Origin of the sequence: Pseudanabaena mucicola FACHB-723, assembly GCF_014696385.1 — a bacterium.
Classification (GTDB): domain Bacteria; phylum Cyanobacteriota; class Cyanobacteriia; order Pseudanabaenales; family Pseudanabaenaceae; genus Pseudanabaena.
Map to the genome: position 1 here is coordinate 1 of NZ_JACJQB010000007.1, position 115343 is coordinate 115343.

Here is a 115343-nt window from a genome sequence, read left to right on the forward strand (position 1 = left end):
CATTGGTTTAGAAAGATGGTAATTTTAAGCTAAAATCACCATCTTTACAGGAATAGTGTGCCCGATTTTAGGCTGATTTCATTTCTGATTCAACACTTCTGGGTCTGGATAAAATAGATAAACACATAAAATAAAAACTTAAGATACAGAAATTCTATTTCTTAAGTTTTTAAGTTTACTTATCATTACATGAGAAGTAACGTATTAAATTTATTAAAAATCTACAAAACATGGCTTTTTTACAGCAAATGATTTATGAACAAGGGGCTTAAGGCCCTTGTTCATAAATCATTTGCTGTAACTTCATAGGGAACCACTGTCAAACGGCGATCGAGATTGGCAGCAAACGCAAAACAAGCCCGCATATCTGCAAGTGTTAAATCAGGAAAATCATCCAATACCTCTTCAACACTCATTCCACCGCCAAGGTAGTCAAACACATCTGATACAGCAATGCGTGCGTTAACTATTTGATTTTGATGAAGTGGCGATCGCAATTTCACAAAAAAAGAGAGATAGCAAAGCCACCTCTCTTTTTTTAGTTATCAGCTAATCTCGAAAATCTAAACTGTTGTTGGCATTTTCGATTTTACGGAAGCAAAGCTAGGCACAACAATCGATTTATCCTGCTTAGTGAGGCGATCGTATAGCTCCTTGGTGTTGGGGTAGTTAGCCGCAGGGAAAGTTTCAAAGCGGTTGTAAGGTACAACATCTTCACCGAAGGCATCGAGGAATTCACGGCTGTTGACCATTTCAGTAACCATTGCCTTGATTCCACGAGTTGCCAAAATCACATTGTATTTGCGGATTTCAGCTTGATCGAGGGGCGCACGTCCGAGGAAGTGCTTTGTACCCAATTCAATCACCTTGGTGTTAGGGAATGGTGCATAGAATTCCTTGATGTAAAGGTCAGATGTACCGATCGCCAAGATGAATTCTTTGACTGTGGTTTCCTTGTTAAGCAACTTGGAAGTAAATTGGCTGAACTGTGCGTCGGCAACATAAGCATCCATGTCACGCTCGAACACTTGGCGGTAAGCAGCACGCACCAAAGCACCTGCTTCCACAGGGTCGGTAGTGGTGAGCTTGAAGATCTTGCGCTGTTCGCGTTTCTTATCTACACCTTGGTTAATGCGATCGCGAATTGATACGGAAGAACGATCTTCGGGGACTTGACCAAGTTCAACAAACTTAGGTGTTGTCTCAGGCACAACCTTAGTACCCTTGTCCTCTGCCAAAGTACCAGTGCGGTTGCTGCGGAGAGATACGCCAGCAGCAGTGAGATAGCGCTCGTAGGGAACAGTATCTTCACCAAAGGCTTGCTCATATTCCTTGGTATCAAGGATGGCATCAACGACTGCATAGAATCCTTTCTTCGATGCGAGATCAAAGTAAGCATTCATTTCAGGACGACCGTAGGTAGGACGACCCAAGAGGCGGCGATGGGTAAATTCGATCGCCTTACAGACATAAAGCTTAGTCCAGTAGCGATCACGGAAGACAGGTGACTTCGCCAACATGCGGACAAACTCACGCACTGAGATATCACCATTTTCGAGCTTGATTTCGGCAACAGTGAGACGCTGACCAGAGTAAGGAATAAAGCCAATTACTTGCAAGTAAATTGCTCGAATTACGGCTTGAGTCGAGGTTTCCGAGTTGGTGATACTCACACCCTTAACCGATGTCTTCTTGCCCTTAGTGATCTTGACGCTATCACGGAGGGTTTGGTCAAGCTTGAATACCTTGGGACTCATCGGATCAATCGATCCAGTTGCCGCAGGGTTACCCAATTGGTTGGTAATACCAGCACCATTGCGGATCAAAATCCGACGAGTATCCTTGCCGAAAGGTGCAGGAGAGGCATTGGGGTTGCGAGTTTCTTTAGGGAAGATCGCGCCGTACTGAATTTCCAGAGGATCATGACCAGCACCGTAAACATGTTGCTCAGGCAATGGCTGATTGTACGAAGCAAACAAGGTGATGAACTGAGGAACCTTGCGGAAAGGTGCAGAGTAATTGAACAAATCAAACTGTGCGCCCCAGTTACGAGCAGTTTGGGCTTCTTGTCCCAGACCACGTTGGTAAGGTACAGTCTCTTCGCCAAAGTAGTCGCTGTATTCTTTGGAGTTAACTAGCGCATTGACCAAGGCGGCTAGACCACCCTTAGAAACGATCGCAAAATAAGCAGCAACTTCTTCACGGCTTTCGGGAGAGCGCCCAAGGAAATGCTTGAAGGCTAACTCGACCGCACGGGAGTTGATGAAAGGTAGGAAGAATTGATCGCGATATAGAGGCGACAGACCTAAGCGGCGCACAAATTCACGTACCGAGATTTCACCATTCTTAACTTTCGAGTCAAGGTCAGAAACACTTTGGCTATAGGCACGAGTGATATCACGCTCGAAAACTTGACGGTAAGCTGCCTTGACCACCTCATTTTTCTCTGCACCAGTCATCGCCGCCTTCATCACAAACTTCTGACGACGCTCTGCGGTGTTGAAGTAAATTTGAGGCAAGGCAAGACCTTGGAGGTCAGTCGAGCTACGTTGACGCACCTTGGGCGATGGAGTTGGCGCTTTAAATTCTGCGATCGCAACATCCATATATTGCTTGATGATTTCAATTGCCGCAGGATCGTTCAAGAAATAACCCGCTGCGGCTTGTTTCATGGTTTGTAAAGCAACAATCGTGGCTTCGGTCGAGCAAGCTGCCTCGATGATCTCACGCAAACCGCGCACGTTCTGCGCCAAAATATTGGGGTCACCAGCGACAATTGCATAGGTGGCATAGCGCAAGAACCATGACAAGTCACGTAAGGACTTCTTCATGCGGTCTGCGCCATAACGGGAAATGTTAATGGGGCGGAAATTGGCAGGTACTGGGTCAACAACACCAGTAATACCTGTATTACTGAAGAAATTCTTGATTGCTCCTAAAAAGCCACCTTCTCCAGTCGATTCAGCATAAATGGTTGTACCTAATTCCATGCCAAGCTTGACATCAACCACACGTCCAGCGCGATCGATTTCTAGCTCTTCGTCATTCTTAGGCTTTTCCAAGAATGCCATGGCCGAACCACCCGTAAAAATACGGCTAGCAGCCTTAGAAACGATGTTTTCTGAGTTTTGGGTCAGAATTGCGGCGATTTCAATCCGCTTTTGTCCAGATTGAAAATATGTTGATAAGTCTTCTAATTCGCTACGAGTCGCGAAGCGATCCTGTTGTTCTATCTGGGAAATTGTGGAAGTTATAGCGGTCTGGTATAGACGAGGGCGGGCATTTACTGCACCACTTGACGCTGTTACGCTCATGTGTCTGCCTTGTGATCTTTAAAGGGTATGTAAAAAGTCGAAATAATAACTACCCAGTATAGGGTTTTCCAACTTAAATATCTAACTCTATCTCATCAGAAAATGCTGCATTTACAGGTAATTCAACTAAAAACTAACGATAAGTTTTGTAAAGCATGGGCAAGATCAGGCTGAGCGAAAACTAATCGATAACTTACAAAGCAGCACATCCTGATGGGCTAGGGGGCTAAATCGGCATTAATAATCAGATCTCTGGCAGATTTGGCATTAACAGGTCTAGAAAATAAATATCCCTGCCCAAACTCGCAATGCAACTCTTTGATCTGATCGAGTTGATCCTGTGTTTCTATGCCCTCGGCAACGGTAAATATATTGAGGCTCTTGGCTAGGGCAATGATTGCTTTAATAATTTCTGTGTTTTTGCCATTTTTGCCCATTCGCATCACAAAAGAGCGATCAATTTTGAGGTGATCGATGGGCAGACGATGCAAATAGCTTAGGGAAGAATAACCAGTGCCAAAGTCATCAATACCTAATTGGATATGACGATCGCGTAATTGAGAAATAATTTTGCCCGCAAACTCGGCATTGCCCATAATGTCGCTTTCGGTGATCTCTAGGCGTAGCGACTTTCCACTTATGCCTGTCTCTTGCAAGATATCGTCAATCTGTTGCAGTAAGTCAAAACTCATAAAGTGCTTGACTGAAAGATTGACATTAATAGTTAAAGAATCGGCAATACCTTCATCGTGCCAATTTTGTAACTGTTGGCAGGCTTGGCGTAATACAAATAGGTCGATCGGAATTACTAGCCCCGTTTCTTCGGAGATGGGAATAAATTTGCTAGGAACAATGAAACCTTTTTCGGGATGATTCCAACGCACTAGGGCTTCAAATGCCGAAATTTGATGATTGGCTAAGTTGATGATCGGTTGATAGTAAACCTCTAGCTCATGGCGGTCGATCGCGTGTCTGAGATCGGATTCAAGGCGGAAATTATGCAAGGCATGACTATGCATCGTGGGGTCAAACATCTGATAGCAAGCTTTACCATTTGCCTTAGCCCGATACATCGCTGTATCTGCATCTCGCAAAATATGCTCAGGCTGTTTGTAGGTTTGATCGCCCATGACAATGCCAATACTGACATTAGAAAACACTTGATATTCACTAATCTGGAACGGGGGAGACAGTTCGCGCAAAATATAATTGGCAACTTTGATGGCATCACTGCTCTGTCTGGTGTCTTGCAGCAATATGGCAAATTCATCGCCTCCCAAGCGGCAAAGAGTTGTTCCTGAGGTTAGACACATCTCAATTCTTCTGGCAATCGAAACTAGTAGTTGATCGCCCACAAGATGCCCAAGAGAATCATTCACAGCCTGAAAGCGATCGCAATCTAAAAACAAAACCGCAAAGGGAGAATCAATTTGCTGATTAGATTTCTGGATTAACTGCTCCAGTTGCTTCATAAACCAAGTGCGGTTGGGCAAACCTGTCAAAACATCATGTAACGCGAGATGCAACAAACGTTCTTGAGCCTGTAGGCGCTCAGCAATCTCCTGTTCTAGTTGGGCAGTTTTTTGGCGGACACGCTCTTCGAGGCAGGCATTTAGTTGTTTGATTTCTTTTTGAGAGTCGACCAAACTAAGATGGGTTTGAATCCGCGCTAGTACCTCCTCGCGTTGGAATGGCTTTGTAATATAGTCAACCCCACCAATACTAAAAGCTTGGACTTTATCCAAGACATCATCCAAGGCGCTCAAAAAAATTACGGGGATATGGCTAGTTTTGCTATTGGATTTGAGTCGCTTACAGACTTCATAGCCATTAATATGGGGCATCATGATGTCTAGCAAGATCAGATCTGGCTGCGCGGCTTCGGCAACGGTCAGAGCCATTAGTCCATCGGTGACGCTGCGTACCTTATAGCCTTGCTCCATTAAGGTTGTCGAGAGAAACCGCAAATTATTGGGCATGTCATCGACTATTAAAATATCGCCACTATAGTTTCTAGTCATTACTTAGCTTCACCCATGCGGCGATTATCTTAAAAATCCTGAAAGTTTTTGAAAAATTTTACAAAGCTTTTTAAAGTACATTTTGTTAATTGCTAGGTAAATTTTCCTAAAAAAACATAACATCAATTAGAGTTGGTCATTTTACGAGAAATTTTTGAGTCAGCTCTATGATTTGATTGTAACAAAAATTATCAATCAGGCTGAGTAAAGACTGAATTAAAACTGTGTTGTTTGAAGGAATTTCTTTAATTAATTCATGGATCAGGTCATTGTCAGCAAGGGTGGCGGCTTGCTGAAGCTTCTGAAGCCAAATATCGGGCATTTCGGGTAAATGTATTTGTAGATTGGTGGTTAAGGTGTCTGGATCACTGTAGTCCTGATCCATAGCATTGCGATCGCAATCGTCTTGATATACATAGGTGACTCCGAGATATTCGGCTAACTTATCGAAAATGACAGTTTCTTGGAAAGGTTTACGCACAAAGTCATCACAACCTGCCGAGAGGATGATCACTTTCTCTTCCTCTAAGGCACTTGCCGTGAGGGCAATAATTACCGTTGCTTGTCCTTGTAGGTGTGATTTGATGCGCCGAGTGGCTTCGTAACCATCCATGATGGGCATTCGCATATCCATCCAAATTAAATGTGGTTGCCATTCTTCCCAAATTGCGATCGCAGCTAAGCCATTTTCCGCGTCTTTGACTTGAAACCCAACGGACTCCAAAAGCTTCACTAGTAAATGCCGACTTTCCCAACGATCTTCAGCCACAAGGATGCGATATTCTGGCTGATTAGGGGCAAGTCCAATGACATAGCGCTCATCAACTGTCCGCGCTGGCACTGGCACTGCCGAGATGCCCACGGGTAGATACACATCAAAACTGCTCCCTTCCTGCAATTTGCTCTGTACCGTAATCTTGCCACCCATCAACTCTGCAAATCTGCGACTAATTGCTAAGCCTAGACCAGTTCCCTCTGCCGATAGTTTGCCGATATCTGTTTGCTCAAACGCATCAAAGATTTTTTCTAGATAATCACTGGGAATCCCTTGACCTGTATCTTTTACACTAAATTTGAGCGCCATAAGATCTACCGATATGGTTGAGGCGGTGGCAAGCAGATCTGGATTTAAACCATGTTCCGAGATGTTCGTTAGCTCAACGGTAAGATGCACAGAGCCATGTTCAGTAAATTTGATGGCATTACTTAATAGATTGATCAGAATTTGGCGCAACTTGCCTTCATCGGTGTTAATCCATCGCGGCGTGTCTGCCGATCGCTGAAAGAGAAGTTGCAGGGATTTGTCGTCAACCTTAATGCGGAACATTTTTTCTAAGGTGTCGAGGAGGTAGTACAGGTCAAAACTACCGATATTGAGAGTAATTTGCCCTGCTTCAATTTTGGACATATCGAGAACGTCATTGATTAGTTCTAAGAGATGATCGCCGCTGTTATGGATGATTTTTAAATAAGAGCGATGCTTGTCTTGGATGGAACTATCACGAATCATTAGTTGGGTAAAACCAAGAATCGCATTGAGGGGAGTTCGCAATTCATGGCTCATGCTGGCGAGGAATTGACCTTTGGCTTGACTTGCCGACTCCGCAATGTGTTTTGCCTGTTTGAGTTGTTGTTCAATTTGTTTACCCTTGGTGATGTCACGGGCTACCCAAATTACAGTTTCGGCATCAATGGGAGAGATGCTCGCATTCCACCAAATCAACTGATTATTTTGTGTCAAACTATATTCAAGGTTGAGGGTTTGTTGTTTCTCAATTACTTTCTGGACATTGAGAGTAATAAGCTTAGCTTGTTCTGTGGAAAATATTTCCTCTGGAAGTTTCCCAATTACTTGATCAGGCGTGAGCCATCCTAAATCCCTTCTAGTTTGCGGAATTTTGCGAACAATACCTTGGCGATCGCGCACTAAAATCACTTCATCCATGGCGGCAAATAGCGCTTTCATTTCCGCATTGGCAATTCGTAGTCTGTCTTCCGATTGTTTATGATCGATGCCAATGGCGATCGCATTGGCGATTAAGTCAAGCATCTGGATATCGGTATCGAGATGGGACTGAGCAACCAGAAATAGAACGCCAACTCCTCTACCTTTGACGAGCAGAGGATATCCGACTAGGGAATTAATCTCATTTTCCTGTAGCCAAAGTTGATCAGCTTCACTTAAATCAGCCACAATCTGGTCGGTCAAAAGAGGCTGAAACTCGCCCTGCATAATTGCCCAAATTTTATCTGGGGATACCAAGTGGCGCAGTCTTTCACTATCTGTTGCACTATATTTGCCTGTGCTAATTTGCAACTCAATATCGGTTGCCCCTGCATTAATTGTCCAGATTTGGGCAAAGTCTACATCCAGATGTCGCCATAAAGACTCCACGAAGGATTGCAGCACGTCTTCAAGTCGGTTGAGCTGCGTCGATGCCGAGCCAATTTCTGACACCAAAATTGAAAGATGGACGCGATCGAGTAGTTCTGCTTCTACTTGTTTGCGATCGCTAATGTCAAAAATTACGCCATCGAGCCACAGTAAATCGCCTTTTTTATCAAAGAGCCCTTGACCTTTTTCGCAGAGATGACGAATATTGCTTTCCGCATCAATAATCCGATATTCCAAACTGTAGGGTTGGCAACACTCTAGACTGTCATTGATTGTGTGTTCTACATGTTGTTGATCATCTGGATGGATAATGTTGAACCAAGTCCGTTGGCAATTGTTGATAAAGTCGGACTCAGGATAGCCCGTAATTTCCTTCACAGCTCCGCCCATAAAAACGATATCCCAAGAATTGCGATCGCAGGCAGCCCGATAAACAATTCCCGACAGATTGCGTACCAAACTTTTAAACTTTGCATCTGAAGTCTGTAGCTCTGTGATGCGCTCTTGAATTCGCAATTCGAGGTTTTCATTGGCACTTGCCAAACTGGCAAAGGAATATTTCAATTGCCTCGCCATTTGATTAAACGCATGGGAAAGCTGATTTAGTTCGTCAAATTTCGCTGGGGGAATTTCACGATCGAGGTCGCCACTCGCAAGATTCTGGCTAGCGAGCGTTAAATTTTGCAGAGAGCGATTGATGTAGTCAGTAGTTATGATTACTAAAACGATCGCAGCAGCTAGGACTAGACATAGCAATGCCACAAAGGTTTGCTGCGTAATATTTAGTTGTTCAGTAAAGTCAGACTCAGGAACTACTACCGCAATTAGCCATTCGATGCCCCGTTCATCACGATAGGGCAGTACCTTGAGAAATATATTGCCGCTTTCGCTTGCAAATTTGATATTTTGGGCTGTGGTAATTTGCGATAGTCCCCCCAGTTCTTTTTCTAAATGTTGCACCGAGGCTCTAATCATCGGCTGTTGAATGCTGTTAATCGCCAGTCGTTCAACCTGTTTGCGATCGCTATTATTTGCATAGGGATTGTCTAAAACAGAGCTGGCAACTAGTAGCCCCGAAGGTTCAAAAATCAGAGCCTGACCCGATTTACCGATCTGCAATTCCTTTAAAAAAACACTAATATTTGCGAGGGAAAGATCCGCTCCTAAGACTCCAATTCTTTCGCCTTGAGCATTGAACACGGCAAGACTGGCACTAATTACTTGTTCGGGCAATGCGGAATCTTGATAAATTTCACTCCAAATTGGTTTGCGGGAATTAATGGCAGCACGATACCAAGGTCTTTGCCTCGCATCATATAGTTCTGGGCTACCTTGAGGTTTTAGCCGATTTCCCTGCTGATCGAGGCTAAAGTAATAGCGCTGTAAACCATTGATATTAACTGCCAGTGTTAAGCCCTGCAAAGGATCATTCGGGCTACTATTTAGCCGATTAATCCCAATAAATTCCCCTGTTTTTTCGCCCCCATAATAAATCCAAGAAACTTTGGGAAATCTCTGAATTTGTCGCCATAGATATTTTTCGCTCAACTGACCTTGGGGCTGTAGCGCACCCTGTTTAATCGCATCGGCATTAATCTGATTGATTAAATGTGGAGTTTCGAGGTAAGTAGTGAGTTTTTGTTGAATGCGATCGCTAATTTCGGTTTGTAGTTGCTTCACCAAATTGGTGACCGTTTCCTGTTCACTGCGCCAAGCTAACCATATTGCTAAACCTGATATCCCGACGATCAAGGTTACAAATTGACTGATCAGAATAAATTTGAGTGATAACTTCCGATTTTTGCCAAGAATCATTCCACCCAGCCATAGACAAATTATGTTTTTAAGTATAGCGATCGCCATCTTTAAGCTGCTATATCAGATCAAGATACCCAATAAAAAAGAGAGATGCAGTGCCAAGCGCTGCATCTCTCTAAGAAAATTTATGTTTTGGAGGCTTTGATCGGCACTAACTGACTAACTTTTTTCCAGCTAAACTCATGCAAAAGTACATAGGAGCAGGGAATCAAGAATAGAGTTAGCAACGTTGCGAGGGCTAACCCAGAAAATATAACAATGCCCAAAGGTTGCAGAAACTCGCCGCCATCACCGCCACCAAGGGCAAGGGGAAAAGCACCCACAACCGTGGTAATTGTGGTCATCAAAATCGGGCGCAAGCGCGTGGGGGCAGCTTGGAGCATCGCCTGAATACGGCTACATCTCTGCTCTTCGCGGATTTGATTCGCCAATTCCACCAACACGATCGCATTATTAACCACAATTCCAATCAGGAGAATTACACCAATTACTACCATTACATTAATGGAGCTACCCGTCACATACAGACCCACAATGCCGCCCGCCAAGGCAAGGGGAATTGTCAGCATGATCACTAAGGGATCGAGTAAGGAGTTGTACTGCACTGCCATCACCACGAAAACGAGGAAGGCAGCTAACACACCCAATAATCCGAAGGACTTGGAAAGATTTTCATTAGCTTCCTTGGCACTGCTTGGCAACACCGTGACCCCCTCAGGTAAATCGATAGCGGCGATCGTCTCTTCCGTCTGGCGGATGGCATCACTGAGGCTGGCACCGCGCTCAATGCTGCCAAGGAGTAAATAAACTTGACGTTGATTAATACGTTGGATTTCTCCGGGGGCAAGCCCTTCGCGGATCGTCGATACATCGGCAAGACGTACAGGACGATTATTGCTGACAAACAGAGGCACTTGCTGCAATTGGGATGAGTTTTGACGCAGAGCTGGATCGACCTGCACACGCACATCAATCAGGCGATCGCCCCGTTGCAATTGCGTCGGCACGGAACCTGTGATTGCGGTTTGTAAGGTTGAGCCGATCGATTGAGTGGATAGTCCGAGCGCCTGTAATCTTTCCCAATCGGGGACAATTTGCACTTCAGGCTGACGAGCATCGGTGTCGGGGCGGAAGTTTGCGCCTTTAACATTTTTTTCGAGGGCGCTCAGAATTTCTGTACCCGCTTGCGCTAGCACTTCTGGATTAGTTCCCTGCAAAACTACGTCAATATCGGTTCTGGGTACGGGGGAATTGTTGACGATGATACCGCGTACTTGTCCAGGATTGACGCGCACGCGCACCCCTGCCAGATTGAGTTTGCCAATTTCCTGATTAACTCGACTCACAAAAGCGGCAATATCAGTATTGGGCTTGAGCGTAATCGTGCTACCACTACGGAGTGGATTAGACGTGACGTTATTTCCAAAGGAGCCACCACCAATCGTCGCAAATGAGTAGGCAGTTTCAGGCTGCTTCCTCAAAATTTCGTCCACCATTTCCATGACACGGATATTTTGGGCGAGGGTTGTACCTGCGGGAAACTGGACATTGACGCTAGCATCACCTGTTCTGACTTGGGGAATGATTTCTTGCGGTAGTTGTTGCGCCATGACAAGACCGCCACCACCTAGTACCGCGAATATGGTGATCACGACTAATAGTCGATAATGCACAATTCTGGCTAAAAATCTTGAATATCCAAGGGTTGCAGCGGCAAAACGATTTTCAAAACCGCGCATGAACCAAGTTTCATTTAGACGGCTCGACCAAGGAATGGCAAGCAGTCGCGAGGCGAGCATCGGGACTACGGTAATTGCGATCGCAATCGAAGCAAGTACAGAAAAGCTGATGGTCAGAATTAGTTGATTGAAGAGCAGTGACAGAAATCCGCCCAGTAATAGGAATGGGAAAATAACGACGAGGTTGGTACTGGTGGAGGCAATTAACGCCGATTCGATTTCGGTACTGCTGACTTGTGATTGATTGATAATTTCGGCAAACTCAGGATCACCACCTTTGCGTCTGCGGATTTTTTCCAGCCCGATGGTGATGTTTTCGAGCATGACGATTGAGTTGTCAACAACAATACCCACGCCAAGAGCCAAACCACCAAGGCTAAATAGGTTTAAGGAGAATCCAAAAATACCCATGCAGATAACGGCGGCAAGGGTAGCAAGCGGAATGGCAAGACTGATGATCAGAGTTTGGCGGAGCGAGCCGAGAAACAGAAATACAGCGATGGCAGCTAGCCCTGCACCGATAATCCCCGAAGAGGTGACGTTAGCCACTGAAGCTCTGATCAGTCGGGACTCATCAATGGTGGCAGTCAGTTCGGCATCACTGGGAATCAGACCACTGGTTTGCAAGGCTTGAATTTTTTCTTTGACGCGATCGACCACCTCGATCGTGTTGGCATCGGGCTGTTTGGTGACCAATAGACGTACAGCAGGCTGTCCATTTAGGGTCGTAAATACCCGTTGCTCTTCAGTACCATCAATAATGTTGGCGAAATCACGCAAATAGACCTGTTGAGGCTGAGCCGTAGGACTAGCATTGCCACTACGCACAATAAAAGATAGATTTTCTAATTCACTGACATCGCGAAACTTACCGATCGCACGGGTAAGCGGTTCAATCGAGCCATCACGGAGTCGTCCCCCAGAAATGTCAATATTGCGATCGCGAAGGGCATTGAGGACATCATTAACATTTACACCCACAGACTGGAGGCGTTGGAGGTCAAGATTAACCTGCACTTCTTCTCTCACGCCACCCACCACATCGATTCCTGCCACCCCCGGCACAATCGATAGTTCGCGAGCTAATTCCTCATCGGCAAACAGTCGCAACTCTGGCAGAGAGAGGGAAGGTGAAGTCAGGGCAAACTCATAGACAGGAAATTGAGAAGGATCGAACTTAAAGATCCGTGCATCTTCAATATCTTCTGGCAAGCGACTACGACCACGATTAAAACTGGCTACGGTGTCGTTGAGTGCTTGGTTAACATCACTGCCTGCCTCGAAAAACAAATCCACCCGCACTTGACCTTCACGGGTACGCGAAAAAAGTTGATTGACTCCTTCGGTAACTGCGAGAGATTCCTCTAGGGGTTTGGTGACTTCCGTAATCGCAACTTCGGGCGTAATTCCCGGAATATTAACTTGAACACCAATACGCGGATACACAATCGATGGAAGTAAATCTACCTGCAATCGGGTGACATAGAATGCTCCCATCACAAAAATTGCGATCGTCAGCATCAATGTACCGATATGACGACGAATCGCCGTGGCACTGATGCTAAATCCTGTCGGTTTCGGGCTAGGGGAGTCGGACGCGCTCATAGATTACCTCTAGATTTTCTATCGATGAATCGGATTAATTAGACTGTTCTGACAACACGCTCAGCTTTACAGAATCACCATCCTGTAACCTGCCTCCACTCCTGACTACAATGCGATCGCCTTCTTGCAAACCAGACAGAATCGTCACTTTCCCATCACGACGATTGCCAATGGTAACTTGGCGGGCAGATACTTTGGGAGTTTTTGGGTCACCTGTAACGACAAAAACTGTGCCAGTTTTCGGTTTGCCGCGATCACTATTATTGGCACTGCTAGAACTATTAGCATTAGGTTTTGATACTGCCTTTTCTTGAGATTGCCGATTGGCATTGGCATTTTGATTGGCATTAGCCGCAGAATTTGGTCTGCCCGCAGCTTGAAGCGCTGTTTCTGCAATCACGATTTGGCGTTGCTGACTACTCGCAAACTGTACCCGTGCTAATTGACCACTACCTAGCTTATTGTCACGATTGGGAAGGACGACCTCGACGGGAATCAATCTTGCAACAGGATCGGCTACGGGTGAAATCCTGCGTACAGTACCTTTAAAGGTTTGATTTGGGAAACTGTCAAAGCGTACATTTACAGACTGATTTAAGCGAATTTTACTAATTTCTAATTCGGAAATTAAAACATTGACCTTAACTTGACTAAAATCACCTAATTTAACAACATCGTTCCCTGCAAATAGAAGATCCCCTGTTTCACTGATTCGTTCCAAAACAACACCACTGATCGGCGCAAATATAGTTGTATAGGACTGCCGCTCTTGTTCTCTTAATTTAATCGCTTCTTGAGCTAAAACCCTTTGTGAGCTTGCGCCGACGGTTTGCTGTTGCAGAGCCACCTGTTGTTCTGCCGATCGCAAAGATTGTTCGGCTGACCTTGCACGAGTAACGGCTGTTTCTGAGGTTTGAGAAGATACTGCACCTTCTTTAGCCAATTGGGTGAAGCGGTTCGCGTCAGCCTGTGCTTGTTGATATTCCAATCGCGCTCTTTCCACTTGGGCACGAGCATTGCCTACAGCGGCACTCGCCTGTGATACTTCCGCTTCTCTTGCCGCAACTTCTGCTTCTGCCTGTAACACAGTTGCCGAAAGAACAGCATCATCCAATTGGGCGATTGCTTGTCCACTTGCCACCAAATCACCAACATCTACACTCAAATCAAGTAAACGCCCTTCCAAACGAGACTTTACTGATACTTCGCGAATTGGTGCGGTTGTACCTGTATATTCTGTTTCAGATTGGAGAGAATCAAATTTGACGATCGCTACATCTACTGCTGTAGATGGCTTTTGACTCTGAGTCTGGGCTTGGGTCGCATCCTTGGCAGCACAACCGACAGTTCCAACTGACAGTCCTGCGATCGCCACTAACATCCAAATAGCTTTCATAGGTGTGAGGGCAAATGTTGAATTTCCTAAAGTTATTCTAAGTGATGTTAATTCATTTTGTGTAGATTTATTGAGATAATTCTCTTGATTGGCAAATCTGGATGATTAGAGTTAGCTGATCAATTTGAACAATGAAACATATGCCAATATAGATTCTGAACAGTTAATCTATACTTCTGTGATTCCCGCAAATGTCTCGGCAATTATTTTCTCAATTGTGATTAGTGCGATCGCAATTGGTATTTTGTGCTACCCGATATTTGTGAAGTGGCGGCGAGATCTGCTTAAACAAGAGAAGTTCCCAAATCATTGGCTGCATATTATCGAAAGTAATGTTCCTATTTATCAAAATTTAACTACTGAGCAGCAACGGGAATTGCGCGGACATGTACAGGTATTTCTGAAAGAGAAACAACTGATTGGTTGTTTGGGATTGCAAATTACGGAAGAGATTAGAGTAACCATTGCGGCAATGGCTTGTCTGTTGTTGTTTTGCGATCGCAAAACCTATTTCCCAAATTTAAAATCAATTCTCGTTTATCCCCATGCCTATATCGTCAATGAAACAGTGATGAATGATCGCTATATAGTCGAAGAGCGTCGCGTGGCAAGGTTAGGAGAGTCATGGTCAAAGGATCAATTAATTCTTTCTTGGGAACAGGTAAAACAGGATAGCCTCAATTGGGAAGATGGACATAATGTAGTGCTGCATGAGTTTGCCCATCAACTCGATCAGGAGGATGGAGAGGCGGAAGGAGTGCCAATTTTGCCGAGATCGCTAGACTATGCGGTATGGTCAAAGGTAATGACGGCGGAGTTTTTGCAATTTTGCGATCGCATCGCGAAAGGGAACAGAACCGTAATGGATAGTTATGGAGCGACGAATCCTGCGGAGTTTTTTGCGGTGGCAACAGAGACATTTTTTGAGAAACCTCATCAGTTAAATCAAAAACATCAAGATCTCTATGAACTCCTGCAAAGGTACTATCGGCTTGATCCTCGACAATGGAAGAGATCGTGATGTCCTCATCCCCCGTCCCTTCTCCATAGGGGAGAAAGGGCGAAAAAAACTTGTTGAGAGTTTTATTCCCCTCTCCCTAAGGGAGAGGGACTAGGGATGAGGGTCTTAGAGTTTTTGTGTAATGCAAGCTATTTATGCTGAGCTACTTATTGTAAAATCAAGCAGAAAAATATAGACCTCATCGCAATATTGGCTCTACCAAATTCTCGAATTAAAGTATTTTGCCTAACCATCGCCACACTCGCGTCCATCGTGGCAATTACTGCCACATATCTTGAACGCGATGCAATTGCCTATGCTGGCGTAGTTCTGACTGGGGTAATTATTCTCCCAATTATCTTGCCGCCATTGCTAACTGCGATCGCAAAATCTCCACTTGGTAAACGGTGGGACATTACGATTGCCAGTATTCTCGGCAGTGCTGCCATATTGATACTTGCCCATATCACGGGATTTGACGCGGATTTTGCCCGATGGTTTGATAGCCTCAAGTGGGAAGCTTTGGGGGCAGTTGGACAAATTTTAATTGCGATTTTGGCGGTGTGGGTGGCATGGCGACAAAATGAAATTTCCGAAAGTTTGACAGGTCAGCAGAATGTCATCACCCAACAGCAAACCATTGATTCCTATTTCCAAGGTATTTCTGATCTAGTTCTTGATCCTCAAGGTCAATTGGAAGACTGGCCGCTAGAAAGAGCAATTGCCCAAGCGAGAACTGCGGCTCTGCTTGGTGGTTGCGATGCTGATGGTAGAGCGAAAATTATTCGCTTTCTATCGAGTGCGAATCTGTTAACACCTCTCAAACGTGATGGTCTATTGGGTCGTCCGATTCTGGATGGAACGGGTGGTTATGTGGTTGATCTGGCGAATGGAGTGCGCGTTGTCAATTTAGGAATGATGTTGGCAGGGCGAGAGATTGTTAATACGGATCTTCGTAATGCCGATTTGAGTGGTGCAAATTTGATTAAGACTAATTTTGCCAACTGTGACCTCACAGGGGCAAATCTGGTGGGGGCAGTCCTAGTCAAAGCAAATTTGCGCGGTACAGATCTCAGCCGCATTAAACTCTTCTATGGTGATATCGCTACGGCAACTCCTCGCGATCGCAATCATTTACCAAACTTTGAGACTGGAGAGTATACGGGTGCAGTGGTAGAAGATGCGGACTTTAGTAAGGCAACCGACCTGTCCGAAGAAGCGCGCCAGTATCTATGTGCATGGTGTGGCAAAAAATCTCGTAAAACTATTACTGGAGGCTGCGACGATGTACCGAATCGATTGGGAAGATAAAATTACGGTTTCACAAGGCGAAACCGTCATGAATATTAAACATCGGGGCAACAATCGCAAAATTGCGATCGCAGTTTTAGTTAGCCTCCAGCTCTCATTCATGGGGCTGTTGCCGATGCTCAGCAATGCCGAAACTGAGAATCTACAGGTTGAGGAGGATGTGCCTGAAGAAGTGTTGCGGACAGAAATCTATACCGATGCACGCTCTCCCATTGATGGCAAACGCCTCACTGCCGCCGAATATGTGGAGCTAATGGAAAATTTGCGATCGCTAGACAATATCCCCCCTGAAGATTTGGTATCACCACAAGTTCGCGAAGTTATTAATTTACTTAAATTGCGTAAATTCCTACGGCAAATTATTCCTTTTATTCCTTAACTGATGTTATGTAGAAGTTTCCAAGTCCCTCACCCCTCGCCCCTTTCCCAAAGGGCGAGGGGTGAGGGACTTTTCTGAATTTTGCTCCCCCTCTCCTCTCTGGGAGAGGGGGCTGGAGGGTGAGAATTCTACCTAGCTTTTATGATGGCGGAAATAATCCAATTGCTTCTGTTGAGGGCATGAGCAGAGCTGCTTCTTTTTGAACATTTAAATCCAACTCAAAACTAAATGTACTGCCAACTCCAATCTGACTAACAACCTTAATTTCATTGCCCATTTGTTGAACGAGACTCTGACTAATTGCCAAACCTAAACCCGCACCATGGGGCTTCATATTGGCTTTGCATACCTGCTCAAAGGGCAGAAATATTTTGCTCATCTCCGCAGGAGCAATCCCTGCACCTGTATCTGCGATCGCAAATTTAATTAGCCGCCTAGATCTTTCCGATAGACTAACCGAAAAGGTAATTTCGCCAGCTTCAGTAAACTTAATCGCATTGCCGAGCAGATTAAGCAGAACTTGTCTCAATCGTTTCTCATCTACATAGATAATTTCAGGTAAATCTGCTGCAAATTGAGTTGTCAAGGTCAGATTTTTCTGGCTAGCCTTGAGCGACACCATTCCCACCGTAATCTCCAAAAACTCAGATAAGGCGACAATGCTTGACTCTAGTTCGATCTTGTTGGCTTCGATTTTGGAGATGTCAAGCAAATCTTCAATTAGTGCCAACAGATGCTGACTGGACTGAGTAATACAGTCTAGATATTCCTGAGCATTCCCATCAAAAGTGGGATTATCTTGCAGAATTTGCGTGAAGCCCATAATGACATTGAGGGGATTGCGTAATTCATGACTCATATTCCTCAAAAAAGCACTCTTCGCTTGATTGGCAGCCTCGTAGGCAAGCATGGTTTCTGATAGCCTGCGGTTTTTGGTAACCAACTGCTGTTTTTGGAGATTGCGTTCCGTAATATCTTCGATCGCAATCAAAATCATTTTACCAACATTCCCCTGATCAATTGGACAGGCATTGAGCAGCATAGTCCGCCTGCCCAAATTGGTAAAGTCCTGTGTCACCTCATAGTCCTGTACCGAAAGGTCTAACAACAAAATCTCATCTAATAGCGATCGCAATTTCGGTATATTCCAATCGCCATTTCCTAGCGAAAAAATAGAACGCTGTTCGGTTTGGTGCGGATGAACTTGGAAGACTTGATAAAAAGAGCGATTGGCCGTAATCACCTGTAGCTCTGCATTTAGTACCACCAAGGGCTGGCGTAAAGTCTCGATAATTGCCGTCGCATAATTCCGTGACGCTTCTAATTCAAGGGTGTTCCGTTTTATCAGATTAATATCAATCAGACTAATTACGACTCCATCAATGTGATTATCCGTAGTACGATAGGGACGAATTCTCAAACTGAACCAATTGCCAGAATGGTTCTGCACATCTTGCTCATAGGGAATGAGTGTATCAATTACAGAAATTACTAAGTCTCGAATATGGATGACATTGAGGTTCGTTTGAATATCACTGAAGGGTCGCCCGACATCACTAGAGATTAAATTAAACTCTTGTTCTGCCATCGGTGTAAATCGTCTAATTCGTAAATCTCCTGACAGCATCAAAATTGGAATATTCACACTGCTGAGCAGATTTTGCATATCATTATTGATATGGTGCAACTGAATATTACGATTGCGTAATTCATCATTAATCGTACTTAATTCTTCATTCGTAGCTTGAATTTCTTCCTTCGCAGTTTCTAATTCTTCATTAGCACTTTGTAATTCTTCATTACTCGATAAAATCTCTTCCCCAGCTATTTTTAGATCTTGATTATTCGCCTCTTGCGTTTCAATAATCGCTCGCAAATATTCCTTGGTTTTCTCCAATTCATGGGTTAGGCTTGCTATTTCTATATCCGCAACATTGTTTTTATCTTTGCGAGACTTGACTGCTGGGCTAGCAGGGGCTGGCGCTAGCAAAATCGGCATAGGACGACTCTCAAATAGCACTAGAAAATACTGCTCAGCATTGGCTTTCAAGGGAATTACATCCAACTTCACAAGCATATTTTGTGATAACTCAATACCATCTTTAGTGATTGGCAAATCTTGCTCCTTGGCACTGTAGATTGCCGATCGCAATTCGAGGCGTAGCTCTAAACGTGCCATCTTGAGTAGATTCAGACTAGCTTTGCCGGGAGATGGCTCTAAGTAAGGGCTGGTCTTGCCCCGAAACTGTAAAATCTCTAGGTCAGCATTAATCATCACCCCCGCAGGTGCATAGCGACTTAGCACGACCTGATCAGCTAGCTGTTCTAAATTGATTTCCACAGGTGCTTCGCTACGCTTTACTAAATTAGCTGGTTCATTAGTATAGGAGCTTTTTAGAAAGTTAAAACTCATCCGTGATGGTGTAATTTTGCTCTTATAAATACGACTTTTCTTGTCTGCGATCGCAAATAAATCCCCTGAATTGCCAATCCCCTCAGCACTTCCCAACATCAAAAATCCACTAGTATTCAGTGCATAATGGAAGATAGGCATTACCTTTTTTTGAAGAATTGGTTCCAGATAAATCAACATATTGCGGCAACTGATCAGATCCAGTCGGGAAAATGGCGGATCACTCGTCAAGTTTTGTCGCGCAAACACACACAAATCTCTCACTAATTTTCCGATTTGGTAACCACCTTCGACGGGTATAAAAAAGCGGCGCAACCTTTCTGGAGATATATCAATTAGCGCATTTTGAGCATAAATTCCTGCCCTAGCCTTTGCGATCGCAATTTCACTAATATCCGTTGCAAAAATTTGAATTGGATTTTTAATCGGTCGGTCGTCAAAAAACTCTAATAAACTAATTGCCATTGAATATACTTCTTCACCCGTAGCGCAACCAACAACCCAAACTCGAATGGCTACATCGGCAGACTTATTTTGACAAATCGCAGGAAATACTAGTTGTTGAAGAGATTTAAAAGAATCTGGTTCACGAAAGAAACTAGTTACATTAATGAGGATGTCATTGTAGAGTTTTTCAATTTCATGGGGATGCTCTTGTAAATACATAGCATAGGCTTCTACCTGCGTTAGATTTAGTAACCCCATTCTTCGCAAAATTCTACGTCTAATTGTCCCCTTTTTGTAATAGCTAAAATCTGTCCCCATGACTTTTTGCAATAGCCCAAATATGACTTGTAAACTATCGGCACTATCAGCAAATGCTAATTCAATTTGATCAGTCGATTCATAAAGAGTTATCGCAGTATTAGTTTCCTCAACATCCTCAATATTTGTACTTTTGTTCATACTAATATTGACCAACTCTGCGGCAATCTCTACAGGCGGCAGCACAAAATCAACATAGCCCGATGCGATCGCAATCATCGGCATTGTCGGATATTCGGCAGATTTAAGCTCCTGTGCGAAGGTAATCCCCCCCAAGGCCTTAATCGTTCCTAGACCAACTGTGCCATCTTCATTATTGCCCGATAAGATAACTGCAATCGCTCGGTGTCCACAATCAGCGGCAAGGGAGCTAAAAAACCCATCAATAACCATATATTTGCCCCTAACTCGCCGTCGGGGTTCCAGTCTCAATACCCCCTGCTCCAAAGTCATCAGTGTATTTGGGGGAATTATATATACTGAATTTGGTTCAATTTTCACACCCTCAACTGCTTGATTGACAGGCATCGCAGTTGTGTTACTCAGAATTTCACTCAGTTGGCTATCATGCTGGGGCGCTAAATGCTGAATCAGCACAAAACCCATTCCTGTATCGATAGGCAAAGCGCGTAATATCTGTGTAAACACCTCTAATCCCCCCGCTGATGCACCAATTGCGACGATGGGAAATTTGCTTGCTAAATTTTGCTTGGAAGTTACTATTGAGTCAGAGAAACTTGATTTCTTGAAATTCGATTCTGGCTCAGAAACCATTAACTTCTCTTTGTTAACTGATCCTCCCAATACTAACAGACAAAACAAAAAAGAAAAGGGGTGTTATCCACTTTTTAGTCTCATTAAAACAGGAGGAAACAATTTATTTATTTATTGTGTCTTTATAGTTGTTTGCAAATCAAACAAATCATTCAAATCAATCAAATTCCAAGATTAAACTATGAAAATTCAATCTGCTTTAATAGGGATAATTTCGACCATCGCCACATTAGGTAGTATTGCTGCCCCCGTTCATGCTGATGTTCAGACCCGCAACGCCTTTTGCATGTACTTTGCCAATGGTTCTACCCAACCAGACTACGCCATGCCCTGCAAGGTCTCCTCTGATGTTGAAGTTTTTGATGCCGAAATTCTGTGGCAAGATGGTGTGCGTCAATCGTTTCGCAATTATGATGGTGTGGCTTTTACCTATAGAGATGAGCGTGGCGGTCGTGTCTTTAAAAAGCTAGGACTCTACGAGCCAAGTGGCAGATTTGAGACAGTGAGCGATCGCGCTTATCAAATGGAAAATGGCATGGTTTATATATGGTGGAGAAGATAAAATATAGCCATTTCACATTCCTAGATCCAGAGCCATCGAAAAAGTCGTAGATCAATTTGTAGATACAAAAACATGCTAGTAAAAATCTCTCACAAGAAATGACAAAGCCTACGAGTTAGGTTTTGTCATTTTTCTATAATTATCTATTTTTAAGATTTTGAACCCTTTCTAAATCACGCTTCACCTCAAAAATCAGTTCGCGATTTTTCGGATCAGTATTTAAAGCTTTATTGAGATAGATTTCTGCCTCACGGAGTTTACCCACCAAAATTAATTCGCTACTCCAGCGATGGTAAGTAACTGCTTGCCAGTGAATTACCTCTGGAGAGTTGGGAAATCTCTCACTCATTCCTTCAACAACTGCGATCGCAACCACATATTTTTTTTGCTTCAGTAATTCCTGCACGCGCCGCAGCATATCTAATTTCAGCCTTAACTCTGGGTCGCTATTAATCGGATCAACACGATTACTGACCTGCTTCACCTCGATTTTAATTTTAGGATGGGGCTGAGGATTAGCAACAGGAGGTCTAGGGGCTGGCGGTGCAGATTGCGATCGCACTGGTTCCGCAACCTTATTTTTAGTAAATAGCTCCTTACTCAAATCCTGCGTATCCGCATCCTTAAGCATCTTGTAAGCTTCCTGCACTAATCGAAATTTGTCCGTTGTGGCAGGATCATTCTGGTTAACATCAGGGTGATATTTTCGCGCCAAACGACGATAAGCCACCTTAATATCATCTAAGGTCGCATTGCGCGGAACGCCTAAAAGTCGATAGCATTCAGATAAGTGCATGAAATAAGATTTGACTCTCAACAGTCAATAAAAACTTAGCTACTATGGCTTTTTCCGAATTGAGTATTTTCCTGTACCCGTGATCGGCGAGCCTTTATTACCATCAACTAACTTCGTATACTTATTCAACGCATCCTCCTTGGTCGCATGTTCAGAAATAACATGTACCTTGCGACTTCCTGTTAACTCAAGGACAACTTGATACATAAGTAAATGATGGCGAAGACTTAAAACTGTAGGAAATATTTTAGCAAATATACTCCGTTCCCACTCGAGAAATAGCTGTACGCGGCACAGCCACGCACAGCTATTTCTTGGTTTTATAGGTTTATTTCTGGGGTGGAGAGTATACCTAATAAAGCAAAAGAGGCGCGTTGCGCCCCTTTTACTTTGTAGAATTTGCTAGAACTTAACGCTTAGCAGCGAATTTCTTCGTCAATTTGCGTAACCGAATCGATTCAGGAGTGACCTCTAGAATTTCGTCAGGGCCAATGTATTCCAACGCCCGCTCAAGACTCATCTCGATCGGGGCTTGCAACTGCACAATGTCATCAGCACCAGCAGCACGCATGTTGGTGAGCTGCTTACTCTTACATACGTTTAGCTCCATGTCTTGAGGACGATTGTTCTCCCCAATGATCATGCCCTTATAAACCTTGGTGCCGGGTTTAATAAAGAACACACCACGATCTTCTGCGTTCTTCAGTGAGAATTCAGTAGCCACACCTTCCTCAAAAGAGATCAGTACACCGTTACGACGGGCGCTAATTTCGCCAGCCGCAGGACGGTAATCGAGGAAGCTGTGATTCATGATCCCAGCACCACGGGTTGCCCGCATGAAGTCGCCACGGAAGCCAATCAAGCCGCGTGCAGGGACAACAAATTCTAACTGAGAACGTCCAGTCGCCGACATTTGCATATCGATCATTTCGGCTCGACGCTGACCAAGACGCTCAATACAACCACCAACGGCTTCTTCAGGAACATCAAGGACTAGAGCCTCGTATGGTTCGCATTTTTGACCGTTGATTTCGCGGTAAATAACTTGAGGCTGAGTTACTTGGAACTCATAGCCTTCACGACGCATGGTTTCAATCAAAATCCCTAAGTGCAGTTCACCACGTCCAGCTACGGCAAAGCGATCAGGGGACTCAGGATCTTCCGTAACGCGCAAAGCAACGTTAGTTTCTAGTTCACGCAATAGGCGATCGCGGACTTGACGAGTTGTAACTAGCTTGCCTTCTTGACCAACAAAGGGTGAGTCATTGACGCAAAAAGTCATCTGCAAAGTGGGTTCATCCACTTTAATCATTGGCAAAGCTTGAGGCTCATTGGGGCAGGTAATCGTTTCACCGATGTTTGCGGTGGCAAAACCTGAGATTGCAACAATGTTACCTGCGGATGAAGTTTGCATCTCAACCCGCTTCAAACCATCAAATCCCAAAAGCTTGGTGATTTTGCCTTTGGTGAGTGAGCCATCTTCAGAGATCAGAGCAGCCTGTTGTCCAGAGGTAATTGTACCGTTGTGGATTTTACCAATCACAATCCGACCAAGATACTCAGAATAGTCAAGGGTAGTAACTTGCAACTGCAATGGCTTTTCAGGATCGCCAACGGGTGGCGAAACGTGATGCAAGATTGCTTCAAACAAAGGCTTCATATCTTTGCCTTCGTCTTCAAGCTTTTCCTTGGCAAAGCCGCCCATGCCTGAAGCAAATAGATAAGGGAAGTCGCACTGGTCATCATCAGCACCCAGTTCAAGGAACAGATCGAGAACTTTGCTTACAGCAACGTGGGGATCAGCAAATTCGCGATCGATTTTGTTAATAACTACTAGAGGACGCAAACCCTTTTCTAGCGCTTTTTTCAACACAAAGCGAGTCTGGGGCATTGGGCCTTCGTTAGCATCAACGATCAGCAAACAACCCTCAACCATGCCAAGTACACGCTCAACCTCGCCACCAAAGTCTGCGTGTCCAGGAGTATCAACAATATTGATTAGCGTGTCTTTGTAGCGGACGGCAGTATTTTTTGAAAGGATGGTAATGCCGCGCTCACGCTCTAGGTCGTTGGAGTCCATTACGCATTCGACAAGGGCTTCACCTTCGCGAAAAGCGCCTGACTGTCTGAGGAGTGCGTCAACTAGAGTGGTTTTGCCGTGATCGACGTGGGCGATGATGGCAACGTTACGAATGGGAAGAGACATGGGTGATGTATCGAGTTGATCGAAAAACTTATTATTTCTTTATCTATTATGCGTGAGTTTGTCAAAAAACTTTGTATTTCTCAATGCCTATACCAATCATCACCCTAAAAAGCCAGACAATACTAAGTATTGTCTGGCTTTTTTATACAGAGCTTTGCAAAGACCAGAAGGGAATGGCAGGGCTTTATACCGCCACTCCCAAAACTAGAGAGGACTAAGCCCACTTTGTTGCAGCAGGTTAAAGGAGTCTTTAAAAATCATGACGACTCCTAGCCCCAACAAAATTACTAGGCCACCTTGCATAACATTATTTTGTAATTCTTCGGGCAATGGTTTGCCGCCGCGCAATGCTTCGATCATTAAAAATATCAGTTGTCCGCCATCAAGAGCGGGCAAAGGCAAGATATTGATAATCGCTAGATTGATACTGATAATCGCCGTGAAGTCAAACAAAGCCGCCGCATCTGACTTGACTAGCTCAGAGCCCATTGCCACGATTGCAACTGGCCCCGATAGCTGCGAAGCCGTAGTTTGAAAATTTGTAGCCAATTGTTTTAAACCTTGGGCAGTCATTACCACTAGACGCTCAAAACTTTGGGTCGCATTATCAAAGGCTTCGGCTAAATTGTGAACAGCCCGACGGTGGGGCTTACCTGTGAAATCAAGTCTCACTCCAATTTTGCCCTTACCAGCTTCACCAACAGGCAAAATTGGTACTTGTAGTAGTTGATCATCACGCATCACTTGTAAGTCGATACTTTGTTGGGCATTTTTGGCGATTAAAGATTGAAATCGATCAAGGGTGGTCAGACTTGTATCAAATTTTGTGCCATTAGCTGACAAGACAATATCGCCAGATCTTAATCCTGCTAATGCCGCAGGAGCATTTGGCTCAAGAATTTTGGTAATTCTAACTCCCGGCTGATCGACCGTGCCGATGCCAACGCTGAGGGTCATGACTAATAAGACTAAGTACGCGAATACAAAGTTAGCAATTACACCCGCACTGATGACGATGGCTCGATCCATGATCGGGCGATTTTTCATCAAATTAGGATCATCAGAAGGAATATCACTTTCTTCATCGTCATCGGGGAAGCCGACGTAACCACCAAGGGGAATTGCCCGCAGTGCATATTCTGTCTGCTCACCTTGATACTTCCATAGGACTGGACCAAACCCAATCGAAAATCGATTGACATAAATACCCTGCAAACGGGCTGCCATAAAGTGACCGAGTTCATGCACCAAAATCAGAATTGCAAGAACGGCAATAGCAGGCAATGCGGACATAGGCTTCGCTCTAAAAAACTTAGATATTTCAAATTTGAGAGGCAATACATCAAGAATTGCTTAGTTTGCGATCCTAGCATAAGCAAAATGCTTATTGGCGGAGTTAATTGTCTGACAGCTATTGACAAGTAAACACTTTGCACTGCTAGACCAAAACAACATCAGACGCTATGGATATCAAGGTTGTTTGTTTGTTGATGATTGGCATCACAAAAAAGTTATGTTAAGATTAATGTATATAAGTTATAAATTATTGCAATCTTTTAAGTTTTGTTAACCAACTAATAATCACTGTGCGCTGACATGAACAACACAACTCGCATCGCTGCCTCGGTCGGTCGTCTACTACTCGGTTCAGATTCTGCGCCAGTCTCCCTTACCCAAGCTTCACTACTTTTACTCAGAGTTGTCCTTGGCACAGCCATGATCCACAACGGGCTGGACAAATTGGCAGATATTCCTGGCTTTGCCGAAGCCTATGTTGAGGCGATTGGGCTACCATTTCCCATATTTTTTGCATACCTTGCTGCCCTCACTGAAACCCTCGCATCACCTTTACTGATTTTGGGCTTGCTAACTCGACCAGCCGCTTTGGGATTATTCTCGACAATGGTAGTTGCTAACTATCATCACATCTTAATTGGCGGATTTTCGATACCTTCCATCGAGTTATCGTCGATTTACGCTGTGTGTTTTGCGTTCTTCACTGTTTACGGTGGTGGCAAGTATGCGATTGACACATTAATTGCTAATGCTCTATCAAAGTTTTTGACCCCAGCAGCGCAATCTGAAGTTCCAACGCCAGTTACCACAACATCCAACAATTAAGCTTAGCTACTTATAGAAGAAAGCATATAGCTATAAGAAAAACGAGGATAAATTTAACATACCTCGTTTTTCTTATGTGACAAGTCTTTGAAGGTCATTAATGTTAATTTGAGCAGATACTTATAGTTGCAAAGAAAAAGATTTTTAGTATTCTCTGAAAATGGTAGCCTAAGATACTTTTAAGTTACAAATATCCTATTGGAAATAACGATACAGTAAAGCTTTGCACTGATTACAATTTCAAAAGTAAGTGGCTAAGCCTAATTAAAACCCATAGCTAAAACCTGAGACGCACGCTGCGCGTGCACCACAGGTTTTAGAGTTTTATATTTAATTGCACCTAGCTACTTATAGTAATTAATGCTCAATTGCGATCGCAAATCGATAGGCTAACGTAAATATTTTCAAGAATAGTAACTAATTGAAGATGACTACGCTAGAATATGAGCGGATGATTATTTCTTGATCGCATGTTTGTTTTCAGTATTGACAGTTGTTTTCTGTTTCATCTTGACAGGCTTCTTTCCGAAATATCTATCTCTACACATATCTGATTGTTGAACCAAGTATTATGTCTATTTATGTTGGTAACCTCTCTTATGAGGTTACAGAAGATGATTTGAAAGCCGTATTTGCAGAATATGGCAAAATCACTCGTGTTCATTTGCCCATCGACCGTGAATCTGGTCGTCCACGCGGCTTTGCTTTTGTCGAAATGACTGCTGAAACAGAAGAAGATGCAGCCATCGAAGCATTAGACGAAGCAGAATGGATGGGTCGTTCACTAAAGGTGAATAAGGCTAAGCCTCGTGAAAGCTCTGACTCCTTTGGTGGTGGCAGAGGCGGCTTTAAGGGTGGCGGCGGCGGTCGTCGTTACTAATCCATAAAAAAGGAGGGGTGCTTAGCACCCCTCCTTTTTTATGATATGAATTGCTATTGAGCGTTGATGGCTCTTCGCAGAGATGCACCATCACCAATGATGCCTAGATTTTGAATAATTTGATGTTTTCGAGCATCTTCAAGTTTGTTGAGGTCGTTGTAATTAACCCAAGCAATACAATCCACGGGGCAGGTGTCAATTGCTTCTTGGACTAGCTCTTCCTCGTCACCATCTTGGGCAATTACACGCGCCCGACCATATTCCTCTTCTAGAAAGAATGTGCCACGGGCAACATGGGCGCAGTGTCCACAACCAATACAGACAGTTTCATCAACAAATACAGCATTTTGACGCAGGTCGCCACCTAGTTCGGGTTCAAAACCATTGCGATCGCAAAAGTCTGACTCAAAGCTAGTGGGTGTTGCTGTATGTGCTTGCAAATTATCCATTCCAACGCTGAAGCACGAGACGGACTGAGCCATCTTCATAGACTTGTTTTTCGGAGAGGGTAAAACCTTGCTGACTTGATTCACCCATCACTGTTGCGATCGCATACTGCTGCGTCACCTTTCTCAAAAAGCTTTCTACAGTCCAAGGTTGTTGCCAAAACTGCATATCAGCAACTAGGGCATATTCAGAACCATTCCACTGAAAACCGACATCGTAACCATTGTCTTGGGTAATTACCACTTCCGCCGAGGTGGTTGTGCCTTCATGTCCACGCATGGGGGCATCACCAGACTTCCATTTAACACCTAAATCAGTGAGCGCTTTTTGCAAAGGTTCTAGGCTACGGATTTGAGTTTTGATTTGGCTAAAATGTGACATAGGGTTTATCCTGACTACGATCTAAACGGCTAATGGGCAAAAAACTTATATTGCTTTTTAATTGGTTTTTATATTAAATCTGGGAAAACTTGGGAGTTTCTATGTTTATTTACCATTGGCTAAAGCTAGAAGCGTCTATGTCTGAAACTTGGTCAAATTGCGTAGCCGACTGGGATGTAAACTGCTGCTGAGCAAAGTTTTCGGATGTCAACTCGCGATGGGCGACTATTCCTAATTTTGCTTCGATCGCAGCCGTAACCTCAGCACAACTAGAACCGACTATGCCCGTCACGCGCTCTTCGACTCGACCATCTGGGTAAATAATAAATTCCAGAGTTTCCATGCTGGTTCTAGCTATTGAATTAATAGACAGTTTGACGCAAAGTTCCTCTAAACGTCAAGAAGCTAACCTTGGAAAACCAAAAGGCTTTTTAGATGTATGTAATAGAGCGATCGCAATACTTAGCAAGGATTTTCAGCTTTTTGATAACTTATTAAATTTAGTTTAAGTTCTTTGACCTTACCTAAATTACGCGAAGACACTCCTTAAGGCATAGGGCTAATAAAAAAGGCTCTTGCTAAGCAAGAGCCTTTTTTATTAGGTTAATGGAATCGGGCAGAGTCGAACTGCCGTCCGCACTAGCGCCTAACCTCCCAGTCATTCACAGGTTTATCCGATTTGATCCTCACGGAGGGAATTGCTATTTATCTCTAGCAACGAAAGATGCACTGATAAAGTCTTGAGCGCTTAGCCTATCAGAGAAAGCTAAACACAGCATCCGTTGGGGGTTGGAGTGACGTATTTAACGGAGTCATACATCACACCTCGAAACCGAAATTTGGTTCTTAGGCAGCTACAGGAGCGGCTTTACGAGAAAAAGATACAATGTTGTTCGCATGTACTTGTTTGCGCCATTGATTTACGAGAGATAGCACGCTCTCGACCTGCATCAAGGGATAGCTTCTACTAACACGTCGAAACCCTTACGATCCCAATTGCTTTAACTTCGGAATAAGCCTATAAGCAACCTATTTATTGAGGTTGATATTTACTTTATCTTTAGTCAACTTCATCATAGCTCACAAAGCTAGCAGTTGGGGAGAATTGCTTTAAATAAAAATTGTATTAAATGATACAATTATGTATATACCTGTATGGGCATGGAGGTAAATATGAAACCTCGCATATCCTCTGCTTTTATCGTGCTAACTGCGATCGCAACTAGCTTTATGTTTAGTGAATCCGCAGGCGCACAATGTGATCACTATATTGGTCAATCTGTGGGTGGACAATCAGTTGTTGTTGATAGTTGTTCAATTTCTAGAGCTAGCTATCGTAGTGTCGATTTTGTCTATTATCTCGGCGGTGAACGGGTTGATAGTCAAGCTAATTGTGAAGATATGACATGGACGACTTTTCCTGAGCGACAAGTACATCGTCCTCGTTCACAAGCAACAGTAAAGATGCTCGATTACGTTTGTAATTACAACTCTCTACCTGATAATTCCACGAGTTCAGCCTATGTCTTTGCACCTCCATCAAATGTGAGGGTTGCCCCTAATGGCGATGTCCTGTGTGTGGTGAGGTCGCCAATGGCAATTAATACCTATGGTGCGATCGGTAATTGGTACTACACCGATGCCTGTGGATCGATGGGAGTGATTCACGATAGTCAATTGCGCTTTTAGAGGTAGACTGCAAAACTTCTTGCAAACTATAAGTTTCGGTTACAAGGCACAATAATTTTTTAAACCAATTTTCAACCAAGAAAAGCGATCGCAAAAATTGCGATCGCTCTCTTGTTTCTTAGCATATACTTTTATCTATGAAAACCAAAGAATAGATTGACTTAATGCAATCTTAGACATAATCTATATGATCGATAGAAAAAACTATTCACAATGGCGATAACTAATAAAATTCGTTTTGATAACCTGCGTGGCGACATGTTTGGCGGTCTAACCGCAGCGATCGTCTCATTGCCCCTCGCGCTTGCCTTCGGAGTTGCCTCTGGAGCAGGACCAATCGCGGGGTTGTATGGTGCAGTCTGTGTTGGCTTCTTTGCGGCTTTATTCGGTGGTACCCCCACCCTCATTTCTGAACCCACTGGCCCAATGACCGTAGTCATGACCACAATTGTGGCTAGCTTGGTTGCCAAAAATCCTGAAAATGGCTTGGCAATGGCTTTTACCGTAGTCATGATTGCGGGACTATGCCAAATTGTATTTGGTTATTTCAAACTGGGCAAATACATTACCCTGATGCCCTACAGCGTCATTTCTGGCTTTATGTCAGGGATTGGCGTAATTTTGGTGATTTTACAAATTGCCCCATTTTTAGGGCAGGCTCCACCTAAAAATGGCGTTTTAGGGACTTTCTTATCTATTCCTGATTTAATTTCTAAAGCAGCCTCTCCCGATAATCTGCCTGAAGTAATTCTGAGTGTAGTCACCCTCGCAATTATTTTCTTAACTCCTAAAAAAATCAAGAAAGTAGTTCCACCACAATTAATTGCTTTAATTGTCGGTACGGTCATCTCAGTAACTGTCTTTAAGGATGTAACTGGTATTCGTAGAATTAGTGATGTTGGACCAATTCCTGTTGGATTGCCTCAGTTCCGTTTCCCATTCTTTGGTCCGAACGAAATCACTATCATGCTAGTTGATGGCTTCATGCTAGGCATTCTCGGATGTATTGATACTCTGCTAACCGCAGTAGTTGCCGATAGTATCACCCGTACTGAGCATAAATCTGACAAAGAATTAATCGGTCAAGGTATTGCCAATATTGTTTCAGGAATCTGCGGCGGTCTCCCTGGTGCGGGTGCAACTATGGGAACGGTGGTGAATATTCAGACTGGGGCAACTTCCGCTCTTTCTGGTTTGACCCGTGCGTTGGTGTTACTAGTTGTTGTTCTTGGAGCAGCTAAATATACCGAGCCAATCCCCATGGCTGTTCTTGCAGGTATTGCCCTCAAGGTTGGGCTGGATATTCTTGATTGGAGTTTCTTGAAGCGTTCGCACAAAATTTCGGTCAAAGGCTCTTTGATCATGTACGGTGTATTGCTGCTGACTGTATTTGTGGACTTGATTGTTGCGGTTGGTATTGGCGTATTTATTGCCAATATTCTCACGATTGAACGCTTGAGTGAATTGCAATCCACAGAAGTCAAATTAATTTCCGATGCCGATGATGATGCTCGTTTGACCCAAGAGCAGAAGGATTTGCTCGACAAAGCTGGTGGTCGAGTCTTGCTGTTTTATCTCAGTGGCTCCATGATTTTTGGTCTATCCAAGGCGATTGCCCGTGAACACAATGCCATGGGAGAAGCCGATGTCTTGGTTATGGATCTCACCGATGTACCTTCGATGGGCGTAACTGCTTCCCTTGCGATCGAAAATGCGATTCGTGATGCCCATGACAAGGGATTGGAGGTCTATGTAGTTGGAGCCAGTCCGAAGGTGTCGAAGCGTTTAGAAAAGCTTGGTATTTTTGAGTTGATTTCGGTCGCGCATGTCGGTAGCGATCGCACGGAAGCTCTTCGCAATGCTGTGGAACTGGTTCATAGTAAATCTGCATAGTAAGTAGTTAGACAAAATAAAAATCTAAAAACCATGAAGCTGCGCCCCGAAAGAGCGCAGCTTCATGGTTTTTAGATCGAAATTTACTATTCCAACCAAATAATCATAGAGAAAAATCTATGCAAATTAGGATTTATTCCTTGGGTAGTCAATGGATTAATTTACTTAGATTAGCGTAAAGTTAAAAATGTCCAAATAATTTAACAATTACAATTTACAGTTTGGTCTTTCAAAGATTAAGAAATTTCAATCTTCACTAATTTAGGACAGTGCAACAATACTTTCCTAAGTTGAAGACCAAACCTAGCGATATTTTCTGAACTGACAAATAGTGCAATACCTTTTTAGTTCAGGGCTTCTATCTTGATCGCGATCGCCATTTATGTGAAGACAAATTGAAACATAGGAATTGAAGGGTAGCGCAAACCATCGTTTTCTAGTTTTGAATTCTAATAATCATGATTAAGTAGCTAGGCAAAAGAAAAATTAAATCTCAAAAAGCTATAGTGCAGGTTGCTCTTACGCTATGGCATTCTGGGCTTTTGATTTAATTATGCTCATCTACTTACAGCGATAAATCCTTTAAAAAAGAATTCAGTTTATCTATTGCAATAATTCTCGTCAGAGTACACAAAAGGAGGTATTCATGGATTTCTTGTCCATTTTTTTAACAGACTTTGTTAAACAGTTACAATCCCCAACCCTCGGTTTTTTGATTGGTGGAATGATCATTGCTGCGCTTGGTAGTGAGTTAGTAATTCCAGAGTCAATTTGTTCGATTATTGTCTTCATGCTACTCACCAAAATCGGTCTGACTGGTGGCATTGCGATCCGTAATTCCAACCTAACAGAGATGGTCTTGCCCATAATATTTGCGGTGATCGTGGGGATTGTGATTGTATTCATCGCCCGCTATACATTGGCTAAGTTGCCCAAGGTCAAGACCGTGGACGCGATCGCCACGGGTGGTTTGTTTGGCGCGGTGAGTGGTTCCACCATGGCGGCGGCTCTGACCCTCCTCGAAGAAGATAAAATTCCCTACGAAGCATGGGCGGGTGCGCTCTACCCTTTCATGGATATTCCTGCCCTCGTAACAGCGATCGTGGTGGCAAATATCTATCTCAACAAAAAGAAGAAAAATGTTACTGCTTCTGTTTCTACACAGGAAGCTCTAATTAAGCAACCCGTGGCGGCAGGCGATTATCCCGATCAGCAGGACTACCCCACCAGCCGACAGGAGTATCTTAGCCAGAAAGGTGATGCCGATAATCGGGTCAAGATATGGCCAATTATTAAGGAAAGTCTCCAAGGTCCAGCCCTGTCAGCGATGCTGTTAGGTCTTGCTTTAGGAATATTCACCAGACCCGAAAGTGTCTATAAAGGCTTCTATGATCCTGCTTTTCGTGGATTGCTTTCAATCTTAATGTTGGTCATGGGGATGGAAGCTTGGTCAAGGATTGGCGAATTGCGGAAGGTCGCGCAATGGTATGTTGTCTATAGTATTATCGGTCCGTTTTTGCATGGTTTGATTGCTTTCGGTCTTGGCATGATTGCTCACTACACCATGAACTTCAGCTTGGGCGGTGTCGTGATCTTGGCTGTCATTGCCTCCTCTAGCTCAGACATTTCTGGCCCTCCCACCTTGCGAGCAGGGATTCCATCTGCTAATCCTTCCGCTTATATCGGTGCATCTACAGCCATCGGTACGCCAGTGGCAATCGGTATATGTATACCTTTCTTTATCGGTCTAGCCCAAGCGATCGGTGGCAGATAAGTCCAGACGTAGCTCGGTCTGTCGGTGACACCTTAATCGGGCAGACCAGTTAGTTTAAATTTATATATTTTTTAGTTTGATTTACATATTCTAAGGAGATAACCACCATGGCAAAGCAAGCCAACAAGCTAGTCATCGTCACGGAAAAGATTCTATTGAAAAAAATCGCCCATATCATTGAGGAATGTGGGGCGAAAGGATATACGGTGATGGAGACTGGTGGTAAAGGTAGTCGCAATGTACGCTCATCGGGACAACCTCACGTTTCTGATGTTCAATCGAATATAAAGTTCGAGATACTTACCGAAAATCGGGAGATGGCTGAAAATATTGCAGATCAGGTCGCTGTGACATATTTCAATGATTTTGCGGGTATTGCCTATATCTGTAGCGCCGAGGTCTTGTATGGACATAGTTTCTGTGGTCCCGAAGGCTGTTAAATCGAACGGATTTATTTGCAGCCTGTCAAAATAATTTGAACAGGCAAGGGGCTGAAGCCCCTTTTTAAAGCGACTAAAATTTTTCAAGATGAGCAACTTATTACTACAAGATGCCTGACGCATCTTCCGATTGTTATCCCATATTCTTCAAAATGTAACTAGTCGTACTAGAGACATATCACCTAAACCGTAATAATGTGCAGTCTAGGTTTCTTGGATCATCCCTACATAAAAGGACAATAGCCTATGTTTTCGATCACTGCGATCGCCCATCACCTATCTGGATTGAATATCCCACAACCGCTATTGGCAACTGCTGAGTCGGAAAATGCGCCGATTATTCTTTCAGGGGTATTACTTACCCTAGTGATTATTTATCTCGCGAGCAAAGTCGGCAGTGAAATCGCCAAACGCTTGGACTTGCCCCCTGTATTGGGCGAACTAGTTGCAGGTGTGCTTGTTGGTGTATCTGCCCTGCGCTTAGTGATTTTCCCTGAAGGTGGATTTACCGCATCGGATTCTTTGATCATGTCAGGGTTGCAGTTATTAAATAACTTGTCCCCTGAGTCAGTAAATAGCATATTTGCTCAACAAAGCGAAGTTATCTCGGTACTCGCTGAGATAGGCGTAATTATTCTCCTGTTTGAAATTGGCTTAGAGTCAGATATTCGTCAACTCAAGGAAGTGGGTATTCAAGCTTTTGTAGTTGCTTTTATCGGGGTGACGGCTCCCTTTGCCGCAGGCACAATTGGACTGATGTACTTCTTCCATGTTGCAGCAATTCCTGCCATTTTTGCGGGTGCTGCACTCACTGCGACTAGTATTGGCATTACTTCCAAGGTTCTTGCGGAAATTGGGCAACTAAAGTCAAAGGAAGGACAGATTATTGTTGGTGCAGCCGTAATCGATGACGTACTAGGAATTATTGTTTTGGCAGTGGTTGCTAGCTTGGCGAAAACAGGTGAAGTTGATATTACCAACGTGGCAATTTTGCTAGTTAGTGCGATCGCATTTCTGTTTGGTTCTATTCTATTGGGTGGCATTTTCAACAAAACCTTTGTAGCAATAGTTTCTAAACTCAAAACTCGCGGCAACATTGTGATTCCTGCCTTTATCTTTGCCTTCGCAATGGCATTTATCGGCAATGCAATCCATTTAGAAGCGATCTTAGGAGCCTTTGCCGCAGGGTTAGTGCTGGATGAAACTGATGCTCGCAATGAGTTAGATGAATTAATTAAGCCGATTGCGGATTTATTAGTACCGATTTTCTTTGTAACTGTGGGTGCTAGAGCTGATCTCAGTGTGCTGAACCCAATGATTCCTGAAAATCGCAGTGGACTACTGATTGCCGTATTTCTGCTGGTAGTTGCAATTTTAGGCAAGGTGATCACGGGCTGGGTGGTCTTTGGTATACCGAATATCAACCGCTTAGCAATTGGTGTGGGCATGGTTCCCCGTGGCGAAGTCGGTCTAGTATTTGCGGGAATTGGCACTGCTAGCGGTGCGATCGATAAACCTTTAGAAGTGGCGATTATTATCATGGTGATCATGACCACGTTCCTTGCACCTCCATTTTTACGCATTGCCTTTGGCAAAACTGATGAACCGCCAGCAAGTGGGGAATTAGCCAACACGCAAGCATAAAAAAACATAAAAAGAAAAGCGACTCATTGAGTCGCTTTTCTTTTTATGTTTTTTATGCTCACAAAGCTAGTGCCGTCCATACATCGGACGGCACTAGCTTTTATGTGACCCTAGTCATACTCCTCAATAATTGTCGATCGCACATTTCTTGATCGGTGGCAGGCTCTAGACAGGCAAGCCCCTGACAAATCATGGCGATCGCATTAGGATTAGGCAAATTTGCATCAATCTTGAGGGATGCCGTGGGCAAATATCGACAACTGAACTGGTGATAACGCTCAGCACTTGTCCTTACCAATGTATGGTTACGAAACCAGTCAAAGGCAACTAACAGACTCGGACATGCCACAGGACTATTGGCAATCACATGTCCAAAACGTTTAAGAGCGAGTTCAGCACGATCGAGATATTCTAATTTTTCGGTCAGACTGGCAATCCTGACTAAATTTGCGATCGCAATACCATTGGCGGAAGGTGTAGCATTATCTTGATAGTTGCGTTCCCGCAATAACAGATATTGGCTAGTCTCACTCGTAGTATTGAAATAGCCACCTGACAGGGCATCCCAAAAATCACGATCAAATTCTGCTTGGATCGCAATTGCCTGTTGTAGATAAAAATCTGCTTTTTCGGGAATTGCTTGATGGAGATCCAGCAGAGCCTTAATTAAAAGAGCATAGTCTTCTGATTGGGCAGAAATTGCGGCTTGACCTTCATAATTAATTCTTTGTAAATGCCCTTCAATCCACTGATGGTCGAGAATAAACTGGGCAGCATTAACTGCCAATTCCTTGTAAATTGGCTTTTGGAAAGCACGATAGGCTGTAGCTAAACCCGAAATCATCAGCGCATTCCAAGCCGTAATTGCCTTTGTATCAGTCACAGGTGGAACTCGCCCTTCCCAATCAATTTCCCGAATATCGGCTTGACTCCGCGCCACAGGAAAAGCATCGGTTGGTCGCGAATATTCCCCATAGCGGCGACGAAATAATTTAGTTAAACAAGATTCTACGGCAGAAGACAGTTCACCGCGATTTTTACGTTGCAAGACATTAGATTCTTCAAAATTTCCATTCGCTGAAATTGTGAATTCCTGAGTTAATAAATCCAACTCCGACGGACTAAAAATCTTCTTTAATTCGGCATAACTCCAGACCCAAAACTTACCTTCTCGTCCTTCGCTGTCAGCATCCTGAGAAGCATAAAAGCATCCTTCCTGTGCCAGCATTTCGCGCTGTAGCCAATTTGCCGTCTGTTCACAGGATCTAGCGATCGCAGGTTCTTGCAGCCCTGACATCCAGATATTCGCCAGATATTCCATGATCAAGCCATTGTCATAGAGCATCTTCTCAAAGTGAGGCACTGTCCAAGTATGATCGACCGTATAGCGATGCCAGCCCCCTGCGACATGGTCAAAAATGCCACCCAAAGCTAAATCCAAACCTCTCTGTTCTGCTTTCGGTTTCACAAAAGCATTTGCATCAAATCTACTGGCTCTCAATACAAAATTAGCGTAAGGAATCATCGGAAAACAAGTTCCATAATCACGATTAGTGACCACTTCTGCACATTTATTAATTCCATTGGCTAAGGCTTCATCACTAATAATTGGCACAGGAGTTAGTTTATTAACCTGATGTAAATTGCGAACTATTTGCTCCTTATAATCTTGAATATCCTGATTGCGATCGTAATAAATTTCGCGAATTGATTGCAACACCCGCAGAAAACCCGGCCGCCCATAGCGTGGCTCAATCGGAAAATATGTTCCTCCATAAAAGGGAACTAAATCATCGGGTGCTAAAAATAAATTTAATGGCCAGCCGCCATTCTCTCCCATGATCTGCACCGCCTGCATATAGATACTATCGAGGTCAGGACGCTCCTCGCGATCAACTTTAATTGCCACAAAACGCTCGTTCATATAGTCGGCAATTACCGTATCCGAGAAAGCCTCATGCTCCATTACCGTACACCAATGGCAGCTAGAGTAACCTATTGATAAAAATATTGGTTTATTCTCAACTCTAGCTTTCTCTAAAGCTTCATCACCCCAAGGATACCAATCGATTGGGTTGTCAGCATGTTTGCGGAGGTAGAGACTGGGCGATTGAGCGAGACGATTGGGCATGAGATCTAGTTGGGCTAAAGCTAATCAAAAAATTGATATAAACAGTCTAACTCTTTGTCTTGCAACTCAAATCATGCCTTGATTTAAATTTCATCACAAAGCGCTGTAAAATGTAGTCTGGGTGGATAAAATCATTGCGATCGCAGTTGAAATTCGATATTTTTCTCGTTAATTTCTCCTTTGGTTTTCCTGTTGATTTCCCTGTTGATTTCCAAGTGGGTGATATGTTCAAAGTAGGTGTTGGTCATAGCAACGATCCCAACAGTTTAGAAGCTATTAATGAAACCTTAGAACAATGTATTCGCGATCTGGATGGATTAGTTCCACAGGCAGGAATTTTATTTACAGCCATCGACTTCGACCATGCCCTCATTCTGCAAAGAATTCATGAAACATTTCCTCATATTGAACTCATCGGAGGAACTACTGATGGCGAAGTATCTTCGGTTTTAGAGTTTCAACAGGATTCATTGACTTTAATGCTCTTTTGTTCCGACGAAGTCGAAATCCGTGCATCCGTAGGAAAGAACATCTCCCAAAATCCCGTTGAAATATCACGGCAGTCCATTGTCACGACTAAACAACAACTGACTCTGCCGATTAAGTTCTGCATTGCCCTCACGGAAAGCCTCACCACCAGCACTGTTTCTGTTTTACAGGGCATAGAATTAGGCTTGGGTAATATTCCTATCTTTGGTGGAGCCACCGCCGACCAATGGCAATATCAACGCACGTATCAATTTTACAAAACTGAAGTTCTCAGCGATGCAGTTGTAACTTTGCTATTCGCAGGAAATATTACCTTCTCCTATGGGACAGCTAGTGGCTGGCGACCAATCGGTAAACGCAGTAACATCACAAAGGTTGACAAAAATATCATCTACGAAATTGATAACAAGCCTGCTTTAGATTTTTATCATTACTATCTCAATATTAACGAGCCAGATGCAGTCTATCCATTGGCCGTCTTCCCTCCCAATGAAACTACCTTCTTTCTGCGGGGAGCCATTGCCTATGACAAGAATATTGGCAGCATCACCATGTCAGGCGATTTACCGCCAAACTCAATTGTCCAGATTACAGATACTTCCATTGAAGATGTAATTGAAGCATCCAAAACCTCATTTTTAAAAGCAAAAATCAGCTATGAAGGTGCATCCCCTCAAGCTGCCATATTTTTCTCCTGTGCTTGGCGAAGAATGATTTTAGGAACAAAAGCGAATGAGGAATATAAGGCAATTGCTAGTCTATTCCCGATATTCACTAGCTGTGGATTTTATACCTATGGCGAGATTGCGCCCCTCAGCGCCAATGGAAAACCCTTCTTTCACAACACAACCTTTGTAACTTTACTAATAGGCAATTAATAAAGCAATATGGAATGTGAAAACTACATCTCCAAAATCAAACAATTGGAGAAAGAGAATCGAATTCTCCAAAAGAAGTTAGAGCGCTCAGAAATCGATCGAGCCAAGCTCGAAAATACAAATCGCAACAAAGAAAGCCTCCTCAAACAAGTAATTTGTGGGTTGCAAGAGTATCAAGTCATTCTGGAGAAAAAAAGTGATGACCTAGAGACTACGTTAAAGGATCTATCCCTCACGCAACATCAATTAGTGGAAGTCAAAAAGATGGCAGCACTAGGTGCGTTAGTTGCTGGCGTTGCCCATGAAATTAATACGCCTGTAGGTACAAGCATTACACTTGCTTCCACCTTAGCTGATGCGACTCATTCACTGCTCAAATTAGTCGCATCAGGCAATCTTAAAAAATCATCATTAAGTCGCTATTTAGAAATTGCGTCAGAAGTCAGCAGTTTGATTTTGAGCAATTTAAGACGTGCAGGAGAGTTAGTACATAGTTTCAAGCAGGTTGCCGTTGATCAATCTAGTTCTGAAAAAAGAGATTTTAAAGTTAAAGAATATATAGAAGAAGTAATTTTAAGTATTTCACCACAGTTAAAATATAGCCTATGCAAAGTATTTATCACAGGTAATGATTTAACTCATATATATAGCTATCCAGGAGCTTTAGCTCAGGTAATCACAAACCTTGTGAATAATTCTATAACCCATGCTTATTTGCCAAACAAGACGGGGGATATTAATATTGATATACAACAAAATGGAGAGCAAGTAATTATTCAATATAGTGATGATGGTATTGGCATTGACCAACAAATATTTGACAGAATATTTGAGCCATTTTTTACTACTGCCCGTGAAAAAGGAGGAACAGGGCTAGGTCTACATATTACTTATAATTTAGTAACTCAAAAGCTTCAGGGCAGCATTAAATGTGAAAGTGAAGTAAATAAAGGCACAATATTTATACTAACTTTACCCAGTTCTATTACCTCATAAATTCAGATTCTAATATGCACAAATATACATAAGCTATGTTGCCTTTATACAACAGAGAGGACTCACCACAGGATAGACAGAGCAACATTTTGACATCGGATGTAGACGATGATGACATCCTGTTCAGTGATGAAGACTCTCAGGATTTACAAAGTTCTCTAAATTTAGAGAATTATCAAGTAGGGCAAAATCACACCATATGGAAAGTCATAATTGCGGATGATGAACCAGATGTACATAGGGCAACGCATCTCGCATTAAATAATCTGGTATTTGATGGCAAACCTGTTGTTTTTATTTCCGCCTATTCGGGAGAAGAATGCAAAAAATTACTTGCCTATGCCCATACCGATGCGGCAGTAATTTTGTTAGATGTAGTCATGGAAAAGCATGATACAGGACTGAAATTAGTCAAATATATTCGTGAAGAATTAAATAATCATCAGATTCGGATTATTCTCCGCACGGGGCATCCTGGGGAAGCTCCTGAAGAGTCGGTTATTCTCAATTATGATATTAATGATTACAAGCTAAAAGTAGAACTAACTCGTCAGCATTTATTTATAACTTTACTTTCATCTCTAAGAGCCTATCGAGATATTTCTACTATAGAAAGACAAAAGCTGAAGTTAGCACAAACCTTAGAAAATCTACAGGCTACCCAGCTTCAATTGGAAGAATATGCTTACACCTTAGAAAAAAAGATTGCAGAGCGTACTTCTGCCTTAGAGACTGCAAATCGTCAACTTCAGCGTTTAGCGAACATAGACGGATTAACACAGGTCGCGAACCGTCTTTGCTTTGATAAGTATTGGTTACAGCAATGGAAATTGTTAGAAAAATCACAACAATTTTTGTCATTGATCATTATGGATGTTGATTATTTTAAAAATTACAATGACTATTACGGACACCAAGCAGGAGATCAATGCCTCCGACAAGTTGCTCAGGGTATTAGCAAAGTTGTGATGCGACCTCAAGACTTGGTGGCACGTTATGGGGGGGAAGAATTTGTAGTGGTACTGCCCCATACACCCCTTGACGGAGCAAATAGTGTTGCTGAGGCAATCATGGCTGTGATTGCCTCACTTAATCTTATCCATACGAAATCGACAGTAAGCGATCGCATTACCCTAAGTATTGGTATATCTTGCGTCATTCCCCAACCCGACATAAATTCTGATATTCCTATTTTTCTGGCAGATCAAGCGCTATACCGAGCCAAGCAAGAGGGCCGCAATCGTATAGTTTTAGCTAGATAGAGGGGCTTAATTGGTGGACGGTTTCATTTGAGCATCGATCCATGCTTGGAGGTGGCTCGGTACGGTAGTGAAATGGATATGAATTTTTTGATGATATTGCGATCGCAATATCATCTGCTCATCAACATCTAAAAGCTCATCCTGTTCAGACATAGCTTGATTAAGTTGCTGATACTGCTGATATTTTAAAACCTTGGCATAGATTTCCCCTTCGATTTCTGAGCCTTGACCTTGGTCATAAACTTGAAGATGGAGTTTGAGATTAGTTAAGATCGGCATAGGCTGATCAGCTAATATTTCCGCACCATAAGGTGATAATTGCCGCAATTCTCCAACAAATATTTCTGTACCGAGATGTTTCTCTTCTAAAATACGATAGGTGACGGGAATGGGAACTGATAACATTTGCAAAGACTCATGAAGGGATGGAAGTTGCAGATTATAGCTTCCCGCAATTCCACAAATGTCATAGATAGCAATTGGCTGGGATACACCTTTAGGTTCTACTTCCATTGAGCCATTAACCTTGGCAATTTCCTTTACTTCTACATAGGTGTTTTCCGAAATTAAGATCTGACCACCAACGGTATAGGATTCGATGCGTGCTGTGAGATTGACGTGATTCCCCACAACCGCATATTTAGCGCGAGATTGCGAGCCGATATTACCTGCAACCACTTCGCCTGTATTAATGCCGATGCCCATGGCGATGCTGGGCAGTTGCATCTGCCTCAGTTTTTCATTAACTTCTCGCATTGCCAGTTGCATGGCAATCGCACTTGCCACTGCCCTTGCCGCATCATCTTCACGATAAATAGGCGCACCAAACAGCACTAAAATCGCATCTCCAATAAATTCATCAATCGTGCCTTGATAAGTTGAGATCGCATCCGTCATTGTTCCTAAAAACACGTTGAGGATTTCGACAACCTGTTCAGGGGGAATCTTTTCGGAAATAGTCGAAAAGCCACGCAGATCGCACATCAGAATCGTGACTTTGCGGCGATCACCACCTAGCTTCAATCCTTCAGGGGTTTCTAAAAGGCTTTTGACCACTGCATCAGTCAAGTAACGACTAAAGTAAGTCCGAATTTTGGCGGCGGTAATGGCTAAATAGCTAGTGACAATCAGTCCTCCCCCAAAAAATGCAACTACCGCAGGCACAAAGGGCAACCACCAACCGTAGCTAAAGGCGACAAAGCAAGCTCCAAATAAGGCGGCGGTGAAAATTAAGACACTTAGCGATCGCAAAAACAGGAGGGCAAAGTCGCGCTCTTTACCAGTAACGTTGCGCCATTGCCAGACTAAGATCGAACCCGTCAAAGACCAGCCAAAAATCCATAGCCATTCCCAATACTCTTGCCATGCGCGAATTTCCGCACGACCATCGAGCGTGCCACTGAGAATATGGCTCACAATCTGGGCATGAACTTCCACCCCCGATGTAAAGATGCGCGTACTGCCAATCCCACTATCAAGGGGAGTGAAGAACCAATCGCGCAAACTTACCGCCGTCACCCCAATCATCACCACCCGATCACGCATTAAATCGGAGGGTATTTTGCCCTCTAGTACATCTGCCATGCGTACAGACTGAAAACCTCGCTGCGATCGACGGTAGTTGATGATAAACTGATGTCCCCCTGTATCAAGATGACCATAGCCACCATAACTTTCGGTTAACTTTTCTGGATTCAGAGCCGCCTCAAAGGGAACTACTGATTCTCCGTCTAAATAGAGCAAAGCTAATTGCAGTCCGAAGCTCAGGGAAACATTGCCATTAGGTAATTGCAAAGACAACAAACCTCGGCGGATTCTGCCATCGGCATCAAGGGGAAGGTTGATTGCGCCGATCTGTTGTAATGCGGCTAGGGCAGGAGGGGGACTAATATCGGAGCTAGATATCGCAAAATTGGAATCTACTAAATCCGCTTTTTTAGTGATTCCAATTAAGTTTGGTGTGGTTTTAAACAGTTGCTCTAGCTGCTTGTATCCATTACCCACAGGCTTGTCCCTTGCAAGGTCTAGACCAATTGCCCTTGGTTGTTGTTGACGTACTTTATCCAGCAATTTGGTTAACAGGGCATCGTCAATTGGCCAAGCATATTGGCGTACATCAGCTTCATCAATACCAATAATCACAATGCGATTATCTTCAGGTTCAGTCCCGCGCCACCGAAAAAACTGATCGAGCATGGCTAACTCAAATGGTTCTAGCGCACCAACTAGGCGTAATCCGATCGCAAGTAGGGAAATTGTTGGGGCTGCGATCGCAATTCCACGCCATTTCCAGAGGACGTTTTTTAACCAAGGTTTGATCGCCATGTTCACCGTATTGATTAGTAATACCTTGGGACGGTCAGGGGAGATGAACTAGGCTTAGACTCAGGCTTAGGAGCTGGTTTCGTAATACTTGTAAAAGGTAAAGAAATCACTCGATCTAGCTTGGTAGACTGCAATAAAGAAGTCCATTCATTGCTGATATCAGGTTCTACTTGCTTTAGCTGCAAAGCATCAGCTAAAGTTTGCACAGTTTCAAACCAAACTCCTTCTTGAGCCAATAAAGCAGCCCGATCTACAGGACTAGATAATTTAGGAAGTTGCAGGATTAACTTAGGTGTAGGCGCAATCCGACGGATTGAACCACTCACAACATTCGAGTCCACAAAATCAGCAACCTTAAACTCCCAAATATAATTCTTATTGAGTTCTAATGCAGGTGCATCATCGGGCAGCTTAAAGGCAATTACGCCAGCCCGATCGACTTTAACGGGAAATGATGAAACACGATATATCCGCTTACCCTTGCCCAAGTTCGGATCAGTCTCAAACAGGCTGAAGTAACCTAGGCCATCAATTTGCGGAACTAGGAAATACATGGTGGGACGCTTAGCAATAGTCTGAGGAACGGGTGCGACTTTTGCATCTAGATCAGGTACTAATCCAATCAGGCAACGACCATCTTCACATCCTGCGCTACGGGTAGCTCCGGGGACAGATACTCTGGGTGCGCCGACGTTGCTAGGAGGGACATAGCGCACTTTCCGTGACTGAGCCTGAGATGAGGGGGCAAAGAGTGTAAGGGGCAAGACCACTGTACTGGCGACTAGACAAGAACAAGCGGCTGCGAGTAAAGATTTTTTGGTAATTGTTTGAGTAATCAGTTTTGGAGCAAACATAATGCGATCGCCTCAAATCGGGAAAGTAAAGTAATGTCTTTATGATCGCTGAAACTTGATGGCTAGACTATGACTAACATCACAGTTTCTAGTGATTGAGATATCTAATTAAGTAGAATCTAATCACTGAGAAAAAGTTGCTTGCTGCATAAATTGTTATGATTTCTCATAGCCTGTAGGCTCTGTGCCGCAGTAAAGCGTATTATAATACTTACAAAAATTTAGAAAAATCGTTACAAAACTATGGATATTCTGTCTTTGGGCTGGTTCGGCCTTCTCGGTATGTTTACACTTTCAATCGCATTTGTTGTTTGGGGTCGTAACGGTTTATAAAGATTGACCTGATATCTATAAAAATTCATCAATAAATTAAAAATCATCTAAAAACCATAAGGGGACTCACAGGGCAGTTCCTTTATGGTTTTTAGATTCAACAGCCAAAAATCGAAGAGGAGCATTGTTTAGAGCCGTTTACGCCCTACCCAACACTCCCAAAATCATTGCTTTGCATCACTACAAAATTTAATCATAAATTTAGAAACAATCTAAGACCGAGGGCTTTATGTCAGACGTGATTTTATTGAATACCTTTTTCTGGGCAGCAGTTGTCCTGCTAGTGATCACCACTGGCGGTATTGGCTACCTCACTTATTTAGAATGGCAAGATCGTCGTCGTCGTGGAAAAAGTTAAACCACTCATAAATGCGATCGCAAAGCCAAGGGGTATGCCAAGCCAGTCCTAAATTCACAGTCTCCGCAAATCCTTCGGGCATATTCACATCATCCGTTGCCACGCAGAACTTAAAGTTACTGACCTGTTGCCACTGCTTTAAGTGCTTAAACAGGCGGACAATTGATTGACGATAGGGATGGTTAGGCTGGGTATACCATTCCGCATCAGTTTCGTTAGCATGGTCATAGCCAACATGGATGATTGTGATCTGCTTTGCCTCCACACTAGCATCAGACAGCGATATCTCCTCATCGGTATCCGCATTAGCAAACAAATTTGCCCAACCCGATGATGACTCTTCCTGCATCAGCAGATCATTAGTTGATAAAAACTCGCGCAATTGATCGAGCCACTCAGTCGATTTCTGCTCTTGCCAACAAATACCAAGGGTAATCAGCTTTGTTTTTAACAATAGATGTCCGAGTTTGTTTGCCTTGGTGTCGAGATAGCGGAGATTATGCTCATTAGTTTCAATCAGCAGTGGTAACCGCCCCACAATTTCAATGTCAAATCCCTTTAAACCTGCAAGTTTACGGGGATTATTGGTAATCAGACGCATTTTTTTGATGCCGAGATCATGCAAAATTTGCGCTCCCACACCATAGGTACGCAGATCTGCTCCAAAACCTAGTTTTTCGTTCGCCTCAACCGTATCAAGACCGCCATCCTGTAGACAATAGGCTTTGATTTTATTAATCAGACCAATGCCACGTCCCTCTTGACGCAGATACACTACAACGCCACAGGTTGCAAATTCGATCATTTTTAAGGCACTTTGCAACTGCCCGCGACAATCGCAACGCAGCGAACCAAGGGCATCCCCCGTTAGACATTCTGAATGCACCCGCACCAAGACTTCATGGTTAGCAAAATCTTGGAGATCGCCTTTGACGATCGCCAGATGCTCGGTGTTGTCAAGGGTATTGCGATAGGCATAGACGCGAAAATCACCAAATAGTGATGGCAAATTTGCGATCGCTTCTCGTTTCACAAAGCGATCATGTTCAAGGCGATAGCTAATTAGATCGGCGATGCTGATTAATTTCAATCCATGTAGCTTGGCATATTCAATCAATTCTGGCAGCCTTGCCATCGAGCCATCATCATTCTGGATTTCGCAAATCACCCCTGCGGGATATAGTCCCGACATTTGCGCTAGATCTACCGCCGCCTCTGTATGTCCTGCACGCTTGAGTACGCCCCCATCCTTTGCCCGCAGTGGGAAAATATGCCCCGGACGACGTAAATCATCGGGCAGTGTTTGTGGATTAATAGCTGCTTGAATAGTTCTGGAGCGATCTTCAGCAGAAATACCTGTTGATGTACCTTCTACGGCATCAATGCTGACGGTAAAAGCAGTTTGCTGGCTATCGGTATTGCGATCAACCATCAAAGGTAGATTTAAGCGATCAAGTCGTTCACCTGTCATGGCTAGACAGATCAGACCTCTTGCTTTTACAGCCATAAAATTCACCATCTCTGGTGTGGCAAATTGGGCTGCACCGATGAGATCACCTTCGTTTTCACGGTTTTCATCATCGACAACGACAATGAGACGACCAGATTTGAGGTCGTTAAGGGCATCGGGAATGGAGTCAAATTGAAACTTAGTCAAGGCTTACAGTGATTGCTTTTGGCTATTTATTTACATCATATCGCAATCGCCACAGCCCTTGATCAAAAAGAGAGAGTTGGAGCGCTTTGTTCTCCAACTCTCTCTTTTTGATGGCTATAGCAAGGCAAGAGTTAGGAAGTACCGCCACTCGTTTTTTTGGCTTACGTCTTAAGCAAAGCAAGTTTTGCTACATATATGATCATATGAGCATTCGGAAATATTTGGGAACATTCTCATTATTAGCCCGTCTGGATGGCAATAGGCATAAATGTGGGAGAAACATAATTTATATGACGAATCAAACTAAACGGTCTGGCACTGCCCTCTTGGTTGCTGCAAGTTTTATTGGTAGCTCTGTATTACCTCTAATCGGTGCAACCTCAGCATTCGCTCAGACTACGTTTAATGATGTACCTACAGGCTATTGGGCGCAAACTTTCATTCAAGAGTTGGCAACCAGAGACATTATTAAAGGCTTTCCTGATGGGGGATTTCGTCCAAATGATCCAGTAACGAGAGCACAATTTGCTGCGATGCTTAGCAAAGCTGTTAACAAAGCCCCAATCCGTGGTGGAGTTAGTTTTGTTGATGTGGCTTCCAACTATTGGGCTGCGCCTGCAATTCAGAATGCATACATTACAGGATTTCTGTCTGGCTATCCCGGCAACGTGTTTGAGCCTAACCAAAATATTCCTCGCGTACAGGTTTTAGTTTCTCTGGCGAATGGTCTAAATTACGCCCCTAGCCAATCACCTGAAGCAGTTTTACAAACCTATGCCGATGCTTCGGGCATCCCCAATTATGCGCGCAACAGTGTTGCCGCCGCAACGGAAAACCGTTTGGTGGTTAATTATCCCAACGTCCAGTTTCTAAATCCTAACCAAACTGCGACTAGGGCGGAAGTAGCAGCATTTATCTACCAGTCTTTAGTCAGATCTGGACAGGCAAATGCGATCGCATCGCCTTACATCGTTGGTCAAACCACCACTACGCCTCCAGTTCAAAATCAAGTCAGAATTCCTGCTGGTAACACCATTGCCGTACAGTATTCCAAAGACAAGATTTTGCTAGGACCAGATGAGAAAGTTCCCCTCACCTTGAGCGTTGCCCAAAATATTGCCAATTCCCAAGGCACGATTTTGATTCCTGCTGGTACTCAGGTTGTTGGTGAGTTGCGAACCGTAAATGGTGGTGCTCAATTCTTTGCAAGCGAACTTGTATTTGCGAATGGACAGAGAAGAGCAATCAGTGCGACTTCTAAGGTGGTCACCACTACTGAGCGCGTTGATAGAGGCGTAAGCACTGGCAAGATTGTCCAAAATGCTGCCCTTGGTGCTGCCGCCGCCGCCGCTATTGCCGCCGTCACAGGGGATCGCGCCTTGGCTACCGAAGAAATTTTAGGTGGTGCTGGTATTGGTGCATTACTAGGTTTATTCCTCGGTCGTGATAGTGTCACACTCGCTTCTGTGAATCCTAATACCGATCTGGCGATTACTTTAAATTCTGATTTACTCCTGTAATCTCAGAGTTTAGCTATTAAAAAAAGCAGCACTACTTCTAATCGAGAATAGAGCTGCTTTTTTGCAATTTTTCGCTGTAGGGTCTTTACGACATTTTATCGAATTTCAACATCAATCTATGGAAGACCGCACTGACATATTGCGCCAGTTTATGCAGTTAGCTAATATATCGAGCTTTCAAAATCTGAGTGATTACTCAGGGGTATCACGTCGCGCTATTGATACACTTCGCAAGGGCAATGCGACTAATCTCAAGTATGCTGATTTAGCAAAATTAGCCGAAGTCTTAAAAATTGAAGTTAAGGAATTGATTGCGAAATTCATTGATAATCGCAATGACGCAGAAGCTTGTGATGCCATGATTCTGACTTTGCGAGAAGAATATCAGATATTGCAGCAAAAAATGGAGCAACAGAAACTCGAATTGCGATCGCAATTTGAGCGAGAAACCCTCCAGCAATTGGAGTCTTTAATTTTGCAGTTACCATCGGCGACCTATGCGGCAAAGCAGAACCCTAATATGTCAGCCCAAAATATTCTGCCTTTACTACATCCTATCGATGCACTTTTACAAAGGTGGGGAATCACAGTAATCGGAGCGGTGGGAATGGAAGTTAGGTACGATCCGCAACGGCATCAGTTGATTGAAGGAAGTGATCTAGAAGTGGGTGATTTAGCAATTGTGCGTTATGTTGGGTATATGCAAGGTGACAAGTTGTTATATCGAGCTAGGGTTGCGATCGCAAATTAACCAATCATCAATCAATCATGCCCACCTCGATTGCCTTCATTGCCCATGACACCCAAAAAGCGGACATAGTTGCCCTTGCCCAAAAGCACCAAGTCACGTTGTCTCGCTATGCAGTCATGGCAACAGAAAATACGGGGAAACAAATTCAAGCCGCAACTGGTGTGCATATCGATTTATTGCGATCGCAACGTGATGGGGGCGACATTGAAATTGCCGCAAAGGTAATCGCAGGGGAAGTGGCAGCAGTGATTTGGCTCTTTGATGCCGATCATGCTCAATTGATCTCGTCCAATTTGCTGAATTTGTTGCGAATTTGCAAAATCGATAACACGCCTCTGGCAACCAACCTTGCTACAGCAAACGTAGTCCTGCAATCACTGGGTAAAAGTCGCATCGCCCATCTGATCTTTAATCCAGTAGCAGGACAGGGCAATCCTGACTGGGATCTAGCCATGATTCGCCAAATTTTAGAGCCGCAGATTCAGCTCAAGGTCATTTTCACCAAGCCTGATTTGAGTCCAACCGAGCAAGCCAAAATTGCGATCGCCACAATTCAAGAGGGAAACACCACATCTCCTGACACTGATTTTATAATCGCCTCTGGTGGTGATGGTACGATTTCCGCAGTTGCTAACGCCTTGATTGGCACAGGCATTCCCCTTGGTATTATCCCCAGAGGTACTGCCAATGCTTTCTCTGTTGCTTTAGGGATTCCCACAGGACTCAAGCCCGCCTGCGAAAACATCCTGACAGGCAATACTTGCATTGTCGATGCAGCTCGTTGTAATGACTTCCCGATGATCTTATTGACGGGCATTGGCTTTGAGGCAGAAACCGTCGAACGCGCCAATCGAGATATGAAAAATCTCTTTGGAGTGTTAGCTTATCTCTTAGCAGGAGCGCAACAGCTTTTAGAACAAAAGCTGTTTGCGGTTGAAGTGGAAATTGATGGCTCGGTCACTCAATTTCAATGTGGAGCTATGACGATCGCAAATGCTGCGCCGCCAACCTCGGTACTTGCCCAAGGCTTAGGAGAAGTCATTCCCAACGATGGTTTACTTGATGTCACGATTGCTATTTCTAAAAATGAGAGTCTTAATCTTTCTGACCGTCTATTAGCGATTGATGTCATCGGCAAATTATTTACTTCAGCATTGGTGAAAACCCCAATTGAGAATGAAGTCCTAGTTTGTTTTAGAACCAATAAAATCAAGGTGACGGCAACCCCACCGCAAAAAGTAGTAGTAGATGGCGAAATAATTGGCACAACTCCAGTGGAAGTAGTATGTATTCCTGATGGATTGACACTATTTGCGCCATTGGGTAGCAATATCACACCTGTGAGGAAAACTACCGAATTGCATTAAGTAAGTAGCTCGGCATAGTTATAAATCAAACCCAGATTGCTGTGCGGCACAGCAATCTGGGTTTTTAAGTTCAAAGGGCTTTTGAGAGCGCTGCAAAGCTCCGTAGTATAAGTTTTAGAAATTGATAGAATAATCGCAATGTACTCATAGTTAGGGACATCAGTTTTATGGCAGCTCAACTACTGACACGCAAATTTACAACAGAGCAATATCACCTGATGTATGAGGCGGGAGTCTTTGCCGAGGGCGATCGCCTTGAATTAATTAATGGAGAAATTACAGAAATGTCGCCAATTGGTAAAAAGCACGCAGTTTGTGTAACCCGTCTGAATGAGCTATTTTTTCGTCATTTATTGGGCAAAGTCCAAATTTGGTCACAAAATCCGATTCTTTTAAACAATGGTTCCGAGCCACAGCCTGATCTCGCCATCCTGAAACGTCGTGAGGACTTCTATGAAAGTTCTTTACCAACACCTGCGGATATTTTGCTAATCATTGAGGTTGCTGATAGCACGATCTCTTACGATCGCGAAGTTAAAATGCCCCTTTACGCAGCCGCAGGGATTCCTGAGATGTGGTTATTCGATTTGAATAGCAAGATGATCGAGGGCTATTCGCAACCATCGACAATAGGATATAAACGGATGCAGCGTTACGAGCAGAATGATACATTTTCGATGATTGCCTTTCCTGACGTGACTTTTGCATGGCAGGAAGTGTTTTGATTTGTTTAAAGTTTCCCTGTATTTGCCTTGGCAATAAACCTTTCAAGGGTAACAATTTCAACGCGATCGCCGTAAAGTAAATACTTCTGTAAACCACCTGAAGTGTAAAGATTCCGTAAAGTCCATCCATCACCACCCAGAACTAAGTAAGCTTTTTGACATTGCGGATTCTGTTGCAGCGCATCAAGCAAGCAAATCACCTCAAAAGGGACTTTCTGCTCTGCTGTTCCATTTACTTGCTGCCACTTTAAGGAAATTAAGTAGGAGCTATCCTCTTTAATAGCAACGGCATCTACTTTATGTTTTCGTCCCCCTGGTCTTGTGCCAATAACTTTTTGAAGCTCGTATTCATATTTCCCCATTCTTAAAGAAGGCAAAATCATATTTTCTAGTACAGCCCCAGTGGAAGTGTTACGTGCGCTCATAATTAACTAAATCCTTTAAAAGCAATTATTTCTTGTGCAGGTTGACGATCGCCATTACAGCTAATTCTGCGTGGAGCGTCATAAAATTTTATCTCAAATCCTAAATTTCTATATAACTCAACAATACGAACTGTTGCCTGATTAGAGGCAATCACTGGACATTTTTGTTTAGCTAGCCACTTAGCCAGACGAACTTGATCTTGCCATTCAAATCCATTTTGAGAATACTGTCGAAACTCCACATCATATGGGGGGTCGGCATAAATTAGATCTTTCTTTTTGATTTTTAATGATTCAAAATCTCCACAGGTAAACTGCCACGGAGACATAACAGATTGGTAAACAGAAAAATTTGGATTATAGTTAACAGTCTTATATCTTCCAAAAGGAACGTTAAATCCTCCTTTTTGGTTAAATCTACATAGACCGTTATAACCAGTACGGTTCAGATAGTAAAAGAGTTGTGCAGCTTTATTACTATCAGCTTCACCATTTTGAATCAATCGATTAAACTCATTACGCTGTGCATAGTAAAATTCCCGATTGTACTTGGCTTCAATATCAAAATTTAAGCCTCGTTGTAACCACTTATAGAAATTCACCACATGGGGATTGATATCATTTAGTAAAGCTTCTTCTGGCTGTAAACCTAGAGCAATTGCTAATCCGCCACAAAATGGCTCTACCAAACGGCGATCGCTATATTTTTGCCAAGTATGCTGCAAATGGGGTACAAGCCAACGCTTACCACCAGCCCATTTTAAGGGAGGCGTAAGGCGTTCTGGCTTTGCGGTTGAGCTAGTAGTATTTGCCACTTGTTTTGCCAAGGGAGTCATGAGCAGAGACGAACATTGAGACGATGGCATGGCGACAAGGGAAATTAATGCTTACTCAATCTAGTACCACTAGGCAGCAACTAGCAAGCCTGCACTAGATTGTTTCGGTAAAACATCGACAACATCAATTTTGGCACAGTAGGCAATATCTTCAGCACAATCTAGCTTTAGCAGCCGTTTACCGTGACTAGCTTGATAAAACAGCTCCTCAACCTCACCCTTCCAAGCTTTGTATAAAGTTGCGGCGGCGACAGCTTCATCATTACCAAAATCAGCTTCATCCTCAAGACTTGCGGCGATCGCTCCTGCACAGGTGGTATCTTCAAGGGAATAGCTACCCTCCCAGCCAGAACCCACAATCCAAACCGTTTCAGGCTTAGTTTCACGTAAATACTTCAAAACTGAGCCAAGATTAATCATCGCGCAAGCTAAAACACTCTTCGCATTTTGGATTTTCTGTAGCGATCGCGTGCCATTGGTGGTACTCATAAAAATCCGCTTGCCCTTCACCACTTCAGGCGTAAAGTCAAAGGGAGAATTTCCTAAGTCACATCCTTCTACGGTTTTACCGCCACGCTCACCCACTCTAATTCTTAACTCGGCTGGATGCAACTCACTCACACGCATTAATTCATCGAGATCGGAAAACACCTGAACTCCCTCGGCTCCTGCCGCTAAAGCTGTGGCGATTGTCGTGGTTGCTCGCAAAATATCGACAGCGATCGCGCAGTCTGGATTTCCTTCAGCAGGAACCAACTCAGGCGTGTGATAGACAAATATTTTCATTTACAAATCTAATGATTGAGTCTTCTTATATAAATTAAACTCTATGATTGCTTGTTTTGCAAGATTTACGAAGCAAGGGACTTAATCCCCTTGTTTATGCTCACTGTACAATAGAACTGTTGTCTTGAAAGCTAGAGTACAACTCCATGATTGCTACCACTGCACGTCGCTACAGTCTTGATGAATATCGTGCGATCGCTGAAACCTCTGAGGAAAAATGTGAATATCATGATGGAGAAATTATTACAATGACTGGTGGAACTGCCACACATAGCCGTATTAGTCGGAATGTTGTTAATTTTTTGGATAACAATCTAGAAGATACTAACTTTGAAGCCTTCAACAGCGACTTGCGAATATGGATTCCTAAATACCGTTGTGGAGTTTATCCAGATGCAATGGTTGTTGATAGTCAATTGCAGTTTCATGATGGGCGCGAAGATGAAATTTTAAATCCATTATTAATTATCGAAGTGCTTTCTCCATCAACTCAGAAATATGATCGAACTGATAAGTTTGAGATGTATCGATCTATTCCTAGCCTTTGTGAATATCTTTTGATTAGACAGGATAGACCATTTGTTGAGCGATACACCAAGCAATTAAATGGATGGTTATTCAGTGATTTTAATGGTTTAGAAGATTCTATTTCGCTAGAATCTATCAAAATCGAATTAGCAATGACTAAAATTTATCGCGGAATTATATTTTAAAAGAGAACTTATTTATGGATTTTAGTGCTGCATTGCCAATTTTTGCGATTACTTTGCGGGAGGGCGTAGAAGCTGCCCTTGTGGTGGGAATTGTGATGGCGTATCTCAAAAAAGCCGATCGCAGTTTTTTGTATCCTTGGGTGTTTGGGGGCATTGTTACAGGGATTTTGGCAAGCGTGGCAGTGGGGATCTTGCTCAATTGGTTCTTCCAGCAAGTGGAAAACACAGAGCCAATGCAAGCCGCTTTTTATGGGCAGTTGTGGCAAGGAGTTTTGGGCATTACCGCCATTGCCATGTTGAGTTGGATGTTGGTCTGGATGACAGAAAATGCCAAAGCGCTGAAGGGAGAAATCGAAGGGCAAATTGGTAATGCGATCGCAAATTCTCAGAATGCAGGTTGGGCAGTATTTACACTGATCTTGATTGCAGTATTACGAGAGGGTTTTGAAGTTGTAATTTTTATCTCCGCGAAACTGCAAACAGGGATGATCCCGATTATAGGAGCGATTTCAGGTTTAGTCAGTGCCGTTGCGATCGGAATTGCCCTCTTTCAATTTGGGATTCGCATTAATCTCAAAGTATTCTTTCAAGCCATGGGCATCTTTTTATTACTAATCGTTGCAGGGCTAGTCATTAGTGCAATCGGGCATCTGGATCGCGCTATAACTGCCTATGCCGAACTCTCTCAAGCTTCTATTTGCCTTCCATCTGGTGACCAATTACATTCTTGCCTATTGGGTAATCTCGTTTGGGATGTACATGATCGCTTCCCAGACGATCAATTTCCTGCAATCTTGCTCAAGGCGATGTTTGGTTTTCGGGATCGGCTCTTTCTTGGACAAGCAATCGCCTATTTCGCATTTCTAACTTCTGCGGGTTTTCTGTATTTTCAGAGCCTTATCAAAAAGACAACTCCTACAGCATAAGCGAAGCAAAGCTTCGCTTATGCTGTAGGAGTTGTTAAGAGCGATCGCAGTGATTTACGAAAATCTAGGGATAGGTAATGCTCTTGGAAAGGTTGCCATTTCTGCCAAAAAATTTGCGTATCCTGTTGGATGATTTGATCGATGGTGGGTAATACCTGCGCTAAATCTACCGTGAATAATGCTCTGAGAAAATCGCTCAGGAAAGTATTGTCTTGCAATTGTCCAAGGACTTCTTGCATATTCCTAAATTCATCAATCCTTTGCTTATACTCATCTTCGTAAAAGGTGTCAAAAAACTCAGCCTGATAGCGAACTCCTTTAATTTGCTTACGGAGATCATGTAATTCATCACCAAATCTTCTTAATTGGTAATTTAGTTCTTCAGTGTTCTCGAGCGGGATTAATGAAAGTCTGCCTGATTGCATCGTTGTACCAACTAGCCAGCCTGAATGCAGAAAAAGCTGACAAATCAATGGAAGTAGTAAATCTGGCAGTATTTCTGAAACTGAGACACTACCCATAGTTGTGTAGTCAGGATGGACGAGCCAATCTTGGATTAGAAGTTTGCAATTTTGATAGCGATCGCCTTTGAGAATCTGTTTTAACTTCACAAAGCTATGGCTGCGTTGTTTGCCTAAGTGCTGCATCACCTTCTCAAACTTGGGTTGTTCTGCCTTTGTTAGTATTGACTGATAGCGCTCAGACATTACCTTTTGTAGCACATCAAGATCCCGCGTTTTTCCTAAGCCCTTGGCAATTTTTCCAATCGCTTCACTAATTCCATCAGGAAGAATCACAACATTACTAAATACACGCATAGCTGTGCGTAGTCGTCGCATTCCGACTCGCATTTGGTGCAGCGCTTCAGGATCTTTATCTTTAAAAACAGCCTTTTCTTGATCAATTACCTTTTGGAAGTTTTGGCGAATCACCTGATGGGCATAGTCGCTAAGTGCGATCGCAATTTCCAACTGATCTTCTTGCATAATTCACCTTAACTGATGGTTTGCCTTGCCAACGCGATAATTTTTAAGAATCTCAACGTTTTACAGCGATCGTAGCCTACTTGAGCTTTACTCAAGATATAGCAAATTTTTAAAGATCTCGATATGTTTCAACAAGTTTTATTGGCTGTGGATGGTTCGGGAAGATCACGAGAAATGATGAATATGCTACTAGCCCTGCCTAGTATGCAAAACCTTCAAATTAACGTGCTGCATGTCATCCCCAACTCAACTAACTCAGAGGCGATTACAGAATATCGTCTGGCTGGAGAAAAAATCGTCGAAAGAGAAGTAAAAAGTTTGCGCTTGGCTGCGGGCAATACCACTGTCTCGATGCTCAAAGAGGGTGAACCAAAAGATATTGTATGCAGAGTGGCGGAAGAGCTAAAGCCTGACTTGATGATCATGGGTTCCCGTGGCATGGGACGTTTGCAAGCAATTTTGGCAAACTCAGTCAGTCAATATGTTTTTCAATTGGCTGACGCGCCAATGTTGCTAATCAAGGATGACGTATACATCAAGACAATCCGTAGTGTGATGGTTTCCGTCGATGGCTCGGCATCCGCAAATAATTGCCTTGATTTGGCGATTAAGTTAGTGAGCGGTGCTAAGGATGTGGAAATCTTCTTGGCAAGAGTAGTCAAACGTCAGGACGAAAATACTACCAGCACCGATCCTGTCCTTGCGGAAGCAACGGCAAAACTCAAACGGATGAATATTCCATCACGTACTTTTATCGGTTCAGGTGACATCGGTAAAGCCATCTGTAAACTTGCCGATGAATCAAATACGAGTCTGTTGATGATCGGTTCACCCGATCGCCGCCCTTCGATCGCCCGCAGTTTGCCCGATCTTGATCGTCTATTAGGTTCGTCAGTATCCGACTATGTGCGCGTCAATGCCACAGTCCCCGTACTGCTAACTCGTACCATTGAATAAACAAAAGGGGCACAATGCGCCCCTTTTTTTCCTAAGAACCCAAATATGCTTCTAAAACCTTGGGATCACGTTGAATTTCATCGGGTGAGCCATCGGCAAGATTATGACCTTCGGCTAACACCCAAACGCGATCGCATAACGACATTATTACGTCCATATTGTGTTCAATAATCAAAAAGCTCAAACCTTCTTGATTCCATTGATGGATGTAACCGCAAATCTCCTCAATCAAAGCAGGATTTACTCCCGCCGCAGGTTCATCTAACAAAATTAATTTAGGATCGGTCATCAGCGCCCGAGCAATTTCTAGCAATTTGCGCTGACCGCCCGACAATGAGCCAGCAAAGTCATCCGCCATCCTAATCAAACCCACGGAGTCAAGAATATGTCTTGCCTTCTCACGGTTTTCACGTTCTTGCGCTGCTATTTGATGACCAAGAAACCAAGTATTCCAAAATTTTTCACCCATCTGTCCCTGTGCGGCAAGCAGCATATTGTCTAATACTGACAGGCGAGACAGCACACGCGGCACTTGAAAGGTGCGAACCATACCTAAGCGCGAAATTTTGTGGGGTGGTTTGCCTTGGATTGGCAGTCCATCAAATTGCACTGTGCCGCGATCGGGCTTGAGGAAGTTAGAGAGCAATCCAAAAAATGTGGTTTTTCCTGCTCCATTGGGGCCAATCAAACCCGTAATGCTCCCAGCAGGGACTTCGATCTGGGCATTTTGCACGGCATGTATACCGCCAAAGGATTTACAGATATTTTCGGCTTTAAGGATTGGGGCGCTCGGCATAGGTTTGGTTAGTTAGCAGTTGACAATAATCTGATGAATTAGGTCGTTTATCAACGACACCTCTGGTTTAATCTTGATAATGAAATGTGAGTTTCATTCTTCAATTAAATCTCTCTCGGTGACTTTACCAGATTTAACTGATTGAATTGAGCCAAGAAGATGTTTTGCGTTAACAGGATTGGATAGCAAATATAAGGTTTCTTTCCAAGCAGAAAATTCGTCTAGCGAAATTAAAATAGCCTTGTTGTCTTTGTCGTTACAAAGAATTGTTGGTTGCACATTGTCAATCACGCGATCGATCAAGCCATCTAAATCATGACTTGCTTGTTGAGTCGTCATTGCATCCATTTTTTTCTCATTACTTAATGATTAGCTAGATAGATTATTCCCTTATTAAACTGTCACTGCTTCGGCGAGAGTTGCGATCGCAATATCATCATTGATAGGCAAATCACAACGATCTTGGTAAACACTCAGATCAAACCAGAAAGTTGTTCCCACACCAACCTCGCTCTTGATATGAACATTGCTATGATGCTTCTCCACAATATTTCGCACAATTGACAGACCCAAGCCCGTACCTTCAAGCGTATGGACTTTATCCTCAACTCGATAGAAACGGTCAAAAATGCGATCGCAATCTTCCGCAGGAATACCATGCCCAGTATCCTCGACCTCAACCCTGACATAGTTAATCACCCGATGGGGCTGCGTAGTGCTTTGGTCTTGCCAAGGATAGACCCGAATCGTCACCTTACCACCTGATTCGGTAAACTTGAGGGCATTCCCCACCAAATTCGATAAAACCTGCAAGATCAAATCATAATTACCCCAAATTCTTTCTAAATCTGGCGTAATTTCATAATTCAGTTCAATACCCTTTGATGAAGCATTGAGCCTGTAAGTGCGTACCGTCTGTTCCACCGTTTCCGATAGATCAATTGCCGAGAAATGATATTGACGACCCGACTCCAATCTGGATAAATCTAAAACATCATTCACCAAACGAGTTAAGCGATCGGTTTCACTATTAGCAGTACCGAGAAATTCCTTCTTCTGCTCATCACTTAGCTCATCACCATATTCATGCAAAGTCTCAATAAAGGACTTGATATTAAATAAAGGCGTGCGTAACTCATGACTAACATTACTAATAAACCGACTTTGCGCCGCATTTAGCTCCACCTCACGGGTGATGTCCTGAATCGTAATCGCAATTCCTTTAATCGCATTACTAGAACTCAACACACTGGTAATCCAAATCCGAAACGCATGGGCAAGCACCGCATCACCCTTTTCCCCCGATGCCATAATCCGAAACTCACCACCCTCGCGCTCACCTGTGGCAATTTGCATCAGCGAGCGCCCCAAATCCGCACTAAGTCTTTCTGGCAAAATATTCAGAATACTTTTACCCTGCCAAATATTTTTACTGAGATCCTGATCCCAACCCATAATCTTGATTGCTGCAGGATTTGCCAACACAATCTTCATATCTGAGTCCAACAGCAAAGCTCCATCGGCGATCGTGGAGATCAGCGTTTCCAGTTTTGCTTTCTCTGCGGTTAACTCCTCAATATTTTGCTCCTCATAACTTTTGAGGCGCTGCGCCATCTCATTAAAGCTACGAATTAATTCGCCTAACTCCCCGCCAAAGGGTAAATCAATCCGTTGCTTGAAATTACCACTCGCAATATTTTGTACCCCTGCCACCAATTCTCGCAATGGACGAGTAATGGTCACTGAATTTGAGGCAGCACCCAAAATCACCATCGCCCAGATCGAGACAAATACCGCCGTCGTTACATCTAGGGTCAAGCTCGATGAAGCTACCGCCGTGGGGTTAGGATTGATCCCGATCGCAATAATCCCCAAAGCCTTACCATCATGCTGTAAATTCACAAATATATCAGTTACCTCACCTTGCGGCGTAATATGCTGACGTACCAAGGGACGATCAGGACGCATTAAAGGATCTTCTGGTAACTGAATCCGCCGCCTAATACTCAGAGAGTTTTGGACTTCATTGGAGGTAAACGGAATCCCATAAAATATTTCACCATCGGGATCAGCATAAAGAATGTAGCGAATACTAGAGCTACTGTCGTAAAACTCCCGCGATAAACGAGTTACTTCCTCTAGGTCATTCTTCGCGACTAGAGGAGCCACATTTGCCGCTAGCAACAAGCCCAAATCTTTACCAAAGCGCGTATCATTGAGCCGCGCATCCATCTGAATATCGTTGACCGCCCAAAAAGTGACAGCACTCATTAGCAAAGATACTAACAACGTAATTAGCGCCATCAGCTTCGTTTGCAGCGAAAATTCTGTCCACCAGCGTCGCGGCGTATTGTAAATTTGTAGCAAAAAGTTCATCTTTTTGTAGGCATTTGGTTGGAATTTGTATGGTTTTTCGTTTAATATGTGCGAGCGAACCGCAAGGATGAGGATCTCAAGATGGATGAGGCTAGCATTATCAAGGCACTAAGGGCAGACCTTCAAGACTATAAGATAAAAACCCAAGTCCGCCGTAAAGAATCTCAATTACATGTGCTGGTCACCAGAAATGATGGTGATGATCTTGATTATGCTGCTATCTATAATATTGTGAAAAACCGTATCGCTAATCTATCAATTGAGGGTGTAGATAGTTTAACGGTATATGGCAAGCTAACTGGAGCAAATCATCCTGAGTGGCAAAAGAAATCTGCGATCGCAAAACCCCTGCCACTGATTGAACTAGATCTCGATGAATTGGACGAGACTAGTCCTATTGCCATTGATAGCGCTCCTCCACACCAAGAGCATACCCAAACCGATTCTACGATGCAGGAGTCGCAAATATCTAATGAGCTAAAAGATTTTAAGACTAGCCTTGAGGACGATCTTAAATCTTTAGTTGATAATGATGATTCCAATAATACATTTGAGGATTTGCATGATCTAGACAATCTCAATTTACCCATGTTGGGCAAAGTGCCATTTAGTGAACTTGAACCCGATACCTTTAACTTAGACAGCTCACGGCCAAAAGCTCCAAACAATTTGTCGGACGATTACTTATCCGATAGCCCAACCTTAGCAGCACCACTGCCAATGCCCCTTCCTCCCGTGCCAACCCGCAAAATTTTGCCAGAGGTTCATAACAGCAACACCAAACTAATCAAGACAAAAATCAAGCCTAATTACAAAAAACCGCTGGTGCTAGGAGCTTTTATTGCCACACTCGTCGGTGTTTTAGGAGCCTGTGGATGGGTAGTCTGGGATCGTTTCAATCAACAAAATTATTTAGCAGATGCTCGCAATCTTGACCACGAAAAAATTGATATTCCAGCAATTACCAATCTAGAAACGTTAACTACCAAACGCAATCAAATTCAAGGCATAGTTTCACAATTAGAAAGTATTTCCAATAATCCCATTTCTCTATATTCAGAAGCCCAATCTGAGTTAAACAGTCTGCGTCCAAAACTAGCGGAACTGGATCGCAAAGTTGCGGCTGAACAACTAGCCAATAAAAATCTAGAGCTGGCTAAAAGCAATACCTTAGAAGCAGCTAAATCTACACAGCAACCACCCCATAGCTCCAAAATTTGGCTCGCCGCCCAAGAAAAACGCCAACAAGCTTTGACATTGTTAGGAGAAATTCCTGCTGACTCGCTTCTATATGCTGACGCGCAAAGTCGGCTCAAGCTTTACCGCAATGAATTGATCCAAATTAACCGATGGTTAGATATTCAAAAAAGAGCAGAGTCCGCCGCCAATAGCATTAGCCCTAATACCGTTAAGCAACTTCAACAACTCAAATCGACTACTGAAAAGCCAGCTTTTATAAATCAATGTCGCCCTCTGATCCAGTCACAGATCTTGAGCGGTGACTCACAGCGGACTGGTTTAACAACTCCTAACCTCACCAGCTACCTATGTGCTTATTTCTGGGATCTACAGCAATAAAAGTGGTGCACGCTGTACATGCACCACTTTTATTGTTATACAATTTTTACAAATTTTACACCTTGATATAGCTATCTAGATGACTTATTCCCTGCGGATCGTGGATATGAATGAGAACGATCGCCCTCGCGAGCGATTGCTAAGTCAAGGCGTGCGAAGTCTATCGAATGCAGAACTAATTGCAATTTTGCTCGGCACAGGACAAGGTGCAGGAAAGCTCTCAGCAGTGGGGTTAGGGCAGCTAATTTTACAAACAATTGGCAAAGATCGAACTGGTGATCCCGTGGCATCTTTGCAAAATATCTCTGCACAGGAGCTGATGCAAATTGAGGGAGTTGGACCTGCTAAAGCCACAGCAATCTTGGCGGCGATCGAGTTAGGTAAACGGGCGCTATACGCCAAGCCACCAGATTTGACAGAAGTAACCGATCCATCAATTGCTGCTACTGCTCTTAGTCAAGACTTGATGTGGCAACCACAGGAGCGGTTAGCAGTGGTAATGCTTGATAATAAGAATCGGATTATCGGTCAACGGATTATCACAATTGGAACGGCGACAGAGACCCTTGCCCATCCTCGCGATATCTTTCGGGAAGTTTTAAAAAGTGGTGCTGTGCGTCTCATCGTCGCGCACAACCATCCATCGGGAAATACGAACCCTAGCCCTGAAGACATTACATTGACTCGCCAGTTACTAGAAGCCGCCAGAATGTTAAATCTTCCCCTCCTTGATCATTTAATTTTAGGGAATGGAACGTTTTCTAGTCTTCGCGAAACTTCAACATTATGGCAAGAAATTCCTCAAGCAGAATAAAAGTTGAAGCCGTCCGCGTAGCGGACGGCTTCAACTTTTAGGATTTACCTTGACGCATCATGCCACGACGGTCTTGACGCTGTTGTTTCATTTGTTCTAGTTGTTGCTTCTGCTCAGGTGTGAGGATGTTTTGCATCTGTTGTTTATTGTCTTCAGCAATTGCTTTCATCTGTTGTTTTTGCGCGTCCGTCAGATTCAAATTTTTCCAGACCCCTTTACGATCTCCAGACTGACGAGCCTGCTCGATCATTGAGCGTTGAGCATCAGTCAAAACGCTTTGTTTACGAGTTTGGGCATTCTCACGAAGAGTTTTGATTTGAGCTTTTTGAGCTTCTGTCAAATTCAGTTGCTTCCAGCCATAGCCGTTGCCCTTACGGGATTTACGATTTTCAGTGTTGTTTTGGTTTTGAGCTTGGGCAGCAACTAAGTTGGGGATTGCCACTGCACCGATGGTGACGGTTACACAGGCGATCGCCAGCAATTTTTTGATATTACGAAGCATTGAAGTTTCTCCTTTGGTCGATATCTGATCTTAGAGATCTGAATTATCTGTACGAGGGTTTTGACAGATCGCCTCAGCAAAAGGTTCAAAATTATTTTTTCTGGCTAGCAAGTTGCGGCGCGAAGCATCGCAACTCATCTTCTGTTTTTATAACAAGCTAGTTCAGCCTGTGCAGCTTTTTAAAATCACCCCAATCACGATGCCTAGACCTCCAAAACGGACGATTTGCCAAAAGGGTTCTCGAAAACTGCTCCAAGAGAGTAACCGACTTTCCAGATCGGCTTCAATTTGCTCTAGTTGCTCCGTCAGTGCTTGCAATTGCTTGAGTAACTCCTCTTTTTGAGGATGAGAGGGTGATGGTTGATGATGGGCGGGAACCTTACTGGTTCTGGAGCTACGGCGAGCTTTGATGTTAGGTTGACGATGCAGCCGATCGCTAGAAATTTCTTGAATTTGCGATCGCACTTGTTCCTCTTGCGATCGCAATTCATCACGTTTGTGGGAATCACGGCGCACCTGCACAAATCGTTCTTCAATTTCTACTAAGAGATCTTTAGTTTCTTGAAGTTGTACTTCTATGTCACTCCAATCGGCAATATCTGTCACAGCGTCAATACTTGAATAGTGTTAATGATGTAAATGTTGTATGTAAATGGGCTAAGCGTTAAGAATTGGGAGGCACAAATTCCTTGAGCCTCGTCGGTAAATTTTGACGCATCCAATCTTTGACTTGAGGAAACTGAATCGCCGCTAAGCCACTACCCAAAATCAAGGCAACGAGAATTAAGACGATAATAAAAGTGCTATTGGTCTGCTTCGTGATCACAAATTCTGTCTTTGCCGAATTGATATCGTTAAGAGCATCATCATTGGAAGTTTCTTCGGAAACTGGTGAGTCAACGGAACTAGCATCATCGCCTACAGATGCGGTGACAAGTAATTTTCCAGCCTCATCTTGCTCTGACTTTTCACGGGCAATATCTTCGGTATCCGCCTCATTTTGAGTAGCACTAGATGCCGTAGCAGCCGCATTCTCACTAACGAGATGATCATCGGGATCGCTAGGAGCAAGGAGGCTGCGCATCAAGGCAACCGTAATATTATCGTGACCGTTTAGCTGATTTGCCTGATCAATCAAATCTTGGCAACTCTTCGCAAGGGATTTTCCTGTATTAACTACAGGGAGCAAATAATTTTCATACAACATATCCACACGATCAAAGTCACTCAGACCATCGGAGCAGAGCAGTAAGAGGCAATCATCATCCACAAAAAATCTCTGCACACGGGGAATCAGCATATCGGAACCACGGGTTCCTAATGCTTGAATCAGTGCGCCACCATCAATCCGTTGCGAGGAATAGGCATAGAAGTTATAACCCAAAGTGGTTTCGCGAGTTGCCACGTCATCATCAAGGGTGACTTGGCGAAGATTGTCTTTAGTCACGCAATAGAGGCGGCTATCACCCACATGGACGACATAAACCTCATTGCTGATCTTTCCATAGGGACGGGGCATCACTGCCATGACGAGGGTTGTCCCCATGCGTTGCTGAGAATGACGTTGCTGTTGGTCATTGATGGCAACAATCTGATTATTCACAACCCGCACCACCATCTCTAGCTGTGCCATGAAACCCTGTGACGAAAAATCAGGATCTTTTTCCGCCTGTTGTAATAACGTTTTGAGCTGTTGTTCAAGGGTCTTAATTGCCAAGGAGCTAGCTACTTCGCCGCCCTCATGACCACCTAAACCATCACAGACGATCGCAACGCGATCGCGTAAAATATCGGGCTGTTCAGCACGACTTTGGTGTTTAGCATCGGGATAACAAGCATCTTCGTTATGGTCACGCTGTTGTCCTACGTCCGTGGCAGTGGCAATTCTGACGGAGAGCGGTTGCGCTTCCATAACTTTCAGGGATAGACGATCTAGATATGCGATCGCAGTATTAATGTCATATTCGCCACGCCCCAAACTGTAGAAAAATTCAGCGATCGGTTCGGCAATTTCAGGTTTTGCAACATCTAGCCAATTAACCCAAATATCGCCAAGTTGGGAAATATGCACAGCCGCCACATCCGCTTGCAGTTCCAATAACCTCACCCACATGCCATCAACCCGCACTAGTCGCGGATCGATTAAGGTGCGCGCCATATTCTGCTCAGCAAGGGGTTGCCACAGGTCAAGGACTTGCCAGAGCAGATTGATTTGCCGCAAAGCTGAGGCTTCTGCCCATGCCTCCGCCAACGTAGGGCAAAGATTGCCTTGACGATCGATGGGGACATTTTCAAGAAAAAATACTTCCGAGAGGTTCAGCTCTTCACCGAGCAACAACAGACTGTAGGGACGTGGTAAGTGTAAGCTGAGTCGAGATAACTTGAGGTAAGACACCACATAGGTTTGAAATTCTAGAGGCAACTCTGGCAGCGAGTAAGCATCCGTATCAACAACAATTTGTGAGGAGAGAACACGGTAGCGATTGCCCACTAGTGAATCTGGAGGAAAAGTGTCGGTATCGAGACCAACTGCCCAAAGATATTGCTGCTCAACGGTCGTAGCTTGCTCTTGTTTGTCCATGAAGGTTAATCGCTTGCCAAACTTAGGGGTGAATTTAAGTAGTCAGTCTTAAATGGTCAGTATATTAGAAAGCACTAGTGTCTTTGAGTTAATTACAGTATCAAATTTAAGGTAAGTATAGGCAACGCAGCGCAAGATTATTCCTATCTAAATTTGAACATTACTAGCGCTAACAATCTCCCAAAATCAGATAGCTGTACAACTTGTTACCAGATTTCTAGTGAATCTGGGTATTGTAGTAGTTAGTCTTTTAATTTGTAGAAGTCAAATTTAACAGTAAAAATTTAATACTTATTTTTTTCTTTTGTTTATTTTCTGATTTACCGCCCAATTTTTATCAAAAAACTTTTTTACAACTTTTTTAGCAACTTTTCTAAATTCTTGTTATCGCAATACCCATGAAGCATCAACTTACCCATCGCGAACAAAAAGTCCTTTGGGCAACCATCGATCACTATATTCATACCGCAGAACCCGTTGGCTCTAAAGCGTTGGTGTCAGAGTACGACTTTGATATCAGCCCTGCCACAATCCGCAATGTCATGAATATGCTCGATCGCAGTGGGCTGTTATATCAGCCCCATACCTCAGCGGGGCGAGTCCCCTCTGACTCTGGCTATCGGGTCTATGTCGATGAACTAATCGATCCCGCCAGCGAGCTAACCTACAGCAAGCATCAGTTTCTCGCGAGCAAAAGTGAGCGCCTAGGCAAATCTAGCCTTGATGGAGTGTTGCGCGATGTTGCTCAAATTTTATCGACCCTGAGCGGCTGCATTGCCGTCATTACTGCGCCCAATATGCAAACAATGCGGATTAGGCATTTGCAACTAGTGATGGTCGATCATTGTAAGGTGATGGCGATTGCCGTTAGTGACACATACCACACCGCCTCAATCACGATGGATTTGCCTAGCGAAACCAAACCTGAAGTGCTGGAAGGGGAATTAAATATCCTCAATAACTTTTTGAACGAGCATTTGCGCGATAAAAACTGGTCAGAGCTAAGCAGCACCTTACAATGGGATGACCTCGATCGCCAGTTTCAGCAATATTCAGTGCTGTTACAGCAGTCTCTGCAACAACTGATGAAACTTTGCGATCGCACTGCCCTCGGTCAAATGTTTATCAGCGGCTTAACCGAGCTATTACGCCAGCCCGAATTTTCTAATTTGCAGCAGGTGCAAAATATTGTGCAGTTACTTGAGGCAGATCGCGCTTCATTAATGGCGCTAATTGTCGATCAGCCTAGCCCCACTAATTCCGTCAGCATCCGCATTGGCTCGGAAATTTCGATTGAGCCAATTCAAAACTGTACGTTTATCTCTAGCACCTATCTTTGTGACGATAAACCAGTAGGCACAGTGGGCGTATTAGGTCCAACAAGATTGGGCTATACCAGAGCGATCGCCTCTGTTCAAGCTGCCGCATTACATCTAACCGATGCAATTAGTAAATGGTAAGTAAAGCGCCAAGCGCTCAATAAATCACCCCGCCCAATGGCGACGGGGCGATTTATTTGAGGTAGTCAAGAATCGAATCTGCAACCCGATTAATCGCACCTTTTTCACCCAAACTTGCTCGCATTCTGGCATAGCCATCAAGCATAGTTTGTTTGGTTTGGGGGTTGGTTAATAGCTCTAGAGCCGATGCAGCGATCGCTGTGGGAATTGCGTCATTCTGCACGAATTCAGGCACGACCGATTCCATATTTACCAAGTTGACAGGCGAGATAAATGGCAGTTGCAACTTCACGATATGGCGGGCAATCCAAGCAGTGATGGCGCTGACACGGTACAGAATTACCTGTGGTACATTTAGCAAAGCCGTCTCTAAATTCACAGTTCCCGATTTACTAAGCACCAAGTCCGCCGCACTAATCGCAATTTGGGATTGGGCAGAAATAATTGTGGCTTTGATGTCATAAAGCGCCAGCAATCTTTCAACTTCAGGACGATAGCGCTCTAGGGATAGGGGCAGCCAAAATTTGACATGGGGTAATTGAGTTTGAATAATCTTCGCTGCCTCAAGGATGATCGGCATCACCGACTTTAATTCTTGGGTACGAGATGCAGGGAGCAAAGTTACCACCAACTCATCTTCGCTAATTCCTAGCTGCTGACGCGCCTCTTTGCGATCGGGAATCTTTGCCATTAAGTCTACAAAAGGATGTCCGACCCACTGTACGTTTGTCCCTTGCTTTTCGTAATAGACTGCCTCTTGTGGAAAAATCGCCAATAATTTATCGGTAAAGGCGGCGATTGCCCTCGTATTTTTATCATTGAATGACCAGACCCATTCTTGAGGAGCAATGTAATAAATAACAGGAATCTTTAAGGTGCGTTTGGCATAATAGCCAATGCCCTGATTTGGCATCATGTAATCAATTAACACCGCCACATCAGGGGGGGAAGTTTTTAGCCATTTTTTAGCGTCACGCTGCACTTTAATGGTGGGCAAAATATAGGGCAGGGCTTCCACTGCGCCAATTGACCCAATGCCAACCGTATTACCCAGCAAATTTGCGCCCACGGCTGCCATGCGATCGCCACCTAGCCCGACGATTTCTAATTCAATGCCTCTGAGGGCAGCACGCTCATGCAATGCCTCAATCAAAATCGCCCCATGCCAGTCGCCCGACACCTCTCCTGTACTGATAAACACACGGCGTTTTGTCTTAATTACTGAATTAGATTCCATACTTAAATCGTTAAGAGCAGGTTGTGTCAAATTATTTCACGTCAAATGCAACATATCGCATTACCTTATGGTACACTCGTAAAGGTCAAAAATTTGGACTAGAAAGAAGTGCCTAAGCTCAAAACTCGTAAATCTGCCGCCAAGCGATTCAAGGTGACGGGTAGCGGCAAGTTTGCTCGCCGCCACGCTGGTCGCAACCACCTACTAGAGCATAAACCAACTGTTCGCAAGACCAGATTAGGTCAGATGGCTATAGTTGATGAGACTGATAATGACAGAGTAAGTGCAATGATGCCTTACGCCAGATAATCAAAAAATTTGATTATTTGCATCGATAAAATAAACGATTTCACGATAATTAACGAACTGCCATGACGAGAGTAAAACGCGGTAACGTAGCTAGGAAGCGCCGCAACAAAGTACTGAAATTAGCCAAGGGCTTTCGCGGATCGCACTCTAAGCTGTTCCGCACTGCTAATCAGCAGGTAATGAAAGCTCTGCGTAATGCCTACCGTGATCGCCGCAAGAAGAAGCGCGATTTCCGTAGTCTATGGATTACCCGCATTAATGCTGCTGCTCGCCAACAAGGTCTGAGCTACAGCAAGTTTGCGGGTCTACTTAAGAAAGCCAATATCGACATCAATCGTAAGATGCTTTCTCAGATTGCTATTCTCGACCCACAAGCGTTCACTGCGATCGTGGAAAAAGCAAAAGCTGCTGTTTAAGTTAAATCAAATAAAAAAGCCCACTCATAGAGTGGGCTTTTTTATTTGAAATTAAAAAAGATTGCATTATCTTCAAAATGATAGCTTTTGAAATAGGTCAGACAATGGCATTGTAAAGCCAGCAATAACATCTTCCCCATCTAAAGCATCGGACTGCTTGAGTAGGCGATCTGGTTCTTGGGCTGAACGATAGACTAGGACATAATGCAATTTAAGATTGATCACCCAAACTAGTCGTGAGCCATTCTCAAAGTATTCCACAATTTTCTGATCAATTTCTGCGATCGTGTTGTTAGGTGAGAGAACCTCGATCGCTAAGTCGGGTGCGCCATCTAAAAAGCCATCAGGTAATTCGGTCAAGCCTTTTAACTTGTCTCTAGATACAAAGGAAATATCAGGCGATCGCTTGTTACCATTTTTCATCGTGAAGGCTGTACTAGAGTCGAGAATAATTCCCAGTTCTCTAGGTAAGATGTAATTCATCAGAGCCATAACGAGAAGGCTACAGGTATATCCATGTAAGGCTCCCGAATTTCCCATGTCAATTAGTTCTCCATTAACAAGCTCATAACACTTCCCATCTGTTAGTGCCATCAGTTCGGCATCTGTCCAGATTTTCTTAGTTGTCGTTGGGGGAGAAAGTGCGATCAAGGACATAAAAGACTCCTGCGTGCCTAAGTCAAAGGAAGATTTGAGGAAATGAGTCTATCTCGTAATTTTTGTGGATCAAATCTTGACTCATTCATTATTACTGGATATAAAAATTCTAAACATCAATACCAAACTTGCGAACGCGCAACCTGTTAATTGGAGATTCAGCAGCAATTTTCTTCAATGCGTCTATTGCTTTTTCTCCAATCTCTTTATACTGATCAGAAGGATTAACAAGTTTATTGAATTGCAAACAAGTATTTATATAAGGATAAATATGTTCTCCTTGCAAAGATTTGAACAAACTATAGTATTCATCAGCAGTTGTACTAGCTAATACAACTATATCACTCTCATTCCATCCATTCTTACCAGCAATACGTTCAAGCACTTGTTTGGCACTTTCTTTGGTGGATAATTCTTTATATGTATCTTTAAATCTATGTACTATTTCAGGGTCGATAATATCTCCAAAAAAGTTACTGCTTGTAAGATCAAATGATTTTACATCATCCATTCTTTCTCGCACGTAAATATCGATAATCTCTGAAGCTTTCTTGTCTTCACCAAGCTGTCTAAATAATGTAACAGTGCCATTCAAATCATTTGTTGAAATATGTTTAGTGTTCTTTTTAAAGCTTTCGTAAATGCTGCTAATTACCTCATCTGTATTATTGTCAAATGTTTCATGATATAAATTCCAAGATTCTTTAAACGAACCTAATGATCTTGACGCGATTATTTCTCCATTCTTTTTCTCTGCTTCCCTTTTAAAATCTTCCTCAATGAAATAGCCTGCACGGATAGATTCTGCTAATACCAAATCGAAACTATCGGTATGATTATAGTTATAACTATGTAATAATGAGCGCCATCTCTTCTTTTCTTCGTTATCGTCTTGAGCTGCACCAATCCCTAAAAAGTTGTAACCTAAATGTGTAGTAAATTCTAGAGGTGGGATATCTTGAACACTCTTAGAACAGTAATGACAGTAGGTAAACAACACTAATGAATGAATTAATTGGTCTCTGAGTTCTTGCTCATATGAACTAGCTAAAGGTGTACATAGCTCAACCAATTTCTCAATTTTTTTAAGTACACGTATATTCTTAATTCCTAATTTTGGAGTTAGTTCTTTTAATTTGTTAGACTCATAACTGTTTTTCTGAAATGCGATTTCAGCACATTCAGTTGCTGTCGGTGCAAAGATCATCTCAAGATCAACTACCTTTTCTGTATATTTTGAATATTCCTCTAGTCCATCTTCTCCAGCATTGAGCAATATAATAACCTTACATTTTTTTTGCTCTTTTAAGAGAGAGATAAGCCCAAGGACATCCCTAATATCAAGCATTTTTCCTTTTCTTTCAAGATCATCTATACATATCAATGTTTGGCTAAGTGAGAGAAACGAAAGAGACTCAATAGCAGGAGTAATTCCTTTTAAAATTGAAACATCTTTAAACATCTTGAAAGATTTTCTAGTCAGCTTTTCAAGTAAACTAGAAGTATTTTGTTTAAATGTTTCTACATTAGCTCCAGAGCCTATCAAGTCGCGATTTACAACATTTTCAAATATTGCATATTTGAAAGCATCCAAAGAATTAATTCCAAACATTGAGACATAAGAATATCTTTCTAATGCAATCTGATTTCTTTTTTTTGCATTCAATAAAAATTCATTCCAAGCATAGGTTTTACCAACTCCCCATGCCCCCTTAATTGCTATCACTTCTGGAGTGTCGTGACTAATAAACTTATTTATTTGCTTTTTAATTGTTGTAATCGACATTTCTTAATCCAATCTTTAGTTTAAAAGATTACTAATTATATTTATTTACACTTGAAGGGACAGCTTATTCAGCAATAATTTTTTATTTGGTTTAAAAAATTAAGTTACACATTAATTGCAAACAAAAAATATTAAGACTAAAAGCGAGTACCAGAACGAGTGTTTTGAACAAAAGCAAGACATTCAGCTAGATCATCACCTTGCCAAGTCCCTACATGACTTAACAAATCACTGGCTTTTTTATTGCGCTTCAGAGGTGGAATACGGCGCAATTGTTTATTACTCGCATCGCCTTTTTCGCGTAGCTCAGAGTAAGTCATACGCACCTCTTTGAGTTAGATAAAACAATAGCAAACCTACTCTAATCATTATGTCATAGCTTATTTGATTGCTTTAGCGTGGTGTAGCGATCGCCGAAAAGCTATAATCAACCGCAAGTCTATAAATTTTTGTAAATATGTCGTCCCCAACCCCTGACGTACCAGCGAGCGAGTCTCGCGATGCCCGTACCCGCCAAATGCTCGGAATGAAAGGTGCAGACATTAAAGAAGCTTCAATCTGGAAGATCCGCTTGCAATTGATGAAACCGATTACATGGATACCCCTGATGTGGGGCGTACTTTGTGGTGCGGCTTCCTCTGGCGATTTTACATGGTCAATTGAAAATGTATTGCGATCGCTACTTTGTATGCTCATGTCAGGACCTTTACTGACGGGCTATACCCAGACGATTAACGATTACTACGATCGCGAAATTGACGCAATTAACGAACCCTATCGTCCGATTCCATCAGGAGCAATTCCTCTCAATCAAGTCATTGCTCAGATTTGGATTTTGTTGCTGGGCGGTATTGGTGTAGCGGCGATCCTCGATATCACCGCAGGTCATACCGACTTTATCATGACCAAATTAGCGCTGGGCGGCTCCTTCGTTGCCTATATCTACTCTGCGCCACCTTTGAAACTTAAGCAGAATGGTTGGCTGGGTAACTATGCTCTCGGAGCTAGCTATATCGCCCTACCTTGGTGGGCAGGTCATGCACTTTATGGCACTCTCAACTGGACAATCGTAGTTGTAACGCTGTTCTATAGCCTTGCGGGTTTAGGGATTGCGGTGGTGAATGACTTTAAGAGCGTGGAAGGCGATCGCGAATTAGGATTGAACTCTCTACCCGTAATCTTTGGTGTGCAGAAGGCAGCATTGATATCGGCAACGGCGATCGATGTCTTCCAAATTGGGATTGCGGTTTATCTAGTTACCGTTGGTGAGCAATTACTAGCTAGCTTAATTGTGCTATTAGTGATTCCCCAAATTACTTTTCAAGATATGTACTTCCTGCGCGATCCGCTCAAGAATGATGTCAAATATCAGGCTAGCGCTCAACCATTCCTTGTAATTGGGATGTTAGTTGCGGGAATTGCCATGGGACATGCAGGTATATAAGTAATTAAGGGAGCGCTAAGCGTTCCCTTAATTACTTATTAAGATGAAATAGCTCCTAAAGGGTGATTTAGTGATAATCAATGTTGCTTATCATCTATAAACACAGCCACTTAATATGTCATCTCCACGTCGCAAATACTCATGCTCAAATATCAAAACCAAGAAATGCGATCGCAAATCGTGATGTTAAAACCATTGAGAAACAAATCATTGAGTAGAGTTTTAGGTGCAGTAATGGGAACCTTGCTAGTTTCCTGTAGTGCTAATGCACCTCAAGGTGGTGGCTTTGGCGCTATTCCTGTACCAATTGCGGCGGTAGAGTCAGGGATTGTCACCGATAGTTCGGATTATGTCGCCAATTTACAATCGCGCCAGTCGGTCACATTGCAACCGCGAGTCGATGGCTATATACAGGAAATCTATGTCAAGGCGGGCGATCGGGTAGAGGCAGGAACACCAATTTTAGGAATTGATCCCGCTAGACAACAAGCCGTAGTTCAACGTTCTGTGGCGGCTGTGGCAACTTCACAGGCAGATTTTGAGAGTGCGCGAGCCACCCTTGCCCAACTCCGCGCCCGTAAGGAATCAATTTTATCCAGTGTTGAGTTTAATCAAAAGGAATACAATCGCTTTTCGCAATTGTCCTCAGAGGGGGCAATCTCCAAGCAAAGACTTGATGAAGTTTCTAACAATCTGCGAAATGCCAAGGCTGAGCTAGGCCAGATTGACGCACAGATGGCGGCGCAGATGGCAAGTATTAATAGTGCTGCTACCAGAATTGAAGAAAATCGGGCTGGGGCAATACAAGAAGAAGTGCAGTTGGAGTTCTATACTGTGACGGCTCCCTTTGCGGGAATTGTGGGCGATATCCCTGTGAAAGTCGGTGATAATGTGAATGTAAGCACCCAATTGACAACGGTAACTCAAAATCAAGTATTAGAAGTGCAGATTGCCGTCCCTATCGAAAATGCGCCTCGTTTGCGAATGGGATTGCCTGTAGAATTACTGGATTCCCAAGATAAATCCCTTGCCAAAGGAAGCGTTGCTTTTATTTCGCCAAATATTAATCCCCAAAATCAATCGGTTTTGGTTAAAGCGAATTTTAATAACGCCAACAATCAACTTAAGTCTAATCAGTTTGTGAGAGCAAGATTGATTTGGGCTTCGCGCTCTGGGGTATTAGTCCCAACTTCGGCAATCTCGCGCCTTGGCGGTCAAGACTTTGTATTTGTTGCCGAAGAAAGTTCGGCGAATGGGCAAACACAATTAATTGCGAATCAGAAACCAGTTAAGTTAGGCAAAATTACTGGCAATAAACAGGAAGTTCTTTCAGGGCTAACGCCTAACAGTAAAGTCGTGGTTGCTGGCATTTTACAGTTACAAAACGGCGCTGCGATCGCACCATTACCTGATGCTCCGAAAAAGTAGCAAAAAACCCTCATTCCTGTGCGAGTCTTTTTTGTTATTGAGAAATACTTATTTGTCAGTACTGACAAGTTTGGCAGCACTGACAAGAAATTAATTACTAGGACTAGCTAAAAATTTCTCTGAATTTATACATATTTTAAAATGAGTTTTTCTATGCAGACAACCCAAGTAACTGTAAATTTATCTCTACCTTTTGAATCACTCATCGACATGATGAGATCGTTAGAACTACAAGAAAAAATAAAACTAAGAGACTTGTTAAATCAAGAAATAACTGCAAGTCAAGAGCAAAAGCTAGCTCCTGCGGTGGAATGTTTTCAACGTGGCTGGGACGATGCTATGAATGGCAGAACCCACCCAATTTCTGAACTTTGGGATGAAATCGATGTCGATTGATCCATTAGTTGAGATTAGATTCTCTGATGAGTTTAAAAATGATCTGCGTAATTTAGCGAAAAAGTACCGCAGTATCAGAAAGGATTTACAACCAATTCTTGTTGACTTGTAAGCAGGAAACTTTAAAGGCGATCAAATTGCCCATGTTGGTTATACAGTATTCAAGTTAAGGATTAAAAATAGTGATAACCAAAAGGGTAAAAGTGCTGGCTATCGAGTTATCTACTATCTCAAAACATCTACATCCGTTATTTTGATTACTATTTACTCCAAATCTGAACAATCAGACATTTTAGCCACAGAAGTTCGACGCATTATTGAAAAAACTTAACAAATAAGATTTTAGAACTTCGTGGCAGCATTGGAATTACTTGACTTTTGCAAAGATTCAATTTGCTGTTGAATTGCGGGGGAATATAAGCGTAAATAGTTCCAGTAGTTACCTAAAACCTTAGATACATAATCCCTTGTTTCTTCATAGGGAATATTATTCACAAACTCATCGGGATCAGAAATTTTACGACCTTGCACCCATCTGCCCACAGCTCCCGGCCCCGCATTATAGCTAGCAACCGCAAGCATCGAATCATTGCCATAGGTACTGTGGGTATAGTCTAGATACCAAGTGCCGAAGCTAATGTTATCTTCAGGTTTATTGAGGCTATAGCTCTTGACACCTTTTTTGCTAGCAATCCATGAACCTGTATCGGGCATAATTTGCATCAGCCCCACTGCACCTGCACTAGATTGAATTTGGGCTTCAAAGCGAGATTCTTGGCGCATTAATCCAATTACCAATGCAGGCGAAAGTTGGCGCTGGCGTGACCAATTAGAAATTAATTCCCAATAATGGAATGGATATAGCGATCGCAAATAGGCAGGATGCTTTTTGAGTTGAGCAATTTCAGATTTTTTCTGATCACTTACATCAATCCAGTCTAAACTTTCAAGGGTGCGGATGCCCATAAGGTTGTCTTGATTTGCCACCCGCAGTACACCATCCGTAAAAATCTCATTGGGTTCAAGAGTCCGCTTGCCACCGATCTCAGTTAGCCATTGGGTACGGGCATCGCGATCGAGTCCCAGAATATATAACTCCTGAAGCTTTTCTGAACCTGCGGGTAAGCTTTGTCTCTCGCTCGGCAAGGCAATCACAGGATTGGTATATCTTGCGGTTGTGAAGGTTCCCACCTGCCAACCGAGAGAACTCGCCGAGCGCCATGCGTAATAGGAATCAGGATGCTGGCGAATCGTCCATTCAAAAAAACGTTTAGCCTTAGTTTGATCGCCAATTTGGTTAGCCCATTTTCCTGCCCAAAAGCTAGCTTCGGCGGCGGCAGAACTATTGGGGCTATCGGCAATTAAACGATCAATAGTTGCGATCGCATTGGCGATCTGTCCAGAGCGGGCTTGTCCCTTGGCTATTTGCCAACGCAAGGCTCCCGCCTCATTACTACTGCCATAACTTTCTAGCAATAAATTTCGGGCATTACTCGCGGCTTGGGGACTTTGCAGTTTATCTTGCAAAATTGCCACCTTAATCGCAATCGCCTCACTGGCAGTGTTGCCATAGTTGGCAATAATCTGATCGGCGGCGGCGATCGCCACTTGAGGGGAACCAATCTGAGTAATCCGAATCAGGGCGCGAGGTGCTTGGGGGCTTTGGGGAAATTTTTGGACAGCGCGATTGTAGGCAGCCAGTGCTGCATCATTTTGCTTGCCCCGATGGAGACTGCGAGCATAGTTATAGGCAGTCTGAGGATTGACAGTGGCGCGACTATAGGCAATTGCCGCTTTCCCAAATTCAAAATTGTAATAGTAAGCATCTGCAATCGCCCACCATTGATCAGCCGTGAGGTTTGGTGAGAGATTATTCAAGCGATTGAGGATCGGCACAATTCCTTTATAGTCAGCAAAATAAGTTGCTAGATGCGCGATCAAATCAACTCGGTTAGGACTCTGTGAGAGCTGCCGTAATAATAATTCTTGCGATCGCGGATGGGCAGGAAATTTTTCTAAAAGCTGTTGACTTTGCCCTAGCACAAACATCGCTTCTGCTGCCGCAGGGCTATTGGGGAATTTGGCTACAAGATTCTCCCAAGTTGCCTTTGCCCCTTGCAGATCCCGCAGTTGGGTTTGCGCTTGAGCGCGTTTGAGGAGGACATAATCGGCGAGAAGTGGATAGGAATTTTCTAGTCCATCAAGGGTTGCGATCGCATTTTTTGGCTGACCATTGTTAAGCTGAATGTCCGCAATTACCAATTGCGATCGCACATCGCGTCTCAAACCTGCTGACTGAGCTTGCGCCTCTAGCTGAGCAATTCTTTGATCAATAGATGTGTAGGTAAGTGGATCAAAGGATTTAGATTTAGATTCACGATTTCCGCTATCGCCTAGACTCTTGTTCTGGTTCAAATCGGGCTTTGAGGACGCAATAATTAGAGGAACGCTCGCTCCCGCTAGTGTCATTCCCACAGCAAGCACAATTGACCAACGCATTATTTTTCTCATTTCGATTCGCTCTTGACGCCCTGCATCCTAGCATTTTCTAAGCTATTCGTTACTCAACTCAAACTCACGCTATTGTAATATCTGCGGCTGTTTTTTAGTTCGTCCAATAAGCTCTCCCAGACTATATTTGTCATGTCCATTCGCATCAAGGGCGATCGCTCCATCAAAACTCCCACAGGATTATCGACAAGACCCACACCCAGCAAGGTCAGGGCGGCAGTTTTTAATATTTTGCAAGGTCAGATCAAAAATGCAAATTGGCTAGATATCTGTGCTGGGTCAGGAGCAATGGGGGCTGAAGCACTAGCGAGAGGTGCAAATCAGGTGATTGGCATCGAGTTATCCGCAATCGCCTGTCGGATCATCAATGAAAATTGGCAGAAATTTGCCAAGCCAGATCAAAAGTTTCAAGTCATTAAAGGCAATGCGATTAAAATTTTGCCCAAGCTAGCACCAAAATTTTTTGATTTAGTTTATTTTGATCCTCCTTACCAAAGCAATCTCTACGAACCCGTGTTAAAAGCTCTACCACCTTTACTTACAGATGAAGCAATAGTAATTGCCGAATGCGATCGCCTGCGTCCTTTACCTGATGTGATGGGCGCTCTAGTCTGTTGCGATCGCCGCCAATATGGGCAAACTGCTTTAATTTTTTACCAACTTCCACACTAAGCAAGATGCCGATCGCAGGAAGAACATCTAAAATCATAGAAATTCATCAATTACTCAAAAGTCATCTACTTTTCCAAGAGTCACCGCAGTGCTAACTACAGAAAATACCGAAATTCGCGATCGCCTTTTATCTCCTTTGCAAACATGGACATGGCGTGGATATAAAATTCAATATTCTGTGACAGGCACAGGCACGCCCCTAGTTTTAATTCACGGCTTCGGTGCATCGATTGGACATTGGAAAAAGAATATTCCTGCCTTTGCCGAAGCTGGCTATCAAGTATTTGCGATCGACCTTTTAGGATTTGGTGGATCAGCAAAACCTGCTCTAGATTATTCATTAGAACTTTGGGAAGAATTACTCAAGGACTTTCATCAGGAATTTGTCCAAATCCCTGCGGTTTTCATCGGTAACTCGATCGGGGCATTACTCGCCCTCATGATGACAGTCAACTATCCCGAAATTGCGATCGGCTCTGTCTTACTAAATGCGGCTGGAGGCTTAAACCATCGTCCTGAAGAATTAAATTTACCATTACGTTTAGTTATGGGCGCTTTTGCCAAACTAGTTAGCTCCGAAGTCACAGGTAAGTTTGTATTTAACCAAGTTCGGCAAAAGCGCAACATTCGTAGCTCTCTTCGTCAGGTTTATCGAAACCATCAAGCGATCGATGATGCTCTAGTCGATATGCTCTATCAGCCATCTTGTGATGAAGGTGCTCAAAAAGTCTTTGCTTCTATTTTGACCGCCCCCGCAGGCCCAAGAACCGAAGATTTATTGACAAAACTAGAAAAGCCTTTACTAGTGCTTTGGGGCGATGCCGATCCTTGGACTCCGATTAATGGGGCAAAGATTTATCAAGACGCAAGTCAAAATAAAAATATTCAAGTAATTCCGATCCCCAATACTGGACATTGCCCCCACGATGATCGTCCTGAAATTGTCAATGCCCTTGTAATCCACTGGCTCCAAAAGTTGGCATAGCTATCCCTGTCGCAGGAAGCCATACCACTCGTCTTTCTCATGTTTTTTGTTATATAGCTGTAGTCCTTGCATCAGAACAAATCAAAACCCAAAGAGCGAGTTGCGGCGCTTTGCGTCGCAACTCGCTCTTTGGGTTTGTCCTAACAAGACTGGCGACAGCTATATAGCAAAGCAAGAGTTAGTTAGTACAAATCAAAACCCAAGAATCGGGTGGCGGCGCAGAGCGCCGCCACCCGATTCTTGGGTTTATGTCCTAAGCAAAGCTTTTTTTGCTATACAACAGATATTGAATTGAGTCGTAGTGTTTTGATTGATCAGGTCGGCGGGAGAATTTCCCAGTGAGGAAGTGCTGGCTATTCACATTAAGAGATTACGTCGAAAACTGAAAATTGCCTTAAGCCTGTTATTGTGTGCTGTATCTGTGCAAACAGTTGCTGAACCTGTGGAGATCAATCCTTTGCCTGAAGAAACTATAGTTGAGAGCTTATCATCCCCAGAAGAGGCTCGAGTAGAGGAAGTAATTGCGATTATGGCTCAGAAATTAATCGCTAGTTTGCCAGAGAAGATCGCGACGTTTCGACAAGCCGCGCTCGCATTAGAGCAGGATAAATTGGATAAGGATCTGCGTGATGAAGTATATCTGCAAGCGCATCGGCTGATTGGCTCTTTGACTGCCAAGGAGTTTCCCGAAGGATCGGCGATCGCCCGTCAGATTGAAGAGATGCTAAATAGTGATTTCCCTTTAGTTAGTTCTAACGCGGAGTTGTTAGGACAATTAATTACAAAACTTGAACAAATCACTCTCAAACCATCGCCGACATCTGAGGTTCCGTTACTCGCACTTCCTCATTCTCCATTGCCTCTGTTATTAATTGTTGATGATAATGTTTTGTTAACGCAGGCAGTTCAACTAGAAGCGGAAACTAGGGGAATGCGGGTACAAACAGCCTTAGATCTACCAACTGCTAGAAAAAAAATTGCACAAGAAGCACCTGATGTGATCTTACTAGATATGATGTTTCCTAATTCTAAAGAGAATGGACTGATATTGTTGGATGAACTGGCTGAGAGAGAGAAGAAAATTCCGACGGTGATGATGACGGCGACGAGTGGGTTGAGCACGCGTGTGATGGCGGCTCGTAAAGGTGTTTACTCATTTATTGAGAAGCCTGATTCTATGCAAGAAATTCTGAAGACGGTCTTGCAGGTGTTATATCAACGCTGTAGTAATCCCTCTAAGGTGATGATTGTTGATGATGATCCGCATATGCTCAAAATACTGCGACGATTGCTCGAAAATTGGGATATTGAAGTGGTTACTTTACAGAATCCCCACCAGTTTTGGGAGGTATTGGAATCAACTGATCCCGATCTATTGATTTTAGATTTGATCATGCCAGACTATAGCGGTATTGATTTGTGTAGGGCGGTGCGGACGGATTCTCTTTGGCATAGCTTACCGATTGTTTTTTTATCAGCACATACCGATCGCGAAACAATTCGGCAATTATTTATCGCGGGTGCTGATGATTATCTGAGTAAGCCCATTGAGGAGAGTAATTTATATACTCGTATTCTCAGCCGTTTAGATCTCAGCCGCCTATCGAGAAGAAATTATTCGGTAGTGTAGAGCTAGATTGCCCTCATCCGCTTCTCCAGAACGAGAGAAGTGGAGTAAGAGATTTTTCTTGTTCTCCTCTCTCTTTCTGGGAGAGGAGCTAGGGGTGGGGTCTTAGCAACTTCTGCGTAAATCAATAAAGTGAGTCAATAAAGTGAATCAATTTTTGCGGCAGGTCAATCCTGATTTTGATGAATTTGAAGCGGTTAATTTGACTAACTGCGATCGCGAACCGATTCATATTCCTAGTTTGATTCAGCCCCACGGGCTATTGATTGTAATCACCGAGCCAGATTTGCGGATTGCTCAGGTAAGTGCTAACTCCTTTGAGTTCTTAGGAATTGCGATCGCAGATTTACTTGATCGCCCCTTAGCCGACTTTACAGGGAAAGAACTGATTAAAGCGATTCAAGGTTGTCTTGATCGCGATTTTGAATATCCCAATCCTTTGCGCGTGGGGTTTTATGGATTAGCCGAGCATTTGCCTAGGGCTTTTAATACCATTGTCCATCGCGCCCCCACGGGTGAAATTGTACTGGAACTGGAACCTTGGGAAGCCTTAGGGGGAATTGATTTCTTTCAGTTCTATCAGCAAATCAAACATAATCTTGCCAAAATCCAGACAGCCCAAAACTTACTAGCCTTATGTGACTTAGTGGTGCAGGAAGTACAAGCATTAACAGGATTCGATCGCGTGATGGTCTACCGCTTCAATGAGCATGGGGACGGAACTGTGATTGCGGAAACCAAACAGCCCCACCTAGAATCATTTCTAGGACTACATTACCCTGACTCAGACATTCCCAAACAGGCAAAACATCTCTATACTCTCAACTGGTTGCGTCTAATTCCTGATGTCAATTATCAACCAACGGCGCTAGTCAGTCATAAACAATCCCCAGAAACGAAATCATCCTCTGAAAAAGCACCTCTGGATATGAGCTACTGTGCTTTACGATCGGTTTCACCGATCCATATCGAATATCTGCAAAATATGGGTGTGACCGCTTCGATGTCTGTTTCCCTGATTCAAAATAAAAAGCTATGGGGATTGATCGCCTGTCACCATTACACCCCCAAATTTATTCCCTATGAAACTCGGACAATCTGCGAATTTTTGGGACAGTTAATGTCTACGGAGTTAGCCAATAAAGAAGCTAACAAAGATCTGGATTACAAACTTTATCTAAAAACAATTCAACGTGGGTTTTTAGAACGTCTGACCAAAGCAACGGGATTTGTAGAAGAACTCGACCATGATCATGAAGCTTTATTAGCACTTACGGGCGCTCAGGGCGCGGCTATTTGCGATGGCAATCGCCTGATTTTGGTCGGCACAACTCCCGAAATAGCTATTGTGAAATCTTTGCTGACTTGGCTAGAAAATCGCTTTGATCAGGATTTCTTTGTTACCGATGCGTTATCTAGTCTCTATCCCGAAATGACTGCATATCAGGCGATCGCCAGTGGCTTGATGGCAATGGCAATTTCTAAAGTTCAAAACCGCTACGTGCTATGGTTTCGCCCTGAGCAAGAGCAAACAGTAACTTGGGCAGGCGATCGCGATAAAGCCACCCAGATTGATGAGGATGGTAGTGTGACAATGCTTCCTCGCCAATCCTTTGCGGCTTGGAAAGAAATCGTGCGCGGTAAGTCTAACCCTTGGCTGCCCTGCGAATTGGACAGCGCGATCGAACTGCGACAGGCGATCGTGGATATCGTCCTGCGTCTAGCCCATGAACTTGCCATAATCAACTCCGATCTAGAACGTACTAATAGCGAACTTGATTCCTTCGCTTACATCGCCTCCCACGATTTAAAAGAACCTCTGCGCGGTATTCATAACTATGCCACTTTTTTATTAGAAGACTATGGCGAAATCCTCAAGGGCGATGGTACAGAAAAGCTAAATACATTGGTGAAACTGACTAAACGGATGGAATCATTGATTGAATCTTTACTAAAATTCTCGCGCTTAGGTCGTCAGGAGTTGCAAATGGAACCCCTTGATCTCAATCAATCATTGAGAACTGTGATGGAAATATTTGCAATGAATCCGCAATGGCAAAATTGCAAGATTCAAATTACCCGATCGCTACCTATGGTCAGAGGCGATCGCCTTTTGATTGAAGAAATTTTTATTAATTTAATTACCAATGCCTTTAAATACAATGAAAACCCTGAAAAATTGGCAGAAATTGGCTGGCTTGAGAATGGGACGACACCAGACTTAGTGATGCTCTATGTGCGCGATAATGGCATTGGTATTCGCGAGAAGCATTTGAAATCAATCTTTCAGATCTTCAAACGGTTAAATGCACCGAATAAGTATGGTGGTGGTACAGGGGCGGGGCTAACGATTGTCCGCAAGATTGTCGAACAGCACAAAGGCAGCATTCAAGTGCAATCTACTTACGGACAAGGAACCACGATGTCTTTCACCTTGCCCGCGAATGCTCTAAATTTGCCATGAAAGATCTCTTAACTTATCCTTGGGACGATCTCACTCATCCAATTATTCTCATCGTTGAAGATAGCGATGAAGACTTTTATATGTTCATGAGAGCTACGCAAAATTTGGATTTACTAGAGCGATCACTTTATCGTTTTTTACGATTTGAAGATGGCGATGAGGCGCTCGATTATCTATTCCGACGAGAGGAATATCAAAATCTGGATGCACCTCTGCCCGTAGCGATACTGCTCGATCTCAACTTACCAGGAACCGATGGCAGAGAAATCATCAAGCAAGTCAAGCAAACCTCCCATTTGAAAACTTTACCAACTATCGTCTTAACCACATCAAACAATCAACGCGATATTCAAACCTGTTATGGGAATGGTGCAAATTGCTACATCCTCAAACCTATGGGCGTTATCGCTATGCAAGGAACCATTCAAACCCTGTTTCAGCATTGGTTCCAACTTGCAGTTCTGCCTAGCTATGGACAATTCACCGTCTAAAATCCCGCCTAAAATTCATGACGACATCATCACCCCTAACCCCTAATATCACTATTTTGATTGTCGATGATTCGGCAGAAGATCGTGCGACTTACCTTCGCCATCTGCGATCTGATATCTCCCATTCCTATGTTTTTTTGGAAGCGGAAACCCTAGCAGAAGGTATATACCTATGGCGATCGCAACATCCCGATATTGTCCTCGTTGACTATTTTCTCCCCGATGGTGAAGGATGGGAGTTATTAGCTGCTATGGGGAAAGGCGATCTTGTGCCGAAGCTAGATGCAATCGTTTTAACTGGACATGATGGCAATGAACAGATTATCTTGCAAACAATGCGGTTGGGAGCAGCCGACTATCTGGTTAAAGGTCAGGTAACATCCGTATCCCTCTGTACCCGTGTGGGACAGGTGTGCGATCACCTGATTCTTACCCGCAAATTGCAGCGATCGCAGGAACAGGAACTTTTAATTGCCCAGATCTCGCTACATATTCGGCAATACATCAGTTTAGAAGAGATTCTTAATGCGATCGTCCAAGAAATTCGCGCTTTTTTAAAAGCCGATCGCACCATTGTCTATCAGTTCAATCCTGATTTTAGTGGTCTGGTTGTTGCGGAGTCAGTCTTACCCCCTTGGAAAACCAGTTTAAATCAGCGTATTGACGAGTTTTGCTTTCAAGGTAATCTCGGACAGAGCTATGCAGAAGGTTGTATTTTTGCAACTTCTGATATTTATAAAGCAAGCTTAACTGAATGCCATTTGCAACTACTAGAAAAATTTCAGGTTAGGGCAAATTTAGTATTGCCGATCTTGATCATCAACGATAAAACTCCAAAGTTATGGGGATTGTTGATTGTCCACCAATGTTCTGATCAACGCATTTGGCAACAGAGCGAAATTAGCTTACTTCAGCAATTATCGGTGCAGTTAGCAATCGCCATCCAACAAGCGGAACTCTATCGCGATCTCCAAACTAGCAATGCTGAATTAGAAAATCGGGTTGCCGAACGTACTACCGAACTTTTTAAACGGCAAATCGCGCTCCAAGAATCCAATCGACGTTGGCAATCATTATTAGATAATGTGCGCCTCATCGTTGTCGGTTTGAATTGTCAAGGACAAGTAGAATATGTCAATCCATATTTTTTAGAGGCGACTGGTTACGTCCTAGAGGAAGTCATGGGCAAAGACTGGTTTACCAACTTTTTACCCCAACTTCCAAGCGCCCAGATTAGCCTTGACTTTGCTGATTCCCTAGTTAATGACTTTCGGACATATTATCAAAATTCTATTGTGACCAAAGTTAAGGAAGAGAAAGAAATTTCTTGGAACAATACGCTTCTTCGCAATGAATCGGGAGAAATCATGGGAACTCTTGGCATCGGTGAAGATATTACTGAAAAGCTGAAGGTTGAACGGGTCAAAAATGAATTTATTTCCATTGTCAGCCATGAACTCCGCACACCCCTATCCTCCATTCGGGGCGCGTTGGGACTACTTGCCTCTGGTGTATTAGCCCAAAAGCCCGAAGTTGCCAAGAATATGCTCAATATTGCAACGATCGACATTGAGAGGTTAGTCCGATTAGTCAATGATATTTTGGACTTAGAACGCTTAGCATCCCACAATGTCCGTCTCTATCGCCAATGGCACGATACAACGCAACTATGCCGCCAAGCCGTCGAAACCATGCAAGAGATCGCCACCGCAAGCCAAATCCAGATCATAGATAAATGCTCATCTTTTCAGATTTTTGCCGATGGTGATCGCCTTGTACAAACCCTAGTCAATTTACTTAGTAATGCGATTAAGTTCTCACCACCCCAGAGCCAAATTGAAATCAGAATAGAATCTGGGACTGAGGAAGTTGTTTTTCATGTTAGCGATCGAGGACGGGGCATTCCCTCAAACCATCTGGAAAGCATTTTCGAGCGTTTTAATCAAGTCGATGCTTCCGATTCCCGACAACTGGGAGGCACAGGACTGGGGTTAGCGATCTGCCAAAGTATAGTTCAGCAGCACGGCGGCAAAATATGGACTGAAAGTAAATTATCAGAAGGAAGTACATTTTCATTCACAATTCCCCACTATAGGAGATAAGCAGACTCCCCCTCAATCGTAGACAAAGAGAATTCGTAACATTATTCAGGAATTTACAATTATGTCTAAATCGATTTTGCTGATTGATGACGAACCAAATCTAGCGCAAGTCATAGCCGTTTGTTTAGAGAGCTTTAAGGGATGGAAAGTCCAAATCGCTAATTCTGGCAAAGAAGGATTGAAAATAGTTGAAGCACTCGCACCCGACGCGATTCTTCTTGATGTGATGATGCCTGAAATGGACGGGTTCACTGTCTTTCAGGATCTACAACAAAATGCCGCCACGCAAAATATTCCTGTAATTTTAATAACCGCCAAGGTGCAATCAACCGATCTCGCCAGATTTGCTCAACTAGGTATTGCAGGGGCAATCGCCAAACCCTTTGAACCACTGCAAATCGCCGATCAAATTGCGCGTATGTTGGCATGGTAGTCCCATTCATAAAAAAGAGGCGCTTCGCGCCTCTTTTTTATGTAATTTATTTCTTGCCGCCACCTTGATTTTTAAGGCGATAAGTAATCCGTCCCTTAGTGAGGTCATAGGGGGTCAACTCGACTTTCACGCGATCGCCTGGCAAGATTTTGATATAGTTGCGGCGAATCTTGCCCGAAATGTGAGCAAGTACATTAAAACCGTTATCGAGAGCAACTCGAAACATGGCGTTAGGCAGTGATTCAGTCACCGTCCCTTCCATTTCAATAGCATCTTCTTTTGACAAACAAACTCTCCGAAATTCATGATTAAGTTTTCTTTATTTAAATAATTTCATAAAATAAGTAATTATGAAATTATGGCTAAAACTATGCCAGAAATTGCTTGATCGCTTCAGTCACTTCTGGCATAGATGGCGTACCATCAATCTGCTTAACTTTATTTCCATAAAATTCTAACAGAGGTCTGGTTTTGGCATTGTATTCCTCTAGGCGATTCTTGATCACTTCCTCCGTGTCATCAGCTCGACCTTGTTCGATTGCTCTTGCCTTCAAACGATCAATTAAAAACTGATCAGGTACATCAAGGTTGATCACTGAGTCATAGGGTTGATTGATGTCTACCAATAGGTTGTCCAGTGCTTCTGCCTGTGCAACAGTGCGAGGAAATCCGTCTAAAATCCAACCTGATTGAGTGTCAGGCTGTCTTAGACGCGACTCAATTACTTCAATCACGACTTCATCGGGAACAAGTCTCCCAGAGTCACTAAAGGATTTAACCTTGAGCCCTAACTCAGTTTCTTGCTTAATTTCCGCTCGAAAAATATCTCCGGGTGCAATTCTTGGCACTTGCCAAGATTCTGCTAATATTTCGCCCTGAGTACCTTTGCCAGCTCCGGGAGGTCCCATTAAAATCACTCTAGGCATTATTGTTTCACCATACCTTCATAGCGCTGAGAAATCACATAGGTTTGAATTTGCTTTGAAGTTTCGATCGCCACACCAACCAAAATCAGTAAAGAGGTTGCGCCGATACCACTAAAGGTTGATACGCCAGTAGCTTTTTCCAAGGCACTAGGGATAATTGCAATGCCACAGAGGAAGATTGAGCCAAGCAAAGTCAATCTGTTTAAAATGCGGCTGATGTAGTCGGATGTGGCTGTGCCTGGGCGCACTGTGGGAATACTGCTACCCATTTTCTTGAGGTTCTGTGATAACTCAACAGGATTAAGAACTAGAGTTGAGTAAAAGAAGCTAAACCCAAGAATTAATAACATGTAAACAGGAATATGCCCTGCACCACTAGGAGACACCCAAGTTGCGATCGCAACAAACACCTCGTTATTGATACTTTGGCTGAGATAGGCAGGCAAAATCATGACCGAAGAGGCAAAAATAATCGGCATAACTCCACCTTGATTCAAGCGCAGAGGTAGATAGGAAGCTTGCTCACGGTAAAGCTTACGACCGACCTGTCTCTTTGCCGAAACAATCGGAATTCGTCTTGTACCTTCTTGCACAAAAACAATCCCAACGATCATAATCAAGAAAATCAACAGCAGTAAAATAACTCCACCAACCCGTGAGCTATCCTTTTGCGCCAATGCAATCGTGTCGCCTAAGGAAGTAGGTAAGTTTGCCACAATACTAATAAAAATCAGTAAAGATGCGCCGTTGCCGACCCCTTTTTCAGTAATCAATTCGCCAGCCCACATTACAAACATGGAGCCAGCAGCCAGAGCTACTGTGGTTTGAAAAATAAAGCTGGATAAGATGACACGACCATCACCCACGGTAATCCAATTGGAGCTTGCCTCCGACAGCACGCCAGAGTTCTGCACCCAAACACCTAAACCCCAGCTCTGGATTACACCCCAGACAAAGGCAACATAACGAGTATATTGAGAGATTTTTCTCCGCCCTGCTTCACCTTCATTTTTCTGAAGATTTTCAAGGGTTGGTAATGCTGAAGTCATCAATTGCATGATGATCGAAGCATTAATAAATGGCAAAATACCAAGCGCAAAAATCCCTAGTAGAGACAAACCACCACCAGAGAAAATATCTAAGAAATTAACTACGGCATTATTTCTAACAATTTCGGTGAATCTTAAACGATCAACACCTGGTAGTGGTAAATAAATACCCAGCCTAACTAATATCAAAACCCCGACAGTAACTAGCAAACGCCCTCTTAGCCCTGCGGCTTGAGCCATTTGCATAAAAGTTTCTTGTGCTGTGGGGGTCTTTCCTTTACTAACAACCATAACTAAACTTACCTCAAAGCATCTAGTAGGTTAAGGGCAGACTACATTTCGGTATTTGCCCTCAAGAATATTTAAATATTGTAGTTGTATCAAGAACGGCAAGACTTACAGTTCCCTAAAAACAACAAAAGAGAATATGTGGCGAAACGCTGAGCGCTCCGCCACATATTCTCTTTTGCTTAGGCAACTTCTACAGTGCCGCCAGCAGCTTCAATTTTCGCCTTAGCAGATGCAGTAATCGAATGAGCACGAACGGTTAGTGCCACATTGACTTCACCTCTTCCTAGGACACGTAATACGCCATCATTTTGAGTAATAATTCCTGCATCCATCAAGGAATCCAGAGTTACTACCGTACCTTTAGGTAATCCGCTTAATTGGTCGAGGTTAACAATTGTAAAATGCTTCGGATTTACAATTGTAAAATGCTTAAGTTTGGGTACTCGTCTGTAAAGGGGAATTTGACCACCTTCAAAACCAGGTCTGGTGGGACGACCTGAACGAGATTTTTGACCACGCATACCGAAACCACCGCTAGCACCTTGCCCTGCGGCAATTCCACGTCCAAGGCGACGTTTGCGATGCTGAGAGCCTTCTTGGGGCTGAAGATCGTCAATTCTCATAGTTTTTTCTTTCCAATTTTGGCAATAACGGCGCAATGCGCCGTTATTGCATTAATTAAATAGCTGTTCAAGGGTAATACCACGCGCTCTGGCAACTTCACCAAAGGTACGCAGAGTTGCAAGGGCATTAACTGCGGCGCGAGCGTTATTGAGAGGGCTACTAGAACCAAGCTGTTTTGCCAAAATATTTTTGACACCAGCGAGTTCTAGTACGGTTCTGACAGCGCCACCAGCAATTACACCAGTACCGGGAGATGCAGGACGAATCATTACCTTAGCGCCACCACCTATACCGTTGGTAGGATGGGGAATGGAGTTAGATTTGGTCAAAGGTACTTCAATTGCGTGCTTTCTAGCATCGGCAACACCCTTTTTGACAGCGTTAATAACATCAGCCGCTTTGCCAACGCCAACGCCAACCTGACCCTTCTCATTACCGACGACAACAATCGCACGGAAGCTGAGTTTTTTACCACCTTTAACTACCTTGGTTACGCGGCGGATTTGGACGACCCGTTCTTGCCATTCGGATTCTTTTTCAGTGCGAGCGCGATCGCTTTTTTTACTATCGCGCTTGCCCTTACGTTTTTCATCGCGGTTGTCGCCACTGTCGCCGCCGCCACTGTCGCGACCACCACCTGGTCTTGATTCTCTATTCTTAGCCATATTTGTTTCTATCTACTGATTCACTGCTGGATGATTCGATGCGTTAGAAATCGAGACCTGCTTCGCGGGCAGCTTCAGCGAGAGCTTGGACTCTTCCATGATAGAGGTTTCCGCCACGATCAAATACGACCTTGGTGATCCCCTTTGCGATCGCTCTTTCAGCGATCAAAGCACCAACTTTAGCTGAAGCATCAGAATTAGCGGTGCTGCTGAGACTTTCACGGACATCGGATTCAAGGGTTGATGCAGCAACGATGGTATGTTGTGCTACATCATCAATTACCTGCGCCACAATGTGATTGTTAGAGCGATAAATTGCTAAACGGGGACGATCAGGTGTACCTGACATACCTTTGCGAATTCGCTTATGGCGGCTTATGGTTGCTTGTCTACGACTGACACTCATTTTTTTCGTAACCTATCGATTCTGTGTGTTATTTCTTACCAGTCTTACCAGCCTTACGTCTGACAAATTCGCCAAAGTAACGAATACCCTTACCCTTGTAAACCTCAGGTGGACGCACAGCACGAATTTTTGCTGCTAAGTTGCCGACGATTTCTTTATCGATGCCATTTACAGAAATAAATGTACCTTGAGGAACTGATTTACCAGTGGCATCCTCAACTTCGAGAGAGACACCCGCAGGTGGAACAATATCGACAGTGTGGCTATAACCAACGGTGAGAACAATGTTGTTCCCCGATTTGTTAGCACGATAACCAACGCCTTGAATTTCCAAGCGGCGCTTAAAGCCAGTGGACACACCCTCAACCATATTGGCAACAAGAGTACGGAAAAGACCGTGCTGTTGTCTGGCGGAGCGAGATTCATTAGCACGATTGACAACCAAGTTGTTTTCTTCTTGCTGAATTTCGACGGTTCCTGGCAATAGACGCTTTAGTTCACCTTTAGGTCCTTTGACTGTTACCTCTTGCCCTGCGATCGTTACCGCAACCTTTGGAGGCAGAGGAATAGGACGTTTTCCAATACGAGACATATCTGTTTTCCGTTGCTTATAATGTTTTTCGCTGAATTACCAGATATAGCAAAGGACTTCACCGCCGACTCCCTGTTTACGGGCTTCGCGATCGGTCATGATCCCTTTAGAGGTGGAAATGATCGCAATACCGATCCCACCCAATACACGGGGTAATTCCTTGGAATTCGAGTAAACCCGTAAACCGGGTTTGCTGACGCGCTTGAGACGCTTGATAATTGATTGACGATTTTTGCCTTCGTACTTGAGGGCAACAACCAAGGCGCGGTCGATATTTTCGCCTGTTTCTTCAAAATCTGCGATAAAACCTTCTTGTTTCATCACTCGGGCAATGCTCAAAGTCATCTTAGTTGCAGGGATTGCAGTGGTCTGATGCTTTGCTAGTGTGGCATTGCGAATGCGGGTAAGCATATCCGAGATGGTGTCGTTGGTAGCCATCCTTATCTCCTAATTCGATCTACTTATGATTCTCTAAAGGGCATACCAACTGCTTTCAGGAGCGCACGTCCTTCTTCGTCCGTGTTAGCAGTGGTGATGATGGAAATATCAAGCCCCCGAATTTGCTCAATACTGTCGTAGCTGATTTCGGGGAAGATAAGTTGCTCGCGGACACCGAGGGTATAGTTACCACGTCCATCAAAGCTCTTGGGGCTAACACCGCGAAAGTCACGGATGCGAGGCAAGGAGAAGTTGATCAGACGATCCAAAAAGTTATTCATCTTATCGCGGCGCAGAGTGACCATCATACCGACGGGCATTCCTTGACGCAGTTTGAAACCTGCGATCGCTTTTTTAGCTCTAGTTACCACGGGCTTTTGACCAGCGATCGTAGCAATTTCAGTCAAAGAAGCTTCCAGAGATTTTGCATTCTGAGCAGCTTCACCCAGACCGCGATTGATTACCACCTTCTCAAATTTAGGAACTTGATGAATATTGGTGTACTTGAACTGTTCCATAAGTTTAGGAACAGCTTGTTTGGCATAGACTTCGGCGAACGGTGTTAGCATTTTATCTTCCTCGATGATTTTCCCTGGGCTTGGTCAGGTTGTATAGAATTATTTCTTTTCAGTCTTGACGGAATCAACGATTTCGCCAGTCTTTTTCAACATTCTTACTTTCTTGCCACCATCCGTAAAGGTGTAGCAAGAACGACTAGCGGTCTTTTCCTTTTCGGAATACAACAACACTTTAGAACTGTGGATCGGAAACTCACGGGTAATAGTTTGTCCAGACTCGCCATCAGCTTGAGGCTTAACATGTTTAGTCTTGACGTTTACACCTTCAACAATGATGGTGCTGTCCTTAGGGAAAACCTGTAGCACTTTGGCAACAGTTCCCTTCGAGCTTCCTGAAATTACTTGAACCACATCGTCTTTCTTGACATGCATCTTAAAAGACTTGCGATTACCGCGATAAGCAGGCTTTGACTTGAATGACATTACAGTACCTCTGGCGCTAGGGAGATAATTTTAGTGAAGTTTTTATCCCGCAACTCACGCGCAACTGGACCAAAAACGCGGGTTCCTTTGGGGTTGCCGTCTTGGTTAATGATTACAGCAGCATTGTCGTCAAAGCGAATTCTCATACCGCTTTCACGGTTAATCGATGCTTTGGTACGAACAATCACGGCGCGGACAACATCAGATTTTTTGACTGGCATATTGGGGGCTGCATCCTTGACAGTAGCGATAATTACATCACCAACTCCACCAAAGGCACGGTTACCACCCGCTAATACACGGATACATAGCAGTTTCTTAGCTCCACTATTATCCGCAACGTTTAGATAAGACTCTTGTTGAATCATGACTTATGCTTCCGAGCTAGATGAGAGAATCTCTACAACTTCCCATCGCTTTGTACGGCTGAGGGGACGAGTTTCCCGAATTTTGACGCGATCGCCTTCACGGGTTTTATCTTCTTCATCGTGGGCTTTAAACTTGGTCGTTTTAACCACGATTTTTCCATATTTGGGGTGAGAAGTACGGTTTTCAACCGCAACAACCACCGTTTTTTGCATTTTATCGCTGACGACAACGCCAACTTTCTCTTTTACTGCCATTGCTAAAACTCCTTTGTCTTTTACTTTTGGATATATAACTCTTAAGCTCTAGACTGGCGTTCGCGTTCGACAGTCATCAGTTGAGACAAACGGTGCTTAGCATGTTTGAACTGATGTGGTTGGACGGGTTGTCTAGTGGCCTGCTTGAAACGCAGATCAAATAGCTCTTTCTTGACGGTCAAGATCTGAGCTTGCAACTCATCATCAGATAATTCTCTAGTTTCTTGGACTTTTGGGAGTGCCATATTCTTACTCCTTCTCGCGGATAACAAATCTGGTTTTGATTGGCATCTTAGCGGCAGCCAAACGGATTGCCTCTCTTGCGGTTTCTTCAGCTACGCCAGCAACTTCAAACATGATGCGACCTGGCTTAACTACCGACACCCAAAATTCTGGAGCGCCTTTACCAGAACCCATACGGGTTTCAGCAGGGCGCATAGTTACAGGCTTGTCTGGAAAAATACGGATCCAAATTTTGCCACCGCGACGGATGTAGCGGTTCATGGCACGTCGAGCAGCTTCGATTTGACGGGCGGTAATCCAAGAAGGCTCTAGAGCCTGCATGGCGTAATCACCAAAATTGATTTCAGTTCCTCTGGTAGCGGGACCTGCCATCCGACCGCGTTGCTGCTTACGAAATTTTGTACGTTTAGGACTTAACATGGTTCAAAACTCTAGATGACGGAAGTTTATCCTTCAGCGCTAGAACGATCCTCAAATTGGGGACGACGTTGCTGGCGACGACGGGGTTGAGCGGCTGGAGCAGGAGCTTCTTCGCCTTCGATAATTTCGCCTTTAAAGATCCAGACTTTAATGCCAATGACACCATAAATAGTTCTGGATGTTTTATAGCTGTAGTCGATATCGGCACGGAGTGTGTGCAGAGGAACGCGACCTTCACGAACCCACTCAGTTCTGGCGATTTCAGCGCCGTTAAGACGACCACTGATTTGCACCTTGATCCCTTCGATGCCTGCACGTTGAGCCCTTTGAATGGCTTGACGCACAACACGACGGAAAGAAACACGACGTTCAATTTGTTGAGCGATGTATTCAGCGATCAGAGGCGCTTCCGCATCGACTCTAGTTACTTCGGTAACGTTAATTCGAACTTGGCTAGTACCTGTCTTTTTGAGAGAACCGTCTTGTTCAAGATACTTAACTAGACCGACACGTAATTGTTCGATACCAGCGCCACCACGACCAACAACAACGCCGGGACGAGCAGTACGAATTTCGAGATCAACTTGGTCAGCCTTACGGTCAATCAAGATTTCGGCGATACCAGCATTACTCAAAGTTTTTTCAATAAACTTACGGATTTTGCTGTCTTCTTCTGCTAAGACACCGTAGCGATTGACATCAGCGTACCAACGGGAAAGATGGGACTTGGTGATGCCGAGGCGTAACCCTGTTGGGTGAATCTTCTGACCCATACCTATTCTTCCTCCGATGGTTTGACGGTGATCGTAATGTGGCACGTTGGCTTACGAATTTGGTAAGCACGACCTTGGGCGCGGGGACGAAAGCGCTTAAGGCTAGGTCCCATATCGGCAAATGCTTGACCAATTACTAGCGATGCAGGGTCAAGTCCTGCGTTATGTTCAGCGTTAGCAACTGCGGAACGCAATACTTTGGTAATGGGTTCGCAGGAGCGATAAGGCATGAATTCAAGAATCATCAATGCTTCGCGGTAGCTACGACCACGGATTTGGTCGAGTACACGGCGCACCTTATGAGGTGACATCCGAATATATTTGGCTACGGCAGGGATTTCGTTTTGGGCGAGGATCATTTTTAACTACCTGTCTACCTATCTCTTGGCCTTTTTGTCGCTCTTGGCATGACCGCGGAAGGTGCGAGTAGGGGCAAACTCACCGAGTTTGTGTCCTACCATTTGCTCCGTGACATATACAGGAACGTGCTGTTTTCCGTTGTGACAAGCAATGGTATGCCCGATCATTTGAGGAAGAATGGTGGAAGCGCGTGACCATGTTTTGATAACCTGCTTTTCGCCTTTGGCGTTGAGCTTTTCAATTTTGGTCATTAAGTGATCGGCAACAAAAGGACCTTTTTTTAGCGATCGCGTCATAATTTTTATTCTCTAAATAAGTCTTTGCGCTAAACGGCTGCGAAGCAGTCGCTCAGTAAAAAATTAGGCGTTACGTCCGCCCTTACCGCGCTTCGAGGACTTGCGGCGACGACGAACAATGAGGGCATCACTGAGTTTGCCCTTCTTGCGAGTCTTGTAGCCCAAGGTTGGCTTACCCCAAGGAGTAACAGGCCCACTGCGTCCGATGGGGGCGCAACCTTCACCACCACCATGGGGGTGATCGACTGGGTTCATGACCATACCACGAACTTTAGGACGACGGTTCAGCCAACGGCTACGACCTGCTTTACCAAGACTGGTGTTGCTGTGGTCAAGGTTGCCAACCTGTCCAATGGTAGCGAAACAATCCTTACGAATCAAGCGGACTTCGCTAGAAGGAAGCTTGAGGGTGACAAAGTCGCCTTCTTTTGCGGCGATTTGAGCACCAGCACCAGCAGAGCGCACAATTTGTCCACCTTTGCCAGGGACGAGTTCAACGTTATGAACAACTGTACCGAGGGGAATCGCAGAAAGAGGCATAGCGTTGCCAATTTCAAAGGGAACGGCACTTGTACCTGCTTGAATTTTGTTACCAACCGCAATTCCTTTAGGTGCAAGAATATATCTCTTTTCTCCATCTTCGTATTGCAACAAAGCAATGCGCGAGGTGCGGTTGGGATCGTACTCGATCGCAATTACTTCAGCGATAATGTCACGTTTGTTGCGTTTAAAATCGATGATCCGATAAAGACGCTTGTGACCACCACCACGTCTGCGGCTAGTAATAACACCACGGTTGTTACGTCCACGCTTGCGGTGAACATGGGTGGTTAAAGACTTTTCGGGTTCTGACTTAGTGATTTCCGAGAAGTCCGAGACAACGGTTTGTCTGGTACTTGCGGTATACGGTTTATATGCACGAACGCCCATAATTGTCTGATGTTGTTAAAGAACGATTCTCTGTTTTTGTTTTCCCTAGTTAAAATTAGCGCAGGGCTAGTTTTATGGGGCTATTACACATCTGGGAACAAATCAATTTTGCTGCCTTCAGCGAGTGTTACTACCGCTCTTTTGATTTGAGCGCGTTTGCCAGCAAACTTACCAATACGACGCGCTTGTGCGGGTGGATTATGGGTATTTACCTTTTTAACTTTGACGGAGAAAAGGCTCTCGATCGCAGCTTTGATTTCAGGCTTGGTGGCATCGTGAACAACATCAAAGGTATATTTGTTGTCTTCCAGTTGTCGGGTTGCCTTTTCATTGAGCAGAGGGCGGCGAATGATGTCAGGCAAGCGACGGGGATCGAATTCGGTGGGGATCTTAGCCATGTTGTTTCTTTCTTCTACTTAGATTCCGTTATTCTGCATCTTCGATCGCAGTTACGATCTCGGTTGCTAACTTTGCATCGCCACCGTATACTTCATGGATTTTGGCGATCGCAGAGCGAGTAGCCACAATCTTGTCAGAATTTAAAATGTCGAACATGTTGAGTTGATCAGCTGCAAGTAATTGCAATTTCTGAATGTTGCGAGCAGACAGAACAATGTTTTCTTCCTTGCGATCAGTGATGATCAAGGTCTTTTGACCGACGGTGACACCCCAGCGCTCAAGAGCTTGACACAATTCTTTGGTCTTGGGCTGAGCGAGGTTGACGGCAAAATCTTCAACAATAATTAAATCGGCGGAACGACCGATAAATGCTGTACGAAGGGCAAGACGACGTTCTTTACGATTCATCTTGGTTTCGTAGTCCCTAGGCTTAGGTCCAAAAATTGCACCACCACCACGGGTTAATGGCGATCTTGTCGAACCCTGACGGGCGCGACCAGTACCTTTTTGTCTAAAGGGCTTGCGACCACCACCACGGACTTCAGCGCGAGTCTTACTGCTGGCTGTGCCTTGACGGGCATTGGCTAACTGTCTGACGAGGGCGCGATGAACTAAACCCTTAGCACTTGCTTCTTTGGCAACGCGCAAATCAAGGTCTATTTCCCCGACTTCTTTCCCTGTCCAATCTATTACTGTAGGCATAACTTATATTCTCTCGATCTCACGAACAAACTACTTAGTCTTTATTTCGCGCCTTTACTTGCGCCTTTATTTCGCCTTGCCGATAATTACGGTAGGAATGACGTTAAGCAATGCGCCAGGTTTGCCGGGGACTGCTCCTTTAATTAGCAACACATTGTTCGCTGCATCGACTTTAACTACAGTTAGCTTCTTCACGGTGATTTGCTTGCCGCCAAGACGACCAGCCATGCGCTTCCCAGGATAAACACGACCGGGGGTAGTACCTGCTCCAGTCGAACCAGGTTGTCTGTGGTTTTTAGAACCGTGAGCCATCGGGCCGCGACCAAAGTTGTGGCGCTTTTGATAACCAGCGAAACCTTTACCAATGCTAGTTCCAATCACATCAACGATGTCGCCATCCTTGAACTGACTTACGTCTAGAGTTTGACCAATTGTGAATTCGCTAACGTTATCCAGACGATATTCACAAAGGTGTTTTACAGGCTCTGCACCTGATGCTTTCAAATGTCCTAGCTCTGGTTTTGTAAGCAATTTCTCACGGGTCTTACAATAACCAACCTGAATAGCTTGGTAGCCTTCTTTGGTTTCGGTCTTGACTTGTGTGATTGTGCAAGGACCAGCTAGGACAACAGTTACAGGGATAGCATTGCCATCCGAATCAAAAACTTGGGTCATTCCAAGTTTTGTGCCGAGAATTCCGACAGTCATTAAAATTAGCTCCGCTTGCTTGTGGCTGCAAATGAAATGGTTTCTTGCAGATTTTTGACAGGCTCAAAAGAGATCGGTTTCGATCTTAGTAAGAGGTATTGACTTTGAAGGCTGTTTGAAGGACTTCGAGACGACTTACAAAAGATGTCTAGCCATGACTGCTAGACGTGAGAAACACAATCTCTTGGGTTGGTTGCTATAGGTTAAAGAGTTTTAAAGTTCTTTGAGACGCTATACCAATGCGTTGACTTAGACTTAAGGGATTAAGTATCAACATATACATGTTTAACTTGCCACTTAGTTTCTATTTTTAGTCACGATTAGCAATCATAACTCCATATGTGAGCTTTTGTCTACATTTTTTTAAAAAAGCTCGAAATATAACCGCAGCACCTTTGGGGATAAACATAAATAATCAGGCAAGCACCTTAAATAGATGCTCCCCATGGATCTAATGAATTTATAAATTGTTTTAATTACGCCCAGTTACATTAGAAGTTAAGAATTGCTGACAAGAGTTGTAACGACCAAATGGAGAGGTATATTGAGAGGGGCAAACAGATTTCTTTGCTTGCATATATCAGATTTGTCATTTTGACTGACAGCAATATGGCTTCTAGCCTTTGTAAGCCAGTCTAGGGGGAGCAAAGCAAACTTTGACTTCAGGACTCAAAATATTTTGATTGATTTACTGCGTTTTTTGCGTTGAGTTGATTTGGGCAGTGAAATAACTATATGGACTATATGGAATTATCACAACCTACATTTTTAGGACTTTCTCTTGTTTCCGACCAAGTTTTATACAAAACTTGCGATCGCGAACAGATTCATTTGCTCGGTCATATTCAGCCTCACGGTATTCTGATCGGTATTGATGAAACGAAATTGACTATTCTCCAGATCAGTGAAAATACCGAGCAGTTCTTGAGTTTGCCTACTAGCTCATTAATCAATCAGCCTTTAAGCACTATATTGCCCCAGTCTCAGATTGATATTCTCTTATCCTTTTTATCCCATGAAGACCTAGAAGTATTCAATCCCATTAAGCTGACCATTCAGGTTAAGCGCAAAAAACTTCTATTTCAGGGCATAATGCATCGCTCAGATGGACTGTTAATTTTAGAATTAGAACCGATATCACAAGAACAACCTCCCACCCTTGGCTTCTATTATCTAGCCAAAGCTTCAGCAATCAATGTGAGGCAAGCAGAAGGTTTTGACGAGACCTCGGAGTTATTGGTTAAAGAGATTCGGAAAATCACTGGTTACGATCGCGTATTAATCTATAAATTTGATCTAGACAATAGTGGAGTGGTGATCGCTGAGAATAAAGCGGAACATTTGGAATCTTTGTTGGGATTGCATTATCCTGCATTTGATATCCCCACGATGGCTCGTCAGCTTTATTATAAAAATTGGTTGAGGCTGATTGTCGATTTAAACTATGAGCCTGTACCGATTGTTCCTCCTAACAATCCACTAACAAACAAACCTCTTGATTTAAGTCTCAGCACGCTCAGGAGTGTCTCTAACTTTCATGTTAAGTATTTACAGAAGATGGGAGTCACTGCTTCGTTAGGAATTTCTTTGATTAATTCAGGGAAGCTCTGGGGATTGATTGTTTGTCATCATTATTCACCTAAATATATTGACTATGAAACTCGGAAAACCTGTGAATTTCTAGGACAAATCATGTCTGTAGAAATTGTGAATAAACATGATCAACATCTTAAAAGGTCTCAAGAAAAAATCAAGAATATTCAATTAAACCTAAAGCAAAGCATCCTGAGTGGTTATCATTGTATTGATCGGACTTTTAGCAATGATACTGATAGCTTGCTGAGCCTAGTTAATGCTCAAGGTGCGGTTATTTGCTTGGGCGACCATGTTTCTATGGTCGGTATATGCCCATCTTCCACTTTTGTCAATTCACTAGTTACATTTGTACTCAAAAAATCTCAAGATGTTCTTCACACTAATTGCTTGAGTGAAATTTATCCTGAAGCATTGGAAATTAAAGAACAAGTTAGCGGCTTGTTAGCAATTTCAATTTCTCTAAATCATACTTCATATCACATTATTTGGTTTCGACCTGAGATTGTTCAAACTGTTGATTGGGCAGGTGATCCAAGTAAATTAGTAGATATTGATGTAGAAGAGTCTACCAATCCATCACCTCGCCGATCCTTTGAGTTATGGAAAGAAACCGTAAAAGCAAAGTCTTTGCCTTGGGATGAAGTGGAAGTGGAAGCAGCGTTGGAACTGCGGAGTACATTGATGCTTGCGGCGTTGGAGTTCTCACAGCAAGCATTAAAGCAGGAAGCTGAGCGCTCGGAGGTTGCAAATCAGGCAAAAAGCAAGTTTTTAGCAAGGATGAGCCATGAATTGAGAACTCCACTCAATGCTATTTTAGGCTGTACGCAATTGATGCAGAATCAGGATGCACCAAATCAAGAGTTTGGGGACTATGTCAATATCATCAGCCATAGTAGTGAACATTTATTGAACTTAATTGATGATGTTTTGGAGATATCTAAAATTGAAGCAGGGAAACTAGTCATTGAGAAAAGCATCTTTGACTTTCATCTATTTCTCAATAACTTGCAGGAAATGCTCCACCTCAAAGCACAGGATAAAAATCTACAGTTAGTTTTTGCATTACATCCCAATTTACCGCAACATATTCAAGCTGATGAGGGAAAAATTCGCCAAATCCTGTTAAATTTGCTGGGTAATGCGATTAAATTTACGGATAAGGGCTATGTAATTCTTCGAGTTTCACTCATTGATGCTGAGATTGAATCTGCGGAAGTTACACTCCATTTTGAAATCGAAGATACAGGCAAAGGAATTGCCCCTGAAGAAATAGACAATTTGTTTGAAGCATTTGTTCAGACAGCATCGGGTAGAGAATCACAGACAGGCACAGGGTTAGGATTAGTAATTAGTCAGCAGTTTGCTCAATTTATGGGTGGTCAAATCTCTGTTAAGAGTACATTAGGAAGAGGAACAAATTTTCAATTTAATATTATCGTCGAGAAAGCATCTGGAGAATCCTCTGAGTTGATTTTTCCAGATAAAAGAGAAACTCCTAGCTTTAAAAAGTCACGTTTAGTAATCAGTCAATTAGCGGGTCAACAGGATATTGCGAAAAATATTACTAAAGGAGACCTTATTAATTCGTGGCGAATTCTTTTGGTAGAAGACAATGAATTTAACCAAATGATCGCTTTGCGACTTTTAGCAAAACTAGGCTATCAGGCAGATTGTGCAGTGAATGGAGCAGAAGTATTAGATGCAATCAAACAAAAAAACTATGACTTGATTTTAATGGATCTACAAATGCCTGTGATGGATGGATTGGAAGCAACAAGGCGGATTCGTTTGTTGGAAAGAGGTAATAGCTTCAATCATCGGATTAAAATTATTGCCATGACAGCAAATGCAATGGCAGAAGATCGTGAAAAATGTATGCTTATGGGTATGGATGATTTTATTAGCAAACCCGTTCGCATTGAAACCCTTGCCGCAGTTCTCGAAAGACACAAAAATGTAGTGTAACTATAGCTTGTGATGCTCGCAAAGCAGGAAGTAAAAGCTACTTAGTTTTTGAGAGCAGCCTCCATATTGCGATGCCGCTTAGCCAAGATAGGATTGCGGCTAGAGCCACAAATATCAAGCCACCAAATATTTCTAGAGGTTCGATCACCCTTAAGACCCAGACATGACTGAGATAAGTAATAAAACTGGCACTAGCGAACACTTTGATGTGTGGGTGTATCGTTTGTTTGATTTGTTGAAACAAAAACAAGTGGGAAAGATGCTGGGGTTGGCAATACCGCCAAGAGATTGACCAGAGTAAAAATATGAGAGTCATTAAAACTACGCTAGGGCGGGTGTAATGACCAACGGATTCGGCAGAGTTTTTTAAAATGGCTGTCCAATAAAATTCGCTGAGTTCTAGACTGGCAGTAAACGCAAATAAATATGCCCATGTCTGCGATCGCAATTTCATGACGAACTGCTCAGTCCATCCTTGATCTGTGGCTAACCAAATGCCAAGCTGAAAGTATGGCAGCCAATAAATTAAATGGTTGCCGTCAGGTAACAAGTTGCCGATATTAGCAAAGATACCGAAGGTTGCCGATATCCATCGATAGGTGAAGAGATTAAAGGTAATTAGGATTAAAAGAACTAGTTTGAAAAGGGAAAATCGAATATGTCGTAATAATGGATAGAAAATATAGCATTGGAAGATAATACCTAAAAAGTAGAGATGATAATCTCCCATACCCGTGGCGATCGCTTGCCAAATCTGATCTAAACGACCTTGCCAATCAGCAGAGATAAACTGGGAGCGTCCAATCAGGTTGAGTAAGGTAAATAGCACATAGGGAGGAACAATGCGCCATAGGCGACGTTGCCAAAACATCTGGAGTTGAAATGGTCGTTTTTCCTCAGATTTTGCGATCGCAAAGCCAGACAAAATCACAAAAATAGGGACAGTGAAGCGCCCAACTTGATTGATTAAAGTATCAACAAATATTTCAGGATTGAGGCTAGTAGTATCCTTTACGCCAAACCACCAATCATGGGAGGCATGAATAGCAATCACAATTGTGGTGGCGATTACCCTAAGCAGATCGGAAAGTTCCCAAGTCATAGGGTGCTGCGTAATGCTCTATTACTGAAGTTCATTGGTTTCGCAGCGAGATATATGCGGAATTTTCAAGTTTCCCTGCTCGATACTTTGTAAAACTAAGTCTATGCCTTCTTTGCCATTGGTTTGGATGATTTGCAAAATATGCAGACTATCCTCTAGTAAGCTTTCCACATTCACCGATTGATAGTCTGGCAAATAGGCAGGCAATCGACTTGTTCCTTCTCCCAATAAAATTGTCGCTCCATGCCAGTTTTGACTATTTAAATGATAAAGTCCCACCGCAATTTGCAAAATCCCCTGATAAAAAGCGCGATCGCATTGCCAAGCATCATTCCAAATTGCCTCTAGGGTATCGTGACAAGCATAATAATCACCACTATTAAACTGGACGATTGCTTGTTCAAATTCTGGGCTAGACATGGGCGAGGATATTAGCGATTGCTTGTTTCTGCTCTTCATCGTAACCCCATTTCTCTAGAAAAGAGGTATATTCGCCAGCATTAGAAATTGCGGCATTACGCATTTGGATGGCAATTTCACGAACTTGGGGGAGATCAACTTTGGCAATGAGCGATCCAGTTCTCTGGGCAACTCGATCGGAAGATTGAGCTTGTTGATCGTTGCCTGCACGACGATGAAAGATTGCCATTGCCGTAGACATCGCTAAATTTTTGACTAATAGTTCTGCGATCGCAGTTGGTGAAGATTGCAGAGCTTTAATAACCGCATCACTGGGGTGATCAGCGAGTTGCCAATCCCCTGTGAGAAAGCAAACAAAAAATCCCCTAGCTCCGTTAGAGGTTTCGATCAGTGTTGATATTTCTGATTGAAGTTGTGCATCGTCTAGATTTGGGTTTGAGAGCAAGCTATCGGTGTAGGCAATTGCCTCTTCAAAGGTCATATTGGTCATGGGCTACTAGTCACGGAGCTAAGTAATGTGATCTAAACAGTGATTGGGTAAAAAGGCTGTCCAGCCATTATCTAATTTGACCCGACAGCTTACACTAATTACCTGCTCAACAACGCCTGTATGGTTAGCATATTGCTGACGATTGGCATTGACGCAGACGCGATCGCCCACCTTAAAGGATTTGCTAGCACTTTTAGATTCTGTACCTTTTTTCTCAGACAAGTTAGGGATAGCAGCTTTTTTCAGGGTTGGTGCAGAGTGAAAGGTTAAAGATGCGGCTTGCTGTCCATTGACTTGATAGTTATAGCCACGACCTTGAATCAATTGGAGACTGCCAATATTAACGTTAGATAAATATTGCACAAAGTTATCAACGGATATTTCCATTGTTTCCGCCAAATCTTCAAACATGACAGGATAACTCCAATAGTTTTCGCCAACCTGTAGATCAGCTAGCTCCTTCCATGCTTCAAATAGCTTTTGTCCAAATTGTGTTGCCAAATCACCGATCCGATCGCTAGCAGCTTTGGCGACAGAATTGTTTGTACTACTAGATGTGAGTTTTTCCAATGTGGTGAGCAAGTTTTTGGCAACGCGATCACTGGCTGTCGTTCTTACTCGAAGGTATTCGAGAATCTGCTCAAATAAAGATTCACTAATATTCACAGTCATAGGACTACCCGCACTAATCGCCTCTAAAAACATCTCAAAAAACTAATTTTTTAGTAGTGCCAGAGTAATAAAGTAATGTGCTAAGCGCATTACTTTATTATTTCTTTCTCTTTGGACTACCTAATTTTTTACACTGTGAGTATGCAAAAAACTAGTCTTGGGCTACTTTTTTGCACACTTTTAGCTAATCAATAAGTTAACACCTATTGGGTTATGACCTTGAGGTTGTAATTTTTTGACACCAAATTTGTCACCAAAATAATTGCGAGGCTTCGCCACTTGGGACATTCAGGCTAAACACCTAACCCTGCCTCCCAGTGTTTGGGTAATGGCTCGCTGCAAAGTTGATGAATTTCGGTAATGCGCTCAAATAGCCAAGGGTAATTATGGCGATAGAAGGGGAGCAAACCAAGGGGCGCAAGCAGCGCAGCAGCAGTTAAATCAGCAACACTAAAACGCTCCCCCACAAGATAGCCATCTTGCCAAAATTCTCCTAGCATTGCGATCGCATCCGCAATTTTTTGCTCTGCAACTTTAGTAGATGTCGCATTAATGCCATATTGCGATCGCACAATTGCAATGACAAGCTGACTCATTAAAGAAGGATCTATGTTCTTGCCTGCATTGGCGCGAAACTGATAATAAACAAACCTTGTGGCTGTACCAATGGACTCATCAAAATAATCTTCTAAACGTAATGCTTCCTTTTGAGAAATGGGATCATCAAGATAAAGAGGTGGATCTGGTTTATAGGCTTCGAGAAAGCGAATAATTTCTGTGGAGTCGGCAACGACAGCAGGACAGTTTTTTTGTTGAGGCAGCAATACAGGCACAGTAGTGATACCCGCTAGCTTTTTAATCTTGAAAATATGCAGACCAGGCGTAAGATTTTCAACTTGATAGGGGATTTTCTTATAGCCAAGTGCTAGTCTCGCTTTGCGGCAATAGTGAGAGGTACTGAATTGGAGTAAAAGCATGAACCTTACTTAAAGTATCAAATCATATGTTATAGTCTCGACTAAATTTTTGATGATCTATGGTGCTGTCGCCTATGCAAGCCAATCCAGCCTTTAAACCTGTCAATGTTCCTTCTGGTGCTCAGGCTCCTAAATCTGGTTATCAAGCATCTGTGCCTGTGACCGTATATAGAGAACTAGCGGCAGAGTTGCAGTCTACCCAAGCAAAGTTGTCTTTCTTTCAATTGCAAAATGAGCAATTAACTAGACAAAATCAAATGCTTTTACAAGAGTTTGAGGCGATCGCCCAGTCAACAGATCGAATTCAAGCAATCCTTACTCAATCAAATTTACCCGATGCCAAACTATCGGAAGTATTGAATAACATTCGTAGCGCTTCTCCGAATCACGCTGCACCCGCTAAAGCTAATCCGCAAACTAATCCCAATCCCCAAACCCAAGGACATCCCTCTGCTGCGCCCAAGGGAAACCCCACGGAAAAGCCAGCACCACAAGTTAGTCCGCGCAAAGCCAATGTGTTGCAAACAACTAATGCTATTCAAGATGCGATCTCGCGAGCAAGACAACTAGCGACTGACGCATCTCCACAAGCACCAGTTAATCAAGCACCAGTTAATAATGAGCCTAGTGGTGGTGAGCCACTATATTACGACAGCTCCTATGCAGCTTTTGATGCCCCTGCACCAATGCCAATAACACCAACCAAGGCAAAAATGCCCACCAAATTACAGATGCGTGAAGAAATTTCTTCGCGTCCATTACGTACTGATTCAGAAGAGTCTCCCGAATCAACTGGGCTGAGTGGTTGGGTTTTGACCCTGACGATCGCAGCAATTATTCTGACTTCTTTTGGGGCAGGATATCTACTGATGCGCCCATTTGTGAAGTAAATTAGGGGTATCGCTAAGGCAAGATGAATCTAGTTCTTGGCGATGTCCGCGTAAAATTAAGTCATGAATAGACGAGAGCTTTTGTTTTTTGGTGGTGCGGCGGCGGTCGCCTCAATTGGGGGATGCCAATGGCTAAATGTATTTGATCAACGCGATCGTCTCAGGATTACAGGTTTACTAGGGGCAGTTCCCAGTAAGGTAATCAATCAATTTGAAGCGAAGTCTCCACAGAAAGTTGAATTTAAAGCTGAAAATTCACCATCAAAACTTTGGCAAGAACTCCAAAATTCTCCTAATATGGCGAAAGACATTGCTCCTCACCTCGTTAGCATTGGTGATGCTTGGTTAGATCAAGCAATTGCTCAGTCTTTAATTCAGCCGATCTCACCAGAGCTGCTAGCCAAGATGCCCCATTGGCAAAACCTCTCACCATTTTGGCAACAGGGTGTCACCCGCAACAATCAAGTATGGGCAGTCCCCTATCGCTGGGGTGCAACCGCGATCGCATATCGCCAAGATAAACTCAAATTTGCCATCACCCAGTGGTCAGATCTCTGGCGACCTGAGCTACAAAAAAAACTATCACTGCCTGATGATGCAAGAGAAGTAATTGGATTGGTTTTAAAAAAATTAGGACAATCGTATCAACCTGAAACCCTAGCGAATATTCCTAACCTGAAGCAAGAGTTAAAAAGTCTCAACTCACAGGTTTTAACCTATTCTTCCGATAACTATTTGCAATCTATGCTGGGGGATGACACCTTAGCTGCCGTGGGCTGGACAAATGATATGTTTAGAGCCAAAAAGCAAAACCCTAACTTGCAAGTAGTAATTCCGCAAGATGGTACAGCCCTATGGAGTGATCTGTGGGTGATTCCCAAGGCAGCAAGTAGTGAAATTGCGATCGCATGGATAGATTTTTGTTTAGCCCCTGACATTGCCGCACAAATCACAGCTTTAAGTGACGCAGTTAGTACCAGTGATTTGACGCAAGTTCCCAATAGCGTTAAGTCTGACCCAATTAAGTTTTTTGCACCTGACATTTTTACAAAAAGTGAGTTGATTTTACCGCTATCGCCATCGGTGCTAGATCAGTATCAGGATTTATGGACAAAAATGCGATCGGGTAGTTTGTAGAGGTAAGAACCAGAGGTACAGCCGACCCAAAAGCTAGGAATTAAGATGATCATACTCACTACATTTACGCCATGTAAAATCACCATTTAGAGCCTGTGTCAAACATTCAGAGACAATAAAAGGGGCATTGCGCCAATTAATATCGTCTCTCTGCAAAATCCAATTCATCTTTGCCACAGCTTCTTCCACCTCTGCTTCAAAACGAGCGAGGGGTAATGGGACTCTGCCTGCATTGGGCGACTGGATACAAATTGCGATCGCTTGGGTCAAAGTCTCCACAACCTGCTTGCCATATACCTCTCTGGCTCTCAGACGCAAAGCTTTAAATCCTTTTTCCGTTGTCGCATACATGGGGGGTAATCTGTTCAACACATAGGCGACCACTTCACCCAAATCAATTTTGTCGGACATGGTGGGGTGTAATTTTTGCACTTGATAGTAGGCAAGAGACAAGACCAATTTTTCGAGTACATTACTAAATTGATACTTGGCATCCACCATATAGGTCTCTAACTCTTTGGTTTTCTGCTTATCTTTCGCCCAATTTAAAGCAGTTTTAGGAGCGCGAGATTTCCAAGAAATTTCTAGAGGCTTATGATGAAACGCATATTCCTCTTCCTTCTCTTTTTCAGAGGGATCATGTTTGTTCATGACTGCATAGGTATTATTTACCGCAATCTTGAGTTTAACGGTCATTAATGAGGATTCTAACGCCATGGGCATATCAGTCCAAGAGGCATTCTCTGCACCTAAAATTGACTGTAAAGCCGCTAAGGATCTCGCATGATTAGCGACCTCTTGCTGCGGTAATGGATTAGTATCTCTGAGGCGATCAACTTTGACATTGGTTAAAGCGCGACGGACTGTAGATTCTATTTGCGATCGCATGTCGGAAACTGCTTTTTTATGTTGAATCATCCACCCTGATTCCGAGGTAGCATACATGGCTGGCAAACGATTGAGGGCATAGGCAGCAACTTCACTTAAGCTAATCTGTTCACGTCGGTATGGTGGTAAATGAGAAATTTGGAGATCAATCTCTTTAACAACCAGTGACTCTAAAATATTTTTACAACTTTGCATATTACCTACTCCCAAAAGTCATAATTATTTCTGTTTTTTGGGCTTATCTATGCGATAAAGCCAAACCATCAAAGCTACCGCGCCGATTTGTAAAGATAGATTTCCTAAGTTTGTCGTTAGGCTACCATTGCCTGCAATTAGTTTGGCAAAAAACACTACCGCGCCAATAAATCCAGACCCCGCTAAAGCTGCATAAATAAATATGCGTAAACCTCGATAGGGGGCTTTTGCTTCACGCCGCAATCGCTCGTATTGTGTAGAGTTATCAAGGTTATTTTGTTTAGACATAATGCAATTTTAGAGGAATGATCAAGTTCTTAAATTAAGAATTTTCATTAAATTAAAGCCCATTAATACTTTAATTAGTGCATAGACATTGTTGCAAGTGCCACTTCACCACACTTGAGACAATGTCTATGAGTTTTTATTAATTAGGCTTTCTTCTTATTCATCGCGGTGCGATCACAAAGCCAAATTGTATTACCTGTGATTAATCTCGAAGGGTATTGATTAACATCGCCACTAGGGGCAAGCACCGCCTTTAAAGCTTTTGCTTTAGCAATACCTTCAATCATAAAGATGATTTCTTTGGCTTTGTTGATTAAAGGTACGGTCATGGTGATGCGCGGCTGTCCATCTTTTTCACCTACGGTGACAAGACGATCATTCACTTTGAGGGCAGGTGTATGCGGAAATAGGGATGCGGTATGTCCATCATCTCCCATTCCCAATAAAACTAGATCAAACTGCGGAAATATACCTGTTTCAATTTCAAAGAAATCTTGAATATGCTGTTCATACTGTAAAGCCGCAGCGCTGGGATCATTGGCATTGGTGGGGATACCATGAATATTGGCGGCAGGTATGGTTATATGATCGAGCCACGCATTGCGAGTCATACCTTCATTACTTTGGGGATCGGTAACTGGTACATAGCGCTCATCCCCCCAAAAGACATGCACCTTTGACCAGTCCCAATCTTTATTTTTGAGGAGTTCATACAAAACGCGGGGTGTACTGCCACCTGCGGCCACAATCGTAAATCGATCGGATTTTGCGATCGCATCGTTGTAGGCAAGTTGGCAAAGTAATAATGCTCTGGAGGCAATTTCCGCACGGTCATTCCAAATTTCTACTTGTCTAGCCATAAAAATACCTCTAGGATTTTAAAAGCGAAAAGGCGGATTGCCCTTTTTCGGGTTGATATAGCAAAAAATTTTGCTTAGGACATAAAACCAGAAGACAGGTGGCGGCGCTCCTCGCCGCCACCCGATTATTGGATTTTGATTTGTACTAACTCTCGCTTTGCTGTATAACTATTTGTTAAAATTGCTGGGGGAACAACAAATCTTAACCATAGTCATTTAGGTCATAGCTGAGAGGTTTATATACCTTGTTCTAAGCAATTCCCTCTATCTTAAAGACACTGATCAAGATTGGATCAATCTTACGGAGGGTGTGTTTTATTTCATTTTGTGTGATTTTTGACAGTACCAGTGTAGAGATGTACTAATCTATAAAATGTTAGGAAAACCTTAAGGTTGAGGTAAATATATATGTCACCTGCTATCATTAGACTTTTCTGGGACTCAGTTAATCAAGCCCAACCCAACTTGCTGTTAAACCTTGATGATGATGGGTTGATGAGCTGGTTGATTGATCAAGTGCAACAGCGCTCCTCCCTCGACTCTCATCAACAGAACGATCTCAATAATTACATTAGTAATCGTCTGCCTCTGATCCGTGAAATGGCATACCAAAGCTAGTGAAATTAATTAGATATTTGGCTTAGATATCGGGTTGGGGACAAATATATAGTGTTAGGATAATTGCCTGAGTGAGCCTTGTAATCGCTGATTTCATTGCTCCTAAAAACTCTTTATAGTCATTTCTGGCGATTATTTTTAGCATATGGCATCAGCAAGGGTTATCGATTTATTGCGTAGTGGTCAGGTTAATGACTCCTATACTGTCCGTGGTTGGGTGCGGACAAAGCGAGAAGGCAAAGATATTGCGTTTTTAGAACTCAACGACGGTTCATCTTTACAGGGGCTACAGATCGTTTTACCACAAACGATAGATACCTATGAATTGCTAGTTAAACAAATTACAACAGGCACATCCATTGAGGTGTCTGGAACTCTAGTCGAATCGATGGGTAAAGGGCAACGGGTGGAAATGCAGGCAACTGCGATCGCAATTTTTGGTACAGCCGATCCTGAAACCTATCCCCTCCAGAAAAAACGTCATTCGATTGAATTTTTACGAACAATTGCTCATCTACGCCCGCGCACAAATATGTTTGGCGCGGTTTTTCGAGTGCGGAATGCTTGTGCCTATGCAATTCATCAGTTCTTTCAAGAGCGCGGCTTTTTGTGGGTACATACGCCCATTGTGACGGCGAGTGACTGCGAAGGGGCAGGCGAAATGTTTGGCGTAACCACCTTTGACCTTAACAAGCTGGCGACCGCAGGTAAGCCCGTAGACTTTGCTAATGATTTTTTTGGTAAACCTGCCTTTCTGACCGTTAGTGGTCAACTGGAAGCAGAGATTATGGCAACCGCTTTTTCTAATGTCTACACCTTTGGTCCAACATTTCGTGCTGAGAACTCTAATACTTCGCGTCACCTTGCCGAATTTTGGATGATTGAACCAGAGATGGCTTTTTGTGATCTCGAAGGAGATGCCGATCTTGCCGAAGATTTCCTAAAATATATCTTTAATTATGTATTAAAAACCTGTCCCGAAGATATGGAATTTTTCCAAGAACGGGTTAATCCGTTGGTGATGACCAATGCTCGCAAAATTATCGATCAGAAATTTGAGCGTATTACCTATACAGATGCGATCGCAATTTTGGAAAAGTGTAGTAAAACCTTCGAATTTCCTGTGCAGTGGGGCCTAGATCTGCAATCGGAACATGAACGCTTTTTAGCGGAAGAACATTTCCAAAAGCCCGTAATTGTGATGGACTATCCCCTCGATATTAAGGCATTTTATATGCGGGTAAATGATGATGCCGCTCGCGATCGCCAAACTGTGCGGGCGATGGATATTCTTGCTCCCGGAGTCGGTGAAATTATTGGCGGATCTCAGCGTGAAGAGCGTCTAGATGTATTAGAAGCACGCATTCGCAGTGTGGGGCTAAATCCTGAAGACTATTGGTGGTATCTCGATTTACGTCGTTATGGCACAGTTCCCCATGCTGGCTTTGGTTTGGGTTTTGAGCGCCTTGTCCAGTTCATTACAGGGATGACGAATATTCGTGATGTCATTCCTTTCCCGCGTTTCCCCCAAAGTGCTGAGTTTTAGCTTTAAGGGTTTAAGCTCCGTGGGCTAGCTCACCCATGATATAAGTTGCCTCAATCGCTCGATCATCGCCCATGATCATGGTGGCAAAGAGTTGGTCAGATATTTCTGCTAAGTTTTTTGCCGCTTCTCGATGCGGCAATCTATTTCTGAGTTCCATAATTGGAGTCCCATAGGGATTGAGGACAACAAAATCAGCTTCTTTGCCAATTTCAAAATTTCCCAATTTATCATCCAGACATAGCGCCTGTGCGCCGCCCAGCGTTGCCAAAAATAGTGCTTGAAAGGCAGATAACTTTTGCGATCGCAACTGGGCAACTTGATAAGCGGCACTGGCAGTCTGCAACATCGAAAAACTTGTGCCTGCACCCACATCTGTTCCCAAGCCAACTTTGACAGGTGTGGCGACAGATTTTGCTTGTTCTAGCTTAAAAAGACCACTTCCCAAAAACAAATTGGAGGTCGGACAAAATGCGATCGCCGCTTTTGCCTGTGATAATCTGGCGAATTCTCGATCGCTCAGTTGCACACCATGGGCAAAGATAGAGCGTTCCCCCACTAAACCTGCACGATCATAAACATCAAGATAGCCGTTACTTTCAGGAAATAGCTCCGCCACCGTTGCTACTTCCTGCACATTTTCGGAGAGATGGGTATGCAAATAAACATCAGGAAATTCGGCTAACAGCTTCCCTGCATTACTTAACTGCTCTGGGGTTGAGGTAATTGCAAATCGAGGGGTAACGGCATAGAGTAAGCGATCGCACTTGTGCCATTTTTCAATTAATTGCTTAGTTTCTCGATAGGAAGTCTCAGCAGTATCGGTCAGGAACTCGGGAGCATGGCGATCCATCATCACTTTTCCCGCAATCATTCGCAAATTACGACGCTGAGCTTCTTCAAAAAAAGCCTCCGTCGATTGTGGAAATACTGCCGTAAATACTAGAGCCGTAGTAGTGCCATTTCGCAATAACTGATCAAGAAATAGCGCTGCAATTTCTTTGGCATAGTGGTAATCGGCAAATTTGCCTTCGGTGGGAAAGGTGTAATTACTGAGCCATGACAGCAATTGCTCACCATAGGCAGCGATCATTTCCGTTTGGGGAAAATGAATATGCGTATCGATAAATCCCGACACAATTATGCGATCGCAATATTCTGTAATCGGAATATCAACATATTTTGTTTGTAAATCAGCATAATTACCAAAATCCTTAACCTTGCCATTCTCAACTACCAGTAAGCCATCAGCAAAATAACGTATACAGTCTTTTTCAGGCGCGAAAAAAGGATCTGCGATCGCATCTAGAAAACTAGCTCGAACCCCTCTCACCGATGGATCTGCCATAGTGTTATCTCATTTCAAGTTAATGGGTAATAATCATCAATAATCATAATTAGTGGGCAAAAACATCCGCGTAGCCCAGCAAATCTAAGTAAACCAATGTCGGAATGTGAGCAAAACATGCCTTGGCAAGATCGTACCGATTTTCACGAATTAACATCTCAATTAACTTGCGATGGACTGACAGTAAATAGCGCACATCATTAGCGGCATATTGTAACTGCTCTGCGGAAAGATCATGCACACTGCCCCAGTCCGATGACTGAGAGGTTTTGTCCAGATCTACCTTTTCCAATTCACGCACTAATTCTTTTAAGCCATGCTTATCTGTGTAGGTTCTGGCAAGTTTGCTGGCGATTTTCGTACAAAAAATGGGATGAGTAGCAATACTCAAATGTGCTTCTAGCGTTGCTACATCAAATCTGGCAAAGTGAAAAACCTTAGTGACATTAGGAGACTCAAATAACAATTTCAGGTGAGGAGCATCCTTGCTCCCCCTCGAGATCCGCACGATGCTAACTAACTCAGCATCATTACAGATTTGAATTAAACATAGGCGATCACGGCGAGGGATGAGTCCCATCGTTTCCGTATCAATTGCGATCGCTTCGCAAGCAAGATATTCTTGAAGTGTCTCGAAGTCGATATCGTTGTCAAAAATCTTAAAAGCTGGCATCTTAATGTGAGGATTAAATTTCTAGGTTAGCTCCAGCACTAGTTATACAGCTTTTATGTAGTTTGTTTATGACCTATTTTAAAATAAATTACTGAAAGTGATCGAGATCAGCTTATCCATTCATAGAGCCTATATAATACCGTTAGCAATTGATAATTGTTGATCTTGTCACTGCTTAGGAAATTATTGATATGTCATATTTCTACAATCATCAATATAACTATCAAGCTAAGCTATCTAAAGAAGATTTCAAAGAGTCAACTGAGAAAATTATTGATAAAGCACAGAAAAATATTTATCGATTCTTCTCAGAAATTATTAGAACTCATCAAGCTGAAGAAATATTAAATCAATTTGAAAGGCTATTTATTAACTATGTTGTTATTGATGATGACACCGTCTATTCGTCTTTAGGAGAAATAATCCTTTACGACAAGGAAGAAGAATTTAAATACACACTCATCCGTTGTTGTTATATTCTCAATAATAATTGGTCAATTCGTGGCAATGTCAATGCTTGCCAAAAGTTAGTCAATCTATTTTTATCAAACTCCATCGGTGTAGCAACCCAGATTCACAAGTTAAAGAAACTCAGAATTTGGCTGCAAAGATTTGTAAATTCAGAAGAATATCAAAATTTGCGATCCCTATCGGTAGGGACAACGGTTGTCAGACAAGATCATCATACTTGGATTGAGCGCTTTTCTTCCTATCTTCTCATCTCAGAATGTGCTGACTCCAGCAAACCTTTAGAATATCGACAACAGGCAGAATTATTATCAATTAGACTTAAAAAACAATTTAAATTTGAACTGGCAATGTATACAGCCAAAATTGGCTCCAAAGTAGGAGCTAATTCGCAAAATCAGAAAAATCCGACCAGTTTAGGAGATGGCGTATTACTTTTAATCAAACAAGTCCTGAATAAACAGGGAAATCAAAGCTTCCGTAAGCTTGCTCAGGCTTTTTACAAAGAGATTTGCCACGTAACTTTTGGGGAATTCAAGGAAAGATTATTATTATATTTAGGTATATCCCCAGACAATTTAGACATACCTGAAGTTGTCAGAATATCAGTCTCTCAACGTTTGCAAGTGTTTCATGCCCATCAAGATCATGAGCTGATGACTTTAACTTTGTTACATATAACATGCAATCGCATTTTTCAATATTTGTTATTGAATAAGCATCGTCAACCTTCTGGATTATTGCGATTAGCAATAGAATCTAATCATCTTCTTACTCTGGCGATATTATTACTAAAGGTCGTATTAATATTTCCTAATATTCGTTTTTATTTAGAAAACTACATTGCCGAACTAATTAGGTTTTATAGTAACTACAATGAAATCGAATGTCGAAGTTTTATTAATTTTCTAGATATTTTAAATGTTACATTAGCAATTTTTGATGAAGATACTGACTATAATCTCGTAAAAATGAATAATGATAGTGATGCTGAGCTAACAGATCTTAATTCAGATAACTATCGAGTCTTTTCACAATCAAAGAAAGAAATTAATATAGGAATTAATTTGGTCAATCAAACAACTGTAATAGAAGACCAAAGTCAGGCTAGTTAAATATGTTAATTAGAGATCATTTTGCTGTGTCAATCCATTCCAGAACTCGATTCCATGCCCACCAACGATCGCGATCGCCATATTGATATTGACATTTTTTGCTACTGACATAGCCAACATGACCGCCATACTTAGTAACCATTAATCGAATAGCAGGATTTTCTGTGGCGATTTTCTCTAGCTCAGGTACAAGCACAGGGTCAAACATCGGATCATCGGCAGCATACAAAATTAAAGTTGGCTTGTGCAGATTGGGCATAAAGTATAAAGGACAACTCGCATCGTAATATTCCTCCACAGAGTCAAATCCTAACTGGGCGATCGTTAGTTCATTATCAAAGCCCCAAATACTATTAGCGCGTTCCACTGCCTCGCGATCAATTGCATCAGGGTGCATTTTTGCCATCGCCCTTGCTAATTTTTTTAACTCCCTTGCGATCGCCTTTTCCAGAAACCTGCCCAATTCATCTTTGACTAAATAGGTAAGTGAACGGTTAGAATCCACACTAGGACAAATGACAGCGCATCCCCCAATATCGTCTGATGTGA

Annotated in this window: 108 protein-coding genes, 1 other RNA gene and 1 pseudogene (1 of these 110 running past the window's edge); 45 read left to right on the plus strand and 65 right to left on the minus strand. The window is 43.3% G+C overall.

Annotation, left to right across the window (positions count from 1 at the left end):
• Positions 1 to 281: 281 nt before the first annotated feature.
• The 6 genes from H6F41_RS19135 to H6F41_RS05510 form a co-directional block, all read right to left on the minus strand.
• Positions 282 to 503: a DUF433 domain-containing protein gene (locus H6F41_RS19135; RefSeq protein WP_190402478.1), complete on the minus strand. Its 222-nt coding sequence runs from the start codon at positions 501 to 503 to the stop codon at positions 282 to 284.
• Between the two features lie 60 nt (positions 504 to 563).
• Positions 564 to 3314, minus strand: a complete 2751-nt coding sequence (locus H6F41_RS05490) for a phycobilisome rod-core linker polypeptide (RefSeq protein WP_190402479.1) — start codon at positions 3312 to 3314, stop codon at positions 564 to 566.
• 218 nt (positions 3315 to 3532) lie between these two features.
• A complete protein-coding gene (locus tag H6F41_RS05495) occupies positions 3533 to 5335 on the minus strand; it encodes an EAL domain-containing response regulator (RefSeq protein WP_190402480.1) in 1803 nt (600 codons plus the stop codon).
• Between the two features lie 136 nt (positions 5336 to 5471).
• On the minus strand, positions 5472 to 9593 hold the full coding sequence (locus H6F41_RS05500; RefSeq protein WP_190402481.1) for an ATP-binding protein: 4122 nt from the start codon (positions 9591 to 9593) through the stop codon (positions 5472 to 5474).
• A gap of 80 nt (positions 9594 to 9673) precedes the next feature.
• Positions 9674 to 12892, minus strand: coding sequence for an efflux RND transporter permease subunit (locus tag H6F41_RS05505; RefSeq protein ID WP_190402482.1), 3219 nt, complete (start codon positions 12890 to 12892; stop codon positions 9674 to 9676).
• A gap of 34 nt (positions 12893 to 12926) precedes the next feature.
• Positions 12927 to 14288: an efflux RND transporter periplasmic adaptor subunit gene (locus tag H6F41_RS05510; RefSeq protein ID WP_190402483.1), complete on the minus strand. Its 1362-nt coding sequence runs from the start codon at positions 14286 to 14288 to the stop codon at positions 12927 to 12929.
• 181 nt (positions 14289 to 14469) lie between these two features.
• On the opposite strand from H6F41_RS05510, the gene H6F41_RS05515 reads away from it, so the two are divergent.
• The 3 genes from H6F41_RS05515 (at position 14470) to H6F41_RS05525 (ending at position 16978) form a co-directional block, all read left to right on the plus strand.
• Positions 14470 to 15309, plus strand: coding sequence for a M90 family metallopeptidase (locus tag H6F41_RS05515; RefSeq protein WP_408962533.1), 840 nt, complete (start codon positions 14470 to 14472; stop codon positions 15307 to 15309).
• Positions 15310 to 15498: 189 nt separating this feature from the next.
• Positions 15499 to 16599 (plus strand): pentapeptide repeat-containing protein, encoded by a 1101-nt coding sequence (locus tag H6F41_RS05520; RefSeq protein ID WP_199288677.1) that lies wholly within the window; start codon positions 15499 to 15501, stop codon positions 16597 to 16599.
• A gap of 100 nt (positions 16600 to 16699) precedes the next feature.
• Entirely contained in the window at positions 16700 to 16978 is a 279-nt protein-coding gene (locus H6F41_RS05525; protein ID WP_190402584.1) for a hypothetical protein, read from the plus strand.
• Between the two features lie 139 nt (positions 16979 to 17117).
• On the opposite strand, the gene H6F41_RS05530 is transcribed toward H6F41_RS05525, so the two are convergent.
• A complete protein-coding gene (locus H6F41_RS05530) occupies positions 17118 to 20930 on the minus strand; it encodes a chemotaxis protein CheB (protein WP_190402484.1) in 3813 nt (1270 codons plus the stop codon).
• A gap of 181 nt (positions 20931 to 21111) precedes the next feature.
• On the opposite strand from H6F41_RS05530, the gene H6F41_RS05535 reads away from it, so the two are divergent.
• Positions 21112 to 21492 (plus strand): hypothetical protein, encoded by a 381-nt coding sequence (locus tag H6F41_RS05535; protein WP_190402485.1) that lies wholly within the window; start codon positions 21112 to 21114, stop codon positions 21490 to 21492.
• A 139-nt stretch (positions 21493 to 21631) separates the two neighbouring features.
• Here the strand turns inward: H6F41_RS05535 and H6F41_RS05540 are convergent, their stop codons facing one another.
• The 3 genes from H6F41_RS05540 to rseP form a co-directional block, all read right to left on the minus strand.
• Positions 21632 to 22288, minus strand: a complete 657-nt coding sequence (locus H6F41_RS05540; protein ID WP_190402486.1) for a J domain-containing protein — start codon at positions 22286 to 22288, stop codon at positions 21632 to 21634.
• Positions 22289 to 22697: 409 nt separating this feature from the next.
• Complete coding sequence (gene typA, locus H6F41_RS05545; protein ID WP_190402487.1) at positions 22698 to 24494, minus strand: translational GTPase TypA; 1797 nt, start codon at positions 24492 to 24494, stop codon at positions 22698 to 22700.
• A 204-nt stretch (positions 24495 to 24698) separates the two neighbouring features.
• Positions 24699 to 25787, minus strand: a complete 1089-nt coding sequence (gene rseP / locus H6F41_RS05550) for an RIP metalloprotease RseP (protein WP_190402488.1) — start codon at positions 25785 to 25787, stop codon at positions 24699 to 24701.
• A gap of 303 nt (positions 25788 to 26090) precedes the next feature.
• On the opposite strand from rseP, the gene H6F41_RS05555 reads away from it, so the two are divergent.
• Together H6F41_RS05555 and H6F41_RS05560 are read left to right on the plus strand one after the other, a co-directional pair.
• Complete coding sequence (locus H6F41_RS05555) at positions 26091 to 26615, plus strand: DoxX family protein (protein ID WP_190402489.1); 525 nt, start codon at positions 26091 to 26093, stop codon at positions 26613 to 26615.
• A gap of 571 nt (positions 26616 to 27186) precedes the next feature.
• The gene (locus H6F41_RS05560) at positions 27187 to 27495 is read left to right on the plus strand and encodes an RNA recognition motif domain-containing protein (RefSeq protein ID WP_190402490.1); all 309 of its coding nucleotides are present in this window, start codon (positions 27187 to 27189) and stop codon (positions 27493 to 27495) included.
• A 53-nt stretch (positions 27496 to 27548) separates the two neighbouring features.
• Here the strand turns inward: H6F41_RS05560 and H6F41_RS05565 are convergent, their stop codons facing one another.
• The 4 genes from H6F41_RS05565 to ssrA form a co-directional block, all read right to left on the minus strand.
• Positions 27549 to 27944, minus strand: coding sequence for a ferredoxin (locus H6F41_RS05565; protein WP_190402491.1), 396 nt, complete (start codon positions 27942 to 27944; stop codon positions 27549 to 27551).
• A complete protein-coding gene (locus H6F41_RS05570; protein WP_190402492.1) occupies positions 27937 to 28323 on the minus strand; it encodes a DUF1257 domain-containing protein in 387 nt (128 codons plus the stop codon). The genes H6F41_RS05565 and H6F41_RS05570 overlap by 8 nt, the downstream gene beginning before the upstream one ends.
• A 109-nt stretch (positions 28324 to 28432) precedes the next feature.
• Positions 28433 to 28666 carry a DUF2997 domain-containing protein gene (locus H6F41_RS05575; protein ID WP_190402493.1) on the minus strand — a complete coding sequence of 78 codons (234 nt, stop codon included), beginning with the start codon at positions 28664 to 28666 and terminating at the stop codon, positions 28433 to 28435.
• A 261-nt stretch (positions 28667 to 28927) separates the two neighbouring features.
• Positions 28928 to 29317, minus strand: a transfer-messenger RNA (tmRNA) gene (ssrA, locus tag H6F41_RS05580).
• Between the two features lie 179 nt (positions 29318 to 29496).
• On the opposite strand from ssrA, the gene H6F41_RS05585 reads away from it, so the two are divergent.
• From H6F41_RS05585 to H6F41_RS05605, 5 genes are all read left to right on the plus strand, one after another.
• Positions 29497 to 30012 carry a hypothetical protein gene (locus tag H6F41_RS05585; protein WP_190402494.1) on the plus strand — a complete coding sequence of 172 codons (516 nt, stop codon included), beginning with the start codon at positions 29497 to 29499 and terminating at the stop codon, positions 30010 to 30012.
• A 213-nt stretch (positions 30013 to 30225) separates the two neighbouring features.
• Complete coding sequence (gene bicA, locus H6F41_RS05590) at positions 30226 to 31905, plus strand: bicarbonate transporter BicA (protein ID WP_190402495.1); 1680 nt, start codon at positions 30226 to 30228, stop codon at positions 31903 to 31905.
• Between the two features lie 646 nt (positions 31906 to 32551).
• Positions 32552 to 33679: a sodium-dependent bicarbonate transport family permease gene (locus tag H6F41_RS05595; protein WP_190402496.1), complete on the plus strand. Its 1128-nt coding sequence runs from the start codon at positions 32552 to 32554 to the stop codon at positions 33677 to 33679.
• A gap of 107 nt (positions 33680 to 33786) precedes the next feature.
• Entirely contained in the window at positions 33787 to 34119 is a 333-nt protein-coding gene (locus tag H6F41_RS05600) for a P-II family nitrogen regulator (RefSeq protein ID WP_190402497.1), read from the plus strand.
• A gap of 246 nt (positions 34120 to 34365) precedes the next feature.
• A complete protein-coding gene (locus tag H6F41_RS05605; protein WP_190402498.1) occupies positions 34366 to 35763 on the plus strand; it encodes a cation:proton antiporter in 1398 nt (465 codons plus the stop codon).
• A gap of 100 nt (positions 35764 to 35863) precedes the next feature.
• Here H6F41_RS05605 and H6F41_RS05610 read toward each other — a convergent pair whose 3' ends face one another.
• Positions 35864 to 37894 (minus strand): thioredoxin domain-containing protein, encoded by a 2031-nt coding sequence (locus H6F41_RS05610; RefSeq protein WP_190402499.1) that lies wholly within the window; start codon positions 37892 to 37894, stop codon positions 35864 to 35866.
• Between the two features lie 146 nt (positions 37895 to 38040).
• Between H6F41_RS05610 and H6F41_RS05615 the strand changes: the two genes are divergently transcribed.
• From H6F41_RS05615 to H6F41_RS05625, 3 genes are read left to right on the plus strand one after another with little or no spacing between them, the layout of a single operon-like run.
• Complete coding sequence (locus H6F41_RS05615; RefSeq protein WP_242022936.1) at positions 38041 to 39261, plus strand: FIST signal transduction protein; 1221 nt, start codon at positions 38041 to 38043, stop codon at positions 39259 to 39261.
• A gap of 9 nt (positions 39262 to 39270) precedes the next feature.
• Positions 39271 to 40257 carry a sensor histidine kinase gene (locus tag H6F41_RS05620; RefSeq protein WP_190402500.1) on the plus strand — a complete coding sequence of 329 codons (987 nt, stop codon included), beginning with the start codon at positions 39271 to 39273 and terminating at the stop codon, positions 40255 to 40257.
• Positions 40258 to 40292: 35 nt separating this feature from the next.
• On the plus strand, positions 40293 to 41519 hold the full coding sequence (locus H6F41_RS05625; protein ID WP_190402501.1) for a diguanylate cyclase domain-containing protein: 1227 nt from the start codon (positions 40293 to 40295) through the stop codon (positions 41517 to 41519).
• A gap of 6 nt (positions 41520 to 41525) precedes the next feature.
• Here H6F41_RS05625 and H6F41_RS05630 read toward each other — a convergent pair whose 3' ends face one another.
• Both H6F41_RS05630 and H6F41_RS05635 read right to left on the minus strand, forming a co-directional pair.
• A complete protein-coding gene (locus H6F41_RS05630; protein WP_190402502.1) occupies positions 41526 to 43844 on the minus strand; it encodes a CHASE2 domain-containing protein in 2319 nt (772 codons plus the stop codon).
• Between the two features lie 14 nt (positions 43845 to 43858).
• Positions 43859 to 44698 carry a DUF928 domain-containing protein gene (locus H6F41_RS05635; protein WP_190402503.1) on the minus strand — a complete coding sequence of 280 codons (840 nt, stop codon included), beginning with the start codon at positions 44696 to 44698 and terminating at the stop codon, positions 43859 to 43861.
• A gap of 243 nt (positions 44699 to 44941) precedes the next feature.
• Between H6F41_RS05635 and H6F41_RS19140 the strand changes: the two genes are divergently transcribed.
• Together H6F41_RS19140 and H6F41_RS19145 are read left to right on the plus strand one after the other, a co-directional pair.
• Positions 44942 to 45031 (plus strand): cytochrome b6-f complex subunit PetN, encoded by a 90-nt coding sequence (locus H6F41_RS19140; RefSeq protein ID WP_190350483.1) that lies wholly within the window; start codon positions 44942 to 44944, stop codon positions 45029 to 45031.
• A 229-nt stretch (positions 45032 to 45260) separates the two neighbouring features.
• The gene (locus H6F41_RS19145) at positions 45261 to 45389 is read left to right on the plus strand and encodes a hypothetical protein (protein WP_277873983.1); all 129 of its coding nucleotides are present in this window, start codon (positions 45261 to 45263) and stop codon (positions 45387 to 45389) included.
• Here the strand turns inward: H6F41_RS19145 and ribBA are convergent.
• Complete coding sequence (ribBA, locus tag H6F41_RS05645; RefSeq protein WP_190402504.1) at positions 45343 to 47046, minus strand: bifunctional 3,4-dihydroxy-2-butanone-4-phosphate synthase/GTP cyclohydrolase II; 1704 nt, start codon at positions 47044 to 47046, stop codon at positions 45343 to 45345. The two genes, H6F41_RS19145 and ribBA, sit on opposite strands and share 47 nt — an antisense overlap.
• 290 nt (positions 47047 to 47336) lie before the next feature.
• On the opposite strand from ribBA, the gene H6F41_RS05650 reads away from it, so the two are divergent.
• The 4 genes from H6F41_RS05650 (at position 47337) to H6F41_RS05665 (ending at position 51409) form a co-directional block, all read left to right on the plus strand.
• Positions 47337 to 48566, plus strand: a complete 1230-nt coding sequence (locus H6F41_RS05650) for an S-layer homology domain-containing protein (RefSeq protein WP_190402505.1) — start codon at positions 47337 to 47339, stop codon at positions 48564 to 48566.
• A 118-nt stretch (positions 48567 to 48684) separates the two neighbouring features.
• A complete protein-coding gene (locus H6F41_RS05655; RefSeq protein ID WP_190402506.1) occupies positions 48685 to 49317 on the plus strand; it encodes a helix-turn-helix domain-containing protein in 633 nt (210 codons plus the stop codon).
• 17 nt (positions 49318 to 49334) lie between these two features.
• Positions 49335 to 50684 carry a methylglyoxal synthase gene (locus H6F41_RS05660; RefSeq protein ID WP_190402507.1) on the plus strand — a complete coding sequence of 450 codons (1350 nt, stop codon included), beginning with the start codon at positions 49335 to 49337 and terminating at the stop codon, positions 50682 to 50684.
• A gap of 167 nt (positions 50685 to 50851) precedes the next feature.
• A complete protein-coding gene (locus H6F41_RS05665) occupies positions 50852 to 51409 on the plus strand; it encodes a Uma2 family endonuclease (RefSeq protein WP_190402508.1) in 558 nt (185 codons plus the stop codon).
• 5 nt (positions 51410 to 51414) lie between these two features.
• Here H6F41_RS05665 and H6F41_RS05670 read toward each other — a convergent pair whose 3' ends face one another.
• The 3 genes from H6F41_RS05670 to H6F41_RS05680 are packed head-to-tail and all read right to left on the minus strand — an operon-like array spanning position 51415 to position 53456.
• Positions 51415 to 51834, minus strand: coding sequence for a PD-(D/E)XK nuclease superfamily protein (locus H6F41_RS05670; RefSeq protein ID WP_190402509.1), 420 nt, complete (start codon positions 51832 to 51834; stop codon positions 51415 to 51417).
• 2 nt (positions 51835 to 51836) lie between these two features.
• Positions 51837 to 52700, minus strand: a complete 864-nt coding sequence (locus H6F41_RS05675; RefSeq protein ID WP_190402510.1) for a DNA adenine methylase — start codon at positions 52698 to 52700, stop codon at positions 51837 to 51839.
• A 39-nt stretch (positions 52701 to 52739) separates the two neighbouring features.
• Positions 52740 to 53456, minus strand: coding sequence for a 2-phosphosulfolactate phosphatase family protein (locus tag H6F41_RS05680; protein ID WP_190402511.1), 717 nt, complete (start codon positions 53454 to 53456; stop codon positions 52740 to 52742).
• A gap of 146 nt (positions 53457 to 53602) precedes the next feature.
• On the opposite strand from H6F41_RS05680, the gene H6F41_RS05685 reads away from it, so the two are divergent.
• Positions 53603 to 54169: a Uma2 family endonuclease gene (locus H6F41_RS05685; protein WP_190402512.1), complete on the plus strand. Its 567-nt coding sequence runs from the start codon at positions 53603 to 53605 to the stop codon at positions 54167 to 54169.
• 14 nt (positions 54170 to 54183) lie between these two features.
• Positions 54184 to 55095, plus strand: a complete 912-nt coding sequence (locus H6F41_RS05690) for an FTR1 family iron permease (protein ID WP_190402513.1) — start codon at positions 54184 to 54186, stop codon at positions 55093 to 55095.
• 17 nt (positions 55096 to 55112) lie between these two features.
• On the opposite strand, the gene H6F41_RS05695 is transcribed toward H6F41_RS05690, so the two are convergent.
• Entirely contained in the window at positions 55113 to 56081 is a 969-nt protein-coding gene (locus tag H6F41_RS05695; protein WP_190402514.1) for a CHAD domain-containing protein, read from the minus strand.
• Between the two features lie 123 nt (positions 56082 to 56204).
• Here H6F41_RS05695 and H6F41_RS05700 point away from each other — a divergent pair, with 123 nt between their 5' ends.
• Positions 56205 to 57038, plus strand: a complete 834-nt coding sequence (locus tag H6F41_RS05700; protein ID WP_190402515.1) for a universal stress protein — start codon at positions 56205 to 56207, stop codon at positions 57036 to 57038.
• A gap of 31 nt (positions 57039 to 57069) precedes the next feature.
• On the opposite strand, the gene H6F41_RS05705 is transcribed toward H6F41_RS05700, so the two are convergent.
• From H6F41_RS05705 to nblS, 3 genes are all read right to left on the minus strand, one after another.
• The gene (locus H6F41_RS05705; RefSeq protein ID WP_190402516.1) at positions 57070 to 57834 is read right to left on the minus strand and encodes an ABC transporter ATP-binding protein; all 765 of its coding nucleotides are present in this window, start codon (positions 57832 to 57834) and stop codon (positions 57070 to 57072) included.
• Between the two features lie 93 nt (positions 57835 to 57927).
• The gene (locus tag H6F41_RS05710) at positions 57928 to 58182 is read right to left on the minus strand and encodes a type II toxin-antitoxin system Phd/YefM family antitoxin (RefSeq protein WP_190402517.1); all 255 of its coding nucleotides are present in this window, start codon (positions 58180 to 58182) and stop codon (positions 57928 to 57930) included.
• Positions 58183 to 58227: 45 nt separating this feature from the next.
• Positions 58228 to 60210 (minus strand): two-component system sensor histidine kinase NblS, encoded by a 1983-nt coding sequence (nblS, locus tag H6F41_RS05715; protein ID WP_190402518.1) that lies wholly within the window; start codon positions 60208 to 60210, stop codon positions 58228 to 58230.
• 81 nt (positions 60211 to 60291) lie between these two features.
• Here nblS and H6F41_RS05720 point away from each other — a divergent pair, with 81 nt between their 5' ends.
• Both H6F41_RS05720 and radC read left to right on the plus strand, forming a co-directional pair.
• Positions 60292 to 61788: a hypothetical protein gene (locus H6F41_RS05720; protein ID WP_190402519.1), complete on the plus strand. Its 1497-nt coding sequence runs from the start codon at positions 60292 to 60294 to the stop codon at positions 61786 to 61788.
• A 79-nt stretch (positions 61789 to 61867) separates the two neighbouring features.
• Positions 61868 to 62602 carry a RadC family protein gene (radC, locus tag H6F41_RS05725; RefSeq protein WP_190402520.1) on the plus strand — a complete coding sequence of 245 codons (735 nt, stop codon included), beginning with the start codon at positions 61868 to 61870 and terminating at the stop codon, positions 62600 to 62602.
• Positions 62603 to 62639: 37 nt separating this feature from the next.
• On the opposite strand, the gene H6F41_RS05730 is transcribed toward radC, so the two are convergent.
• From H6F41_RS05730 to H6F41_RS05740, 3 genes are all read right to left on the minus strand, one after another.
• Positions 62640 to 63104 (minus strand): Spy/CpxP family protein refolding chaperone, encoded by a 465-nt coding sequence (locus H6F41_RS05730; RefSeq protein WP_190402521.1) that lies wholly within the window; start codon positions 63102 to 63104, stop codon positions 62640 to 62642.
• Positions 63105 to 63266: 162 nt separating this feature from the next.
• Positions 63267 to 63710, minus strand: a complete 444-nt coding sequence (locus H6F41_RS05735) for a hypothetical protein (protein WP_199288678.1) — start codon at positions 63708 to 63710, stop codon at positions 63267 to 63269.
• Between the two features lie 58 nt (positions 63711 to 63768).
• Positions 63769 to 65685: a protein phosphatase 2C domain-containing protein gene (locus H6F41_RS05740; RefSeq protein WP_190402522.1), complete on the minus strand. Its 1917-nt coding sequence runs from the start codon at positions 65683 to 65685 to the stop codon at positions 63769 to 63771.
• A 398-nt stretch (positions 65686 to 66083) separates the two neighbouring features.
• Here H6F41_RS05740 and hrcA point away from each other — a divergent pair, with 398 nt between their 5' ends.
• Positions 66084 to 67145, plus strand: a complete 1062-nt coding sequence (gene hrcA, locus H6F41_RS05745; RefSeq protein WP_190402523.1) for a heat-inducible transcriptional repressor HrcA — start codon at positions 66084 to 66086, stop codon at positions 67143 to 67145.
• 52 nt (positions 67146 to 67197) lie between these two features.
• Here hrcA and lpxB read toward each other — a convergent pair whose 3' ends face one another.
• Positions 67198 to 68382, minus strand: coding sequence for a lipid-A-disaccharide synthase (gene lpxB / locus H6F41_RS05750; protein ID WP_190402524.1), 1185 nt, complete (start codon positions 68380 to 68382; stop codon positions 67198 to 67200).
• Positions 68383 to 68490: 108 nt separating this feature from the next.
• On the opposite strand from lpxB, the gene rpmI reads away from it, so the two are divergent.
• Together rpmI and rplT are read left to right on the plus strand one after the other, a co-directional pair.
• The gene (gene rpmI, locus H6F41_RS05755) at positions 68491 to 68691 is read left to right on the plus strand and encodes a 50S ribosomal protein L35 (RefSeq protein ID WP_190402525.1); all 201 of its coding nucleotides are present in this window, start codon (positions 68491 to 68493) and stop codon (positions 68689 to 68691) included.
• Between the two features lie 62 nt (positions 68692 to 68753).
• Positions 68754 to 69107, plus strand: a complete 354-nt coding sequence (rplT, locus tag H6F41_RS05760; RefSeq protein WP_190402526.1) for a 50S ribosomal protein L20 — start codon at positions 68754 to 68756, stop codon at positions 69105 to 69107.
• A 72-nt stretch (positions 69108 to 69179) separates the two neighbouring features.
• On the opposite strand, the gene H6F41_RS05765 is transcribed toward rplT, so the two are convergent.
• The 3 genes from H6F41_RS05765 to H6F41_RS05775 form a co-directional block, all read right to left on the minus strand.
• On the minus strand, positions 69180 to 69764 hold the full coding sequence (locus H6F41_RS05765) for a Uma2 family endonuclease (RefSeq protein ID WP_190402527.1): 585 nt from the start codon (positions 69762 to 69764) through the stop codon (positions 69180 to 69182).
• A 109-nt stretch (positions 69765 to 69873) separates the two neighbouring features.
• On the minus strand, positions 69874 to 71550 hold the full coding sequence (locus H6F41_RS05770) for a hypothetical protein (protein ID WP_190402528.1): 1677 nt from the start codon (positions 71548 to 71550) through the stop codon (positions 69874 to 69876).
• 137 nt (positions 71551 to 71687) lie between these two features.
• Positions 71688 to 71870 carry a hypothetical protein gene (locus tag H6F41_RS05775; RefSeq protein ID WP_190402529.1) on the minus strand — a complete coding sequence of 61 codons (183 nt, stop codon included), beginning with the start codon at positions 71868 to 71870 and terminating at the stop codon, positions 71688 to 71690.
• A gap of 137 nt (positions 71871 to 72007) precedes the next feature.
• Here H6F41_RS05775 and chlG point away from each other — a divergent pair, with 137 nt between their 5' ends.
• The 4 genes and pseudogenes from chlG (at position 72008) to H6F41_RS19330 (ending at position 75149) form a co-directional block, all read left to right on the plus strand.
• A complete protein-coding gene (gene chlG / locus H6F41_RS05780; RefSeq protein ID WP_190402530.1) occupies positions 72008 to 72994 on the plus strand; it encodes a chlorophyll synthase ChlG in 987 nt (328 codons plus the stop codon).
• 141 nt (positions 72995 to 73135) lie between these two features.
• The gene (locus H6F41_RS05785; RefSeq protein ID WP_242022938.1) at positions 73136 to 74422 is read left to right on the plus strand and encodes an efflux RND transporter periplasmic adaptor subunit; all 1287 of its coding nucleotides are present in this window, start codon (positions 73136 to 73138) and stop codon (positions 74420 to 74422) included.
• Positions 74423 to 74575: 153 nt separating this feature from the next.
• Positions 74576 to 74818 (plus strand): hypothetical protein, encoded by a 243-nt coding sequence (locus H6F41_RS05790; RefSeq protein ID WP_190402531.1) that lies wholly within the window; start codon positions 74576 to 74578, stop codon positions 74816 to 74818.
• Positions 74808 to 75149 (plus strand): annotated as a pseudogene (locus H6F41_RS19330) (type II toxin-antitoxin system RelE/ParE family toxin). The gene H6F41_RS05790 and the pseudogene H6F41_RS19330 overlap by 11 nt, the downstream one beginning before the upstream one ends.
• Positions 75150 to 75160: 11 nt before the next feature.
• On the opposite strand, the gene H6F41_RS05800 reads toward H6F41_RS19330, so the two are convergent.
• Positions 75161 to 77317 carry a lytic transglycosylase domain-containing protein gene (locus H6F41_RS05800; RefSeq protein WP_190402532.1) on the minus strand — a complete coding sequence of 719 codons (2157 nt, stop codon included), beginning with the start codon at positions 77315 to 77317 and terminating at the stop codon, positions 75161 to 75163.
• Positions 77318 to 77461: 144 nt separating this feature from the next.
• On the opposite strand from H6F41_RS05800, the gene rsmD reads away from it, so the two are divergent.
• The 7 genes from rsmD to H6F41_RS05835 all read left to right on the plus strand — a co-directional run bounded on the left by rsmD (position 77462) and on the right by H6F41_RS05835 (position 86103).
• Positions 77462 to 78001: a 16S rRNA (guanine(966)-N(2))-methyltransferase RsmD gene (gene rsmD / locus H6F41_RS05805; RefSeq protein WP_190402533.1), complete on the plus strand. Its 540-nt coding sequence runs from the start codon at positions 77462 to 77464 to the stop codon at positions 77999 to 78001.
• Between the two features lie 88 nt (positions 78002 to 78089).
• A complete protein-coding gene (locus H6F41_RS05810) occupies positions 78090 to 78986 on the plus strand; it encodes an alpha/beta fold hydrolase (protein ID WP_190402534.1) in 897 nt (298 codons plus the stop codon).
• A gap of 421 nt (positions 78987 to 79407) precedes the next feature.
• Entirely contained in the window at positions 79408 to 80616 is a 1209-nt protein-coding gene (locus H6F41_RS05815; RefSeq protein ID WP_190402535.1) for a response regulator, read from the plus strand.
• Between the two features lie 142 nt (positions 80617 to 80758).
• The gene (locus H6F41_RS05820; RefSeq protein WP_322095880.1) at positions 80759 to 83077 is read left to right on the plus strand and encodes an ATP-binding protein; all 2319 of its coding nucleotides are present in this window, start codon (positions 80759 to 80761) and stop codon (positions 83075 to 83077) included.
• The gene (locus tag H6F41_RS05825; protein WP_199288679.1) at positions 83074 to 83568 is read left to right on the plus strand and encodes a response regulator; all 495 of its coding nucleotides are present in this window, start codon (positions 83074 to 83076) and stop codon (positions 83566 to 83568) included. The genes H6F41_RS05820 and H6F41_RS05825 overlap by 4 nt, the downstream gene beginning before the upstream one ends.
• Before the next feature lie 17 nt (positions 83569 to 83585).
• Positions 83586 to 85670, plus strand: a complete 2085-nt coding sequence (locus H6F41_RS05830; RefSeq protein WP_190402536.1) for an ATP-binding protein — start codon at positions 83586 to 83588, stop codon at positions 85668 to 85670.
• A 58-nt stretch (positions 85671 to 85728) separates the two neighbouring features.
• Entirely contained in the window at positions 85729 to 86103 is a 375-nt protein-coding gene (locus H6F41_RS05835) for a response regulator (protein ID WP_190402590.1), read from the plus strand.
• Between the two features lie 46 nt (positions 86104 to 86149).
• On the opposite strand, the gene infA is transcribed toward H6F41_RS05835, so the two are convergent.
• From infA to rplC, 21 genes are all read right to left on the minus strand, one after another.
• On the minus strand, positions 86150 to 86389 hold the full coding sequence (gene infA, locus H6F41_RS05840; protein ID WP_009625470.1) for a translation initiation factor IF-1: 240 nt from the start codon (positions 86387 to 86389) through the stop codon (positions 86150 to 86152).
• Between the two features lie 82 nt (positions 86390 to 86471).
• Complete coding sequence (locus tag H6F41_RS05845; protein WP_190402537.1) at positions 86472 to 87029, minus strand: adenylate kinase; 558 nt, start codon at positions 87027 to 87029, stop codon at positions 86472 to 86474.
• Positions 87029 to 88369, minus strand: a complete 1341-nt coding sequence (gene secY, locus H6F41_RS05850) for a preprotein translocase subunit SecY (RefSeq protein WP_190402538.1) — start codon at positions 88367 to 88369, stop codon at positions 87029 to 87031. The genes H6F41_RS05845 and secY overlap by 1 nt, the downstream gene beginning before the upstream one ends.
• A gap of 179 nt (positions 88370 to 88548) precedes the next feature.
• A complete protein-coding gene (gene rplO / locus H6F41_RS05855; RefSeq protein ID WP_190402539.1) occupies positions 88549 to 88992 on the minus strand; it encodes a 50S ribosomal protein L15 in 444 nt (147 codons plus the stop codon).
• 51 nt (positions 88993 to 89043) lie between these two features.
• Positions 89044 to 89658, minus strand: a complete 615-nt coding sequence (gene rpsE, locus H6F41_RS05860; protein ID WP_190402540.1) for a 30S ribosomal protein S5 — start codon at positions 89656 to 89658, stop codon at positions 89044 to 89046.
• A gap of 43 nt (positions 89659 to 89701) precedes the next feature.
• Positions 89702 to 90064: a 50S ribosomal protein L18 gene (gene rplR / locus H6F41_RS05865; RefSeq protein WP_190402541.1), complete on the minus strand. Its 363-nt coding sequence runs from the start codon at positions 90062 to 90064 to the stop codon at positions 89702 to 89704.
• Positions 90065 to 90092: 28 nt separating this feature from the next.
• Complete coding sequence (rplF, locus tag H6F41_RS05870) at positions 90093 to 90656, minus strand: 50S ribosomal protein L6 (protein ID WP_190402542.1); 564 nt, start codon at positions 90654 to 90656, stop codon at positions 90093 to 90095.
• 36 nt (positions 90657 to 90692) lie between these two features.
• Positions 90693 to 91094: a 30S ribosomal protein S8 gene (gene rpsH, locus H6F41_RS05875; protein ID WP_190402543.1), complete on the minus strand. Its 402-nt coding sequence runs from the start codon at positions 91092 to 91094 to the stop codon at positions 90693 to 90695.
• A gap of 23 nt (positions 91095 to 91117) precedes the next feature.
• Positions 91118 to 91663 (minus strand): 50S ribosomal protein L5, encoded by a 546-nt coding sequence (rplE, locus tag H6F41_RS05880; protein WP_055073977.1) that lies wholly within the window; start codon positions 91661 to 91663, stop codon positions 91118 to 91120.
• Between the two features lie 48 nt (positions 91664 to 91711).
• On the minus strand, positions 91712 to 92095 hold the full coding sequence (gene rplX / locus H6F41_RS05885; RefSeq protein ID WP_190402544.1) for a 50S ribosomal protein L24: 384 nt from the start codon (positions 92093 to 92095) through the stop codon (positions 91712 to 91714).
• Positions 92095 to 92463: a 50S ribosomal protein L14 gene (gene rplN, locus H6F41_RS05890; RefSeq protein WP_009625480.1), complete on the minus strand. Its 369-nt coding sequence runs from the start codon at positions 92461 to 92463 to the stop codon at positions 92095 to 92097. The genes rplX and rplN overlap by 1 nt, the downstream gene beginning before the upstream one ends.
• 3 nt (positions 92464 to 92466) lie before the next feature.
• Positions 92467 to 92718 (minus strand): 30S ribosomal protein S17, encoded by a 252-nt coding sequence (gene rpsQ / locus H6F41_RS05895; protein ID WP_094530969.1) that lies wholly within the window; start codon positions 92716 to 92718, stop codon positions 92467 to 92469.
• Between the two features lie 41 nt (positions 92719 to 92759).
• Positions 92760 to 92963 carry a 50S ribosomal protein L29 gene (gene rpmC, locus H6F41_RS05900; RefSeq protein WP_190402545.1) on the minus strand — a complete coding sequence of 68 codons (204 nt, stop codon included), beginning with the start codon at positions 92961 to 92963 and terminating at the stop codon, positions 92760 to 92762.
• Positions 92964 to 92967: 4 nt separating this feature from the next.
• Positions 92968 to 93381: a 50S ribosomal protein L16 gene (rplP, locus tag H6F41_RS05905; RefSeq protein WP_094530965.1), complete on the minus strand. Its 414-nt coding sequence runs from the start codon at positions 93379 to 93381 to the stop codon at positions 92968 to 92970.
• Between the two features lie 26 nt (positions 93382 to 93407).
• Positions 93408 to 94154, minus strand: coding sequence for a 30S ribosomal protein S3 (gene rpsC, locus H6F41_RS05910; protein ID WP_190402546.1), 747 nt, complete (start codon positions 94152 to 94154; stop codon positions 93408 to 93410).
• Positions 94155 to 94156: 2 nt separating this feature from the next.
• A complete protein-coding gene (rplV, locus tag H6F41_RS05915) occupies positions 94157 to 94513 on the minus strand; it encodes a 50S ribosomal protein L22 (protein ID WP_190402547.1) in 357 nt (118 codons plus the stop codon).
• An 18-nt stretch (positions 94514 to 94531) separates the two neighbouring features.
• Complete coding sequence (rpsS, locus tag H6F41_RS05920; RefSeq protein ID WP_094530961.1) at positions 94532 to 94810, minus strand: 30S ribosomal protein S19; 279 nt, start codon at positions 94808 to 94810, stop codon at positions 94532 to 94534.
• A gap of 63 nt (positions 94811 to 94873) precedes the next feature.
• Entirely contained in the window at positions 94874 to 95740 is an 867-nt protein-coding gene (gene rplB, locus H6F41_RS05925) for a 50S ribosomal protein L2 (protein WP_190402548.1), read from the minus strand.
• A gap of 83 nt (positions 95741 to 95823) precedes the next feature.
• On the minus strand, positions 95824 to 96138 hold the full coding sequence (locus H6F41_RS05930; RefSeq protein ID WP_190402549.1) for a 50S ribosomal protein L23: 315 nt from the start codon (positions 96136 to 96138) through the stop codon (positions 95824 to 95826).
• A 28-nt stretch (positions 96139 to 96166) separates the two neighbouring features.
• Entirely contained in the window at positions 96167 to 96841 is a 675-nt protein-coding gene (gene rplD, locus H6F41_RS05935; protein ID WP_190402550.1) for a 50S ribosomal protein L4, read from the minus strand.
• Positions 96842 to 96907: 66 nt separating this feature from the next.
• Complete coding sequence (gene rplC, locus H6F41_RS05940) at positions 96908 to 97549, minus strand: 50S ribosomal protein L3 (RefSeq protein WP_190402551.1); 642 nt, start codon at positions 97547 to 97549, stop codon at positions 96908 to 96910.
• A gap of 735 nt (positions 97550 to 98284) precedes the next feature.
• Between rplC and H6F41_RS05945 the strand changes: the two genes are divergently transcribed.
• Positions 98285 to 101110 (plus strand): response regulator, encoded by a 2826-nt coding sequence (locus H6F41_RS05945; RefSeq protein ID WP_190402552.1) that lies wholly within the window; start codon positions 98285 to 98287, stop codon positions 101108 to 101110.
• 37 nt (positions 101111 to 101147) lie between these two features.
• Here H6F41_RS05945 and H6F41_RS05950 read toward each other — a convergent pair whose 3' ends face one another.
• The 5 genes from H6F41_RS05950 to H6F41_RS05970 all read right to left on the minus strand — a co-directional run bounded on the left by H6F41_RS05950 (position 101148) and on the right by H6F41_RS05970 (position 104771).
• Positions 101148 to 102212, minus strand: a complete 1065-nt coding sequence (locus H6F41_RS05950) for an acyltransferase (protein WP_190402553.1) — start codon at positions 102210 to 102212, stop codon at positions 101148 to 101150.
• 21 nt (positions 102213 to 102233) lie between these two features.
• On the minus strand, positions 102234 to 102632 hold the full coding sequence (locus H6F41_RS05955; RefSeq protein ID WP_190402554.1) for a DUF309 domain-containing protein: 399 nt from the start codon (positions 102630 to 102632) through the stop codon (positions 102234 to 102236).
• Positions 102625 to 103122, minus strand: coding sequence for a hypothetical protein (locus tag H6F41_RS05960; protein WP_242022939.1), 498 nt, complete (start codon positions 103120 to 103122; stop codon positions 102625 to 102627). Before H6F41_RS05960 ends, H6F41_RS05955 begins: the two co-directional genes overlap by 8 nt.
• 18 nt (positions 103123 to 103140) lie before the next feature.
• Entirely contained in the window at positions 103141 to 103794 is a 654-nt protein-coding gene (locus tag H6F41_RS05965) for a hypothetical protein (protein WP_190402555.1), read from the minus strand.
• A 293-nt stretch (positions 103795 to 104087) separates the two neighbouring features.
• Complete coding sequence (locus H6F41_RS05970; protein WP_190402556.1) at positions 104088 to 104771, minus strand: glutathione S-transferase family protein; 684 nt, start codon at positions 104769 to 104771, stop codon at positions 104088 to 104090.
• A 74-nt stretch (positions 104772 to 104845) separates the two neighbouring features.
• Here H6F41_RS05970 and H6F41_RS05975 point away from each other — a divergent pair, with 74 nt between their 5' ends.
• Together H6F41_RS05975 and H6F41_RS05980 are read left to right on the plus strand one after the other, a co-directional pair.
• Positions 104846 to 105661 carry a flagellar biosynthesis protein FlhF gene (locus H6F41_RS05975; RefSeq protein ID WP_190402557.1) on the plus strand — a complete coding sequence of 272 codons (816 nt, stop codon included), beginning with the start codon at positions 104846 to 104848 and terminating at the stop codon, positions 105659 to 105661.
• 63 nt (positions 105662 to 105724) lie between these two features.
• The gene (locus H6F41_RS05980; protein WP_190402558.1) at positions 105725 to 106798 is read left to right on the plus strand and encodes an ABC transporter substrate-binding protein; all 1074 of its coding nucleotides are present in this window, start codon (positions 105725 to 105727) and stop codon (positions 106796 to 106798) included.
• Between the two features lie 33 nt (positions 106799 to 106831).
• On the opposite strand, the gene H6F41_RS05985 is transcribed toward H6F41_RS05980, so the two are convergent.
• The 3 genes from H6F41_RS05985 to pgl all read right to left on the minus strand — a co-directional run bounded on the left by H6F41_RS05985 (position 106832) and on the right by pgl (position 109029).
• Entirely contained in the window at positions 106832 to 107881 is a 1050-nt protein-coding gene (locus H6F41_RS05985; protein ID WP_190402559.1) for a late competence development ComFB family protein, read from the minus strand.
• Between the two features lie 24 nt (positions 107882 to 107905).
• The gene (locus H6F41_RS05990) at positions 107906 to 108169 is read right to left on the minus strand and encodes a DUF3493 domain-containing protein (RefSeq protein ID WP_190402560.1); all 264 of its coding nucleotides are present in this window, start codon (positions 108167 to 108169) and stop codon (positions 107906 to 107908) included.
• A gap of 143 nt (positions 108170 to 108312) precedes the next feature.
• On the minus strand, positions 108313 to 109029 hold the full coding sequence (pgl, locus tag H6F41_RS05995; RefSeq protein ID WP_190402561.1) for a 6-phosphogluconolactonase: 717 nt from the start codon (positions 109027 to 109029) through the stop codon (positions 108313 to 108315).
• A 408-nt stretch (positions 109030 to 109437) separates the two neighbouring features.
• Here pgl and H6F41_RS06000 point away from each other — a divergent pair, with 408 nt between their 5' ends.
• Together H6F41_RS06000 and asnS are read left to right on the plus strand one after the other, a co-directional pair.
• Positions 109438 to 109647 (plus strand): hypothetical protein, encoded by a 210-nt coding sequence (locus H6F41_RS06000; RefSeq protein WP_190402562.1) that lies wholly within the window; start codon positions 109438 to 109440, stop codon positions 109645 to 109647.
• A 145-nt stretch (positions 109648 to 109792) separates the two neighbouring features.
• Positions 109793 to 111193, plus strand: a complete 1401-nt coding sequence (gene asnS / locus H6F41_RS06005; protein WP_190402563.1) for an asparagine--tRNA ligase — start codon at positions 109793 to 109795, stop codon at positions 111191 to 111193.
• A 10-nt stretch (positions 111194 to 111203) separates the two neighbouring features.
• Here the strand turns inward: asnS and guaD are convergent, their stop codons facing one another.
• Positions 111204 to 112538, minus strand: coding sequence for a guanine deaminase (gene guaD, locus H6F41_RS06010; protein ID WP_190402564.1), 1335 nt, complete (start codon positions 112536 to 112538; stop codon positions 111204 to 111206).
• 49 nt (positions 112539 to 112587) lie between these two features.
• Positions 112588 to 113217, minus strand: a complete 630-nt coding sequence (locus H6F41_RS06015; RefSeq protein ID WP_190402592.1) for a ribonuclease D — start codon at positions 113215 to 113217, stop codon at positions 112588 to 112590.
• Positions 113218 to 113402: 185 nt separating this feature from the next.
• Between H6F41_RS06015 and H6F41_RS06020 the strand changes: the two genes are divergently transcribed.
• Positions 113403 to 114794, plus strand: a complete 1392-nt coding sequence (locus tag H6F41_RS06020) for a hypothetical protein (protein WP_190402565.1) — start codon at positions 113403 to 113405, stop codon at positions 114792 to 114794.
• Positions 114795 to 114810: 16 nt separating this feature from the next.
• On the opposite strand, the gene H6F41_RS06025 is transcribed toward H6F41_RS06020, so the two are convergent.
• Positions 114811 to 115343: the 3' portion of a YheT family hydrolase gene (locus H6F41_RS06025; protein WP_190402566.1), read on the minus strand. Its footprint extends 511 nt past the window's final position; the window shows 533 of its 1044 coding nt (coding positions 512-1044); its start codon lies beyond the right edge, outside the window — the gene reads right to left on this strand; its stop codon occupies positions 114811 to 114813.

Bases quoted from the DNA above. Each gene is read 5' to 3' on its own strand.
- H6F41_RS05490 (WP_190402479.1), bottom strand. From the start codon at position 3,314: ATGAGCGTAACAGCGTCAAGTGGTGCAGTAAATGCCCGCCCTCGTCTA.
- H6F41_RS05495 (WP_190402480.1), bottom strand. From the start codon at position 5,335: ATGACTAGAAACTATAGTGGCGATATTTTAATAGTCGATGACATGCCC.
- H6F41_RS05500 (WP_190402481.1), bottom strand. From the start codon at position 9,593: ATGGCGATCGCTATACTTAAAAACATAATTTGTCTATGGCTGGGTGGA.
- H6F41_RS05505 (WP_190402482.1), bottom strand. From the start codon at position 12,892: ATGAGCGCGTCCGACTCCCCTAGCCCGAAACCGACAGGATTTAGCATC.
- H6F41_RS05510 (WP_190402483.1), bottom strand. From the start codon at position 14,288: ATGAAAGCTATTTGGATGTTAGTGGCGATCGCAGGACTGTCAGTTGGA.
- H6F41_RS05525 (WP_190402584.1), top strand. From the start codon at position 16,700: ATGGGGCTGTTGCCGATGCTCAGCAATGCCGAAACTGAGAATCTACAG.
- H6F41_RS05530 (WP_190402484.1), bottom strand. From the start codon at position 20,930: ATGGTTTCTGAGCCAGAATCGAATTTCAAGAAATCAAGTTTCTCTGAC.
- H6F41_RS05535 (WP_190402485.1), top strand. From the start codon at position 21,112: ATGAAAATTCAATCTGCTTTAATAGGGATAATTTCGACCATCGCCACA.
- H6F41_RS05540 (WP_190402486.1), bottom strand. From the start codon at position 22,288: ATGCACTTATCTGAATGCTATCGACTTTTAGGCGTTCCGCGCAATGCG.
- typA (WP_190402487.1), bottom strand. From the start codon at position 24,494: ATGTCTCTTCCCATTCGTAACGTTGCCATCATCGCCCACGTCGATCAC.
- rseP (WP_190402488.1), bottom strand. From the start codon at position 25,787: ATGTCCGCATTGCCTGCTATTGCCGTTCTTGCAATTCTGATTTTGGTG.
- H6F41_RS05555 (WP_190402489.1), top strand. From the start codon at position 26,091: ATGAACAACACAACTCGCATCGCTGCCTCGGTCGGTCGTCTACTACTC.
- H6F41_RS05560 (WP_190402490.1), top strand. From the start codon at position 27,187: ATGTCTATTTATGTTGGTAACCTCTCTTATGAGGTTACAGAAGATGAT.
- H6F41_RS05565 (WP_190402491.1), bottom strand. From the start codon at position 27,944: ATGGATAATTTGCAAGCACATACAGCAACACCCACTAGCTTTGAGTCA.
- H6F41_RS05570 (WP_190402492.1), bottom strand. From the start codon at position 28,323: ATGTCACATTTTAGCCAAATCAAAACTCAAATCCGTAGCCTAGAACCT.
- H6F41_RS05575 (WP_190402493.1), bottom strand. From the start codon at position 28,666: ATGGAAACTCTGGAATTTATTATTTACCCAGATGGTCGAGTCGAAGAG.
- H6F41_RS05585 (WP_190402494.1), top strand. From the start codon at position 29,497: ATGAAACCTCGCATATCCTCTGCTTTTATCGTGCTAACTGCGATCGCA.
- bicA (WP_190402495.1), top strand. From the start codon at position 30,226: ATGGCGATAACTAATAAAATTCGTTTTGATAACCTGCGTGGCGACATG.
- H6F41_RS05595 (WP_190402496.1), top strand. From the start codon at position 32,552: ATGGATTTCTTGTCCATTTTTTTAACAGACTTTGTTAAACAGTTACAA.
- H6F41_RS05600 (WP_190402497.1), top strand. From the start codon at position 33,787: ATGGCAAAGCAAGCCAACAAGCTAGTCATCGTCACGGAAAAGATTCTA.
- H6F41_RS05605 (WP_190402498.1), top strand. From the start codon at position 34,366: ATGTTTTCGATCACTGCGATCGCCCATCACCTATCTGGATTGAATATC.
- H6F41_RS05610 (WP_190402499.1), bottom strand. From the start codon at position 37,894: ATGCCCAATCGTCTCGCTCAATCGCCCAGTCTCTACCTCCGCAAACAT.
- H6F41_RS05620 (WP_190402500.1), top strand. From the start codon at position 39,271: ATGGAATGTGAAAACTACATCTCCAAAATCAAACAATTGGAGAAAGAG.
- H6F41_RS05625 (WP_190402501.1), top strand. From the start codon at position 40,293: ATGTTGCCTTTATACAACAGAGAGGACTCACCACAGGATAGACAGAGC.
- H6F41_RS05630 (WP_190402502.1), bottom strand. From the start codon at position 43,844: ATGGCGATCAAACCTTGGTTAAAAAACGTCCTCTGGAAATGGCGTGGA.
- H6F41_RS05635 (WP_190402503.1), bottom strand. From the start codon at position 44,698: ATGTTTGCTCCAAAACTGATTACTCAAACAATTACCAAAAAATCTTTA.
- H6F41_RS19140 (WP_190350483.1), top strand. From the start codon at position 44,942: ATGGATATTCTGTCTTTGGGCTGGTTCGGCCTTCTCGGTATGTTTACA.
- H6F41_RS19145 (WP_277873983.1), top strand. From the start codon at position 45,261: ATGTCAGACGTGATTTTATTGAATACCTTTTTCTGGGCAGCAGTTGTC.
- H6F41_RS05650 (WP_190402505.1), top strand. From the start codon at position 47,337: ATGACGAATCAAACTAAACGGTCTGGCACTGCCCTCTTGGTTGCTGCA.
- H6F41_RS05655 (WP_190402506.1), top strand. From the start codon at position 48,685: ATGGAAGACCGCACTGACATATTGCGCCAGTTTATGCAGTTAGCTAAT.
- H6F41_RS05660 (WP_190402507.1), top strand. From the start codon at position 49,335: ATGCCCACCTCGATTGCCTTCATTGCCCATGACACCCAAAAAGCGGAC.
- H6F41_RS05665 (WP_190402508.1), top strand. From the start codon at position 50,852: ATGGCAGCTCAACTACTGACACGCAAATTTACAACAGAGCAATATCAC.
- H6F41_RS05670 (WP_190402509.1), bottom strand. From the start codon at position 51,834: ATGAGCGCACGTAACACTTCCACTGGGGCTGTACTAGAAAATATGATT.
- H6F41_RS05675 (WP_190402510.1), bottom strand. From the start codon at position 52,700: ATGCCATCGTCTCAATGTTCGTCTCTGCTCATGACTCCCTTGGCAAAA.
- H6F41_RS05680 (WP_190402511.1), bottom strand. From the start codon at position 53,456: ATGAAAATATTTGTCTATCACACGCCTGAGTTGGTTCCTGCTGAAGGA.
- H6F41_RS05685 (WP_190402512.1), top strand. From the start codon at position 53,603: ATGATTGCTACCACTGCACGTCGCTACAGTCTTGATGAATATCGTGCG.
- H6F41_RS05690 (WP_190402513.1), top strand. From the start codon at position 54,184: ATGGATTTTAGTGCTGCATTGCCAATTTTTGCGATTACTTTGCGGGAG.
- H6F41_RS05695 (WP_190402514.1), bottom strand. From the start codon at position 56,081: ATGCAAGAAGATCAGTTGGAAATTGCGATCGCACTTAGCGACTATGCC.
- H6F41_RS05700 (WP_190402515.1), top strand. From the start codon at position 56,205: ATGTTTCAACAAGTTTTATTGGCTGTGGATGGTTCGGGAAGATCACGA.
- H6F41_RS05705 (WP_190402516.1), bottom strand. From the start codon at position 57,834: ATGCCGAGCGCCCCAATCCTTAAAGCCGAAAATATCTGTAAATCCTTT.
- H6F41_RS05710 (WP_190402517.1), bottom strand. From the start codon at position 58,182: ATGGATGCAATGACGACTCAACAAGCAAGTCATGATTTAGATGGCTTG.
- nblS (WP_190402518.1), bottom strand. From the start codon at position 60,210: ATGAACTTTTTGCTACAAATTTACAATACGCCGCGACGCTGGTGGACA.
- H6F41_RS05720 (WP_190402519.1), top strand. From the start codon at position 60,292: ATGGATGAGGCTAGCATTATCAAGGCACTAAGGGCAGACCTTCAAGAC.
- radC (WP_190402520.1), top strand. From the start codon at position 61,868: ATGACTTATTCCCTGCGGATCGTGGATATGAATGAGAACGATCGCCCT.
- H6F41_RS05730 (WP_190402521.1), bottom strand. From the start codon at position 63,104: ATGCTTCGTAATATCAAAAAATTGCTGGCGATCGCCTGTGTAACCGTC.
- H6F41_RS05740 (WP_190402522.1), bottom strand. From the start codon at position 65,685: ATGGACAAACAAGAGCAAGCTACGACCGTTGAGCAGCAATATCTTTGG.
- hrcA (WP_190402523.1), top strand. From the start codon at position 66,084: ATGAAGCATCAACTTACCCATCGCGAACAAAAAGTCCTTTGGGCAACC.
- lpxB (WP_190402524.1), bottom strand. From the start codon at position 68,382: ATGGAATCTAATTCAGTAATTAAGACAAAACGCCGTGTGTTTATCAGT.
- rplT (WP_190402526.1), top strand. From the start codon at position 68,754: ATGACGAGAGTAAAACGCGGTAACGTAGCTAGGAAGCGCCGCAACAAA.
- H6F41_RS05765 (WP_190402527.1), bottom strand. From the start codon at position 69,764: ATGTCCTTGATCGCACTTTCTCCCCCAACGACAACTAAGAAAATCTGG.
- H6F41_RS05770 (WP_190402528.1), bottom strand. From the start codon at position 71,550: ATGTCGATTACAACAATTAAAAAGCAAATAAATAAGTTTATTAGTCAC.
- H6F41_RS05775 (WP_190402529.1), bottom strand. From the start codon at position 71,870: ATGACTTACTCTGAGCTACGCGAAAAAGGCGATGCGAGTAATAAACAA.
- chlG (WP_190402530.1), top strand. From the start codon at position 72,008: ATGTCGTCCCCAACCCCTGACGTACCAGCGAGCGAGTCTCGCGATGCC.
- H6F41_RS05785 (WP_242022938.1), top strand. From the start codon at position 73,136: ATGCTCAAATATCAAAACCAAGAAATGCGATCGCAAATCGTGATGTTA.
- H6F41_RS05790 (WP_190402531.1), top strand. From the start codon at position 74,576: ATGCAGACAACCCAAGTAACTGTAAATTTATCTCTACCTTTTGAATCA.
- H6F41_RS05800 (WP_190402532.1), bottom strand. From the start codon at position 77,317: ATGCGTTGGTCAATTGTGCTTGCTGTGGGAATGACACTAGCGGGAGCG.
- rsmD (WP_190402533.1), top strand. From the start codon at position 77,462: ATGTCCATTCGCATCAAGGGCGATCGCTCCATCAAAACTCCCACAGGA.
- H6F41_RS05825 (WP_199288679.1), top strand. From the start codon at position 83,074: ATGAAAGATCTCTTAACTTATCCTTGGGACGATCTCACTCATCCAATT.
- H6F41_RS05830 (WP_190402536.1), top strand. From the start codon at position 83,586: ATGACGACATCATCACCCCTAACCCCTAATATCACTATTTTGATTGTC.
- H6F41_RS05845 (WP_190402537.1), bottom strand. From the start codon at position 87,029: ATGCCTAGAGTGATTTTAATGGGACCTCCCGGAGCTGGCAAAGGTACT.
- secY (WP_190402538.1), bottom strand. From the start codon at position 88,369: ATGGTTGTTAGTAAAGGAAAGACCCCCACAGCACAAGAAACTTTTATG.
- rplO (WP_190402539.1), bottom strand. From the start codon at position 88,992: ATGAGAATTGACGATCTTCAGCCCCAAGAAGGCTCTCAGCATCGCAAA.
- rpsE (WP_190402540.1), bottom strand. From the start codon at position 89,658: ATGGCTAAGAATAGAGAATCAAGACCAGGTGGTGGTCGCGACAGTGGC.
- rplR (WP_190402541.1), bottom strand. From the start codon at position 90,064: ATGAGTGTCAGTCGTAGACAAGCAACCATAAGCCGCCATAAGCGAATT.
- rplF (WP_190402542.1), bottom strand. From the start codon at position 90,656: ATGTCTCGTATTGGAAAACGTCCTATTCCTCTGCCTCCAAAGGTTGCG.
- rpsH (WP_190402543.1), bottom strand. From the start codon at position 91,094: ATGGCTACCAACGACACCATCTCGGATATGCTTACCCGCATTCGCAAT.
- rplE (WP_055073977.1), bottom strand. From the start codon at position 91,663: ATGCTAACACCGTTCGCCGAAGTCTATGCCAAACAAGCTGTTCCTAAA.
- rplX (WP_190402544.1), bottom strand. From the start codon at position 92,095: ATGTCATTCAAGTCAAAGCCTGCTTATCGCGGTAATCGCAAGTCTTTT.
- rplN (WP_009625480.1), bottom strand. From the start codon at position 92,463: ATGATTCAACAAGAGTCTTATCTAAACGTTGCGGATAATAGTGGAGCT.
- rpsQ (WP_094530969.1), bottom strand. From the start codon at position 92,718: ATGGCAGTAAAAGAGAAAGTTGGCGTTGTCGTCAGCGATAAAATGCAA.
- rpmC (WP_190402545.1), bottom strand. From the start codon at position 92,963: ATGGCACTCCCAAAAGTCCAAGAAACTAGAGAATTATCTGATGATGAG.
- rplP (WP_094530965.1), bottom strand. From the start codon at position 93,381: ATGTTAAGTCCTAAACGTACAAAATTTCGTAAGCAGCAACGCGGTCGG.
- rpsC (WP_190402546.1), bottom strand. From the start codon at position 94,154: ATGGGTCAGAAGATTCACCCAACAGGGTTACGCCTCGGCATCACCAAG.
- rplV (WP_190402547.1), bottom strand. From the start codon at position 94,513: ATGATCCTCGCCCAAAACGAAATCCCTGCCGTAGCCAAATATATTCGG.
- rpsS (WP_094530961.1), bottom strand. From the start codon at position 94,810: ATGACGCGATCGCTAAAAAAAGGTCCTTTTGTTGCCGATCACTTAATG.
- rplB (WP_190402548.1), bottom strand. From the start codon at position 95,740: ATGGGCGTTCGTGCATATAAACCGTATACCGCAAGTACCAGACAAACC.
- H6F41_RS05930 (WP_190402549.1), bottom strand. From the start codon at position 96,138: ATGGCTAAGATCCCCACCGAATTCGATCCCCGTCGCTTGCCTGACATC.
- rplD (WP_190402550.1), bottom strand. From the start codon at position 96,841: ATGCCTACAGTAATAGATTGGACAGGGAAAGAAGTCGGGGAAATAGAC.
- rplC (WP_190402551.1), bottom strand. From the start codon at position 97,549: ATGACTGTCGGAATTCTCGGCACAAAACTTGGAATGACCCAAGTTTTT.
- H6F41_RS05945 (WP_190402552.1), top strand. From the start codon at position 98,285: ATGGACTATATGGAATTATCACAACCTACATTTTTAGGACTTTCTCTT.
- H6F41_RS05950 (WP_190402553.1), bottom strand. From the start codon at position 102,212: ATGACTTGGGAACTTTCCGATCTGCTTAGGGTAATCGCCACCACAATT.
- H6F41_RS05955 (WP_190402554.1), bottom strand. From the start codon at position 102,632: ATGTCTAGCCCAGAATTTGAACAAGCAATCGTCCAGTTTAATAGTGGT.
- H6F41_RS05960 (WP_242022939.1), bottom strand. From the start codon at position 103,122: ATGACCAATATGACCTTTGAAGAGGCAATTGCCTACACCGATAGCTTG.
- H6F41_RS05965 (WP_190402555.1), bottom strand. From the start codon at position 103,794: ATGACTGTGAATATTAGTGAATCTTTATTTGAGCAGATTCTCGAATAC.
- H6F41_RS05970 (WP_190402556.1), bottom strand. From the start codon at position 104,771: ATGCTTTTACTCCAATTCAGTACCTCTCACTATTGCCGCAAAGCGAGA.
- H6F41_RS05975 (WP_190402557.1), top strand. From the start codon at position 104,846: ATGCAAGCCAATCCAGCCTTTAAACCTGTCAATGTTCCTTCTGGTGCT.
- H6F41_RS05980 (WP_190402558.1), top strand. From the start codon at position 105,725: ATGAATAGACGAGAGCTTTTGTTTTTTGGTGGTGCGGCGGCGGTCGCC.
- H6F41_RS05985 (WP_190402559.1), bottom strand. From the start codon at position 107,881: ATGCAAAGTTGTAAAAATATTTTAGAGTCACTGGTTGTTAAAGAGATT.
- H6F41_RS05990 (WP_190402560.1), bottom strand. From the start codon at position 108,169: ATGTCTAAACAAAATAACCTTGATAACTCTACACAATACGAGCGATTG.
- pgl (WP_190402561.1), bottom strand. From the start codon at position 109,029: ATGGCTAGACAAGTAGAAATTTGGAATGACCGTGCGGAAATTGCCTCC.
- H6F41_RS06000 (WP_190402562.1), top strand. From the start codon at position 109,438: ATGTCACCTGCTATCATTAGACTTTTCTGGGACTCAGTTAATCAAGCC.
- asnS (WP_190402563.1), top strand. From the start codon at position 109,793: ATGGCATCAGCAAGGGTTATCGATTTATTGCGTAGTGGTCAGGTTAAT.
- guaD (WP_190402564.1), bottom strand. From the start codon at position 112,538: ATGGCAGATCCATCGGTGAGAGGGGTTCGAGCTAGTTTTCTAGATGCG.
- H6F41_RS06020 (WP_190402565.1), top strand. From the start codon at position 113,403: ATGTCATATTTCTACAATCATCAATATAACTATCAAGCTAAGCTATCT.